The organism is Paenibacillus tepidiphilus (assembly GCF_008635795.1).
Lineage (GTDB): Bacteria > Bacillota > Bacilli > Paenibacillales > Paenibacillaceae > Paenibacillus_AQ > Paenibacillus_AQ tepidiphilus.
In genome coordinates this window covers 1-115,343 of record NZ_VWRQ01000013.1, presented here as the reverse complement: position 1 = coordinate 115,343, position 115,343 = coordinate 1, and the positions used below count along the sequence as shown (strand labels likewise).

95 protein-coding genes, 1 rRNA gene, 1 pseudogene and 4 riboswitches (1 of these 101 running past the window's edge) are annotated in these 115,343 nt (G+C 56.2%); of the genes and pseudogenes, 71 read left to right on the top strand and 26 right to left on the bottom strand.

Annotation, left to right across the window (positions count from 1 at the left end):
* The 4 genes from F1379_RS17420 to F1379_RS17405 all read left to right on the top strand — a co-directional run.
* Positions 1-851 carry the 3' portion of an ArsR/SmtB family transcription factor gene (locus F1379_RS17420; protein ID WP_150272101.1) on the top strand. It extends 82 nt beyond the left edge of the window, so 851 of the gene's 933 nt are visible here — the last part of the coding sequence; the start codon falls outside the window, past its left edge; it ends in the stop codon at positions 849-851.
* A gap of 179 nt (positions 852-1,030) precedes the next feature.
* Positions 1,031-2,794 (top strand): glycoside hydrolase family 2 protein, encoded by a 1,764-nt coding sequence (locus F1379_RS17415; RefSeq protein WP_150272263.1) that lies wholly within the window; start codon positions 1,031-1,033, stop codon positions 2,792-2,794.
* A gap of 209 nt (positions 2,795-3,003) precedes the next feature.
* Positions 3,004-3,222 carry a hypothetical protein gene (locus tag F1379_RS17410; protein WP_150272099.1) on the top strand — a complete coding sequence of 73 codons (219 nt, stop codon included), beginning with the start codon at positions 3,004-3,006 and terminating at the stop codon, positions 3,220-3,222.
* Between the two features lie 534 nt (positions 3,223-3,756).
* A riboswitch (cyclic di-AMP (ydaO/yuaA leader) is annotated at positions 3,757-3,950 on the top strand.
* Between the two features lie 109 nt (positions 3,951-4,059).
* On the top strand, positions 4,060-4,476 hold the full coding sequence (locus F1379_RS17405; RefSeq protein ID WP_150272096.1) for a response regulator: 417 nt from the start codon (positions 4,060-4,062) through the stop codon (positions 4,474-4,476).
* A gap of 120 nt (positions 4,477-4,596) precedes the next feature.
* Here the strand turns inward: F1379_RS17405 and F1379_RS17400 are convergent, their stop codons facing one another.
* Together F1379_RS17400 and ytxJ are read right to left on the bottom strand one after the other, a co-directional pair.
* Positions 4,597-4,842, bottom strand: coding sequence for a glutaredoxin family protein (locus F1379_RS17400; RefSeq protein WP_150272094.1), 246 nt, complete (start codon positions 4,840-4,842; stop codon positions 4,597-4,599).
* Complete coding sequence (gene ytxJ, locus F1379_RS17395) at positions 4,839-5,165, bottom strand: bacillithiol system redox-active protein YtxJ (RefSeq protein ID WP_150272092.1); 327 nt, start codon at positions 5,163-5,165, stop codon at positions 4,839-4,841. Before ytxJ ends, F1379_RS17400 begins: the two co-directional genes overlap by 4 nt.
* Positions 5,166-5,383: 218 nt before the next feature.
* Between ytxJ and F1379_RS17390 the strand changes: the two genes are divergently transcribed.
* From F1379_RS17390 to F1379_RS17365, 6 genes are all read left to right on the top strand, one after another.
* Positions 5,384-6,106 carry an SDR family NAD(P)-dependent oxidoreductase gene (locus tag F1379_RS17390; RefSeq protein ID WP_150272090.1) on the top strand — a complete coding sequence of 241 codons (723 nt, stop codon included), beginning with the start codon at positions 5,384-5,386 and terminating at the stop codon, positions 6,104-6,106.
* Between the two features lie 150 nt (positions 6,107-6,256).
* Positions 6,257-8,014 carry a spore germination protein gene (locus F1379_RS17385; RefSeq protein WP_150272088.1) on the top strand — a complete coding sequence of 586 codons (1,758 nt, stop codon included), beginning with the start codon at positions 6,257-6,259 and terminating at the stop codon, positions 8,012-8,014.
* A 56-nt stretch (positions 8,015-8,070) separates the two neighbouring features.
* Complete coding sequence (locus F1379_RS17380) at positions 8,071-9,162, top strand: GerAB/ArcD/ProY family transporter (protein WP_150272085.1); 1,092 nt, start codon at positions 8,071-8,073, stop codon at positions 9,160-9,162.
* Entirely contained in the window at positions 9,159-10,358 is a 1,200-nt protein-coding gene (locus tag F1379_RS17375; protein WP_150272083.1) for a Ger(x)C family spore germination protein, read from the top strand. The genes F1379_RS17380 and F1379_RS17375 overlap by 4 nt, the downstream gene beginning before the upstream one ends.
* A 113-nt stretch (positions 10,359-10,471) precedes the next feature.
* Complete coding sequence (locus F1379_RS17370) at positions 10,472-10,873, top strand: MerR family transcriptional regulator (protein WP_150272081.1); 402 nt, start codon at positions 10,472-10,474, stop codon at positions 10,871-10,873.
* A 121-nt stretch (positions 10,874-10,994) separates the two neighbouring features.
* Positions 10,995-11,318, top strand: a complete 324-nt coding sequence (locus F1379_RS17365; protein WP_150272261.1) for a thioredoxin family protein — start codon at positions 10,995-10,997, stop codon at positions 11,316-11,318.
* A 103-nt stretch (positions 11,319-11,421) separates the two neighbouring features.
* Here F1379_RS17365 and F1379_RS17360 read toward each other — a convergent pair whose 3' ends face one another.
* On the bottom strand, positions 11,422-12,333 hold the full coding sequence (locus F1379_RS17360; RefSeq protein WP_150272079.1) for a CHAD domain-containing protein: 912 nt from the start codon (positions 12,331-12,333) through the stop codon (positions 11,422-11,424).
* Positions 12,334-12,706: 373 nt separating this feature from the next.
* On the opposite strand from F1379_RS17360, the gene F1379_RS17355 reads away from it, so the two are divergent.
* Positions 12,707-13,804 (top strand): lipoate--protein ligase family protein, encoded by a 1,098-nt coding sequence (locus F1379_RS17355; RefSeq protein ID WP_162551197.1) that lies wholly within the window; start codon positions 12,707-12,709, stop codon positions 13,802-13,804.
* Positions 13,805-13,976: 172 nt separating this feature from the next.
* On the opposite strand, the gene F1379_RS17350 is transcribed toward F1379_RS17355, so the two are convergent.
* Entirely contained in the window at positions 13,977-14,756 is a 780-nt protein-coding gene (locus tag F1379_RS17350) for a carbon-nitrogen family hydrolase (protein WP_150272075.1), read from the bottom strand.
* A gap of 231 nt (positions 14,757-14,987) precedes the next feature.
* Here F1379_RS17350 and F1379_RS17345 point away from each other — a divergent pair, with 231 nt between their 5' ends.
* The 6 genes from F1379_RS17345 (at position 14,988) to F1379_RS17320 (ending at position 19,834) form a co-directional block, all read left to right on the top strand.
* Positions 14,988-15,623 carry a nitroreductase family protein gene (locus F1379_RS17345; protein ID WP_150272073.1) on the top strand — a complete coding sequence of 212 codons (636 nt, stop codon included), beginning with the start codon at positions 14,988-14,990 and terminating at the stop codon, positions 15,621-15,623.
* A gap of 63 nt (positions 15,624-15,686) precedes the next feature.
* On the top strand, positions 15,687-15,989 hold the full coding sequence (locus F1379_RS17340; protein WP_150272071.1) for a putative quinol monooxygenase: 303 nt from the start codon (positions 15,687-15,689) through the stop codon (positions 15,987-15,989).
* A 175-nt stretch (positions 15,990-16,164) separates the two neighbouring features.
* Complete coding sequence (locus tag F1379_RS17335; RefSeq protein ID WP_150272069.1) at positions 16,165-16,545, top strand: hypothetical protein; 381 nt, start codon at positions 16,165-16,167, stop codon at positions 16,543-16,545.
* Positions 16,546-16,659: 114 nt separating this feature from the next.
* Positions 16,660-16,986: an ArsR/SmtB family transcription factor gene (locus F1379_RS17330; RefSeq protein WP_150272067.1), complete on the top strand. Its 327-nt coding sequence runs from the start codon at positions 16,660-16,662 to the stop codon at positions 16,984-16,986.
* A 190-nt stretch (positions 16,987-17,176) separates the two neighbouring features.
* Positions 17,177-18,952 carry a SulP family inorganic anion transporter gene (locus F1379_RS17325; RefSeq protein ID WP_150272065.1) on the top strand — a complete coding sequence of 592 codons (1,776 nt, stop codon included), beginning with the start codon at positions 17,177-17,179 and terminating at the stop codon, positions 18,950-18,952.
* A 162-nt stretch (positions 18,953-19,114) separates the two neighbouring features.
* Positions 19,115-19,834: a DUF1361 domain-containing protein gene (locus tag F1379_RS17320; RefSeq protein WP_150272063.1), complete on the top strand. Its 720-nt coding sequence runs from the start codon at positions 19,115-19,117 to the stop codon at positions 19,832-19,834.
* Here the strand turns inward: F1379_RS17320 and F1379_RS17315 are convergent.
* A complete protein-coding gene (locus tag F1379_RS17315) occupies positions 19,792-20,127 on the bottom strand; it encodes an MGMT family protein (protein WP_150272061.1) in 336 nt (111 codons plus the stop codon). The genes F1379_RS17320 and F1379_RS17315 overlap by 43 nt on opposite strands.
* 264 nt (positions 20,128-20,391) lie before the next feature.
* On the opposite strand from F1379_RS17315, the gene F1379_RS17310 reads away from it, so the two are divergent.
* From F1379_RS17310 to F1379_RS17270, 9 genes are all read left to right on the top strand, one after another.
* Entirely contained in the window at positions 20,392-21,936 is a 1,545-nt protein-coding gene (locus F1379_RS17310; protein WP_203457123.1) for a spore germination protein, read from the top strand.
* Positions 21,933-23,090, top strand: coding sequence for a Ger(x)C family spore germination protein (locus F1379_RS17305; protein ID WP_162551196.1), 1,158 nt, complete (start codon positions 21,933-21,935; stop codon positions 23,088-23,090). Before F1379_RS17310 ends, F1379_RS17305 begins: the two co-directional genes overlap by 4 nt.
* Positions 23,091-23,092: 2 nt before the next feature.
* Positions 23,093-23,296, top strand: a complete 204-nt coding sequence (locus F1379_RS17300) for a hypothetical protein (RefSeq protein WP_150272057.1) — start codon at positions 23,093-23,095, stop codon at positions 23,294-23,296.
* 25 nt (positions 23,297-23,321) lie between these two features.
* A complete protein-coding gene (locus F1379_RS17295) occupies positions 23,322-24,425 on the top strand; it encodes a GerAB/ArcD/ProY family transporter (RefSeq protein WP_162551195.1) in 1,104 nt (367 codons plus the stop codon).
* A gap of 111 nt (positions 24,426-24,536) precedes the next feature.
* On the top strand, positions 24,537-25,187 hold the full coding sequence (locus F1379_RS17290) for a BTB/POZ domain-containing protein (RefSeq protein WP_150272053.1): 651 nt from the start codon (positions 24,537-24,539) through the stop codon (positions 25,185-25,187).
* Positions 25,187-25,483 carry an antibiotic biosynthesis monooxygenase family protein gene (locus F1379_RS17285; RefSeq protein WP_150272051.1) on the top strand — a complete coding sequence of 99 codons (297 nt, stop codon included), beginning with the start codon at positions 25,187-25,189 and terminating at the stop codon, positions 25,481-25,483. The genes F1379_RS17290 and F1379_RS17285 overlap by 1 nt, the downstream gene beginning before the upstream one ends.
* A 15-nt stretch (positions 25,484-25,498) precedes the next feature.
* Complete coding sequence (locus tag F1379_RS17280; protein WP_150272049.1) at positions 25,499-26,308, top strand: phosphotransferase family protein; 810 nt, start codon at positions 25,499-25,501, stop codon at positions 26,306-26,308.
* Between the two features lie 248 nt (positions 26,309-26,556).
* Complete coding sequence (locus F1379_RS17275; protein WP_420850511.1) at positions 26,557-28,656, top strand: glycosyltransferase family 39 protein; 2,100 nt, start codon at positions 26,557-26,559, stop codon at positions 28,654-28,656.
* A 72-nt stretch (positions 28,657-28,728) separates the two neighbouring features.
* Complete coding sequence (locus tag F1379_RS17270) at positions 28,729-29,796, top strand: glycosyltransferase family 2 protein (protein ID WP_239004714.1); 1,068 nt, start codon at positions 28,729-28,731, stop codon at positions 29,794-29,796.
* Between the two features lie 171 nt (positions 29,797-29,967).
* On the opposite strand, the gene F1379_RS17260 is transcribed toward F1379_RS17270, so the two are convergent.
* From F1379_RS17260 to F1379_RS17235, 6 genes are all read right to left on the bottom strand, one after another.
* Complete coding sequence (locus F1379_RS17260) at positions 29,968-31,209, bottom strand: glycosyltransferase family 8 protein (protein ID WP_162551194.1); 1,242 nt, start codon at positions 31,207-31,209, stop codon at positions 29,968-29,970.
* A gap of 96 nt (positions 31,210-31,305) precedes the next feature.
* Positions 31,306-32,376 (bottom strand): sugar phosphate nucleotidyltransferase, encoded by a 1,071-nt coding sequence (locus F1379_RS17255; protein WP_239004713.1) that lies wholly within the window; start codon positions 32,374-32,376, stop codon positions 31,306-31,308.
* 224 nt (positions 32,377-32,600) lie between these two features.
* Complete coding sequence (locus F1379_RS17250) at positions 32,601-33,404, bottom strand: hypothetical protein (protein WP_150272042.1); 804 nt, start codon at positions 33,402-33,404, stop codon at positions 32,601-32,603.
* 147 nt (positions 33,405-33,551) lie between these two features.
* Positions 33,552-34,115: an FAD-dependent oxidoreductase gene (locus F1379_RS17245; RefSeq protein WP_150272040.1), complete on the bottom strand. Its 564-nt coding sequence runs from the start codon at positions 34,113-34,115 to the stop codon at positions 33,552-33,554.
* An 847-nt stretch (positions 34,116-34,962) separates the two neighbouring features.
* Positions 34,963-36,663 (bottom strand): sensor histidine kinase, encoded by a 1,701-nt coding sequence (locus F1379_RS17240; RefSeq protein ID WP_239004712.1) that lies wholly within the window; start codon positions 36,661-36,663, stop codon positions 34,963-34,965.
* The gene (locus F1379_RS17235) at positions 36,660-37,346 is read right to left on the bottom strand and encodes a response regulator transcription factor (protein ID WP_150272253.1); all 687 of its coding nucleotides are present in this window, start codon (positions 37,344-37,346) and stop codon (positions 36,660-36,662) included. The genes F1379_RS17240 and F1379_RS17235 overlap by 4 nt, the downstream gene beginning before the upstream one ends.
* Positions 37,347-37,814: 468 nt before the next feature.
* Between F1379_RS17235 and F1379_RS17230 the strand changes: the two genes are divergently transcribed.
* The 3 genes from F1379_RS17230 to F1379_RS17220 all read left to right on the top strand — a co-directional run bounded on the left by F1379_RS17230 (position 37,815) and on the right by F1379_RS17220 (position 42,627).
* Positions 37,815-38,978 carry a glucose-1-phosphate adenylyltransferase gene (locus tag F1379_RS17230; protein ID WP_150272038.1) on the top strand — a complete coding sequence of 388 codons (1,164 nt, stop codon included), beginning with the start codon at positions 37,815-37,817 and terminating at the stop codon, positions 38,976-38,978.
* A 24-nt stretch (positions 38,979-39,002) separates the two neighbouring features.
* Positions 39,003-40,106, top strand: coding sequence for a glucose-1-phosphate adenylyltransferase subunit GlgD (gene glgD, locus F1379_RS17225; protein ID WP_150272036.1), 1,104 nt, complete (start codon positions 39,003-39,005; stop codon positions 40,104-40,106).
* Between the two features lie 88 nt (positions 40,107-40,194).
* Positions 40,195-42,627: a glycogen/starch/alpha-glucan phosphorylase gene (locus F1379_RS17220; RefSeq protein ID WP_150272034.1), complete on the top strand. Its 2,433-nt coding sequence runs from the start codon at positions 40,195-40,197 to the stop codon at positions 42,625-42,627.
* Positions 42,628-42,914: 287 nt separating this feature from the next.
* Here F1379_RS17220 and F1379_RS17215 read toward each other — a convergent pair whose 3' ends face one another.
* Positions 42,915-43,394 (bottom strand): GAF domain-containing protein, encoded by a 480-nt coding sequence (locus F1379_RS17215; protein ID WP_150272032.1) that lies wholly within the window; start codon positions 43,392-43,394, stop codon positions 42,915-42,917.
* Between the two features lie 208 nt (positions 43,395-43,602).
* Here F1379_RS17215 and F1379_RS17210 point away from each other — a divergent pair, with 208 nt between their 5' ends.
* The 3 genes from F1379_RS17210 (at position 43,603) to F1379_RS17200 (ending at position 46,288) form a co-directional block, all read left to right on the top strand.
* Positions 43,603-43,902 carry a winged-helix domain-containing protein gene (locus F1379_RS17210; protein ID WP_150272030.1) on the top strand — a complete coding sequence of 100 codons (300 nt, stop codon included), beginning with the start codon at positions 43,603-43,605 and terminating at the stop codon, positions 43,900-43,902.
* A 271-nt stretch (positions 43,903-44,173) separates the two neighbouring features.
* Entirely contained in the window at positions 44,174-44,725 is a 552-nt protein-coding gene (locus tag F1379_RS17205; protein ID WP_150272027.1) for a GNAT family N-acetyltransferase, read from the top strand.
* A gap of 60 nt (positions 44,726-44,785) precedes the next feature.
* Positions 44,786-46,288 (top strand): MDR family MFS transporter, encoded by a 1,503-nt coding sequence (locus F1379_RS17200; protein ID WP_150272025.1) that lies wholly within the window; start codon positions 44,786-44,788, stop codon positions 46,286-46,288.
* Between the two features lie 182 nt (positions 46,289-46,470).
* On the opposite strand, the gene F1379_RS17195 is transcribed toward F1379_RS17200, so the two are convergent.
* Complete coding sequence (locus tag F1379_RS17195) at positions 46,471-46,938, bottom strand: MarR family winged helix-turn-helix transcriptional regulator (protein ID WP_150272023.1); 468 nt, start codon at positions 46,936-46,938, stop codon at positions 46,471-46,473.
* 417 nt (positions 46,939-47,355) lie between these two features.
* Between F1379_RS17195 and F1379_RS17190 the strand changes: the two genes are divergently transcribed.
* Together F1379_RS17190 and F1379_RS17185 are read left to right on the top strand one after the other, a co-directional pair.
* Positions 47,356-48,045 (top strand): ABC transporter ATP-binding protein, encoded by a 690-nt coding sequence (locus F1379_RS17190; RefSeq protein ID WP_239004716.1) that lies wholly within the window; start codon positions 47,356-47,358, stop codon positions 48,043-48,045.
* Positions 48,024-49,337, top strand: a complete 1,314-nt coding sequence (locus F1379_RS17185; protein WP_150272019.1) for an ABC transporter permease — start codon at positions 48,024-48,026, stop codon at positions 49,335-49,337. The genes F1379_RS17190 and F1379_RS17185 overlap by 22 nt, the downstream gene beginning before the upstream one ends.
* A 68-nt stretch (positions 49,338-49,405) precedes the next feature.
* On the opposite strand, the gene F1379_RS17180 is transcribed toward F1379_RS17185, so the two are convergent.
* Positions 49,406-50,659, bottom strand: a complete 1,254-nt coding sequence (locus F1379_RS17180) for a BaiN/RdsA family NAD(P)/FAD-dependent oxidoreductase (protein ID WP_150272017.1) — start codon at positions 50,657-50,659, stop codon at positions 49,406-49,408.
* A gap of 178 nt (positions 50,660-50,837) precedes the next feature.
* On the opposite strand from F1379_RS17180, the gene F1379_RS17175 reads away from it, so the two are divergent.
* From F1379_RS17175 to nadE, 3 genes are all read left to right on the top strand, one after another.
* Complete coding sequence (locus F1379_RS17175) at positions 50,838-52,562, top strand: two-component system sensor histidine kinase NtrB (protein ID WP_150272015.1); 1,725 nt, start codon at positions 50,838-50,840, stop codon at positions 52,560-52,562.
* A gap of 213 nt (positions 52,563-52,775) precedes the next feature.
* Positions 52,776-53,210 carry a BrxA/BrxB family bacilliredoxin gene (locus F1379_RS17170; protein ID WP_150272013.1) on the top strand — a complete coding sequence of 145 codons (435 nt, stop codon included), beginning with the start codon at positions 52,776-52,778 and terminating at the stop codon, positions 53,208-53,210.
* 324 nt (positions 53,211-53,534) lie between these two features.
* Positions 53,535-54,344 carry an ammonia-dependent NAD(+) synthetase gene (gene nadE / locus F1379_RS17165; protein ID WP_150272011.1) on the top strand — a complete coding sequence of 270 codons (810 nt, stop codon included), beginning with the start codon at positions 53,535-53,537 and terminating at the stop codon, positions 54,342-54,344.
* A gap of 426 nt (positions 54,345-54,770) precedes the next feature.
* Here nadE and F1379_RS17160 read toward each other — a convergent pair whose 3' ends face one another.
* On the bottom strand, positions 54,771-55,589 hold the full coding sequence (locus tag F1379_RS17160) for an alpha/beta fold hydrolase (protein WP_150272009.1): 819 nt from the start codon (positions 55,587-55,589) through the stop codon (positions 54,771-54,773).
* Positions 55,590-55,844: 255 nt separating this feature from the next.
* On the opposite strand from F1379_RS17160, the gene acpS reads away from it, so the two are divergent.
* Positions 55,845-56,234 (top strand): holo-ACP synthase, encoded by a 390-nt coding sequence (gene acpS, locus F1379_RS17155; RefSeq protein ID WP_150272007.1) that lies wholly within the window; start codon positions 55,845-55,847, stop codon positions 56,232-56,234.
* A 1,170-nt stretch (positions 56,235-57,404) separates the two neighbouring features.
* Positions 57,405-58,655, top strand: coding sequence for an A/G-specific adenine glycosylase (gene mutY / locus F1379_RS17145; protein ID WP_150272249.1), 1,251 nt, complete (start codon positions 57,405-57,407; stop codon positions 58,653-58,655).
* A gap of 248 nt (positions 58,656-58,903) precedes the next feature.
* Here the strand turns inward: mutY and F1379_RS17140 are convergent, their stop codons facing one another.
* Positions 58,904-59,512 carry a superoxide dismutase gene (locus F1379_RS17140; RefSeq protein WP_150272005.1) on the bottom strand — a complete coding sequence of 203 codons (609 nt, stop codon included), beginning with the start codon at positions 59,510-59,512 and terminating at the stop codon, positions 58,904-58,906.
* 478 nt (positions 59,513-59,990) lie between these two features.
* Here F1379_RS17140 and F1379_RS17135 point away from each other — a divergent pair, with 478 nt between their 5' ends.
* The 5 genes and pseudogenes from F1379_RS17135 (at position 59,991) to folE (ending at position 64,057) form a co-directional block, all read left to right on the top strand.
* Entirely contained in the window at positions 59,991-60,410 is a 420-nt protein-coding gene (locus tag F1379_RS17135; protein ID WP_150272003.1) for a GNAT family N-acetyltransferase, read from the top strand.
* Positions 60,411-60,644: 234 nt separating this feature from the next.
* Positions 60,645-61,262: a signal peptidase I gene (gene lepB, locus F1379_RS17130; RefSeq protein ID WP_150272001.1), complete on the top strand. Its 618-nt coding sequence runs from the start codon at positions 60,645-60,647 to the stop codon at positions 61,260-61,262.
* A 39-nt stretch (positions 61,263-61,301) separates the two neighbouring features.
* Positions 61,302-63,055, top strand: a pseudogene (queG, locus tag F1379_RS17125) (tRNA epoxyqueuosine(34) reductase QueG).
* 106 nt (positions 63,056-63,161) lie between these two features.
* Positions 63,162-63,416, top strand: coding sequence for a YneF family protein (locus tag F1379_RS17115; protein WP_150271995.1), 255 nt, complete (start codon positions 63,162-63,164; stop codon positions 63,414-63,416).
* Positions 63,417-63,463: 47 nt separating this feature from the next.
* Positions 63,464-64,057, top strand: coding sequence for a GTP cyclohydrolase I FolE (gene folE, locus F1379_RS17110; RefSeq protein ID WP_150271993.1), 594 nt, complete (start codon positions 63,464-63,466; stop codon positions 64,055-64,057).
* A 927-nt stretch (positions 64,058-64,984) separates the two neighbouring features.
* On the opposite strand, the gene F1379_RS17105 is transcribed toward folE, so the two are convergent.
* Both F1379_RS17105 and F1379_RS17100 read right to left on the bottom strand, forming a co-directional pair.
* Positions 64,985-66,136 (bottom strand): Fe-Mn family superoxide dismutase, encoded by a 1,152-nt coding sequence (locus F1379_RS17105; protein WP_150271991.1) that lies wholly within the window; start codon positions 66,134-66,136, stop codon positions 64,985-64,987.
* Between the two features lie 185 nt (positions 66,137-66,321).
* On the bottom strand, positions 66,322-67,338 hold the full coding sequence (locus tag F1379_RS17100) for an alpha/beta hydrolase (RefSeq protein ID WP_150271988.1): 1,017 nt from the start codon (positions 67,336-67,338) through the stop codon (positions 66,322-66,324).
* 408 nt (positions 67,339-67,746) lie between these two features.
* On the opposite strand from F1379_RS17100, the gene F1379_RS17095 reads away from it, so the two are divergent.
* Both F1379_RS17095 and F1379_RS30540 read left to right on the top strand, forming a co-directional pair.
* Positions 67,747-68,490: an IclR family transcriptional regulator gene (locus tag F1379_RS17095; RefSeq protein WP_150271986.1), complete on the top strand. Its 744-nt coding sequence runs from the start codon at positions 67,747-67,749 to the stop codon at positions 68,488-68,490.
* 209 nt (positions 68,491-68,699) lie between these two features.
* Positions 68,700-70,445 (top strand): response regulator transcription factor, encoded by a 1,746-nt coding sequence (locus F1379_RS30540; protein ID WP_275262532.1) that lies wholly within the window; start codon positions 68,700-68,702, stop codon positions 70,443-70,445.
* A gap of 97 nt (positions 70,446-70,542) precedes the next feature.
* Here F1379_RS30540 and acnA read toward each other — a convergent pair whose 3' ends face one another.
* Positions 70,543-73,287, bottom strand: coding sequence for an aconitate hydratase AcnA (gene acnA, locus F1379_RS17085; protein ID WP_150271984.1), 2,745 nt, complete (start codon positions 73,285-73,287; stop codon positions 70,543-70,545).
* A gap of 244 nt (positions 73,288-73,531) precedes the next feature.
* Here acnA and F1379_RS17080 point away from each other — a divergent pair, with 244 nt between their 5' ends.
* From F1379_RS17080 to def, 8 genes are all read left to right on the top strand, one after another.
* Positions 73,532-74,563: an amidase domain-containing protein gene (locus F1379_RS17080; RefSeq protein ID WP_150271982.1), complete on the top strand. Its 1,032-nt coding sequence runs from the start codon at positions 73,532-73,534 to the stop codon at positions 74,561-74,563.
* A gap of 19 nt (positions 74,564-74,582) precedes the next feature.
* Positions 74,583-75,674 carry a D-alanine--D-alanine ligase gene (locus tag F1379_RS17075; protein ID WP_150271979.1) on the top strand — a complete coding sequence of 364 codons (1,092 nt, stop codon included), beginning with the start codon at positions 74,583-74,585 and terminating at the stop codon, positions 75,672-75,674.
* A 50-nt stretch (positions 75,675-75,724) separates the two neighbouring features.
* A complete protein-coding gene (locus F1379_RS17070; protein ID WP_150271977.1) occupies positions 75,725-76,042 on the top strand; it encodes a hypothetical protein in 318 nt (105 codons plus the stop codon).
* On the top strand, positions 76,039-77,046 hold the full coding sequence (gene uvsE, locus F1379_RS17065) for a UV DNA damage repair endonuclease UvsE (protein WP_150271975.1): 1,008 nt from the start codon (positions 76,039-76,041) through the stop codon (positions 77,044-77,046). Before F1379_RS17070 ends, uvsE begins: the two co-directional genes overlap by 4 nt.
* Positions 77,047-77,189: 143 nt before the next feature.
* The gene (locus F1379_RS17060) at positions 77,190-78,074 is read left to right on the top strand and encodes an inositol monophosphatase family protein (RefSeq protein WP_150271973.1); all 885 of its coding nucleotides are present in this window, start codon (positions 77,190-77,192) and stop codon (positions 78,072-78,074) included.
* A 15-nt stretch (positions 78,075-78,089) separates the two neighbouring features.
* Complete coding sequence (locus F1379_RS17055; RefSeq protein ID WP_150271971.1) at positions 78,090-78,350, top strand: hypothetical protein; 261 nt, start codon at positions 78,090-78,092, stop codon at positions 78,348-78,350.
* Positions 78,351-78,488: 138 nt separating this feature from the next.
* A complete protein-coding gene (locus F1379_RS17050) occupies positions 78,489-79,766 on the top strand; it encodes a stalk domain-containing protein (RefSeq protein ID WP_150271969.1) in 1,278 nt (425 codons plus the stop codon).
* A gap of 148 nt (positions 79,767-79,914) precedes the next feature.
* The gene (def, locus tag F1379_RS17045; protein ID WP_150272243.1) at positions 79,915-80,475 is read left to right on the top strand and encodes a peptide deformylase; all 561 of its coding nucleotides are present in this window, start codon (positions 79,915-79,917) and stop codon (positions 80,473-80,475) included.
* Between the two features lie 1,185 nt (positions 80,476-81,660).
* On the opposite strand, the gene F1379_RS17040 is transcribed toward def, so the two are convergent.
* The 3 genes from F1379_RS17040 to F1379_RS17030 form a co-directional block, all read right to left on the bottom strand.
* Complete coding sequence (locus tag F1379_RS17040; protein WP_150271967.1) at positions 81,661-82,269, bottom strand: hypothetical protein; 609 nt, start codon at positions 82,267-82,269, stop codon at positions 81,661-81,663.
* Between the two features lie 169 nt (positions 82,270-82,438).
* Positions 82,439-83,755: a glutamate-1-semialdehyde 2,1-aminomutase gene (locus tag F1379_RS17035; protein ID WP_150271965.1), complete on the bottom strand. Its 1,317-nt coding sequence runs from the start codon at positions 83,753-83,755 to the stop codon at positions 82,439-82,441.
* Between the two features lie 99 nt (positions 83,756-83,854).
* Positions 83,855-84,907: an LCP family protein gene (locus F1379_RS17030; protein WP_150271963.1), complete on the bottom strand. Its 1,053-nt coding sequence runs from the start codon at positions 84,905-84,907 to the stop codon at positions 83,855-83,857.
* A 129-nt stretch (positions 84,908-85,036) separates the two neighbouring features.
* Between F1379_RS17030 and bcp the strand changes: the two genes are divergently transcribed.
* Complete coding sequence (gene bcp, locus F1379_RS17025; RefSeq protein ID WP_150271961.1) at positions 85,037-85,501, top strand: thioredoxin-dependent thiol peroxidase; 465 nt, start codon at positions 85,037-85,039, stop codon at positions 85,499-85,501.
* Between the two features lie 124 nt (positions 85,502-85,625).
* Positions 85,626-89,909, top strand: a complete 4,284-nt coding sequence (locus F1379_RS17020; protein ID WP_239004715.1) for a 2-hydroxyacyl-CoA dehydratase — start codon at positions 85,626-85,628, stop codon at positions 89,907-89,909.
* A 79-nt stretch (positions 89,910-89,988) separates the two neighbouring features.
* Here the strand turns inward: F1379_RS17020 and F1379_RS17015 are convergent, their stop codons facing one another.
* Entirely contained in the window at positions 89,989-90,675 is a 687-nt protein-coding gene (locus F1379_RS17015; protein WP_150271957.1) for a DinB family protein, read from the bottom strand.
* A 137-nt stretch (positions 90,676-90,812) separates the two neighbouring features.
* Here F1379_RS17015 and F1379_RS17010 point away from each other — a divergent pair, with 137 nt between their 5' ends.
* Positions 90,813-91,265: a MarR family winged helix-turn-helix transcriptional regulator gene (locus F1379_RS17010; RefSeq protein ID WP_150271955.1), complete on the top strand. Its 453-nt coding sequence runs from the start codon at positions 90,813-90,815 to the stop codon at positions 91,263-91,265.
* Positions 91,262-92,791 (top strand): DHA2 family efflux MFS transporter permease subunit, encoded by a 1,530-nt coding sequence (locus F1379_RS17005; protein ID WP_150271953.1) that lies wholly within the window; start codon positions 91,262-91,264, stop codon positions 92,789-92,791. Before F1379_RS17010 ends, F1379_RS17005 begins: the two co-directional genes overlap by 4 nt.
* A 120-nt stretch (positions 92,792-92,911) precedes the next feature.
* Here F1379_RS17005 and F1379_RS17000 read toward each other — a convergent pair whose 3' ends face one another.
* Positions 92,912-93,208, bottom strand: a complete 297-nt coding sequence (locus F1379_RS17000; protein ID WP_150271951.1) for a zinc ribbon domain-containing protein — start codon at positions 93,206-93,208, stop codon at positions 92,912-92,914.
* Between the two features lie 143 nt (positions 93,209-93,351).
* Positions 93,352-94,284: a helix-turn-helix transcriptional regulator gene (locus tag F1379_RS16995; RefSeq protein ID WP_150271949.1), complete on the bottom strand. Its 933-nt coding sequence runs from the start codon at positions 94,282-94,284 to the stop codon at positions 93,352-93,354.
* A gap of 144 nt (positions 94,285-94,428) precedes the next feature.
* Between F1379_RS16995 and F1379_RS16990 the strand changes: the two genes are divergently transcribed.
* Positions 94,429-95,691, top strand: coding sequence for an MFS transporter (locus F1379_RS16990; RefSeq protein WP_150271947.1), 1,263 nt, complete (start codon positions 94,429-94,431; stop codon positions 95,689-95,691).
* A gap of 19 nt (positions 95,692-95,710) precedes the next feature.
* On the opposite strand, the gene F1379_RS16985 is transcribed toward F1379_RS16990, so the two are convergent.
* Complete coding sequence (locus tag F1379_RS16985) at positions 95,711-96,379, bottom strand: DedA family protein (protein ID WP_150271940.1); 669 nt, start codon at positions 96,377-96,379, stop codon at positions 95,711-95,713.
* A gap of 99 nt (positions 96,380-96,478) precedes the next feature.
* Here F1379_RS16985 and F1379_RS16980 point away from each other — a divergent pair, with 99 nt between their 5' ends.
* The 12 genes from F1379_RS16980 to F1379_RS16925 form a co-directional block, all read left to right on the top strand.
* Complete coding sequence (locus F1379_RS16980; RefSeq protein ID WP_239004710.1) at positions 96,479-97,930, top strand: polysaccharide deacetylase family protein; 1,452 nt, start codon at positions 96,479-96,481, stop codon at positions 97,928-97,930.
* Positions 97,931-98,133: 203 nt separating this feature from the next.
* The gene (locus F1379_RS16975; RefSeq protein WP_150271938.1) at positions 98,134-99,387 is read left to right on the top strand and encodes a DUF58 domain-containing protein; all 1,254 of its coding nucleotides are present in this window, start codon (positions 98,134-98,136) and stop codon (positions 99,385-99,387) included.
* Complete coding sequence (locus F1379_RS16970) at positions 99,362-101,689, top strand: DUF4129 domain-containing transglutaminase family protein (protein ID WP_162551193.1); 2,328 nt, start codon at positions 99,362-99,364, stop codon at positions 101,687-101,689. The genes F1379_RS16975 and F1379_RS16970 overlap by 26 nt, the downstream gene beginning before the upstream one ends.
* Before the next feature lie 84 nt (positions 101,690-101,773).
* Positions 101,774-103,312 (top strand): glutamine-hydrolyzing GMP synthase, encoded by a 1,539-nt coding sequence (guaA, locus tag F1379_RS16965; protein WP_150271933.1) that lies wholly within the window; start codon positions 101,774-101,776, stop codon positions 103,310-103,312.
* A 731-nt stretch (positions 103,313-104,043) separates the two neighbouring features.
* Positions 104,044-104,143: riboswitch (purine riboswitch) on the top strand.
* A gap of 121 nt (positions 104,144-104,264) precedes the next feature.
* Positions 104,265-105,665, top strand: a complete 1,401-nt coding sequence (locus tag F1379_RS16960) for an NCS2 family permease (protein ID WP_150271931.1) — start codon at positions 104,265-104,267, stop codon at positions 105,663-105,665.
* A gap of 221 nt (positions 105,666-105,886) precedes the next feature.
* On the top strand, positions 105,887-107,479 hold the full coding sequence (locus tag F1379_RS16955; protein ID WP_150271928.1) for an ArnT family glycosyltransferase: 1,593 nt from the start codon (positions 105,887-105,889) through the stop codon (positions 107,477-107,479).
* Positions 107,480-107,503: 24 nt separating this feature from the next.
* A complete protein-coding gene (locus tag F1379_RS16950; RefSeq protein WP_150271926.1) occupies positions 107,504-111,319 on the top strand; it encodes a glycosyltransferase family 39 protein in 3,816 nt (1,271 codons plus the stop codon).
* A gap of 29 nt (positions 111,320-111,348) precedes the next feature.
* A complete protein-coding gene (locus F1379_RS16945) occupies positions 111,349-112,332 on the top strand; it encodes a glycosyltransferase family 2 protein (protein ID WP_150271924.1) in 984 nt (327 codons plus the stop codon).
* Positions 112,322-112,732 carry a GtrA family protein gene (locus F1379_RS16940; protein ID WP_150271922.1) on the top strand — a complete coding sequence of 137 codons (411 nt, stop codon included), beginning with the start codon at positions 112,322-112,324 and terminating at the stop codon, positions 112,730-112,732. Before F1379_RS16945 ends, F1379_RS16940 begins: the two co-directional genes overlap by 11 nt.
* Before the next feature lie 45 nt (positions 112,733-112,777).
* Positions 112,778-113,443 (top strand): class D sortase, encoded by a 666-nt coding sequence (locus tag F1379_RS16935; protein WP_150271920.1) that lies wholly within the window; start codon positions 112,778-112,780, stop codon positions 113,441-113,443.
* Between the two features lie 129 nt (positions 113,444-113,572).
* A riboswitch (cyclic di-GMP riboswitch) is annotated at positions 113,573-113,654 on the top strand.
* 73 nt (positions 113,655-113,727) lie between these two features.
* A riboswitch (cyclic di-GMP riboswitch) is annotated at positions 113,728-113,809 on the top strand.
* Positions 113,810-113,822: 13 nt separating this feature from the next.
* Positions 113,823-114,626, top strand: coding sequence for a transglutaminase-like domain-containing protein (locus F1379_RS16930; RefSeq protein ID WP_150271918.1), 804 nt, complete (start codon positions 113,823-113,825; stop codon positions 114,624-114,626).
* A 344-nt stretch (positions 114,627-114,970) separates the two neighbouring features.
* Positions 114,971-115,343, top strand: a 16S ribosomal RNA gene (locus tag F1379_RS16925); the annotation flags it as partial.

Sequence of the window (115,343 nt, the reverse complement as noted above, 5' to 3'; positions counted from 1 at the left end):
TGCGTCTGCTTGCCGGGCAGAAGATGAATGTGGTGGAGATGGCCGAAGCGCTGCAGCTTCCGGTCTCCACCGTGGCCAACAATGTCAAGGTGCTGGAGGCGGCGGGGCTCATTCATACGGAGCTGGTTCCGGCAACACGCGGGGCGATGAAGGTGTGCAGCCGCAAGGCCGATGATATTCACATCGCTCTGGATATGGCGGGAAGCGTTCCGGTTCAGGGGCTGAAGCTCTATGAAATAGAAATGCCTGTAGGCCATTACAGCGATTGTGAGGTTCAGCCGACCTGCGGCATGGCAAGCGAGGATGGGATGATTATCCGGGAGGATGAACCGTCCAGCTTCTATCATCCGAAGCATATCGGAGCACAGATCATCTGGCTGCGCGAGGGATATCTCGAATATTTGCTGCCGCTGGAGGTGCCTGCGGGGGCAGCGATAGCTTCGCTGGAGCTGTCTATGGAGCTGTGCGCCGAAGCGCCGGGCTACAATAACAGCTGGCCGTCCGACATCACCCTCTGGGTGAACGGTGTGGAGGCCGGCACCTGGACCAGCCCCGGGGATTTCGGCGACCGGCGCGGCCGGCTGAACCCTCCCTGGTGGCCGGACGGGCTAACGCAATACGGGCAGCTGGTCACCTGGCGCATTGACCGGCACGGGACGGCGCTTGACCTGGAAAGGGTCTCCGGAGTGACCCTCGATCATCTGCAGCTCTCGCTGCGCCCCAGCATCCGGGTGCGGATCGGAGTGAAGCCGGATGCGGCGCATCAGGGCGGGATCAACCTGTTTGGCACCCGGTTTGGCGATTACAATCAGGATATTAAGGCCCGGATTTATTATTCGGAGCCAGAATAGAAGCAGGAAGAAGACCTTTAGTTACAATTTTATTGTAACTAAAGGTCTTTTTTAGAGCGATTAGGGAGATATCTCATGAAAACGTTGACAAAAAAGATTACCGGCACTAATATGAGGTTGTTATATACAATAAAACTGTATTAAAACAACAATAATAAGGAGAAGGCTGGGTGAGGTCCGTGAGTCTGGCAAGTTACCGGAAGGAGTACCCTAGACCGCAGTTCGTCCGTGAAGCTTGGCATAATTTAAACGGCGAATGGGATTTTCGCTTTGACGACAAGAATACAGGCGAATACGAGCAGTGGTACAGCAAACTGGAAGGGGCTCGGAAGATTCGGGTTCCGTTCGTATACGAGACTGCGGCGAGCGGCATCGGAGAGACCGGATTCCATTCGCATGTATGGTATCAGCGGATATTTACAGTTCCGGCGGAGCAGGCGGGCAAGCAGGTTATTCTGCATTTTCAGGCCGTTGATTATGTCGCCAAGGTGTGGGTCAACGGCCAGTTTGTCGGCTGCCACGAGGGAGGGTATACGGCTTTTTCTTTTGACATCACCCGTTATTTGACTGCTGGGGACGGTGCGGAGAACCGCCTCGTCGTTAAGGCGGAGGACAGCTTTGATTCTACGCAGCCAAGGGGCAAGCAGCGCTGGAAGGGCGAAAGCTTCGGCTGCTGGTATGTGCAGACCACAGGAATCTGGCAAAGTGTGTGGCTGGAGTTCGTTCATTCCCGGCATCTGGAGGCGGTCAAAATCACGCCCGATCTCGATACCCGCTCGGTGCGGTTCGACTATTGCGTCGGTGGGGACCTGGCCGGGCAGCAACTGTACCTGACAGCAAGTGTCACCTTGGATGGTGCATTGATCAAGGAATCCCGCATACTGGTGGACCGCTCCAGCCTGTCGGCCAGCGTCGATCTGCTCAGCGATACGCAGGAGTGGAAGGTGGCGTCCTGGAGTCCGGAGCATCCGAAGCTCTACGAGGTGGCTTTTACACTCGGGGACGGGGAAACGGTGCTGGATGAGGTGCAATCCTACTTTGGGCTCCGCAAGATTTCCATCCAGAAAGGCAAAGTGCTGCTGAACAATACTCCCATCTACCAGCGCCTCATCCTTGACCAAGGCTATTGGCCGGAGACTCATCTGACCCCGCCGTCCGAGGAGGCCATCCTGGCGGATATTGATTATATTCTGGCGATGGGCTATAACGGCGTACGCAAGCATCAGAAGATTGAAGATCCGCGCTTCCTGTACTGGTGCGACGTCAAAGGCGTGCTGGTGTGGTCGGAGATGGCGGCCACCTATGAATTCAATGACCTGGCGGTGGACCGCTTCACCCGGGAATGGCTGGATATCGTGCGGCAGCAGTATAATCATCCTTCCATCATTACCTGGGTTCCCTTTAATGAATCCTGGGGGATTCCGGCTGTATTCGTCGACCGCAGGCAGCAGCAGTTTACCGAAGCGATCTATCATTTGACCAAAGCAATCGATCCCTGCCGGCCGGTCATTGTGAATGACGGCTGGGAGCATACTGTGTCGGATATCATCACGCTGCATGATTATGAGGAGAGCGGTGCCGAATTTCTGAAACGGTATGCCGACAAGGATGCGATTACAGGCAATGAAATCTCCCATATGAACTGGAAGTACGCCATGGCGCAGGGCTATGCTTACCGGGGACAACCGGTAATGATCAGCGAGTTCGGCGGCATCGCCTTCAAGTCGGAGGAGGGCTGGGGGTACGGCGAGCAGGTAGGCTCGGAGGAAGCGTTCCTCACGCGGTTCCGGAGCATTACGGAGGCGATCAAAGCTACGCCCTATATTTGCGGGTACTGTTATACGCAGGTCAGCGATGTGCAGCAAGAAGTGAACGGACTGTTAACGGAGGACCGGCAGCCGAAGCTGCCGCTGGAACGGATTAAGGCGATTAACCTGGAATGAATATGGCGAGAAGGGCTGTCTGGAAGCAGGCAGTGCAGGAAGGCTTGTCCCGCAGGGGATGAGCCTTTTTAGTATGAGTGAGCGTATGATGGACTCCACGAAAAATCCGAATCACCGTCGGGCAAGTCTGCTACAGGAGGGCATTAGTGCGTCAAATTGGCGAAGACGGCGGGAATAGTGTACCTTATAGTAACTAAGGAGTGATGAAGTTGAAAGGCAATAAACCAACAACGCTATGGGCAAGAACACCTCTGCAGGTGCTCGGTTCCATTCTATTAATTATTCTCAGCAGTCTGATCCGGCCGGGAGGCTCTTCCATGCTGGGCGCGCTGCAGACCCTGCTCCTCGGCCTGGGGATCCTGGGCTGCTGCATGGCCGTCTGGCGGTTCGCCAAAGGTGGCGGCGGGAAACGCAAGGGCGATCAATAACTGCAGGGTCCGGGGAATCCAGAGCAGACCTGGAAATCCGCTTATTTCGCAAAATCAGCATAGCCCACGCGAGGCTTACATTTGAGTATGACGGTTTAGCGATCTATAGAGGGAAACCTTGTTCTTTATAAAGTCGGATTTTCCGAAGGTGATTAAATTTACCACTGTCCATGTGATGAGCAAGGGAAAGTAATAACCTACTTCATGGTTTTCAATGATGGGTTGATTATAATTCATAGCAGCACCTTCTTTTGGATAATTTAGTTAAATTATAGCAGAATGCAGTATTTAAAAACAGCTCCCCGGCACCGGGCCACCGAAAGCTCCTGGAGGGAACCACGCAGCGAATCAGGATAAGTGTGCCCCGCTATACAATAGTTACAAAATGCGAGATATAAAGCGGAAATCAATGATTGACGCCTAAGTAAGCGTTATCTAATGCTAATTTGCCGGACTTTGCCCGTAATACTGGCAGGATGCCGGTTTACAAGTTCAGCCGCCGAGAGTATGATACATCTGTTTATAAGTGAACCGAATAGATATCCGCTTAATTTCCGTTATGGAAAGCGGGGGAACCAACAATCGGCGGCCTGGTGAAGGCAGCAAGAAGCCGGTTATGGGGTGAATCCTGCTCCAGGTGTGAGAGAATCTCGCGCCGGAGGCAGGTAGGGCGACTCTCACCGCCCGAATCCGACAGCTAACCTCGTAAGCGTATGTAGAGAGGATGAGCGCAATGTGACCGCGTATTTGGAGCCACAGAGGGAATCCTTTGTGGCTTTTTGCTGTGCTTTTTAGAGCGGATATGGAGTATGGCAGGATACGGGAGGGGAAGCGGCAATGACGGATCAGAGAGAATATGTACTGGTATGTGCTCCGACCAAAGCGGGGGAGCAATTTATTAAGATATTAAAATTCAGAGGCTACAAAGTAGCCGGGCTGGCCAACTGCCGGACGCAGCTGGCGCGTCTCGAAGAACTGGGCGTGGAAGCGAGCCTGCTGATTGATACGCATCATGAGAAGTCCTGGTGCAGGCCGGAGTTTGCCATTAGCCGGGTGTACCTTTTCGAGAACAGCGTTGCATTGTGCAGCCGCTATGTGCGGATGTGCCGTTCCTGGACGGACCGGCCGATTGTCGTCATTACGACGTCGCCGCATCCGCGGCATGTCTATAAGGGTCTGGGAGCAGATCATGTGATCTATTCCTACAGCGGCAATGTCTCCTTCCTGGCGGACCGGACGGCATTGCAGGGCTAGAGGTATTCCCGCAGGGTCCCGCAAAAAAAACGGCGATATCGTCCTTGTCAGGACGGCATCGCCGTTGCTTCTTACACCAGCACAGAACGCTGGTAATTGATCCATAGTGATTGCCGCGGATTACTCTGCCGTTGTTGAAGCGAAGAGAGACTGGAGCCGGGGCAGATCGAACCCCTTTACGGCCTGCCCGCCGACGACGGTGACAGGGATGCCCATGAAGCCGAGCTTCTCCACTTCCTCCTGATAGGCCGCGCTCGCCATTACATCCCTGACTTCATAAGCGATTCCCTGTCCGGAGAGCCACTGCTTCACTTGATTGCAGTCAGCGCAGCCCGCCGTGGAGTAGACAATAACGTTCGGGCTCATTTGCTTACCGCTTCCTTGATAGCATCCCGGGTGATTTTCCAGTGGGAGGTATTCCAGCGGACTTCGCCGTCTTCCAGCAGGAAGATTTGCGGGGATTCATGCTTGATGCCGAAATCCTCGGCAATCCGGTTGGAAACCGGGCGGTCCTCAATGACGTGCACAATGGCTGCAGGCGTATCGGAGCTCTGGGCATAAGCCTGGAATTCCTCATGCGCCTTGGCGCTGATCGGGCAGGTGGTGCTGTGCTTGAACAGCAGCTTTTTGCCGGGTCCCTGTACATACTGCTGGAGTTCGTCGAGACTGTGGAGTTGTTGGATCGACATAGAAGATTCCCCTTCCTAAGTTAAGATGGCTTCGAACGAAGCTGTGCAAGTCTGATTGTAACATAGTTCAAAATTAAAACAAAAGCAGGCTCCGGGCGGCTTACCCGGAAAAATTACAGTCCTGTAAGGGACATTGTATTAAGCAGCTTCCCGTGCTAATGTGAGAAGGATTCAGCAAAATATGGCATTTGGACAGGGCCGAGGGGATGTGTCGAACTGTGAAAAGAGTGGCCTGTGTTACCGGCGCCGACCGCGGGCTCGGATTGAGCCTGACGGGCTGGCTGCTTGAGAACAGATATACGGTATTTGCCGGTCAGTATATGAAGGAAGAGGAATCGCTTCTTCGGCTGCAGGAGCAGTATCCGGACCGTCTGTATCTGATTCCGCTGGATATCGGCGACGGAACCAGTGTGAAGGAGGCTGCCCGAAGCATTGCCGGCCATACCGGTCATCTGGACCTCATTATCAACAATGCCGGAATTATTCACAATGCTGACGAAGCTACCATTCTGGTGGATATGGACGATGAGGCGATGCTGCAGCTGTACAACGTGAACGCGCTCGGCACGCTCAGGGTCAGCAATGCGCTGATGGGCCTGCTGCTGCAGGGCAAATCCAAGCTGGTCGTTAACATCTCCTCCGAAGCCGGCAGCATCGGGCGGAACAAACGGATCAATATGTATGGCTACTGTATGTCCAAGGCGGCGCTGAATATGCAGTCCTCGCTGCTGCATAACCACCTGAAGAAGCTGGGCGGCCAGGTGATGATCTTCCATCCCGGCTGGCTGCAATCCTATATGCACGGGGAAAAGAATATGCAGGCCACTGTTCCGCCAGAGGAATCGGCCCGCAAAATTATGGCCATCATCCAGGAGCACCGGCAGTACGCCGGTGATGAACCGGCGTATCTCGATCTGAATGGCAATGCCTGGCCCTGGTAGCACAATAAGAGGTCATTATAACTTATGAGGATAAATCCGACTGCGGTATTCGGCGCAGCCGGATTTTTTTGTGGGAAATTTGGCAGTAAATGCATGATTCACCCGGGCCCGGCCAAAATAAGGACACGGATAGGGAAAGGGGCGGGCCGGATGTGGAACAGCATTATTAAATGGTTACCCGGTTGGGGCGAGCTGCTGCAAAGCTTGATGATCCTCGCCATTCCGTTAGGATTGACGCGGATGATGCTATGGATAAGGGCGCAGGAGGGGAAGGCCAGCACCCGCGGCCAGCGGGCGGAAGGGAAGAAGGGCGGAGGCGTCCCCAGTTCAGAGGATACTGCAGAAGCTGCGCAGAGCAGCATTGCGGCGTCCGACAAGAAAAAGTCGGGAGCCGAGGCATCAGCCGGCGGGGAGGAGACGGGGCCGCCGCTGCGATACAGCGGATGTCTGGAGGAGGATGTCGCGAAGTTTAGGGCCGCCTGCGCCGATATGTCCGATGTCAATGTAAGGCGGCTGCAAATCGGCAGCCTGCGCATTCCGGCTGCATTGTTCTTTGTGGACGGGCTAACGGATAAAGAGGGGATGGATATCAATATTCTGAAGCCCCTGATGAATGCGGTACTGGCCTTTGAAGGTATATCTGCGCTCCCGCCGCCGGAAGAGCTGAAAGTCATTGTAACCCAGAGAATTCTCCAGGTGTCCGAAATCGAATATACCAATGAGGTTATGCAATCTCTTAAAAAGGTGTTGTTCGGCTCCGCGGTGCTGCTGGTGGAGGGGATGTCCGAGGTATTCGTGCTGGGAACATCCAAGGGTAACACCAGAGCGGTGGAGGAGCCGATCTCCGAGGCACTGCTCCGCGGCCCGCGCGTCGGGTTCAACGAGACGCTGAGCGACAACACGGCGCTCTTGCGCCGCCACGGCCAGCATACGGGGCTGGTCATGCGCTCCTTTACCGTCGGTGAACGCATCGAGAAAGAAATGATATTGACCTATATCAAGGGGATTGCCAATGAGGAGCTGATCGAGGAAATTGTCCGGAGAATTCATACAATCAATATTGATGACGTACAGGAATCAGGCTTCATTGAACAGCTGCTGGAGGATAACTATCTGAGTCCGTTTCAACAGATTCAAAGTACTGAGCGTCCGGACAGGGTGATGGCAGCGCTGCTGGAGGGGCGGGCGGCACTGCTGCTTGACGGTACTCCGTTCGCGCTGATTATGCCGGTTACCTTCGGGATGCTTCTGCAGTCACCGGAGGATTATTATGACCGCTGGTTCTCGGGGTCGCTGCTGCGCATACTCCGGTTTGGCGCGGCGACGATCTCGCTCTTCGCTCCGGCGCTGTACATTTCCTTTCTGTCGTTTCATCCCGGCCTGATCCCTACGAAGCTGGCAATTTCCATCATCAGCTCCCGCCAGGGCGTTCCTTTTCCGACGCTCGTCGAAGCGCTCATTATGGAGGTGGCGATTGAAATACTGCGCGAGGCCGGCCTGAGGCTGCCCAAGCCGATAGGACCGGCGATGGGGATCGTCGGAGGCCTGATTATCGGGCAAGCCGCGGTAGAGGCGGGGATTGTCAGTCCGATTCTGGTCATCGTAGTGGCGCTGACCGCCATATCCTCCTTCTCTGTGCCCATGTACAGCGCGGGAATCACGCTGCGGCTGCTGCGGTTTGTGGCTATGTTTTTTGCAGCCTTCTTCGGCCTCTACGGCATTGTGCTGTTCTTCCTGCTGCTCAGCAGCCATCTGATCAATCTGAAGAGCTTCGGAGTTCCCTATTTAAGCATGATTACACCTTACCGGATGAGCGATTTGCGTGACTTTGTAATCCGTATTCCGCTGCAATTAATGAAACGGCGGCCAACCATGCTGCAGCCTCAGGACAAAATCCGCAAGCGGTAGCCCTGAGAAGAGTGATAGGACAAGCGGTAACTTCAAATGACAGGGAGGGAAGAGACATGGCAAGTAAAACGCAGGACAGGATTACGACAAGCCAGGCGGTATTTATTCTGGTCAATTACGTTCTTGTCGCCAGCGTGTTCACCCTGCCGAGGGTGGCCGCCCAAAAGGCAGGTACGCCGGATATCTGGCTTTCTATCATCTGCGGGGGATTGCTCTTCACAATTCCGGCATTTCTGATCGCCTGCCTGTGCCGGAAATTTCCCGGCGAGACTTTTTTTCAGTTCGCGCCTAAAATCATGGGCAAGCCGCTGGCACTGGCTGCAGGCACGCTGGTGTGTCTCTACTTTGTCTGCTATGCGGCCTTTGAGCTGCGTTCGGTACAGGAGGTTACGGTATTCTTTCTGCTCGAAGGAACGCCCACTTGGGCGGTCGCGGCGCTGTTTCTGTGGGTTGCGCTGTATTTGTGCAGAGGGGGCATCAATGCCCTGTCGCGGATGTGCCGGCTGATTACTCCTCTTGCCTGGACAATCTTCTTCGGCGTATGTCTCCTGAGCCTGAAGGTATTTGATCTGGACAATCTCCGGCCCGTTCTTAGTGAGGGCATCGCACCGGTGCTCAGGGGGATCGGCGCGACACCGCTCAGCTTCACATCAGGAGAGGCGCTATTGTTCCTGGTCGCTTTTATGGATAAGCCGAAGCAGGCCGGGCGGGTGGCAGTGCTGGGAACAATTATTACCATTCCCTTCTATGTTACGTCAGCTGTTCTGACAATAGGCGCGTTTTCCGTGGAAGGGGTGGTGACGCGCACCTGGCCTTTTATTGATTTGATCCGCAGCTTTGAGGTAGCTTTTCTGTTCGAACGCTTCGAGTCGCTGCTTCTGGCAATCTGGACGATGCAGATTTTCTCTACCTTTTGCATCGCGCTGTACGGGGCGGCGCTGGGCTTCTCGCAAATGACCGGGCTGAAGCTGAACCACTGTCTGTTCGCTCTGCTGCCTCTCGTCTATCTGATTACGGAAGCCCCGCGAACTATCAATAATGTGTTTGCATTCGGGCATTTCATTGGGGATTGGGCCGTGCTCATGTTCGGCGGATTGTCGCTGCCGCTGCTGTTCCTGGCTGCCTTCAGAAGGAGGAAAAAGGCATGAAGGGGCGCTTCGTCCAGGCTGTCGCCGCCGTACTACTGACACTGCTCCTGGCCGGCTGCTGGAGCAGTGCGCCGATTGAGGATGTGAACATGGAGGTGGGGGTCGCGCTGGATGCGGCGGAGGAAACTCCGATCGAGGAGAAGTTTGCCGCGGGCGGCGGTGATTATACCAAACGCAGCAAGCTCTCCTGCACCTACCAGTTTATCGTGCCGCAAGGCTCGGTCGGCTCCAAGAAGGAGGGGGCTGCGTCGCGGAATTACTACAATATGACCGAATCCGGAGATTCCGTCTTCGAATCGGTACGTGAATTGGCCCTGCGTACCAACCGTCCGCCGATTGGCCACCATCTGAAGGTGATTATCATCGGCGAGAAGCTGGCACGCAGCGTCCAGCTGTCTGAGCTGATCGACTTCTTCAGCCGTGACAACGACATCCGTCCCAGCGTGCTGATTCTGGTCAGCAAAGGGGAGGCCAAGGATGTGCTGAACAATGCGCTGCCGGGTCAGACGCCTGCTTTCGTTATGGAAGGGCTGTTCGCCAACCGTAACCGGAATCTGCGGATCTGGGAGCCGCTGTCGATCGCCAAGGCAGTCGGGCCTCTCCATGGACGGACGAGCTTCCTGGTACAGAATGTGATCGCAGCGGAGAATGAAATGAAATTCGCCGGAGCCGGAGTCATCAAGGGAGAGACGGGAATGCTGGCCGGGTTCCTGGATGAAAGTGAATTGGAGGGGGTCATCTGGTTGACAGGCCAGGACCGGGGCGGCGTGCTCAAGACTTATGAAGCGGAGGGCGGCGGCAGGCTGATTACCTATGAGGTCAAATCGATCAACAGCGTCATTGAATCAAGGGTAGTGGGCGATGAGATTTCTTTCCATGTCCGCATTAAGAGTACCGGAAGATACGCGGAGACCTTCGATACGGACGGGGAACCGCTGAACAGCTCATTTATGAAGCAGGACGAGCAAAGTCTGCAGAAGCAGGTGGAGGCCAAGGTCAAGGCGGCGCTGGCGGCACTGCAGCAGAAGCTGCAGGCCGATGCCGCCGGCTTCGGCAAAAGCCTGCAGATCCAGCATCCGGAGGTATGGCGCAAGGTAAAGGATCATTGGGATGTGGTATTCAGCAGGGTGCCGGTCACTGTAGAGGTCACGCTGACTATTGAGGAGTACGGCGCTTCCGGTACAAGCAGCGAGTAACATGCCAATCTTGCTACGTTGCTACGGGCTGACAAAAGACTTGACCCTGACACTGGTGTCAGGGTTTATACTGGGTTCAGAGACCAATTCTCATGAACCCCGGGGAGATTGCCATGACAATAGGTGAGCTTGCAGCGAAGACCGGCGTCAGTGTCCGGTCGCTGCGTTATTACGAGCGTCAGGGTCTTATTGTGCCGCTCCGGCGCGCCAACGGCTACCGTGAATATTCGCCGCTGGCGGTCGAGACGGTGGAGACCATCAAGCTGTATTTGAATCTGGGCCTGACGACAGAGGAGATTGCCGGGTTCCTGCATTGCGTGCTCAAGAATAAGGAGGCCTTCTGTGCAGAGGTGATGCCGCTGTACAAAAGCAAGCTGGCGCAAATTGAGCGGCAGATTCAGGAGCTGAGCCAGCTGGGGGAGAACCTTCGGCAGCGGATGCAGGCCATCCAGCAGGAGCAGGGGGAGATCCCGCAGCAGCGGGAAGTACCGGAGCAACGGATTGAATCGGAGTAACGAGTAGAACGGAAGAACGGAAGAACGGAAGAACAATGACGAAGACTCCGGAAAGCCGAGAGATGTTACAAAAGGTTATTGCGGAAGTCATGATATGAAGGAGGAGAGGCATGTGGCTATTATGAATGCGGAGCAAGTGGACGCACTGCGGATACAGGTGCGCAACGGAGGGACGGTTCTGGTGGATTATGGCGCCCCGTGGTGCCCGCCCTGCCGGTCGCTGCTGCCCATCCTGGAAGAGCTGGGGGAAGAGTACGGCGACAATGTAACGATAATCAAAGTGAACTGTGACGAATGGCCGGAGCTGGCGGCCGAGGCCGGTGTCATGAGCATGCCGACAGTGATGATCTACAGCGGAGGACAGCCAGTGGAGAAGCTGGTGGGCCTGCGGCCGAAGTCGGCTTATCAGGGCGTACTGAACAAGTACACCGCTGCGGCCCGATAATATGAGAAACAGGCAGGGGTACGGGCTATCCCTGCCTGTCTGTTATTTATGATTGCATCTGTGAAGTTTCGGCCTGATTGACTGAATGGAGCGTATAGCCGGTTCAGGAACGGGCCACGATCTGTGTGCTGTCCGCTACAGGGACAACCTCGTTGTTGTGCAAGGCTTCCTGAACCTCCTGCCGCAGGCTTTCGGTGAAGGCATTCCATGTCTTCTTGCCGACATCCAGCTCCTCGCGGCCGATGGCCTGCAGGGTTTCCAGCCAGACCCGCTTATCGTTGATTTCGCCAAGCTGGTCCTGGATGTGCTTGTAGATGCTCTCATGGGCATGGAATTTCTGGTCAAGTGCAAAATCTGCGGCACTGGCCGTGTAGCGCAGCTCCTTGGCGGCGATCCGCAGCTCATGCAGTGCTTCAAAGGCTTCGGCCGGATCGGTCTGCGGGTTCTTGAACAATGCCTTACAGCGCTTCTTCTTCTGCTCGAAAGCGACCTCCAGCTCACGCATGATTACATTAGGGTCGCGCTGGGCCACAAGGGCTGGGAGCTGCCTCGTCATGAAGCTCCGCCACAATTTGTCCAGCCGCTCCCCGGTCAGCTCCGGAAGCTCGGCCGCGAGCCTGCTGCGGAATTTCTTCCGTCTTCCCTTTTGATGCCGGACCACGGCCTTCAGCAGCTGCGCGGTTTTGTCCGCGCCTTCGGCCTTGGCCTTTTTGCGTCTTTTACGGAATGAGCCGATAAGCACATCGGCATCCCGGACTTTGCCGAGCCGCTTTTGCGCGGTCTTGAAGCTTGCGTACAAGTCTCCGGCGGCGGTATGCCCCGGATCAAGAATGGACAACAGAGTCAGCAGCTTGCGGCTGTTGACTCTGGCCTGGTGGACGGCCTCATCGTCAAACTTCTGCAGCGACTCCTGGCTGTAGGTGCAGAAATCATCATAATGCTTGCTCAGCGCATCCTCCCATTGCCTGATGTGCTTGCCGGGCTGCCGGTCACGGGCCGGTGTCTGGACTGTCATGCATCTTCACTCCTCACAAGGCTGTTGTATACATGAACCTTTGCGCGCTACTTGGCGGCAATTTTGCAGCTTTCCTGCTTCAAGGATAACGGTATCCGGTTGCTAGTTCAAATGCTTCGTTTACAGACAAGGTTACATGGGAATGAGGGATAAGGTACAATAGTGCTGCATGGCGGTTCGGATGAGAAAATAGCGTTGCCCGAAGGTCCTCCCACACAGGTAGAGATATGGGCAACTATAACCTATGTACCCGGATTACGCATGAATGATTCCAGGTTAAAAGGGCGCTAACGCGATATGAGCGTTTTATAGAATACTAATCGATTACAGATGACAGAGAGGGCAGTCCTGCGGGACTGCAGGTGGATGGATGATGAGCGATGAGCTTTTCGGCGGCGGGGAGCAGACGCAAAGTGCGCTGCCTCCGGTAATGGGACTGTTTGAGCATCTTGTACATACCGGACGGGAGTTCGGGCAGGCGGCGGATGTGAAGGTCTCTGAGAATAGAGGAGAGGGAGCTTACGGCGAAGAAGCCGAGGCGGAGAGTGGTCATGCGGAGCCCGTGGGAGTTCCCGGAGAAAGGGAATTGAAATCCAGCGGTGAAGTGGCTGTGGAAAATGTGCAGGCGGGATTCCCGGGAGTTTCCGGAGAAGCGGAAGTGAAATCCTGCGGTGAGGATACGGCGGGTGACATGCTCCTGCCCTTTGCTTATGAGGAGACGTTATGCCGTGATGTCGGAAGCGGCCTGCTTCCGGCAGCGCTCCATCTGTGGAGCCATCCCGGCGGCGTAGCGCTGGGCCTGCGGGACAGCCGGCTGCCGGGCGCAGCGGCGGCTATGACGGACCTTGAGCGGCAGGGCATCCGCACGGCGGTCCGCCACTCCGGCGGCGCAGCGGTGCCGCTGGATGCCGGAATCGTCAATGTGTCACTGATTCTGCCGAAGCCTGCCGGCAAGCTGGACTTCCATGACGATTTCCGGCTGCTGGCCGTGCTGATCCGCGATGCCGTCGCAGTAAGCCATCCGCAGGCGGCTGCGCTAATCCGCGCAGGGGAAGTCGCCGGGTCCTACTGTCCCGGCGACTTCGATCTCGCTGTGGGCGGCCGCAAATTTTGCGGCATTGCCCAGCGGCGGCAGCAAGGCGCGTACTTCGTGCACGCGTTTGTGGTGGTCTCCGGCTCCGGCCGGGAACGCGGCGAACTCATCCGCGCGTTCTACGAGGCCGCCGCCGGAGGCGATGACGCGCTGGATTACCCGCGCGTCCGCCCGGACACGATCGCCGCGCTGGGCGAGCTCGGCGGCCCCGACTCGGCGGAGCTCTTCGCCGAGGGCATCCGTCAGGCCGCCGTGCGCCGCGGCGTCCGGCTGCTGCCCGCCGCGCAGCTGCGGCGGGAGCAGGGCTACGCGCTGCGCTACGGCGACGCGCGCGTGCTGGAGGCGGCGCGGGTGCTGCGCGAGCGCTACGCCCGTTGAGGGGCGCGGCGCCGTGCTGTGCCGTGCCAGAGGCTGGCCTGCCGGAACGAAAAATAGGCGCAGCGGAGTCCGTCAGCAGCAGAGGAAAATAAACCTCCAGCCCCCGTGCAGCAGCTAATTTTTACACTATAACGCCCGGAAGCTGGCTTGCCATGGAAGCGGAGTATACCGCCTAGCGGTACAGCTCCGGACGGCGGTCGGCGAATACAGGGATTTGCGAACGCACATTGCGGACCATCTGCAAATCGATGGTGCCGCTGAGCAGCTCCTCGGGCTCGCCTGCTTCGCAGACAATCTCACCCCAGGGGTCAATAATCATTGAGTGTCCGGCAAAACGGTTGGCCGGGTCCGACCCGGAGCGGTTGCAGGCTACTACATAACACTGGTTCTCGATGGCCCGGCTGATCAGCAGGGCGCGCCAGTGGGAGAGGCGCGGCAGCGGCCACTGTGCGCTGACGAAGAGCACCTCCGCGCCTTGTGCGGTATGCACACGGACCCATTCCGGGAAGCGGATGTCGTAACAGATCAGTCCGGCACAAGGAATGTTGTCCAAGGTGAAGAGCCCCTTGGATTCGCCGGGCTGCAGATACAGGTGCTCATTCATCAGCCGGAACAGGTGAAGCTTGCTGTATTCGCCCGCCGGCAAGCCGTGGCGGTTAAAGACATACATGCTGTTGGTGATTCCGGAAGCCCTTCGGCTGGCTACTGATCCGGCGACAATGTTGACGCCGTATTCCCGGGCAAGCGCGGCGATGAAGGCTTTGACACTCCGCCCCTCCGGATCGGCAATCTCCTCCAGATTCGTCAGGTCATAGCCCGTCGTCCACAGCTCGGGCAGAAGCAGGCAGTCCGGCTGTGCGGCGGCGGCCCGGCGGATGGCCCGTTCCGCCGCCGCATAATTCGCCATAGGATTGCCGAAAGCTATATCAAGCTGAAGCAGAGTGATTTTCATGGAGCAGCCTCCCTTAGCGTCAAATATGTTAGAGTTAAGATGGATTAAAATAATAGTTGACGGGTCAAGTATATCGGTGTAAAGTGGGTCTTGTCAAAAACATTTTACACAATTTAATTTATGATAACGAGTATGCTGCTGTTTTTCTTACTGCATCGCTAAGTTCAGATGAAACACCAGGGCAGCAGCTGTTCGGGTCACACTAATCTAACATAAAGGAGTTCATGAGTCATGACGAATCTTTCCAACAATGATTTCAGCGCCGTAATTTCCGGCCGCCGCTCCATCCGTAAATATGATGCGTCCGTCAAGATCAGCAAGGAAGAAATGACGCAGATTCTTACCGAGGCGACTCTTGCACCGTCCTCTGTCAATATGCAGCCTTGGCGGTTTCTGGTGATTGAGAGTCCGGAGGGCAAAGCCAAGCTGGCGCCGCTCGCCAAGTTCAATCAGACGCAAGTGGAAACCTCGGCCGCCGTCATCGCCGTATTCGGCGATCTGGACAGCTTCTCTTATGCGGAAACCATCTACGGTTTGGCTGTAGAAGCCGGTAAAATGCCGCAGGAAGTGAAGGAGGCACAGCTTGGCCGCCTTTCCGGCTACTATGCAAATCTGCCGGCAGACGTGAATAAGGACACCGTGCTGATTGATGCCGGTCTCGTCTCCATGCAGCTGATGCTGGCGGCCCGTGCGCACGGTTACGATACCAATCCGATCGGCGGCTACGAGAAGGACCGCATTGCCGAAGCATTCGGCATGGACAAGGACCGTTATCTGCCGGTAATGCTGATCTCAATCGGCAAAGCGGCGGAAGAAGGCTATGCTTCGGTCCGCCTGCCTATCGAAACGATCGCTGAGTGGAAGTAATCACCGCTGTCGCAGCTTATCAGACCATTACCTCAAATTAAACCCGTATAAGGAGGATTTACCATGTTTATTATTCATGCCGTTATGCACGTCAATCCAGACCGCGAGGAACAGTTCCTGGCTGAAGCCAACTCGCTGATCGCCGCCACCCATCAGGAGGAGGGCAACCTTTCCTATGAGCTGTACAAGCAGGCTTCGGGCGACGCCGGTACCGTGTACATCATGGTAGAAACCTGGCGCGACGCTGAAGCGATGGCCTTCCATAATGCCAGTCCGCATTTCACCGGCTTTGCCGGCAAGGCGTCTGAGTTCCTGACCGCACCGCTCGATGTTAAGGTATTCAGCGGTGAACCGGTACAGCAATAAGGGCAGGGCATACCGCGTTGATATATTTAATCGTAACAGTCCGGCCAAGGGATATTCGTTGGCCGGACTGTTTTTTTATTGGAGAAGAAGCGCACACTGTTTCTGTCAGGCCCCTTGTTGCCGAAACGCCCGGAAAAGATGATAATAAGGCAACAAGCGGAAATGGGGCGATGTAATGAATATTGAGGTGCTGGAGCGCGGCATGCGGCATAATGAAATTTACTTTCGTTCAGCACTCGGCGAGGGAAGAGGGATCTGGCACGGCGGTGCGGCCTGTGAACCGGGAGCCGTGCTGGAAGTGGAATTTGAGGTGCCGGGCCTGCTGATGCGCTGGATCGATATTGTGCCTGCGGGCCGCTCTGAACCTGCAATCGCTCTTGACGGCGGGAGCGTGATTCTGACGGGGGTGCTGGAGAGTATTGAGGAGGATGGAGCCGGGTATTTGCGGCTGGGTGACGGGCTGGTCATGTTCGAGTGTCTGGGCGAGCCGATGGCGCTTGGCGGCTATGTGGAGCTGCGGACGGGCGGGCTTCAGCTGTACCCTGTTCATCTGTAGGCGCCTGCTGAGCCGGGCTGCATGAAGAGTCCGGTCCCAAGGCGTGGCAAGCTGCGGCAAAATAAGCTAAGATTAAGAAAGATTGAAGTACAGCGGTAAGGAGCAGGAATCCGAATGAACAGCGATATTCAGCAATTTAAATCGGAGTTCTTCAAAGCGCTGGCTCATCCGATGCGGATCCGCATCCTGGAGCTGCTCAGCGAAGGCGAGAAGAACGTGAACGAGCTGCAGGCTATTCTGGGCTCGGAAGGCTCAGCGGTCTCCCAGCAGCTGGCCGTACTCCGGGCGAAAAATGTGGTGGCCAGTGTAAAGGAAGGGACGACAGTCATTTATTCACTGCGCGACCCGCTGATTAAGGATCTGCTGGCGGTGGCCAAGCAAATCTTCGATAATCACCTCGTGAACGCCATTTCACTCCTGGAAGGCATACGCAGCGAATAACTCCGGGCAACCGCCCGGGGCTTTTTTTTGCAGATGGCAATTATAAGTGTTTGAATCGTTCAGGAGGGAAGCCGGCGCGTTGCCTGGAGCGGAGTTTACGGGATTTGCCGTTGACATCTGCTGCCGGTTGCCCTAATATTGCTGTTATATTCAAATAATCAGATATTTAGAGAAAAGAAGGTTTGAGTGGATGAAGGGGCAGGGCCGTTTTGCAGGTTACAATTTGGCATCTCTGCGTAAGGATTTGCTTTCGGGTACGATTGTCGGTGTAGTCGCCATTCCATTGGGGATGGCTTTTGCCATTGCTTCAGGGGTGAAGCCGGAGTACGGTATTTATACGACCATTGTGGCGGGTATTCTGATTTCGCTGCTTGGGGGCTCGAAGTTTCAGATCGGGGGGCCGACGGGAGCCTTCATTCCGATCCTCTTTGCCATCGGCATGCAATATGGCCTGGAGAACCTGCTGATTGCCGGGATGATGGCCGGAGTGATCCTCGTGCTTATGGGGCTGCTCCGGCTGGGCGTGCTGATCCAGTTTATCCCGAAGCCGGTAACCATCGGCTTCACTTCTGGCATCGCCGTCATTATATTTACCGGACAGATCGGCAACTTTCTGGGTCTTGAAGGCATGGAGCGGCATGAATATTTTGTGGATAATATGAAGGAGATCGGAGCCCGCCTGTCTACGGTCAACCCATATGCGATCATCACGGCCGGGATCTGTCTGGCGGTTATTCTCCTGGGCAAGCGCTACGCCCCGAAGGTGCCCGGCTCGCTGGTCGGCCTGGTGCTGGCGAGCGTAATTGCGGCGCTGCTCTTCAAGGACGGGGTCACCACGATTGGCTCGGCATATGGAGATATTCCCAGCACGCTGCCGAGCTTCCGGATGCCCGGGATCACCTGGGAGAAGCTGGGGTCCCTGCTGCGTCCGGCGTTTGTGATCGCCATGCTGGGGGCGATTGAATCGCTGCTCTCGGCGGTGGTTGCCGACGGCATGGCAGGCACGCGCCATAACAGCAACCGCGAGCTGATCGGCCAGGGCATCGCGAACATTGCCGCGCCGCTCTTCGGCGGCATCCCGGCGACCGGGGCAATCGCCCGCACCGCCACCAATATCCGCAGCGGGGCTGCCTCCCCGATGTCAGGCATCATCCACGGCGTGGTGGTGCTGCTGATTCTGCTGCTGTGTGCCCCTTATGCCTCAAGCATTCCGCTCGCCGCCATGGCGCCGATTCTGATGGTCGTGGCCTGGAATATGAGCGAGCGCAAGGAGTTCCTCCATCTGCTCAAGCTGAAGACAGGCGATTCGCTGGTCCTGTTCATCACCTTTGTGCTGACCGTCTTTGCCGACTTGACCGTAGCGGTGGAAGCGGGCCTGATCCTGGCGGTAGTGCTCTTCATCAAGCGGATGGGCCAGAGCCATCTGGTGTCCAAGGTGCTGCCCGATCCGGCCTCTGTGAAGGTTCTGCCGCATATGGTCTCGGATAATCACGATTGCCCCCAGGTAGCCATCTACGATGTGGAGGGGCCGCTGTTCTTCGGCGCGGCTTACCGCTTCGCCGACACGATGCCTTCCTCCGGCCCGGATCAGGCCAAGACCGTTCTGCTCCGCATGGGCAAGGTTCCCCTGATCGACACGACAGGGGAAGCCAACCTGGCCGGACTGGTCAAAGGGCTGCAGGAGAACGGCGGCCGCTTGTTCATCTCGGGCCTTCAGCCGCAGCCGCTGGAGCTGCTGAAGCGCACCGGTCTCTACGACAGAATCGGTGCGGAGCAGTTCTTTGACCGGACGGGAGATGCGATTCAGGCGGCGCTCGGCAGCGTGAATGTCAGCCGTTGCCGCGGCTGCCGGCATGCGGCCTTCCGGGAGTGCGCGGCATTCTCCGCAAAGACCGAGCCGGCCGGCCGCGGTGCATTTGCGGGCAGAGCGTCCGCAGCGCCGCGCAAGCTGGGCGGCGAGGCTTGAAGCCTGCAGCGGTGAAGTGTTTCGCCGCAGGCAGCCGTCTTTAAGGATTATCAAACAGCCCGGGTGCATCCTGCAGCCCGGGCTGTTATAGTTATAGGGGGCCGTAAATCCATATTTTTACGGATGCGGCCAAGCGCTTATGAAGAGGAGAGACTTACGCCGATGAAAGAACTGAATTACGGCAGAGTATTTGTGCTGCTGGCCGGATTGTCCGTTGCCACATTTGCGGTATACCGGGTGGTGGCAGCAAGAACCGACAACTACTATGACTTCCTGCTCTGGAATCTCTTTCTGGCCTGGGTGCCGTTTCTGTTCTCCATGGCCGCCCATGAACTGGATAAACGCAAGGCACTGGGTCTGCTTGTGCTGCCGCTGGGAATCGGGTGGCTGCTGTTTTTTCCCAATGCGCCTTACCTGATGACCGATCTGCTGCACCTGACCATCCGCAAGAACATTTATATCGTTAACGGAGAAGTGCAAAGCCGCTTCTGGTACGATCTCATGGTGCTGCTGCTCTTCACGTGGAGCGGCTGGCTGACGGGCTTCTTCTCCCTGTATCAGTTCCAGAACGTAATCAGCCGCAAGCGGGGACTGCTGCTCTCCTGGATCTTCGTGCTGGCTGCCTGTGCGCTCGGCGGATATGGCGTCCTGCTCGGCCGGGTCTACCGTCTGAACAGCTGGGATGTGCTGACGAACCGCGAGCAGCTGATCAGATTGGTCGAAGAAAGCCTTAACAGGCAGTCCCTGTACTTCAGCCTGTTCATTGCCGTCGTGCTGCTGGTTATTTACGCCACCCTGTACTTCCTGATGAACGGCGCTTCAAGCGGCGGTTCACGGGCCTATTCCGGCGGCAGAGGTTCTTCCGGCCGCTCCGGGCGGTAAAGATACCGCTCCAGGTCAATAGCCCCCTGGCTGTCGAACTCCACACCTTCGCCTAGGAGATACAGCCTCTGCAGAGTGGCGGCTTCGTCCTCCGCAAGAGCAATCCGCCCCTGGGCGTTTACGACCCGGTGCCACGGCAGCCTGTGCTTGCGGCTCATCGCATGGAGCACGCGGACAACCTGCCGGGCTCCCCGCGGACTGCCGGCGGCGCGGGCGATGCTGCCGTAGGTCATCACTCTCCCTTCGGGGATGGAGCGGATGACGTCGATAACCTTCGCTGTGAATGGTGTCATAGTAACTCCTTCTACTCAGGAATAATTGCATTATATATAAGTTGGACAAAGAACAACACACAAAGTCCGAACTTTATCGAAGTCCATTTCAATTCTTATCTGACAAAAGCTTAAGAGTAACATTGCAGGCCGTCCGCGCAGGGCGGCTTGTTTGTATTGGCCTGTCCTGCAAAATATCTGAATCCGCATGGTGGAATTTGGCGAATAGGAGTGAGAGAGGCGGGGGATAATCAGAGCAAACGACTTGTAAGGGAGGTGAGTGCTGTGAAGAATCCGGATGCTGCGGATAGCCAATCAAAAACTGCCGACGAGACCTCTTCCCTGCCGCTCAGCGCCTCGCTGGAAGAGACGGCGGCCCGGTTTCGCAGGATCTTCAATAACGATGGTACCCTGCGGATACGGGTCATTGAGAATACCCTCGATTCCCGGATTCGCTGCGCGCTGATTTATGTGGACGGCATGACGGACCGTGAGCTGATTCAGAACGGGATTACGCAGCCGGTCATGCAGTTTGATTTCGCGTTGGAGGACAGCTTCGAGCCGGCGGAGCTGATGGAGCGGATCCGCAAGCAGGTGATCCATATCAGCGATATCACCGTTTCCGCGCAATTCGATGAGATGATCGACGCTGTGGTAGGCGGAATGACGGTATTTATTCTGGATGGCTATGCCGGTGCGCTGAGCATCAATGCCCAGGGCTGGGAGACGCGGAGCATAGAAGAGCCGGCTACCGAAAAAGCGGTCCGCGGCCCGCGCGAAGGCTTCAACGAGTCGCTGCTCACCAATCTCACCCTGATCCGCCGGCGGGTGCTGAATCCGGACCTGAAATTTGTCTTCAGCGTAATCGGCTCACGCAGCAGGACGCAGGTCTGTATTTGCTATATGGAAAGCCTGGCTTCTCCGGACATTCTCCGGGAACTCCAGGACCGTCTGGCCAAGGTGGAGATTGACCATGTACTGGATACCGGCTATCTCGCCGAGCTGATCCGGGATGAGCCGTACTCGCCTTTTGAGATGATCGGAAGCACGGAACGTCCCGACGCGCTGGTCTCCAAGCTGATGGAGGGACGGGTAGCTCTGTTGATTGAGGGAAGCCCGTTCGCCCTGACGGTGCCTTATGTGTTCGTGGAGAATTTTCAGGCGAGCGAGGACTATTATATCAACTACACGTTTGCTACGTTTAACCGTCTGCTGCGCGTTCTGGGAGCGTTTCTGTCCATCTCGATCCCCGCTGCCTATGTGGCGCTGGTGACCTACAGCCAGGAGATGGTGCCGACCCTGCTGCTGCTCAGCATCGCAAGCGCACGGCTGTCGGTGCCGTTCCCGACCGTCATCGAAGCGATTCTCATGCTGACGATCTTCGAAATTCTGCGCGAAGCCGGCGCACGGATTCCCAACTCCATCGGCCAGGCGGTCAGCATTGTCGGAGCGCTGGTGCTGGGGCAGGCAGCCGTGGATGCGCGCATCGTCAGTGCGCCGATGGTCATTGTCGTCGGACTGACCGGGATTACCACCCTGCTGAACCCGCGCCTTAGCGGACCGCTGATTGTGGTGAGGGCCGCGCTGCTGGTATGCGCCTTTTTTCTCGGCATCTACGGCTATTTCTTCGGCCTGCTCGGCCTGGTCATCCACCTGATGAGCCTGCGCTCCTTCGGCGTGTCCTATATGCTGGGTGTGGGCTCGATTCGCCCCCAGGATATCAAGGATACGGCCATTCGCGCTCCTTGGTGGGACATGTATCTGCGCCCCGCATTCATCGGGGCCCGCAATATGCGGCGCAAGCCGGCCGGGAAGCGGGGGAAACGGTGAGAGTAGCCGCCCGGAAATCGTTAGCTCTGTCCTTAGCCCTTATCCTGCTTCTGCTCCTGCCCGGCTGCTGGAATTATACCGAGGTGGATGACATGTCGATCGTCGCCGGCGTAGCACTCGATAAGGCCAAGGATGGAAAGCTGCAGCTTACTGCGGAGATGGTCGATATCCAGAACGGGCTTGAACAGCAGAGCCAGGCAGGGTTCAAGATGATCAGTCTCTCCGGGAACACCATCTTTGACATCGCGCGGAATATGATTTCAATGACCGGCAAAAAGCTGTTCTGGAGCCATGCCAAATCGATTATCTTCAGCGAAGAGCTGGCCCGTGAAGGCCTGATCCCGTATATCGACTGGTACAGCAGGGACACCGAGACCCGCTCCGACGTATTTATCTTCGTATCCGAGGAGAAGAACGCCCGTGATGTATTGAACCTGAACAGCACCACGGAGTCGGTTATGTCTTTTGAACTGGCTCAACTGATGCGCGATGAGAAGTTTGTGGCCGGCGCGCCGGTAGTGGAGATCTGGGACTTCATCGACAAGCTGGAAGTGTCGGGCCAAAGCGCGGTGGCGCCGCTGATCCATGTCCATGAGCTGAATGGGCACAAAAATGAGCGTGTTGAAGGAACCGCCGTTTTTGATAAAGACAAGATGGTCGGAAAGCTGGACGGCAAAGAAAGCAAGGCCATGCTGTTCGTCAAGAACAAAATCAGCGAAGGCGTGCTGGAAGTGGAGGACCGCACAGGCAAGCCGGCCTATTCGCTCGAAATTCTCTCCAGCCGTACCGAGGTCAGGCCAGTCCTCAGGGAAGGGGATATCACTATTCATCTCAGTACCGTTACAAAGACGGGACTCGATGAAGTGATGAATACGGGGGGGATGACGCAGCATGAAAGCCTGAAGGACATTGAGAAGCGGGCTGGCGAGAAGCTGCGGCAGGACATGCTGTCGGTCATTCATAAGGTGCAGCGTGAATATCATGCCGATATCTTCGGATTCGGTGCTGCGGTACACCGGAAGATGCCGAAGCAATGGAAGCAGATAAGAGAGCACTGGAGCGATATTTTTACGGATCTGGAGGTAACGGTGGATGCAAAGGTCATCATCGAAAGCACCGCCAAAACCTCACGGGCACTCAAGCTGGGGGATTAAGCATGGTTATCTACACTGTACTGCTGTATGCCGTCGTTGCGCTTCTGGACCCCTATGGACTGCTGAAACGCGGGAAAAAGCGGGATTTCTTCGTCTGCGCCGCGCTCTATCTGATTTCCTTTTCACTGGCATTTGCCCTGGCGATGCAATGGGATATTCCGAGCCCTTCACCGCCGATTGTTCATTTCGTTAAGCAATTGCTGTAGCACTCGCCGCAAAGGAGGAGACAGTTTGGGCAAGGAGGTGATTCCGGCGGGGCAGTCCGCCACTATAGCGATTCTCTTCATTATCGGGACGTCCCTGTTTATGGGAGTGGCGGGCCAGTCAGGCAACAGCAGCTGGATTTCGATTATTATTGCGGTTGTACTGGCGGTTCCGCTGATGCTTGTGTATGCGAGACTTCACACCCTTTTTCCGGGAAAAGGGCTTTACGATATGCTGCTCTCCATCTTTGGCGGCGTATTCGGCAGACTGGCCTGTTGTCTCTATATCTGGTATTCTCTTCATTTGGGCTGCATGGTGCTGCGGAATTTCGGAGAATTCAGCAAGACGGTTGCGCTGACCTCCACTCCGATGCTGGCCCCCATGCTGATTATCGGGCTGCTCTGTGTCTGGGTAGTGAATGCAGGCATTGAGGTGCTGGGCCGAAGCGCCAAATTTCTGCTGCTGTTCTGCATCGCGGTTACCTTTTTGGTACAGATCCTCTCGGTTCCCAAATACGACTATCACCACATGCTGCCGCTGCTGGAGAGAGGCTGGGGTGCAGTATGGACTGATGTGATCGGGACCTTCACTTTTCCGTTCGCCGAGATCGTCATTATGACAGGGGCCTTCGGCGCCTTTCCGAACAAAGGCTCCGCCAGACGCGTGCTGCTCAGCAGCCTGCTCATCGCCGGGGTAATCATCATTGCGGTGTCGCTGCGCAATCTGCTGGTGCTGGGGCCGGATATTGTATCCAGCCTCTATTTCCCCTCCTATGTGGCTGTAGGCCGGATTAACATCGGCGATTTTCTGACGCGGATTGAAGGCTCCTCGGCGATTGTATTTGTAACCGCGCTGTTCGTTAAAGTAAGCCTGTGCCTGTATGTGGCAAGCTGCGGTGTAGCGAAGGTGTTCAAGCTGGAGAGCTACCGTTCAGTGGTGCTGCAGCTTGGGCTCATTATGGTCTATATGGCGGAGTTCATCTACAGGGATATTACGGAGATGCAGTATTTCGGATATCATATCTATAAAATATACGCCCTTCCGTTCCAGGTCATCCTGCCGGCGGTGCTGTGGATCAGTGCGGAGATTGTGGCCGCCCGGAAGCGGAAGCGGACTGCCGCAGAGGGTTAATAGCGCTTGTGTGTATCTGCGGAGTTGTGACATTTCCATCTGAGAGGAAGGTTGACTATAATAAGTAGAAACGGCGGATAAGCAGGCCGGATGGAGAAGGAGGGTCCCCGGATGGCCGTAACCAATATTATTATGCCCTCTCACTGGGGCAGAGAGGTCAGACATAAATATAATGCGCAGGGCGGCAAGGCGCTGGCGGTAGTATTTCCGGGGCAGAATTATTCCGCCGACCGGCCGCTGCTGTATTATGCGGCCAAGGTGGCTGCAGAGTATGACTGCGACCTGCTGGTGCTGGAATACGGATACCAGAGCGCCAGAGCACCCTTCAAACGCGAGGAACTGGACATCCTCGCCGGGGAATGCAAGGCTGCGCTGGCAGCCGTGCCAGTCTATGAACGGCTGCTGTTCATCGGCAAGAGCATGGGAACGGTGCTGGCCGGAAGGCTGGGGGAGGAGCCGGAGTTCCGGGGAAAGGTCTCCCACCTCCATCTTACCCCGGTTGCTGAAGCCGTGCCGTCGATTCAGGCCAGCCGGGGGACGGTCATATACGGGGGCAGCGATCCTATGTTCACCGAGCAGCATGCAGCGGAGATCCGGGATCTGCCGGGTCTGCGAGTATACTGCATCGATGAGGCCAACCATTCGCTGGAGGTGGGCAGCACCGGAGAATCGCTGGCGGTGCTGCTTGTGCTCAACAACTTTTATCATGAATTTTTTGTGGATGCGCTGATTGCGGATGAGCGGGAAGGGGATAAGCACTAATGATTCTGGAAGCGGCCATGCTGCAAATTAAGCCGGGTCTCACGGCGGCGTTTGAAGAGAGCTTTAAAGCGGCATCCCCGCTGATAGCGTCTATTGAGGGTTACATAGGGCACCAGCTTCAGCACTGTATGGAGGATGACCATAAATATCTGCTGCTGGTGCAGTGGCGGAGTCTTGAGGATCACACGGTAGGGTTCAGGGAATCTCCGCAATATCAGGAATGGAAAGCGTTGCTCCATCACTATTACAGCCCGTTCCCGGTAGTTGAGCATTACACGAAGGTTAATCTCGGCTAACAGGAGGCTGCCGGTATGGATGGGAAGCGAATCGGCGTTGGACGGACTGCAGAAGTATTTGAACACGGGGACGGAACGATTTTGAAGCTGTACAGGGAAGAAATAGACAGCTATCAGGTGGAGCGGGAGTATCTGGTCAGCCGGTATGCGCATGAACAAGGCCTGCAGACGCCGCAGCCCCTGGAGCTTGTCGACAGGTCAGAGCGCAAAGGCATCGTATTTGAGCGGGTTGGAGGAGCTTCCTTGCTGAAGCTGATCGGCGACAAGCCGCTGCAATTAGGCGCATATGCTGCGCAATTGGCCGGGCTGCACTATAGTCTGCACCGGCTTCAGGGACCTGATCCGCTTGCACGGCAGAAGGAGCAGCTGGAGAAGAGCATTATCGCAGCGCCTATGCTGACGATGGAAGAGAAAAGCGCCGTGCTGGAGCAATTGGCGAGGCTTCCTGCGGGCGACCGTCTGTGCCACGGCGATTATCATCCGGACAATGTACTGATCAGCGGCAAGCCCTGGATCATCGACTGGATGACCGGCATTACGGGTGATCCGAACGCCGATGTGGCGCGGACCGTCCTGCTGCTGTCTATGGGGGCGATGCCTCCGGGAACGCCCTTTATCCGCAAAATTATTACGTCCTTCTTCAGGCAACGGCTGACGAAGCTCTACATTAAGGAGTACCTGAAGCTTTCGGGTCAGAGCTATGCGGCCGTCAACGCATGGATACTTCCGGTAGCCGCCGCGCGGCTGCTGGAAGGGGTTCCGCTCGGCGAGAAGGAGCAGCTCGCCCGGGAAATCCGCAGACGGCTGCGCGCGCGCCGCAAATGAACGGAAAGCCGGGCTGGTAAGGCTGTAATGGACCCGAAATGCCCCAGGTTTGTCTGACAGGAACAAGTTGAGCTCCGCCGGAAGGCGGGGCTTTTTGCTGTACAGACATCATTTTGCAGCTTTGATGTTTCAGCAAACATTCAGCGGACGTTCATTATGACTTAAGGTAGGACTGCAATAATACGGGTAAGGAACAGGTGCACCGGGGGGTGCGGAGCACTGCCTGAAAAGGATGGACTAAGGGAGTGATGCCCATGAAATGGCGGAAAAAGCCTGGATTCGATGCCGTATTGCTCGGCAGTATGCTGCTGGCGGCGTTTCTGTACGGCTATGGAATCTGGAATGATCAATATGTGAATTTGTATTACACCACGGCGGTGGGGAGTATGCTGGAGAACTTTCACAATTTCTTCTTTGCTTCCCTGGACTCCGCCGGGTCCGTAACGGTGGACAAACCGCCGGTGGCGTTCTGGATTCAGACGGCCAGCGCCTGGATCTTCGGGCTGCACGGCTGGAGTGTCATCCTGCCTCAGACGCTTGGCGGCGTCGGCTCGGTGCTGCTGGTGTACCTGCTGGTAAAGCCGGCCTTCGGCCGCACCGCCGCCCGGCTGGCCGCTCTGGCGATGGCGGTTACGCCGGTCGCTGCGGCTGTAAGCCGGACGAACAATATTGATGCCTTGCTGGTGTTCACACTGTTGCTGGCGGCATGGTTCCTGTTCCGCGGGACGAAGCGGAGCAAGCCCGCCAGTCTGCTGGCTGCCTTCGGGCTGCTCGGCGTAGCCTTCAACGAAAAAATGCTGCAGGCCTATATGGTCGTACCGGCATTCTATCTTTTTTATATCCTTGCAGGCAAGGTGAACTGGAAGAAGAAGACCGGCCTCCTGGCGGCTTGCACAGCTGTGCTGCTTACCATTTCGCTCTCCTGGGCGGTGATTGTCGATTCCATCCCGGCGGACAAACGCCCGTACATCGGCAGCAGCGGCACGAACTCCGTGCTGAACCTGGCTTTCGGCTATAACGGCGTCTCCCGCCTGACGGGCGACCGCAGCACAGGCAGCGGTGGCATGCAGGGAGGCGGCATGCAGGGAGGCGGCATGCAGGGAGGCGGCATGCAGGACGGAGGCATGCAGGACGGAGGCATGCCGGGTGCCGGCGGCGAAATGCCGGCCATGCCCGGCGGAGATGGCCGCGGAGACTCCAGCAGCGGCCGGCCGGACGGCGGCCAGGCCTTGCCGCCGGGGCAGGATGCCGGCGGGCGCGGGTTCGCAGGCGGTGGCGACCGCCAGGACGGCGGACGGCAATTCGGCGGCGGCATGGGTGCTCCCGGCGGCGGTGGCGGCGGGATGTTCAACACCGGCACGCCCGGTCCGCTGCGGCTGTTCCAGGCGGAGCTGTCGGGGCAGGCCAGCTGGCTGCTGCCGCTCGTATTCTTCGGCGTCATCGGCATCTTCGCCTCCTTGCGCCGGAAGAACTTCACGCAGCGGCATAAGGAGACGTTGTTCTGGCTGGCCTGGCTGGTCCCGGTGATGGGCTTCTTCAGCATCGCCGGATTCTTCCACCAGTACTACCTGATCATGATGGCCCCGCCGATAGCGGCGCTTGCCGGGGCAGGCTGGGGCCAACTGTGGCACTACTATAAGGAACATTCGTTGTGGCTGTCCTGGCTGCTCCCGGCGGCCGTGCTCGCTACAGCAGGGTTCGCATGGTATATTATCCATCCGTATGATGATAGGATCGGCCCGGGCTGGTCCATTGCCGTGCTCGCCTCGGGTGTGGCCATGACCCTGGTGCTCGTACTCATCCGGGTCCTTGGTGCGAAGGAAAAGCCTGCGGCGCATACGGCAGCAGTGCTTGGCATGCTGGTGCTGCTGATCGGGCCGCTATATTGGGCGCTGACGCCCATTACTTACGGCCAGAGCAGCCAGCTTCCTGCTGCTGGCCCGGACAGCGAGAACAGCGTCGGAGGCGGCAGGTCACAGGGCGGGGAGGTAAACCAGAACCTCATTGCTTATCTGGAGGAGCATAACACTGGCGAGAAGTATCTGTTTGCCGCATTAAATTACACGGCGGCAGGCCCTTATATCATCAACGAAGGAGCATCTGTGGTCATTCTTAACGGATATTCCGGCTCTGATCCGGTATATGACGCCGAGAGTCTGGAGGCTTTGGTCCGCAGCGGAGCCGTGAAGTATTTCTACGTTACCAGCGGCGGCGGCCGGGGTGGCGGTGGCAGCTCCGAGGTCACAAGCTGGATAACGGAGCACGGAACGGAAGTGCCATCCGAAGAGTGGCAGGGAACAGCAGGCGGCGCAAGCGGAGGCACCTTGTACGAGGTTACACTCAATTAGCAGACAGTCGGCATGGCATGAGGCGCGCAGCCTGCGCGCTTCATGATTACAATTACAAGGAGGAGCTGCCCTATGAGCATCAAAGTGCGCTATTCCATCATCATACCGATGTACAACGAAGAGGCGGTTATTCAGGAGACCTACCGGCGGATCAAAAAAGTAATGGGAACCACCGGCGAGCCGTATGAGCTGCTGTTCGTCAATGACGGCAGCACCGACAACTGCGCCCGGATGATCGAAGAATACAGCTATTGGGACGAAAGCGTGAAGCTGATAGATCTCAGCCGCAATTTCGGGCATCAGATCGCCATCACAGCCGGTATGGACTATGCCTTGGGCGATGCGGTGGTCATTATCGACGCCGATCTGCAGGACCCGCCTGAGCTGATTCTCGATATGATCACCGAATGGAAACAGGGCTATGAGGTCGTATACGCCAAACGCATCAAACGAAAGGGCGAATCCGTGTTCAAAAAGTGGACCGCCAGCGCGTTTTACCGCATTCTGCGTTATTGCACCGACATCTCCATCCCGGTCGATACCGGCGATTTTCGCCTGATTGACCGCAAGGTATGTGATGAGCTCAAGCGTCTGCCGGAGAAAAACCGCTTCGTGCGCGGACTCGTCAGCTGGGTGGGTTTCCGCCAGAAGGCGATTGAATACGAACGCGATGAACGGCTTGCGGGGGAGACGAAATATCCGCTGAAGCGGATGATCAAGCTGTCCCTCGACGGCATTACATCTTTTTCTTACAAGCCGCTGAAGCTTGCCGGGGTTCTGGGAACGCTGCTATCCGTATCCGGCTTCGTGTATCTGATGTATGTCGTATACCTGGCATTGTTCACCGACGAGGCGGTTAAGGGCTGGGCATCGATGATCGGCATTACGCTTACCTTTAACGGATTTGTGCTGATAATGCTGGGCATTCTGGGCGAATATGTCGGCCGGATCTATGACGAGACCAAGGGGCGTCCGCTGTATATTGTCCAGGAATTCTATGGCGGCAAGCGGCAGGCGGAGCCGGATTACCGGAATTCGCAGTGGAAGAGCCCGGAAGGAAAGGAGGCGTACGACAATGAGAATCCGCAAAGCCGTTATACCGGAGGCGGGTCTGGGCACCCGGTTTCTGCCCGCCACTAAAAGCCCAGCCGAAGGAAATACCTGCCCATGACCGACAAGCGGCAATTTCAGTACATCGTGGAAGGAGGCCGTACGAGGGATTGAAAGCATCAATAGTGTGCTAAAGACTTGTCCAACCTCCTAACACTAACGATCCACCCGGATCGCAGGGCGGATCGCTATCATAGCCCCTTAGGAGGTACGCTTTAAGGGGTATGTTCTTTTTTTCGGAGGTACCTTTTTTATCATATTTTTGCTCTTTCTTTTGACCAGCAGAAGTTTCTTTTTTCTCATCAGCAGTGCTTTTCTCTTCTTTACATGTAGACGCTTGATCAGCTTTAACCGCTTTTTAGAACGGTATTTGGCGCGGATGATTCTTTTCCTTCTCAGTCTCAGCTTCAGTCTCAATTTCAATCTCAATCTGCGTCTTATCCGTAAGCGTGACAATCTGCGGCGTTTCCGTCTGTGCCGCTTTACAGGAATGTTCTCCGGGGCCGGGGTTACCGCTTCAGGGGCTCGCGGGGCCTCTTCAAGAGCCGGGGCAGCGGCTTCAAGGACCGGATGTTCCGGAAGCTGTATGGCTGCAGGTTGAATTTCAGGAGCGGGCGGCTCGGGTGCGATGTTGACCTGCTCCGGCTCATAAACCGGCTCTGCTGCAGCTTCTCTGCCCCATGGGGTCATGGCAAGAAATTTAGCGTATAGCGGTGCTGCTGGTGAATCAATATCCCACCATTTGTTGTCTCCGGCGAAATGAACAATTTTGTTCTCTAGCTCAAGTTCAGCATGCGCGAACGTATTGAAGCGCTGATCCATTTGCAAATAGTTGGAGCTGTAAACAGAATTCAGCACATCCTGATCAGGCATGGTCATCGTCGGATAGCTGCGCAGGAAATGGAGTATTTCTTCATACCAGCCCTGTTTATTGCGGATATTGTCCAGATGAAACAGAATTACCCCTGAGTTAAAATACAGCTCTGCATTAAGGCCGAGTGAAGTGAAATACTCCAGCAAATTCTGGCCTTGATCCAGTACTGCGCCTAAATACCGATCCCCCAGGTCAATGCTCCACAATTCGTTAATATCCATATTGACCAGAATGTCGCAGTCCAAATAAATAACCCGGTCGCTCTGAATAAACAGCGGAAGCAACAAACGGTACATACTGGCTATTGTCCAATAGTCGATCTTGTGCACGCCGGCAGCAACCTCGTACAGATCCCCGGGAATTGTAACGTGATAAAAAAAGATGTTGTGATGAAACAGTTCCACTAACTGGCGGAGCTTTTGCTTGTTCTCTTCACTTAAGGAATCATCATGCACAATGTGTACATTAATCGTTTGCTGGGTGTTGGAAAAAATGGATGCCAGAACAACACCCGCATGCTCCGTGTAGCTCCCGTCTTTATCGTTGATCGTCAAAACCAACTCAATCATTTTCAACATCACCTACCCTTAAAGGTATTTTTGCATAGCTGCCTTATGCATTTGACTACTCTAAGAGTATGTGATTACCCCAGTGAATGGATTGGACTAATCCCCAGTACGGATCCGATTTAATTGTGAATCGTTTGGCAAGTCAGGCTGGATTCTTGTAACCGTTGCACGGTCCCCAAGGATATGACGGGCAGGCTGCTCCTGAATTTCCTGTTCAACCAGATGAACTTGTGATCCAAACACACTCCCCTCCGCATGAACCTGGGACAGCCTCACCTGATCCGTCAAAATGCTATTGCTTAGAATACAATGTTCGACGACGCTATTCGGACCAATATACACATGAGGTCCAATAATACTATTCATTACACGGGCGGTCGGATCGACCTTGATTGGCGGAATCCACTGAACCGAGGCATTATTGCAGGACGGCACCGCGACATTCTTTGGATCATGATCCATCTGGTACTGGTTGGCCTCAAGCCAGCGTTCATGGGTTCCGATATCAAAAAAAGGTGCGGTCGCTATGCTGTACGCCACATGCCCGCCTTCCGAGATTACCCCTTGAAGGGCATCGGTTAGTTCATATTCACCCCGGGTCGAAGGGGTAAGACTCTCAATGGCCGGCCAGATGGCTGACGTCAAAACATACACGCCGACAATAGCCAGATTCGATTTCGGGTCGAGGGGCTTCTCTTCCAAGTTGACGATTCTCCCCTCTTCAATTACGGCAATGCCGAATTGACGGGGCTCCTTGACCGGCTGAAGCAGTATCGAAGCTGCAGATTGGTCTGCATGCAGGGATTGGATCAATGGCTCCAGCTCACCTTCATACAAATTATCGCCAAGCATCAATAAAAAAGAGGAATCCCCCATAAAAGGCTGCGCACATTTGACCGCATCCGCCAATCCCAAAGCCTCTTTTTGCAGCAGAAAGGTTAAAGAGGCATTCAACTGCTCTCCATTCCCGATCGTTTCCCGGATTTCTGCCTGCGAAGGATTTACTACGATACCAATATCGGTAATTCCGGCCGCAACAAGTTTGTTGATGATGGAGACAAGAATAGACTCACCGTTAACAGGCAGCATGCACTTTGGTTTGGTATAAGTTGAAGGCTGCAGTCTCGTCCCCCGGCCGGCGCACAAGATTAGTCCTTTCATAAACATCCTCCTACCTGCTCATTAAATTTGCAAACTGCGGGAATTGTTGCAAATGAGCTTTTATATATTTTATGCACAAGCTATGAGAGAGCTTGGGTTTATATAAAGTAGGATTAAGCAATTAAACTATGATCCGGAAGCAAGGGTCTAGACTCAATCGTCCACTGTAAATCATTCGATTATCTTCTCCATTACAAATAAGGCTGACTGCCTGTTGGCAAAAAAACGGTTCATGAATCTATGGATGTGCTTTCCTGCTGACAGGTCCGGTCAGCCAACCGCCGGATCTCCGCGCTTAGCCGTGGATTGACCGGATACACTTCCTCCAGGAAATCGAGAATACGCAGGGCCGATTCGGGAACATGATCGTAGCCCTGCATCATTTGGCCGATGATTTCCGCAAACCTTGGGAATCTCTTCTCCAGCCGCCGCTCATTGCCGAACGGATCGGGATAGTATTCTACCTCCTGCTCCAGCAGATGGAGTACGGACAGAATGCTGTCTATCGCGTAACTCTGAATGAACCGTGCAGCAGACAGGCGTTCACCCCGTGCATACCGGCCGAGCCCGACGTACAGATTGGTTAAGGCTTCGTTCAAGGGATAGTCGAGGGAGCTCTTTTTAAGGACAGGAAGCCGGTTGGAAGATGAAATCAGGGGTTCTTTACCGGTATACGCAGGATCCTTCCATACGACCCGGCCGCCTGAATAGGAGGCATCCGCCAGCTCCGATTCTTCAAATACCGCATATTCTCCGTAAATTCCGTCCTCGAACAGGATTTTGTACCCGACATCCGAATTCTTGAAAGCATAGGCAAGCGGATGGACCTCTTCGAGCCAATCCAGACGATCAATATATCTGTCCTTCTGCCCCGGCTCCACAATAACAAAGAAATCCAGGTCCGAATAATCGTCGAGCCGTCCGGTCTCGGTGCCAACGGAACCAACGCCTAATAGCAGCAGCGCTCCCCCCTTGCGTTCAAGCGATCTGCCGATCTCATCCAGCCGCTGCAGCAGCCATTCTGTTCTGATCATATTCATCCTCCTTGGTTAGAACAATGCAAAAAGGGCCCAACCCACTTCTCAGCGAGGTTGAACCCAAAGGTTACATTGCCTTTAATATTCTATCGTAAAATTATCATCCCTGTTTGCTGCTGTCAATTGCTATAAATGCCGCAATATTTATTTCAGCAGATCATGGTCCACATACCGGGTGCCGTTCAGCTCGCTGATAATATTGATGGCGACCTTGGCGCCGTCGCCCGCGGTAATGATAGCGTGTACGCTGACACCGGCAACCGTTCCGGCAGCCCAGATGCCTTCCACATTCGTCTTGCCTTCCGGAGTGACCGCAACGACTGTTTTGATACGCGGTTCCGTGCCGTCTTTGGTCTCCACTCCGGCCGCTGCCGCCAGATCGGTAAGAACGCCTGTAGCGAGGATGACATGCTTCGCTTCATAGGAGTCACCGTTCTCAGTTTCGATCACGAAGCCCTCGGCTGCCTTGGCTAGGCTCACAGCCTGTCCTTCCACCAGCTTGGCGCCGAATTTGACCGCCTGCTTATGTCCGGTCTCAACGAGCTCGGGTCCGCCGATTTCGGCGATGCCGTAATAGTTCTCATACCAGCCTCTGCGGGTCATCCCCTTGTCGTTGTCGATCAGCAGCGTGGACTTGCCTGCCTTGGCGGCGAACAGCGCTGCGCTGGCACCGGCCGGGCCGGCGCCGATAACGGCGATTTCGTACATAGTGTAGCCTCCTCAAAGTTTTGTTTAGCTAAGCCTCCGTGAATCCGCTACGAACAAAACTCGCAACGGAAGCATAAGCCTAGTTTTGTGAGCTAAGCCTCCGTGAATCCGCTACGAACAAAACTCGCAACGGAAGCATGGGCCTAGTTTTGTGAGCTAAGCCTCCGTGAATCCGCTACGAACAAAACTCGCATCGGAAGCATGGGCCTAGTTTTGTGAGCTAAGCCTCCGTGAATCCGCTACGAACAAAACTCGCATCGGAAGCATGGGCCTAGTCCCTTGACCATTCCGAATCTGCCCATGCGTGAACATCCCCGGCCTCTCCGCTAGTCAGTCAGGGAAGAGCTACTCTGCCATTTCATGCACTCCAGACGTTAGTTGGAATTCCGCTACTTATTTTTCGCCTACAGCGCGATTTGCCGACTCTAGTTGGATTTCCGCCATCTATTTCGACTAAAATTCGCTCCAGTGGCCACTTTCACTATGATTAAGTGGCGATTATCGAACTAGACTGCAGCTAACCCGCATAAATGAGCAATTTAAGTGGCGAAAATCCAACTATATCTGTTGAACTTCTGCACTCCCATGTGATTTGGCAGGAACTGCGGGAAATACTTGGACTTCCTAACGCCGCTACGGCTCCTCCGGTTTCAGCACAGCTGCAGATTGGTGCGGTCAAGGTGCTGCCTTAAGTTTAGCCTAGCCTCAATGAATCCGACTACGGATAAGACTCGCAACGGAAGCAGGGGCCTAGTTTTGTTTAGCCAAGCCCCCTGATAGCGGAGGCATAGGCTTGGTTATATGAGCATAGCTTCTTACTATTATAGCGTTCATTACGCCATATTAGCTAATCCGGCAGGATCGGGAGAGCGACGATAAATGTGGCTCCCTGCCCCGGTCTGCTCTCCACCCGGATCTCTCCCTCATGCGCCTCCACAATCGACTTGGTTATCGACAGGCCCAGGCCGGAGCCGCCGTATTTGCGCGTCCGTGACGAATCGCTGCGGTAGAAGCGTTCGAACACATGGGGAAGATGGTTCTCCGTGATGCCGGAGCCGTTATCCCTCACGGACAGCTCCGCCCGCAGGCCCCTGGCGTGCAGGGCGATATGGATGCTGCCGCCTTCCGGATTCGTATGCTGCACTGCGTTTTGGAACAGATTCAGGATCACCTGCTTGATTTTGTCGGCATCAACCATGCCGCGGATACCGTAGGAGATGTCGAAGCTGACCCTGCGGCTTCCGGCAAGCATCCTCAGCTGGGGCTGCATCTCGTCGATGACCTCGCCCAGCAGCAGCTCCTTCTGCCGCAGCTGCTGCGCAGCGCCGTCGAGACGGGCGAGCAGCAGCAGGTCTTCGACCAGCTTGTTGATCCGCTTCGATTCGCCGTGCATGCTGTTCAGGGCGCCCAGCAGCTGCTCCCTGTTGTCAGCGGCGCCGCGCAGCAGCACCTCCAGAAAGCCGTGGATCGACGTCAGCGGCGTCCGCAGTTCATGCGAGGCATCGGCGACGAAGCGGCGCATCTGCTCCTTGGCCTCCAGCTCGTTCCGGAAGGAGATCTCCAGACGCTCCAGCATGCCGTTGAACGAGCGGGACAGCTGGTCGATCTCCGCCTGCCCCTGATCCACGGGGAAGCGGATATCGAGATTGCCGGCGTCGATGCTCTGCGCCGCCTCCCCCATATTCGAGAGCGGAACCAGCGTCTTGCGCAGCGCAGGCAGGTACAGGAACAGGCCGGTAAGCAGCGCCACCACTGCAAGACCCACGAAGATCAGCAGCTGCCGCATAATGACATCGGTCAGCGGGGCCGTATCGACGCTCATCTGGACCAGCATCCGCCCTTCCCCCGGACGGGACATGGCCATAAATACGGCGAGATGCTCGCTGCCGTCCGCAGCATGGATCAGCTCGTATTCGCCTGTCGCCTTGTCGCTGGGGTGCTTCAGCAGCGCTTCGTACTGCCCGTCCGGCAGCCGGGGCGCCGGCGAATCGGAGAGCGTATCTGCCTGCAGGTCCATAAAGGCTCCGTTTCTGTAGACGGCAATGGTCGTGTGGGCATCCAGCAGCAGCGGCCGACGGCCCTCCTGGGTACGCCAGTTGCCCGGCATCATTCCGCCCCCGCCGCTGTTATCTCCCCCGGGACTCCGGTTCTCCAGCCAGGGCATGCCGGAGGAGATCCCGGCTGCGATAGGGTCCGGGGTGCCGCTCAGTGCAGCAGCGGTCCCCGGAACTGCTTTGTCCGCCTCCGCGGCCGCCGATTCGCCTGCCCCCGTGCCGTTTGCAGCGGCGGCATTATTCGCCGCGCTGCTCCGCGAGAAGTTCACAAGATCATAATAGAAATCTCTGGGAATGGAGCGCAGCTGCGTCTCCATTGCCTCCGCGCGGTTGCTGAACAGAAAGTTGCGCATCAGCACCACCTGCAGCACCCCGATCAGCAGCAGCAGCACCGAGAGGATGATCAGCGAAATCGCCAGCAGCTGCTTGCTCAGAGAACGGGGGGCAGGAAGTCTGCGCAGCATCCGGGAGAAGCGGGCGGACATTCCGGTCATACCAGATCCACCCGGTAGCCGGCTCCGCGCAGCGTGCGGATAATCCGGTGCTCCTTGTCGCCGAGCTTCTCGCGGAGGGAGCGGATATAGACCTCGACGATATTTTCTTCGCCGCCGAAATCGTAGCCCCATACCTTATCGAGAATCATCGGCTTGCTCAGCACCAGGCCGTGGTTGATGACCAGATATTGCAGCAGCTCGTATTCGGTCGGCGACAGCTCCAGCACCTCATCCTTGAAGCGGATTTCCTTGCGTCTCCCGTCGATCCGGAAGGGGCCGCAGCGCACCTCGCCGAGAAGACCCGGAAACTGGTTGCGCAGTCTGGCCTGAATCCGCGCCAGCAATTCATCGAAGCTGAAGGGCTTGACCATATAATCGTCGGCCCCGATCGACAGCCCCTTGACCCGGTCATCGACCTCATCTCTGGCGGTGAGCATAATCACTGAGATTTCCGTTTCTTCCGAGCGCAGGTAGCGGACGACTTCGAAGCCGTCCATACCCGGCATCATCACATCCAGTATGGCTACATGTGGCTTGAACTCGGCGGCAACGGCGATGGCCTCCGTACCATCCCCGGCGGTGCGCACGTCGAAGCCTTCGTTGATCAATCCAAGCTCGAGAAATTGCAATATATGCGGTTCATCGTCCACCAGCAGCAATCGGACGCCTTGGGCGGCTTTCATCATAAATTACTCCTCCATGTTCAAGTAATGACTGGCTCCATTATGACATAACTGGCCTGAATATTTGCTGAAGATCACAAATTCGGATTTGCTCTTTCAGAAACAGGCAGAATGGGTAATTTAATGTTACGGAATATTAACGGAATTAATATGGAATATAGTTATAATTTAAAGATTTTCAGGAATGCGGTAAAGGGTTTTGACGGCGGGCCTAGAACAATTTAGAATAAGGATTACGAACCGGATCCTGCGGTGTTTTCTGCAGCTTCGGTCCCTATCCCGGACTTTTGCCCCCCGTCAAGTACCCTATTCTATCTTTCCTGTAAAGCACATTTCTTTTTACCTGACTTCATTGTTCCGAATTGATGACTTTCCGAATGTTCCAAGCACTGGGTTACACTGCACCATATGATCTTTTCAACCTATTGATTAGATGCTTTTCTACCCATATGTCGAGGAGGCTCTTCCATGAAGAAAAAAGAAATGGTAGCCATGCTTTTGGCGGGAGGCCAGGGAAAAAGGTTGAAAGGATTGACCAAATCGCTAGCCAAGCCCGCTGTGTATTTCGGAGGGACGTACCGGATTATCGACTTTCCGCTGAGCAACTGCTCCAATTCGGGGATCGATACCGTGGGCGTGCTGACACAATATGAACCGCTGGTGCTGCATTCCTACATCGGAGTCGGCGGCGACTGGGACCTCAACCGCAAGAACGGCGGGGTATTCGTCCTGCCGCCGCATGAACGGGAGAACGGCAGCAGCTGGTATCTCGGGACGGCCGACGCCATTTACCGCAATCTCAAATTTGTTGACCAGTTCGACCCCGAGCATGTGCTCATTCTGTCAGGTGACCATATTTACAAAATGGATTACAACGCCATGCTGCGTTACCACAAATCGCGTAATGCCGACTGCACCATCTCGGTCATCGATGTTCCGGTGGAAGAAGCCAGCCGCTTCGGCATCCTCAATACGGATGAAGATCTGAAAATCTACGAATTCGAGGAGAAGCCGGCCCGGCCGAAGAGCACGCTTGCTTCGATGGGTGTCTACATTTTCAAGTGGGAAGTACTGCGCAAGCATCTTCTGGCCGACGGCGAGAACGAGAGCTCCTCGCATGATTTCGGCAAAGACATTATTCCGCTGATGCTTGAGGACAACAACGCCCTGTACGCCTATCCGTTCAAGGGCTACTGGAGAGATGTCGGCACGGTGACCAGCCTGTGGGAAGCCAATATGGACCTCTTGAGCGATGAGCCGCCGCTGAATCTGAACGATCCGAACTGGCGCATTTTTACCCGTAATCCGAATGCACCGGCCCAGTATGTCGCCCCCGGGGCGAAGGTATCCAGCTGCATTATCAACGAGGGCTGCCTCGTATACGGTGAAGTAAAGCATTCTGTGCTGTTCTACGGGGTAGAGGTTGGCGAAGGCAGTGTTATCACCGACTCTGTCATTATGCCCAAAGTCAAGATCGGCAAGAATGTACGCATTCATAAAGCCATCATCAGTGAAAATACAGTTATTGAGGATTATATGGAAATCGGCGTGGAACGCGAGAACGAGGACGAAATCCTGCTGATCGACAACCGCAACAAAAAACGCAAATCAGCTGCAGCCAAATCTATATAAAGATCAAAGGACGGTGTTCTCGCGATGAAAGAGCTCATGGGAGTCATTAATCTGGACCACGAACTGGACAAATTAAACGAGCTGACCTATTTCCGCTGCGGCGCAGCCGTACCTTTCGCCAGCCGTTACCGGCTGATCGACTTTGTGCTCTCCAATATGATGCGTGCGGAGCTGGAGAGTGTGGGCCTGTTCGTCCGGCGCAAGTACCGCTCGCTGATGGACCATCTCGGCGACGGCAAGTCCTGGGATATGAACCGCAAGCACGGGGGACTGTTCATTCTGCCGCCGGACTGGAACGATCCGACCGATACTTCACTCGGGGATTTGCAGCATTTTCATAACAACCTCGATTTCTTCAAACGGGCCGCGGCCCCCTATATTGTGTTCTCCGGCAGCCAGCATATCAACAATGCCGATCTGCAGGACGTATTCCGTTATCATCTGGAGAAGGGCGCCGACGTGACGATGGTCTATAAGCGCGTGGAACAGCTGCAGCCGGAGCATGATCTGTGCCTGCGTGTGGAGATGGACGAAACGGGCACGGTGACGAACATGCATCATGAGAAGGATCACCCGAACGTGTACCTGGATATTTTTATTATGGAAAAAAAGCTGTTCCTGGAGCAGGTTGAATACTGCATCGCCCACGGGGAAAGCTTCTTCTTCCGCGATGCCATCCAGAAGCACCGGCATAAATTCAACATCGCCGCCTATGAATATACCGGCTATCATGCGGTAATCAATTCCCTGGAGAGCTATTACAAGAATAGCCTGGAGCTGCTGAAGCCGGAGAATTATTCCGGCCTGTTCCGGGAGAATCCGGTGCAGACCAAGATCAAATATGAAGCGCCGACCCGTTATCTCGACAGCGCGGAGGTCAGCAATTCGCTGGTGGCCAACGGCTGTATTATCGCGGGTACCGTGGAGAACAGCATTATTTTCCGGGGAGTACAGGTGCGTAAAGGCGCCAAGATTACGAATTCGGTCATTATGCAGAAATGCGTAATCGAAGAGAATGCTGTTATTGAGAATGTCATCATGGATAAAGACGTGCATCTGAGCAAGGAACGGATCCTCGTCGGCGACAGCAAGCGGCCGTTTGTCATCGCCAAGAGCAGCAAAATATAATGCTGGTCAGCAGGGCCCGGCGGCTTCGCTCGGGCTCTGCTGATTGTCCGTTCCGGGCCAAAAATACATTCATCAGGAGGACCTGCTGTTGTTCAACGATAAAGAAACCTTTAAGCAAGTATTCCGCGAGACGCTGATCGGTAAGCTGGGCAAGCCGCTGGAGGAAGCGGCCAATGCCGATGTATATAACATTCTCGGCCATATGATCCGCGAGAATGCAGGCCGAAGCTGGGCGGAGACGAACCGGAAGTACAAGTCGGGCCAGGAGAAGCAGGTCTATTATTTCTCGATGGAGTTTCTGATCGGCCGGCTGCTGGGCAACAACCTGCTGAATATGGGTGTGCTGGAGGTTGTGCGCGACGGTCTGGAAGAGCTGGGCTTCAGGCTCGAGGAGATCGAAGAGATGGAAGCCGATGCGGGCCTCGGCAACGGAGGCCTCGGCCGGCTCGCCGCCTGCTTCATGGATTCGCTGGCCTCACTGAAATATGCGGGCCATGGCACCGGCATCCGCTATAAATACGGATTGTTTGAACAGAAGATTGTAGACGGCTATCAGGTGGAGCTGCCCGATTATTGGCTGCAGAACGATAACGTCTGGGAAGTGCGCCGCGAAGACAAGCAGGTGGAGGTGCGGTTCTGGGGTCATGTGGAGACCCGGTTCGAGAACGGCGAGCTCGCCTTTGAGCACAAGGATTATGAGACGGTGCGCGCAGTGCCCTATGATATTCCGATCATCGGAGCCGACCGCAAGCATGTCAATACGCTGCGGAATTGGAGCGCCGAGTCGGTTACGCTGGCTTCGCGTATTTCCGGCTCCATGGCAGGAACCGATTACCACAAGTTTCTGGAATACAAGCGGTCGGTTGAATCCATCTCGGAGTTCCTGTATCCCGACGATTCGCAGTATGAAGGCAAGCTGCTGCGGCTGAAGCAGCAATATTTCCTCTGCAGCGCGGGCGTACAGAGTATTCTGCGTACCTTCGCCAAGACCGGCCTGCCGATTGAGACGCTTCCGGATAAGGTCGCGCTGCATATCAATGATACGCATCCGACGCTTGTGATTCCGGAGCTGATGCGCATTCTGCTGGATGTGTACGGACTCGGCTGGGAGAAGGCCTGGAATATGGCCACCCGGATGGTCTCCTACACGAACCATACCATACTCAGCGAAGCGCTGGAGAAATGGCCGATGGGCATGGTGAAGGAGCTGCTGCCGCGCATCTTCCTGATCATTGAGGAGATCAACGCCCGCTTCTGCGGCGAGCTGATGCACAAGTATCCCGGCGACCAGAACCGGATTAACCAGATGGCGGTCATTCACGACGATCAGGTGCGCATGGCCAATCTGGCCATTGTCGCCAGTCACAGCGTTAACGGCGTGGCGGCGCTCCATACGGACATTCTGCAGAAGCGTGAGATGCGCCTCTTCAATGAGATGTACCCGCACCGCTTCAACAACAAGACTAATGGCATCACCCACCGGCGCTGGCTGCAGCATGCCAACCCGGAGCTGGCCGGACTGATCAGCGAGTCGATCGGCACGCGCTGGATTCATCATCCCCAGGAGATGATCGGGCTGATCAAATACTGCGAGGATGCCTCCTTCCAGGAGCAGGTGGCTGCCATCAAACGCCGCAACAAGGAGCGCCTGGCGGCTTACATCACCTCCAGACACGGTGTACAGGTCGATCCGGATTCCATCTTCGACGTGCAGGTAAAGCGACTGCATGCCTATAAGCGGCAGCTGCTGAACATTCTGCATATTATGCATCTGTACAATCAGATCAAGGATAATCCGTCGATGGATATGGTGCCGCGCACCTTTATCTTCGGAGCGAAGGCTGCGCCGAGCTACCATCTTGCGAAGCGGATCATCAAGCTGATCAATACGGTCGCCGAGGTCGTCAACAAGGACCCGGATATCAAAGGGAAGATCCGCATCTTTTTTCTGGAGAACTATTCGGTATCGCTTGCCGAGAAGATCATTCCCGCTGCCGATGTCAGCGAGCAAATATCGACCGCCAGCAAGGAAGCGTCGGGAACCGGCAACATGAAATTTATGATGAACGGTGCGCTGACTATCGGTACGATGGACGGAGCCAACGTGGAAATGCACGAAATGGTGGGGGACAGCAATATGTTCCTGTTTGGTCTGCGGGCCGAGCAGGTCATGGATTACTACCAATACGGCGGCTATCATTCCCGCGATATCTACCAGGGAGACGGCCGGATCAAAGAAGTGCTTGATCAGCTGATCACCCCTGGCCCGATCTGCTGCAATGCCCAGGAGTTCGATACGATCTACCAGTCGCTGATCGACCACAACGACGAATTCTTCGTGCTGAAGGATTTCGCTTCTTATGTCGAGACGCATGTCAAGATCGACCTGGCCTACCGCAACCAGCGGGAATGGCAGAAGAAGTCGATTATCAACATCGGCCACTCCGGCAAGTTCTCCAGCGACAACACGATTGCCCGGTATGCTTCGGAGATCTGGAATATCCGGCCGGTGCAGCTGTAGAGAGTACAGTATGACCAGAATCAATAAACGGCCCTTGATCCGGCGTCTATGCCGGGCCAAGGGCCGTTTTGTAACGAAGATGAAAGTAATAATCCGGGGTCCCCGCAAAGTACTTGAATCCGCTCCATGGGTAAGCCCCACTTTGTGGGGTTATTTTCGGGGTCCCCGCAAAGTACTTGAATCCGCTCGATGGGCAAGCTGCACTTTGTGGGATTATTTACGGGGTCCCCGCAAAGTACTTGAATCCGCTCCATGGGTAAGCCCCACTTTGTGGGGTTAATTCTGTGCTATAGGACCTCCGACACCATGGCGGCGAAGCGTTCCAGAAAGCGACGCTCTTCATCGTCGAAGCGGTGCTTGAGCGGGCTGTCGATGTCGAGTACGCCCAGCAGGCGGTCGTCCTTGATCAGCGGAACAACGATCTCGCTGTTTGAGGCGGCGTCGCAGGCGATATGGCCGGGGAAGGCATGGACATCATCGACCACAAGCGTGCGGCGTTCGGCCGCCGCCGTTCCGCAGACACCGCGGCCCAGCGGAATCCGGATGCAGGCCGGCAGGCCCTGAAAGGGACCAAGCACAAGCTCCTTGCCGTCGAATAAATAGAAACCGGCCCAATTGGTGTCCGGCAGCGAGAATTTCAGCAAAGCCGATGCATTGGCCAGATTGGCAATAGCGTTCGTCTCTCCTTCCATTAAGGCTGCAAGCTGGGACAGCACCGCTTCAAAGCGCTCGCTGCGCGTTCCGTCATAGGGCATAGCCTGAAACATGGGTAATCACACCTTCCTGTAGCTTCAATCTTGGAATCTGTAACTTACACCATAGTACAGCCGCGGCTGAACGTCAAGACCATGGAACGACAGGGATTGGCTGGAATTCCCGCGCCGGGAGCGGGCTCCGGGTGTTTCCGCGTCTCCCGCTCCGGGTAATGCTTTATTAGCTTAATATAACCAAGGCTTATGCCGGAAGGAGTGGACTATGCGCGCGGATGTACAGAACTTGTTCATCGGAATTCATATGCTTTCCATTGCCCATGAGAAGGACCTGACTTTAACGGAGATTCAGCCTGAACTGGAGAAGCTTGGCTACCGGATCGCGGAACGCGAAGTAAAGCAGGAGCTGGAACGGTTGACCCAGGATAACTTTCTGACAGCCCACGGCGATGCATTCAGCATTACCGGAACGGGACTCGAAGAGTTCAAGCACATTGAGGAGAAGCTCCGGGTGCTGTGCACCGAGGTGCTGAAGCCGGCCGCGACGGCGGATTCGAAGAGATAACCGAAGTATGGTTTAGGCGGCTTATTCGTAGTCATGTATAATAGCAAAGCGTCTGCATTCGGGAGCTTAGAAGCCGAAAGTGCAGGCGCTTTTTGAATGTTGAATAGAAGGGGCGTTCATTCGGGCAGGCCGCTTGCTAATCCGGAGAACGGCGTCATAATAGGAAATGACCGCCATCAGTTATGTGTTTATATGACATAGAAATGTCAGGTCTTTCGGGTAGTCCTGCAGCAATTTACAGTATACTTAGAGAGTTGAGAGGGGACGAATTATGTACCGTTGTGGTGGAGTAATACCGCCGCTGCAAGGACTGCGGGTGAAGCTGCGGGAGCTTCTGCCGGAAGATGCGGAGGCATTGTACCGGATCTGGAGCGATCCGCAGGTGGCGAGCTGGCTGGAAGCTCCGCCGCTCACGTCGGCTGACGATGCGCTGCAGCTAATCGGCCAGTTGCAGTACATGTCGCAGGAGGAGGAGAGCCTGCGCTGGAGCATCCTTGATCCGCAGGGAGAGGTGCTTGGCAGCTGCGGCTATAACTACTGGCAGCTGCCGGGTGCCTACCGCGGGGAGATCGGCTGCGAATTGGCGCCGTCCCATTGGGGGCGGGGATATATGCGCGAAGCGCTGCAACTGGTGCTGGAGTTCGGGTTTGGTACGATGGGGCTGAACCGGATTGAAGCTTTATGCCATCCGGATAACCTCCGCGCGCAGCGGTTGTTCCACAGTCTCGGCTTCCGGCAGGAAGGAGTGCTCCGGCAGTACCGGCACACTCCCTCTGGCTTTCAGGATGCCGCTATCCATGCGCTTCTGCAAAGCCGGTACTGATCATATCCCCCAAATGCTTATATCAGAGAGGATCTGGATTCATTGAAGTCACCGGGTACTATGGAACGAAAGTTAATATTAACGGGAGTGCTGCTCGCCACCTTCCTGGCAGCGATTGAAGGAACCGTCACCGGACCCGCAGGACCGGCTATTGTCGGCGAGTTCCAGGGCATGCAGTGGCTAAGCTGGATCTTCACGGCATATCTGCTGGCCATGGCAGTCACCACGCCGATCTTCGGCAAGCTCAGCGACCTGATCGGCCGCAAGCCGGTCTTCATCGGCGGCACGCTGGTATTCCTGCTGGGTTCACTGCTCTGCGGACTATCGCAGAGTATGGAGCAGCTCATTGTATTTCGCGGCCTGCAAGGTCTGGGTGCAGGGGCGCTTATCCCGATGACCTTTACGATTATAGGCGATATCTACAGCATCGAAGAGCGGGCGAAGACGCAAGGACTGCTCAGCTCGGTATGGGGCATATCCTCCCTGGCCGGTCCGCTGCTGGGCGGTTATGTAGTGGATTATTTCAGCTGGCGCTGGGTATTTGTCTTCAACCTGCCCTTCGGCCTGCTGGCGCTCCTGTTCATCTTCCGCTATCTGAAGGAAGAGCGTGTGAAACGAAAGGCGCGGATGGACATCGCAGGTGTTCTGCTGTTCGCAGCGGGAATGGGAGGGCTGCTCTTCGGGCTCACGACCGGCGGCCAAAGCCTGGCCTGGTCCTCTCCGCTGCTGCTGTCCATCCTGGGGGCGGCAGCCGTGCTGCTGACCGTCTTTGTGCTCGTGGAGCGCCGGGTTCCCGAACCGATGCTGCCGCTGTCGCTGTTCTCTATCCGCAATATTTCCGTGTCCACTGCGGCTAATCTGCTGGTCAGCACCCTGATTATCGGCTTGTCCACATATATACCGCTATGGGTGCAGGGCGTATTCGGACAGAGCGCGGCCCGCTCGGGCCTGCTGCTGGCGCCGATGACGATCTCCTGGATGTTCGGCTCCATCTTCGGCGGCCGGATGATTCTGCGCGCCGGCACCCGCCGCACAGGTATGCTGGGGCTTGTGCTAATCGCCATCGGCGCTGTGGGGCTGATCTTTCTGAACGCCGGTTCATCCTCGCTGCAGCTGCTGGCTATGATGCCATTCTGCGGCTTCGGCTTCGGCTGCGCCTCCACGGTGTTCACCATCATCGCGCAGTCTTCCGTAGACTATGAGCAGCGCGGCGCCTCCACGGCGCTTAATACCTTTACGCGCTCCCTCGGCCAGACGGTCGGAATTGCTCTCTTTGGCTCCTGGCTGAATTTCTCCATTGACCGGCAGCTGGCAGGAGCGGCAGGCTCTTCGGTAACGAGCGAGGATATTAATACCCTGCTGAATCCGCACGGCGGCGCAGCCTTGTCCGGTGAAGCTTTAAGCAGCTTGAGCGGCGCGCTGGAGGGAGGCCTGCATTCGCTGTTTGTCATCATGGCGTTGTTCGCCGTCCTGTCCTTTATCCTATCGTCCGGCCTGCGCACATCGGTTCCATCGCTGGCCGACCGGAAAGCGGGCAAGCCGCAGAAGGCCAGACAGGCCTAGACAGCCGGTTCCCGGCTGCGGCCGGAAGATCCCGCGCACGCAGCCATGTAGGCCAGGCATCGGCCCGGCAGCAACCAGCAGAAACGGCCGAATCATCCCTGGAGGGACGGTTCGGCCGTTTCTGTGGCTTGAAAGTGAATCAATTCACAATCGAGGGGCTTCTTATAGCTGTAAATAATGTATTACTTGCGCGGGAGCGGAGAGAGCTTCTCGGCTTGCAGTCCCATCTTCTTCAGCAGCACAATCATTTGTTCCTTCTCGTCGTCGCTGAGGCCGCTGAAAGCCAGGTGCAGACGCTCTGAATATTTCGGGTACATCTCGTTCATCAGGCGTTCGCCTTCAGCTGTCAGCTCGGCAAAAATGACGCGCCGGTCGCTCGGACATGGCTTGCGCTGCAGATAGCCGCGCTCTTCGAGCTTGTCGATGACATAAGTAACGTTGCCGCTCTGCAGCAGCAGCTTGGCTCCAATCTGCTGGATGGGTTGCGGCCCTTTATAATAGAGGACCTCCATCACTGCAAACGCTGTCGGATTGAATCCTTCAATCTTGCTGCCGGTAACGGCATGCTCATTGATGCTCTTGAAAGACTTGGCAAACACTCTGTACAGATGGAGGGTCAGCTGAGTATCGCGTTCATAGGATTGAATCATATTCTTTCACCTCTATTATTTATCGTGTGAGTTTCCCCGCACGGTATGAAATCCGGCTGCAAAGTGCGGTGATCACCAGTGGAATGCTTTCTGTTATCCCTACAATACGGCATAACCCTGAGGTAAAAACATGTGATTTGTCACAATGAGCACACTTTTAATTATTAAAAATCAAACAATTTTTTAAAAAACTTAAAATTGTCACGATTATCAAGTACCTGCCTGCCTCGGACCCGGGGCGGAGCGGCATAAGGGAACAGCCATAATGTACTGCATATCCTTCAGAATATCCGTATAATGGATAGATCATGGAACCGATGTGGAGGGACAGCAGTGGACGAAACCAAGAGTACTCAGACAGAGAGCTCCGGCACATCCGGAGTAGAAGAGGCCAGGAAGGGGCCCGGGGGCGTTGTATTGGATGTGGACATCAGCGAAGCCGGTTACGAAGCCGGAGATAAGCGCATTTCCGGAATAGCCTTTGAGGTCCGGCAGGGTGAGCTGCTGGGGCTGATCGGGCCCAACGGCGCAGGCAAGAGCACCACGATCAAGGCTGTACTCGGACTGCTGAAGCATTCGAAGGCGAAGGTGAGTATCGGCGGCGAGAACAAATCCTATGCCTACGTTCCGGAGCAGCCGGTATTCTATGAGGATCTGACGCTGTGGGAGCATCTGGACCTGGCCGCAGCCGCCTACGGGCTGCCTTATGAATCCTTCGCCGACGCCGCGGAGAAGCTGCTGCAGCAGTTCGGCATGGACCATGTGCGGCATGATCTTCCGGCCGGGTTCTCCAAGGGCATGAAGCAGAAGATGATGCTGATGCTCGGGTTCCTGGTGAAGCCGGATATCTATATTGTGGACGAGCCTTTTATCGGGCTGGACCCGCGGGCGACCAAGGATTTCCTGAGGCTGCTGGAGGCTGAGCGCCAGCGCGGGGCAGGCGTACTGATGTCTACGCATGTGCTGGATACGGCAGAGAAGATTTGCGATAGCTTCGTCTTGATTTCGGGCGGCATCATGCAGGCCACCGGAACGCTGGAGGACATCCGCGCAGAGGCCGGGTTGCCGGAGGGGTCGTTGTTTGATTGCTTCGACCTGCTCGCATGAGCCGGCCTGAAGGGGCCTTGCGGCCGGATGCGGTAAGCGGTGCCGGCTATGCCCTGCCGGATGCAACGCGCCTGTTCCGCCAGCGGCTCTTCGCCCACTGGCGGGAGCAATACCGGATGATCCGCATGGTGGCTGACTGGATCGTACTGCTGTACATTATTGTTCCCGGATTGCTGCTCGGCGGCCGCTTCTATTACGGGTTCTGGAACGGCGATTCCATAGGCTGGACAGCGTATGTACCGTTCGCGCTGATTCCCGTGGTGCTTGCCGTGCTCCTCGCTACCGGGGGTCTGCTGCTGCTCATCCGCGAAGCAGATTCACTCTTCCTGCTGCAGCGGCGGCAGTGGATCAGCAGCATTATGCTGCGGAGCATTCTGTATAGTCTCGGGGTAACCGCAGTGAAGCTTGGTGCGGCCTTTGCGCTGCTGCTGCCTTTCATCGTAAAGGGCTACGGTGTAGCCCAGGCAGCGGTCTGGGCTCTGCTGGCCCTGACGGTAAGCTGCGGCTGGGCTACCAAGCTGCTGGTTCACCTGATCAGGGTGAGCCGGCAGGGGCTGGCCCGGCAGCTGCGGCTGATCCCGGCGCTGCTCCTCTCCTGCGGCAGCTATCTGTATGCAGCGATTGCCTGGGAGAACCGGCCCTGGCTGCTTGCAGCCGTGGCTCTGCTGTATGCAGCGGTCACCCTGTGGGCAATCCGGCACCGGCTGACGCTCCAGGGGACCTTCCTGCAGGATATACGCGAGAGCTTGAAGCAGCGGATGCGCATCGCCTCTCTTATGCTGGCCCAGGTAGTCGATAAACCGCGGCCCACGCGCCATAAGCCGTGGATCTTCCGCCGGTCGCAGCCGCTCTTGACCTCCCGGGAGGCGGAGGGCCGCTTCTCGGCGGCAGGCATCAAGGCGTTCATCCGCAATCCCGGCCATCTGAAGCTGTATCTGCAGTTTACCGGCGTCGCGCTTGCCGCCCTCCTGATTGTTCCAGCCTGGCTTTTCCTGCTGAAATGGCTGATCTTTCTGGTGCTGACTGCGCTGATGGCCTATTGGCTGTCCTCCTACTGGCTGGTCTTTGCGGGCGATGCCTACATCGGCATCCTGCCGTTTACCAAAGCACAGAAAGCCGAAGCCGGGACTAAGCTGCTGCAGCTGCTGATCCAGCCGTTTGCCGCACTCTGTGCTGCAGCGGTATGTATTCCGTTATACGGCTGGTGGGGGCTTCTGCTCTTCATTCCCGTCGGCATCGGCACCGGATACATGGCAGCCTCCATCTTCAGCACGTTCCGTTTTCAAAGATAAATCAAGACAGCCACGCTCCCTCTAAAGGGGCATGGCTGTCTTGATATTTTCAGCGGCATCCGGCACCGTCAGCCTTCTACAGCGCTCCTGCCTGCGGTATATCCCGTGGAGAAGGCGGCCGTAATGTTGTAGCCCCCGGTATAACCGTGTATGTCCAGTACTTCGCCGCAGAAGTACAGCCCCTGCATCAGCTTCGACTCCATCGTCTTGGGGTCAATCTCCTTCAGATTCACGCCTCCGCCCGTAACAAAAGCCTCTTCAATCGACAGCGTTCCGTAGACCCGGATCGGAAATCGCTTGATGACCTGGGCTAAATTCATCCATTCCTGCTTCGGAATATGATCGAAGGTCACGGCTTCGGCCACACCGGACTGTTGCAGAAGGTACGGAATCATTTTTTCCGGTAAATATCCCTTAAGCACATTCTTCACCGATTTCCTGGAGTCCGCTTCGGCCAGCCGCAGCGTCTCGCTGTAGATATCATCTTTGCTCTTGTCCGGCAGCAGGTCGATGGAGACCTCAATGTTTCCGGTGCCGAATTGCTTCAAGGCCTTAACTACAAACTGGCTGCACCGCAAAGCGATGGGCCCCGAGATGCCAAAATGCGTGAACAGCATGTCACCGCGGTGCTCGATCAGCTTCTTCCCCTTGGGATTCCATACAGCAAGTGCCACATCTCTCAGAGAGAGGCCCTGCAACTCCTTCGACTGGATAAACGGGTCGTTTGAGGTAAGCGGCACTTCCGTCGGAAAAAGCTCTGTAATCGTATGGCCGGCTTTCTGCGCCCAGGCATACCCATCCCCGGTGGAGCCGGTCTGCGGAACGGATCTTCCGCCGGAGGCGATGATGACACTGCGGCTCTTAAGCGCTTCGCCATTCTTGAGGAGAACGCCGCTCACCTTGCCATCCTTATACAGCACCTCCTCTACAGGTACGTTCAGCTTGATCTGAACGCCTTGCTTACGGACCTGATTCACCAGCGTATCGACAACCGTCTTGGCCTTGTCGCTGACGGGAAACATTCGCCCGTTATCCTCTTCCTTCAGCCGGATACCCAGGTTCTCAAAGAAGGCAATAATATCTTTATTATTGAAGTGGGAGAAGGCGCTGTACAGAAAACGTCCGTTCCCCGGAATATGTCTGATAAGCTCGTCAATCTCCTTGTTGTTGGTCACATTGCATCGGCCCCCGCCGGAGATGCCGAGCTTGCGCCCCAGCTTGTCGCCCTTCTCCAGCAGCAGAACCCGCTGTCCGCCGCTGCTCGCGGCTATGGCAGCCATCAATCCGGCAGAGCCGCCGCCAATAATAATCACATCGTACATGGTAATAATCCACCGTCCCTATCCGCTTGCGTTATGCTGACTTTTTTCGCTATTGGCATCATACCACTCAAGGCCGCACGCAGCCAAACAAGGGGGAACCGCCAGCGGAATTTCGTTGTCAGAAAAGACTGGCTATGCTTTAATTTAAAGACAAAGGATAATTTGTCCAACTCGGGGAGTGATTTCAATTAATGAGGCGGTAAAGGATATTTTATTGCAAATATCGGCTGCGAGCTCCTTTTTTCTGCTGTTTCAGTGGTGGTTGAACCAGGAATATATTACCCGCCGAAACCGCTGCTTTCCCGATGACCAATCCTTTCTGATTATATGCTGCGCCTTGGGCGTCACCTTCTGCATGCTTCTCTCCACGACGCTGTTCGGCGTAATTTATCTGAATTTGGCGATTCTGCCGGCTTGCATCGGGGTGCTTTACGGCCATCGGCGCTCCGGGCTGAGCCTGGCGGGCTTTTTTTTATTGTGCACCTTTATGTTCTCCCAGCCACCGGGAATCGGCAATTTCGTCATTAATTCGGGTCTTCTGGCATTCCCGCTACTATTTATTCTCGCCCCGTTCTTCAAGCGAAGCCCGCTTCCGCAGAAAATCGGGATTTTTCTGATCTCGCTGTTCCCCACTATCCTGGTTGCGGTGCTCAAACCAAAAATGTGGGACGGTACGACGATTTATGACACGACCCCGGATGAGCTGACGCTGATTGCGGTATATCTGCTGCTGTCCACTGTGCTGGGCGGGCTTTACATTTTTTTTATTGAAAATGCCTGGGGTAAATTTCAGAGCAAGGAACAGATGAAGGATATTTCGGAGCAGTTCCGCTGGGAATCGCATAAGCTGCGGCAAATCACCGATGCGGCCGGGCTGAATATTATGGCTCTGGACAATCGCGGACATGTGACTGAGCTGAATGAATTTATGCTGAATCTGATCCGGAGGCATAACCCCGACTTAACGCGCGAGATTATCCTGTCGCGGTCGGTATGCGAGATATTCGACAAATCCATCGACGATCAGACCTATGAGCACTTGAAGACAATCATCCGCAACAACCAGCGCTCCAATGCCAAAGTTCACTACGACTCCCGGACCTATCAGATATACACTGCGCCTCTGCGGCATAATTCGGGCGCTCTGGCCGGAAATGTACTGATCGTACAGGATCTGACGGAAGAAGAGAAAATGCGCACAGAGCTGGACAATGTGGAACGCCTGACCCTGGTCGGGCAGATGGCTGCCGGCATTACCCATGAAATCCGTAATCCGATGGCTGTTGTCCGCGGCTTCCTGCAGCTGATGCGTGAGAAGAGCCCCTCCGATCTGGATTCCTATTACCAGATTGTGATGGACGAGCTGGACCGGGCCAACGGCATTATCAATGACTTCCTGTCGCTGGCCCAGAGCCGGATATCCGACATGGAGACGGTGCAGCTGCACTTGATTATTGAGGAGCTGGCGCCGCTGCTGTGGGCGGATGCCAATTTGAGAGGGCAGACGGTGGAGCTGAAGCTGACCGGGGATCTGCCCCCGCTGCAATTGAACGTCAGGGAGATCAAGCAGCTGGTGCTGAATCTGGCCCGCAACGGGATGGAGGCGATGGGAGCCAAGGGGGTGCTGACGCTGGAAACGCAGCGTGCCGGGAATCACATCGAGCTGGTTATCCGCGATACGGGGAGCGGAATTCCGCAGAGTCAGCTGGAGCAGCTGTTTGTCCCCTTCTTCACCACAAAATCGCATGGAACCGGCCTGGGCTTATCGCTGTGCCTGAGCATAGTGGAACGCCATGGCGGCAAAATAGCAGTCGCCACCGAAGAGGGCACGGGTACATCCTTCATCGTAAGCTTCCCCTGTGAAGAGGCGGAGGCGGATATTCTTGTGCAGACCCATGGCTGATCTTCCATGAGCAACACCTCAGGCGGTATAACGGAATGAATGCAGGCCAACGCAGGCTAAGCAGGCTACGCAGGCTACGCAGGCTACGCAGGCTAAGCAAGCTAAGCAGGCTAAGCAGGCTCATACAGGCAGTATGCACCGGCCTTCTCCCTTGCTTTCGCAGAGTATGCATGTATAATAAAGTTAGTTAAAAGGCAAAGGAGAGTGCAGGAAATGTCCATGTCATTCCATCAATATATGAGAGATTCGATTCAGCCTATGCGCGATGATCTGACCGGTATCGGGTTCAAGGAGCTGCTTACACCGGAAGAGGTGGAAGCTGCGTTGCCTGCAGCCCAGGGGACCGCGCTGGTAGTCGTCAATTCCGTATGCGGCTGTGCAGCCGGTCAATGCCGTCCAGGCGTAGCCCAGGCCCTGCAGAATGAAGTTCTGCCCGATCATCTGTTCACCGTGTTTGCGGGACAGGAGAAGGAAGCTACGGCCAAGGCCCGTGAATATTTCGCGCCATACCCGCCGTCTTCGCCGTCGATTGCGCTGATGAAGGACGGGGAGCTGGTCCATTTTATTGAACGCTCCGGCGTGGAAGACCGTTCGGCCGCCGAAATCGCCGCTGAACTGAAGGATGTATTCAACCGCTACTGCCAATAATAGAACATCGGCAGTAGGCGCAGGAAGTGAAGAATCTCGCGGGGGCCGGGCTTTCCGGCTGCCTGCGGGATTTTTTTGATTAGAAAAGCGTATAAAGGTGTACAGGGTAATTAGCCGTATATTTCCGCAGAAACGGGCGCAGTCCTTGTCAGGGCGGAACAGCCGATTCTACTTGAAAAGATAAGTAAGTATATATTCCACACTATACTGTGTCCTTATCTTTCTCTATCTCACAGCTCGGTTACCGTCCTGTTCAGGACGGCGCAACCGGTTCTACTTGAGCGGAAAGCTATAAACTTTACGTTATGAACGGAGGGTGTCAAAGTGAGTATGCAGCAGGAAATTATTATTGCCCTGGGCGTCAAGCCTGAGATTGATCCAGAAGCCGAGGTGCGCAGACGTGTGGAGTTTCTGAAGGGGTATGTGCGGGCGGCGAATACACGCGGCCTCTTGATTGCCATCAGCGGCGGTGTGGACAGCGCAGTAGCCGCCGGACTCTGCAAGCTGGCGACCGATGAGCTGACAGCGGAGGAAGGCACGGAGTTTATAACGCTGGGAGTGTACCAGCCTTATGGGGTACAGGAGGATATCGCGCACAGCTATGCGGTCGCCGAAGCTTTCGGACTGACGCACACGGTGGAGACGAACATCGAGGAAGCCGTGAATGAGATTGCACTGGAAGTGGAGCATAGCCTCAAGGCGATTGGACAATCCCGTCACATCACCTACCAGGGCAAGGGGAACGTGAAGGCGAGAACCCGCATGGTCATGCAGTATGCGCTTGCCTTTGAGAACAACCTGCTTGTGGTCGGCACAGATCATGCTTCCGAAGCCATTGCCGGATTCTATACCAAGTGGGGCGATGGCGCCGTTGATATAACGCCGATGTCTACGCTTAATAAACGCCAGGTCCGCCAATTGGCGGCATACCTTGGTGTGCCTGCTGAGGTCATCGGCAAGGCGCCGACGGCAGGGTTATGGCCCGGCCAGACGGACGAAGCCGAGCTCGGCGTCACCTATGACGACAACAGCGATTATCTGGAAGGTAAGCCGATAGCGCCGGAGGCGGCAGCCAAGCTGGAAGCCCACTACCGCAGAACGGCGCATAAGCGGAATGTGATTCCCGGCATCTAGCGCTCAGGGGCAGGGACCTGAAAGCTGAGTGGGGCATAAGGCTAGACATATGCGGTTGGGATGGCACCGTGCAGGCTGTTCGCCTGCTTTTGGAGAGTTGGATTGTGGTTGCATTTTGTGCAATAGAATGGAGCTTTTTACGGGTGAAAATATCATCTATTGCATTTCATGCAAAAGATTGCGGAATAGCCGGGAAAAGAGCCTTAACCGCTGCATCCTGTTGTGCGATCTGCAATTGATCAGAATCTGGGCCGGGTCAATAGTTAATCTGCTGAAGAAAGTGCAGTAGATGGACTGCTGTCCCGCAGCTCAATAATTAAAAACCGAAGAACCGCCGGCTATGCCTGCTGCGAGCAGGCATAGCCGGCGGTTCCTTTATGTGCTGGAAGAAAATATTCGGGTGCGGAAGATGCCCGTATGATACAATCACTCGGCAAGGACTTGAGTGATAAACTCCTGTGTGGCAGCAATGGCCTGCTCCAGCTGCGGCGTCGTTCCGGCAAAAGGGTGCACAGTGCCGAAGGTATGATTGCCGCCGGGAATCTGCACCCAGGCGATGTCAGGGCGAAGTGCGGTCAGCTGCCGGGAGCCTTCCCGCAGATGCGCGCCGTCTTCGCTTCCCTGGATCAGCACGGCCGGAAAGGCAGCCTGCTCCATGCGCGAGGGCAAGTCATACCGCCGGGCATTGCGCTCCAGATCCTGCAGCAGCACGAGGTCCAGCGGCATTTGCTGGCCGGTCCGGCTGTTCAGCACATGGCTGCGCCCGGTGCCCCGGAGCTCGCGTTTCTGTTCTTCGCTGAGAAGATCCAGGCTGGTCACTCCGTTCCAGGAGATCACACCGGCAATCTCCTCCGGATGCTCCAAGGCGTACAGCAGGGAGAGTCCGCCGCCCAGGCTGTGGCCCAGCAGGAACACAGGCAATGCGCCGAATTTGGGGTGCTGGCTGAGATAGGAGAGCAGAATCTCCAGATCCTTCAGGGACCGGCTGGCGGTATTGCGGGCGAATTTATCGAGCTCGGTGAACTGCTCGGGATCTTCGCCGATTCCCCCGTGCGAGAAATTGAAGGTAATGACCTCATGCTCCCGGCTGAGTGCACCGGCGACATAAGGGAACATTCCCCAGTCTTTGAAGCCTTTGAAGCCATGGGCGATAACGATCAGGCTCTTGGCCGGGCTTGATGCGGGGAAATGTGAGCAGCGCAGTACGGCATCTTCTCCCGCAGGCAATTGAAAGTTTCGGTTCACAGGCGGTTCGCCTCTCTTTCCTGTTCGCAAATAATAGAATTTATCAGAGTATATAGCTGAATAATTAATGACGACTATAATGAGTAGTGACGACGGTAAGGATTAATAATGACAATAAAGAATAATGCTGACTATTAATATTCAAACCTTTAAATCTTGCCTGATATATGAAGATCATACCATTATTAAAGCGGTTAAGCATAGAGAACAGATTGGAATTGTTGCCAGATTGTTCGCCCGCGGGGAGGCCGGAAAATGATTTACGGAATTGGACATGATGTGCTCGAAATTGCGCGGATCAGCAGGCTGCTCGGCAGAGATACCGGAATGAAATTTCTTCACCGGATACTGACCGGGAACGAGTATAAGCTTGCCGGCGACAGAGGCGGGAACCTCGCGGAATATGCCGCCGGGCGCTTCGCGGCCAAAGAAGCCGTGGTCAAAGCCTTGGGCTGCGGAATCGGCCGGGAGGCAGGCTTTCAGGATATTGAGATTCTGCCGGATGCCAAGGGCAAGCCGGCGGTCCTTCTCTCGGAGGCGTCCTGGGACAGGATCGGCTTGGCCAGCAGCGAATACGTGATCCATGTGACGATAACACATACCCGCGAGCTGGCTTCGGCGTTTGCCGTGGTGGAGCGCAGGTGAGGATATCATAGATCGGGGAATGGCTCCCTTAACCCCTAATCATCATTCTTTTCCGGTTCCTATCAGATGCGGAGTGCCTGAACATTAGGGGATGGCGCTTTTGGCGGGTGAAAAAAAGCTTAGGAGCCGCCTATGTCCCTGCCCATTGCCGGGGAGTCCTGCGCCGGCGTTCACCGTCTGCACGACACCCGTTGAGATGGTGCTTAATTGCACTTTGTACAACTATATTGCTCCCAAAGGCGGGTTTAAGGGGAATAGCTGCATTTCGTACAACTAAAAACGGCAATTCCTGTTCGAAGAGCACTTTTCGCTGATTATAATTGCAGAAAATGCAGCTATTCGCTGCAACTGACTATTTTTGATAGAAATAATTGTATGGAATGCAGTTATTCTTATGAGAGTATGTTTGCGGTGATATAAAAGGTAGCTCCGGCATGATTATTACTGTCAGTGCTAAAGTGCAGGGGCATAGCAGTGACGATTAAGCAGAAATGTCAGAAGATTAGAGGGTAACTGACACTGTAAAGACTAATTAGTGCAGTTACTGCTCTCAGAATATATCGTTTCAGTCAGATGAGGCATCTTCTATTTAAGAGTGAAGCAGCAAGGAGGCTAAGTATGAGCAGGCAAAGACAGCAGGAGCAGGAGCAGGTACTGAGGGGACAAGCAGTAACAGAGAGAACCGCTGCTGATGCAGATGCCGGTACAGAGGCTAACGCACAAGCAGGTACAGTGGCCAAGGCAGGAGCGGGGACAGAGACTAACGCAGGAGCAGGTACAGAGGCTAAGGCAGAAGCGGGTACAGAGGCTAACGCAGGAGCAGGTACAGAGGCTAACGCACAAGCAGGTACAGTGGCCAAGGCAGGAGCGGGTACAGAGGGTAATGCAGGAGCAGGTACAGAGGCTAACGCAGGAGCGGGGACAGAGACTAACGCAGGAGCAGGTACAGAGGCTAAGGCAGAAGCGGGTACAGAGGCTAACGCAGGAGCAGGTACAGAGGCTAACGCACAAGCAGGTACAGTGGCCAAGGCAGGAGCGGGTACAGAGGGTAATGCAGGAGCAGGTACAGAGGCTAACGCAGGAGCAGGTACAGAGGCTAAGGCAGAAGCGGGGACAGAGGCTAACGCAGGAGCACGGACAGCGGCAAAAGCAAAGCAACAGATACAAGCACTGCCTGACCCGAAGGCGGAGCCGGAAACAGCGCAGAATCAGGAGGCCAAGTCGTTCTTCAGCCGTCATCTGCTGGAGTGGTACCATGGGCAAAAGCGCGATTTGCCCTGGCGGCGCCACCGCAATCCGTATTATATCTGGGTCTCGGAAATTATGCTCCAGCAGACGAGAGTGGATACGGTGATTCCTTATTTTGAACGGTTTATTACGCAGTTCCCTACCGTTGAGGCACTGGCCGACGCACCGGAGGAAGAGGTGCTGAAGTGCTGGGAGGGTCTCGGCTATTACTCGCGTGCGCGGAACCTTCAGCAGGCAGCGCGGCAGGTCAAAGAGGAATACGGCGGCCAAGTCCCGAATGACCGGGATGCCGTATTCGGGTTGAAGGGTGTCGGCCCGTACACAGCCGGGGCGATTCTTAGTATCGCCTTCAACCGCCCGGAGCCGGCGGTCGACGGCAATGTCATGCGGGTGCTGTCCCGTTACTTCCTGATTGAGGACGACATTGCCAAGGGACCCACCCGCGTCAAGATGGAGCGCCTGGCGGCGGAGCTGATCCCCGAAGGGGAGGCTTCGCACTTCAACCAGGCGCTGATGGAGCTGGGCGCGCTCATCTGCACGCCGAAATCACCGCGCTGCCTTATCTGCCCGGTGATGGAGCACTGCGAGGCGCGCCTGGCGGGCTGCGAGACTTCGCTGCCCGTCAAGACCAAGGCCAAGCCGCCGCGCCCGGAGGAGCGGCTGGCGGCCCTGATTGAAGGCCGCGGCGCACACGCGGGCCGGGTGCTCATCCGGCAGCGGCCGGCGAGCGGGCTGTTAGCCCGCATGTGGGAGCTGCCGCACTGGCCGGCGCCGCCTGCGGAGCGCGGCGCCCAGGAGGCGCTGCCGCAGGCGGCGGCAGCGCAGGACCGGCTGCGCCGGTCACTGCGGCAGGCCGGGATTCTCGCCCGGCCGGAAGCGCACTGGAAGGTGGCGGAGCACACCTTCAGCCACATCGTCTGGACCCTGCAGGTGTATCTCTGCAGGGAAGACGCACCGGCGCTGCCGCAGGCGGCCGAAGCGCCGGCAGCTTACGCGCCGGCGGTGCCTGCCGCCCAGCGCTTCGAGGATGGAGGCGCCGCGCCGGAGGATGGCGGTGCCGTGCGCTGGATTACCCGCCGCGAGATGGCGGATTATGCATTCCCCAATGTATTTCTCAAGCTGTTGAATCAATACTTTGATGAACTGGAAGCGCGGGAAGCGGGAGCCGAGTAAAGCCGGCCCGTGATGGAAGACCCTGGACGGCCCGGGTCCGGGCAGGCTGCTGAACAATGGACAACAGCAGCTTCACCTGGCCCGGATCGGAATAGGCTGGAGCCGCCGGTTATTTGAGCACAACCCGGCTGTTCGGGCATAATGGTGCTGAAATTCCCCGCAACAAAACGGCTGTGCCCTCCCTTACGGAGTGCACAGCCGTTTTTGCTTTACTATAACCGTTCGCGGCGTTAAAGCTGCTAACGGAATTATTTTGCGTTGTCGTAGCGTTTGCCGACTTCTTCCCAGTTCACAACGTTCCAGAAAGCTTCGATATAAGCTGGACGTTTGTTCTGGTAGTTCAAGTAGTAAGCATGCTCCCATACGTCCAGGCCGAGGAGCGGAGTTGCGCCTTCGCTGATCGGGCTGTCCTGGTTCGGAGTGCTGGTGATCGCGAGCTTGCCGTCTTTGATTACGAGCCAAGCCCAGCCGCTGCCGAAGCGGGTGGTTGCTGCAGCTGCGAAATCTGCTTTGAATTTATCAAAACCGCCCAGTTCGCTGTCGATGGCCGCTGCCAGTGCGCCTGTTGGTGCGCCGCCGCCGTTCGGTCCGATAACTTCCCAGAACAGCGTATGGTTCGCATGTCCGCCGCCATTGTTGCGTACTGCGGTACGGATGGCTTCCGGTACGGCATTCAGGTCGCTAAGGAGTTCTTCGATGCTCTTGTCCTGCAGCTCGGGTGCCTTTTCCAGTGCGGCGTTCAGGTTCGTCACATAAGTGTTGTGGTGTCTGTCATGGTGAATTTCCATCGTCAGTGCGTCGATGTGCGGTTCAAGTGCGTTGTTTGGATACGGAAGTGCCGGTAATTGAAATGCCATGGAAAAATCCCTCCTGAGTTTATTGGAATTTGTATAGATAAAGAATTTTGGCCGCAGGGGCATTCAAAATCCCTTATTGCCGAGATGGCCTACCTAAATATGTACCCGATAAGCTACTCTTATTAAACCGTATCTGGAACAATAATGCAACACTAAACAAACATAAGTGTTTGTAAAGTTACCATCCACTGAAGCTTACGGAGAGTGTTAAACCCGTGTAAAATTGTAATATGCCAAAAATACGGTTTGCCTATCCCTCTATTTTTTACTTAAACAAGAAATTCTGCAAACATATTCATTGAAAACGCTTCATATAAAGCGCTTTCTAAAGAAAAATGGTGATAACGCGAGAAAAGTGTGCTTTAATAGAGATAAAAGCGGGTATTCCTCGGTTTTTTATTCTTTTTTCCTCATTTAACTGTTACGGGAACTCCTTCTTTTTGTAAAATCCAAGCCATAGAAAAGGGAGATTTAAAGAATGCACGTTCGTTCCTTTCAATTAAGCGACGTTACTCCTGTAACTGAACTGCTGCAGACCGCCTTGTCCGAAGAATGTTTCGAGAGCACAATGGAGCCTTTCTCCCGGCAGCTGTCATGGGATTCCGATCTCATCGTGGTCGCTGAGGAAGATGAAGAGATTGTCGGAGCGCTGATTGGTACGATCGAGAAGAATCATGGCTGTTATTTCCGGATTGCCATCCATCCCGATTATCGCCGCAGAGGAATCGGCCGTAGTCTGGTAAGTGCGATGGAGAGCAGATTTCAGGCGCGCAAGGTCAGCGGTATTTATGTAGCGGTTGACGAGCATAATTCTTTCGCTTTGCCGCTGTACGAAGCTATGGGCTACGACGAGAACCATATTTTCAAATCGGTACGTAAGCTCAGCATCGTCGGTTAAACACAGCTTGATTCGTACTGACGAAAGCGGAAACATCTGCTAATCCGTACGCGGTGAATGCAGGGTGCTACGCACGTTTTGTTTTAATCCAGAATAGAGAACGATAGCGACCCCAAGGGTCAGATCCATTATACTAAGCATATCTCTCCGTTGTCCGTTGCAAATGGCCGGGAGATATGCTTTTCTATTGTTAGGACGATTATACAAGTCCAAGTGAAGCCGAGAAGGTGGCCTATGAACAGCGGGTATGAAGGAGATTTCATGCGCAGCCGCAAACAGCGATACCGCTCCCGCACGCACGGGGGCACCCGGAGGGGACGCAGAAGAAGCTGGCTTGTGGAACTGCGGGATTTCGGAATAACGGCTGTACTCGTATTTGCGCTGATGTCGCTGCTTAATATATATGTATTTAATATTTCCACCGTGGTGGGCCAGTCTATGCAGCCTACGCTGCTGGAGGGCGAGAAGCTGCTGATCAGCAAAATCTCCCTGCAATTCACCGGCCCCCACCGCGGCGATGTAGTCGTGCTGCATGATCCCAGTACCGGTCTAGACCGCAAGGAGTATCTCGTCAAGCGGGTGGTCGGTATACCCGGCGATATTGTGGCCGTTAAGGACCATAAGCTGTATGTTAACGGCACCCTGGTTCCGGAGCCCTACATTGATACGGAAATTGAAGATGCGGATTTCGCGGAAGTGACTGTGAGCGCAGGAGAATATTTTGTGATGGGCGATAACCGTCACGCCGGGGCCAGCAAGGACAGCCGGTATTTCGGTTCCGTCCCGAAGGTGAGCATTGTCGGCAAGGCGCTGTTCATCTGGTGGCCGTTCTCGAAGCTGCATGGGCTATAGGCGTCTGCAAGACAGTTTTAATAGCAAGGAGAGGCGGAAATGAACCTTACAACGCAGTCATTCTATGCTCCCCCGCCTTCCAAGTGGGATGGGCTGAAGGCTGAAATCAAGGCTGCCGCAGGCGAGCTCGGTATCGACGATATCGGGTTCGCCACTGCGGAGCCGTTTTTATATTTAAAAAGCTTGCTGCAGGATCACCGCGACAAAGGCTATGACTCCGGCTTTGAGGAGCCGGATTTGGACAAGCGGACGATTCCTGCGCTGCAAGGCGGTGAAGCGCGCTCGATTATTGCCGTCGCGGTAGCGTATCCCTCCAAGATGGAGGACCCGCCTAAGTCGGGGCCCGGGGAACGACGAGGCATTCTCGCCCGCGCCTCCTGGGGCCGGGATTATCATCAGGTGCTGCGGGAGGCGCTGGAGAAGCTGGAACGCTTCATCCGCGAGCGTGTGCCGGAGGCTATGCTGGAGAGCATGGTCGACACGGGCGTGCTGGTGGACCGGGCCGTTGCCGAACGGGCGGGCATCGGCTTCAGCGGCAAGAACTGCGCGATCATTTCGCCGGAGTGGGGCTCATGGATCTATCTGGGCGAGATGGTGACGAACATTCCCTTTTCGCCGGATCTTCCGGTTGAGGAGGGCTGCGGAGAATGCACCAAGTGCATCGACGCTTGTCCTACCGGAGCCCTGGTCGGCCCGGGCCAGCTTAATGCCCAGGCATGTATCTCTTATCTCACCCAGACCAAGGGCTTCCTGAGTGAGGAGTACATGACCAAGATCGGCAACCGGCTGTACGGCTGCGATACCTGCCAGATCGTCTGCCCGCATAACCGGGGCAAGAACTGGAATCACCGTCCGGAGCTGCTGCCCGATCCGGAGGTGGTCAAGCCGCTGCTTCTGCCGATTCTGGACCTCAGTAACCGTGAGTTCAAGGAGAAATTCGGCAACAGCTCGGCGGCCTGGCGCGGCAAAAAACCGATCCAGCGCAATGCCGTCATCGCGCTGGGTAACTTCCGCGATCCCGTCGCCGTACCGAAGCTGACGGAGATTCTGCTGCGCGATCCGCGGCCGGAGATGCGCGGCACCGCCGCCTGGGCGCTTGGCCGCATCGGCGGCAGCGAGGCGCTGGCGGCTCTGCGGCAGGCTGCGGAGCGGGAAGAGGACGGAGAGGCCCTCAAGCTGCTGCACAGTGCGCTGAAGAAGCTGGAGGGGCCGGAGCAGCCGGACGGGCGGGAGGAGAAGGTTCGGAAATGAACAATTCAGGCGTGCAAGAAATCTACTATAGTGAAATGAAGCATACTCCGATCGGCCCGCTGACGCTGTTCGCAACCGGGACGGGACTGTGCCAGGTCGAGTTCGGCGATGCGGCCACTAGCTGTAACAGGCTGGAAAGATGGTTCGCAGACCATTTCGGCGGCGCGGCGCTGCGGGAGAGCGAGCTTCAGCTGGATGAATTCCGGCGGCAGCTGGAGGCTTATTTTGCCGGCGAGCTGGTGGAGTTCAGCCTTCCGCTGGATATGCGCGGCACAGACTTTCAGCTGCGGGTATGGGAGGCGCTGCTGGATATTCCTTATGGAGACACGGTCTCCTATAAGGATATCGCTGTCCGGATCGGCAACCCCAAGGCAGTGCGCGCGGTAGGCGGTGCCAATAACCGCAATCCGGTACCGGTTATCGTTCCGTGCCACCGTGTGATCGGCGCCGGAGGCCAGATGGTCGGCTACGGCGGAGGGCTTGGTATCAAGGAGACTTTGCTGCAGCTGGAAGCGGTCCGGGGCGGCGCTCTGCTGTTCTGAAACGTACAGAATTGCCAATTGCTGTCCAGTTAATGAAATGCTATGATAGATTCGCGCGCCTGCTTGCGGAGCGCCGCATATAAACGAGCACAGAGGTGGATTACACATGGATATTGCATTGCCTATAATAACGCTTGTTGTAGGTCTGATCGGCGGATTTCTGATTGGGGTATGGTATCTGCGCAGACAAATGACATCGATGCAGAATGATCCGGAAATGCTTCAGAAGGTTGCTAAGCAGATGGGCTATAATCTGAACGGAAAGCAGATGCAGCGCGCCCAGCAGATGATGAAGAATGGCAATATGGGCGGCGGGCGTCCGCCTGCGGCCAAGGGCGGCAAACAACGCAAGACTAAATAGAGAGCCCGCTCCAGACAGAGCAGGAGGGCCCGCAAGGGGGAGGTTTCATGGGGGGCACTAAGGATTACAGGAACGGTAAGGTTGCGTCGAACCGTGAGCAGATTGAGTATCATGTTGAGAAGATACTGGCGTTAATCGGTGAGGATACCAGCCGCGAAGGATTACTGGAGACGCCGGCTCGGGTTACACGGATGTACGAAGAGATTTTTGGCGGTTACTCCATAGATCCCCGTGAGGCGCTCGGCGTTACCTTTGACGAGTCTCATGAAGAGCTGGTTATTGTAAAAGATATTGTTTATTACAGCCAATGCGAGCATCACATGGCGCCGTTCTTCGGCAAGGTGCACATCGGCTATGTGCCGAGCGGACGGATCGCCGGGCTGAGCAAGCTGGCGCGGCTCGTGGAAGCGGTCAGCCGGCGGCTGCAGGTGCAGGAGCGCATCACGGCGCAGATCGCGGACATTATGACCGAGGTGCTGAACCCGCACGGGGTCATGGTCGTTGTCGAAGGCGAGCATCTGTGCATGTGCGCGCGCGGGGTCAAGAAGCCCGGCAGCAAGACGGTTACTATGGCAGCCAGAGGCACCTTCCGCGAAGACGCTGCGGCGCGCGCGGAGTTTCTGGCTTTGATCAAGGAATAGGCGCCGCGGCGTACCCCGCCGCCAAGGCCGGCATTATAAGCAAGAGCCCTTCTTCACCAGTGATGAAGGGCTCTTTGCCTGTTTGCAGAGCGCGGCACATGCCGTGACGGGGGGCGCGCTGATTGCTTGCGGAGCGCGGTACATAGTGTGACGATGGGCGCGCTGATTGCTTGCAGAGTACGGTACATAGTGTGACGATGGGCTCTTTGTTTGCTTGCAGAGTACGGTACATAGTGTGACGGTGGTTTGGTTATAGCGCACGACATAGTTTTGCTTATCAATGCGCTTCACTCTAATTGGGGCAATCTGGCTTTGCCGGGCGTCATTCCTTCGCTGACAAGGGAGCTAGTTTGATTTCCGCCACTTAATTTAGCTGTTTTGTGCGTTTTTGGAGGTTTAGTTGGATATTCGCTACTTAATCCGAGCCTCTGGCTGCCTGTTGGGCGAAAACGGGTAAATTAGTTGGCTGATATCCACTTAGTTACTCTCATCAGGCAGTTTGCAGTGAAATTAGATGGCGAAAATCCAACTAGCGGCTCACATAAAGTACTTGAACTTGTACCTCAGCCGATCATCCCTTGTGGGGAGAGGGATGATCCAGCTCTCGAGCCCTCCCCCAAGAGCCAGACTCCGCCGCTTAGTGATCATCCCTTGTGAGGGGGGGATGATCCAGTTTCACGGCTCCCCGCCAAGAGCCAGGCTCCGCCGCTTAGTGATCATCCCCGTGAGGAGAGGGATGATCCAGCTTCACGGCTCCCCCAAGAGCCAGACTCCGCCGCTTAGCGATCATCCGCCCATCACCTGGCGTGGTGCGGCTGGTGATGGGGCATTGTCGCCCTTTGTTCTCATTCCCGCAAAGCAGCAGACTCTACCATCTAGCCGAGCATCATTTTACGGGGAGGGAATGAACCGGTTAGCGGCGATTCTTCAGTAGGGCTGCCAGACGAGCTTGCGCGCGGCAGCGTACCGCTCCGCAACATAAGGCCAGTTGACGACCTTCCACCAGTCCTTGATGTAGTCGGCCCGGTTGTTCTGATGCTTCAGATAGTAGGCATGCTCCCAGACATCGAGCGCCAGTAGCGGTACGACATCCCATTGCGACAGGTTCTGATGCTTCTCGGCGGTCAGTATTTCCAGCCGGCGGCTGCGCGGGCTCCAGACCAGGATGGCCCAGCCGCCGCCTTCGACCTTGTTCGCCGCTTCGCTGAACTGTGCCTTGAAGGCATCGTAGCTGCCGAAGCTGCGCTCTATGGCGTCCAGCAGCGCGCCGGTAGGCCGGCCTCCGCCCTGCGGCGACATTTCGTTCCAGAAGATGGTGTGCAGGTAATGGCCTGCTCCGTTAAACGCCAGCTCGCGCTCCCAGTGCTTCACCAGCTCAAAGTCGCCGCTCTTGCGCGCTTCGGCCAGCTTCACCTCGGCCTTGTTCAGTCCGTCTACATAGCTTTGATGATGCTTGTCGTGGTGAATGATCATGGTCTTCTCGTCAATGTACGGTTCGAGCGCATTGTAAGGATAAGGCAGCGGCGGCAGGGTATGCCCGCCTATGGGAACCACGCCTTGATCGCGGCCGTCGGAGAGAGGGGTTGCCGGAGGCGCATCCGCAAGGCCTTCAGCCGGAGGATGCAGCGCTCCAACGGCTTCTGTGGAACGGTTAACCCCTCCGGGGTCCAGAATCTTCAAATGCTCAATGTAATGCTCGGACTCGCGAATCATATGCAGCAGCAGAACGCCCGCCAGCGGGCTGGCGTTTACGGCGGCGCTGGCTTCTTTCAGCGCTGTCAGCTGCCGGATGAATTCCCGCGACTGGGCCTCTGCTGTCCGGAGGAGATGCTCCGCTCCTGACTGCAGCCCCGGATGTCCGGAGGTCTGCTGCGTCTGCGCCGCCCCGAGCAGCAGCCGGGCCGCCTGCTCGGTTGCGCCCAGCACGGCGGCCCATTCATCCAGCAATTTGACATAGGGAGCTTCAAGCTGCGGTACAACCGCCTTGATGACCTCTGTATGCTCTTTCTCCTGGTGCTTCCAGAATACCGTCTCTTCCAGCGCCCGCACCGGCAGTGCAGGACCGTTAACGTATGCCATTACATGCATAGCCTCCTGTCATAATCGCTTAATGGTTGATTATATGTGCACAAGAAGCGGCTTATGAAATGTAAGGGCCCACAGAAATTAGGCCTGACCAGGAAGGACATGGCAATAGCCCGGCGATTCCCCATTGGGGGTTCACCGGGCTATTGGGAGGGCGGAATTGTTGTGCCCCGGCAAGACTATTCGCTCTTTTGCTCCGCAGCCGCCTGCACATTACCGAGGAAGGCGGAGACACGCCGCAAATACTCGCGCGGATGCTCGCGGAAGATCAGCTCATGATGGCTGTCCTTCACAATCCAGGAATCAGAATACGGATTGCTCTGGTTTGCTGCCAGCTCCTCGGCAATCGGATAAGGGGCTTTGTCATCCTGCGTGCCGTGCATGAACAGGACCGGGAACGGATAGTCCATCGCTTTTACCTTGGCGTAAGGAATCTGATCCAGCCCGGTGCCGTTCAGCACCGGAAACAGAAGCTCCATAATCTCCAGGGAGGGATGACGGGGCAGGTTAATATTTTGCCGGATATTATGATACAGTGTGTCGGGCTCCAGCAGAAAGGTGCTGTCGAGAATCATGGCATCCACATCCTTGGTCACAAGACCGGCCTGAAGCGCGGTGCCTGCACCCATCGAGAAGCCCCAAACGACGATTTCCTTCGCTCCGCGTTCTTTGGCGAGCTTGATGGCGCCGAGAAGCTGCTGGGATTCTTTTTTGCCCCCGGTTGCTACATCTTTATTGGTCTGGGCCGCAAAGCTGTAGTCGAACATCACCACATTGTAATTGAGGGTATGCGCATAATGGGCGAGATCATACATCGGTACCCAGGTCTCTTCGCGGTTGGCGCCGTAGCCGTGGCTGAACACGATCGTTTTGCTTGAGCCTGCGGCGGGAATATACCAGCCCTGCATGGTACGGCTGCCATCCAGCGCCGGAAAGGCGACCTCCTCATATTCAAGGCCCTTGGCCAGATAGGGAGTGGAGTACAGCGGGGCCACTGTCGGATTGGACAGCACCCAGGCGATATAGGCATGCAGTGCGAGAAAGCAGAAGGCAAAAAAGAAAAAGACCGACAGCAGCAGGGATAGAGCGATATGTTTAAAGCGGATCATCCGCAGGGAGAGCAGCGGTGCGCCGGGACTTTGCTCCTCAGAGTTTGGTGAGACCGGCGCGCCGGTTCGGGTTGTAGCCAAATCCATAAGGTCCACTCCTCAAAGTTTTGTGAGCATCGGCGTCCTGGTTGACTTCGTACAAAACTTGCATCGGAAGCATAAGCTTAGTTTTGTGAGCATCGGCGTCCTGGTTGACATCGTACAAAACTTGCATCGGAAGCATAGGCTTGGTTTTGTGAGCATCGGCGTCCTGATTGACTTCGTACAAAACTCTGACATAAGCAAGTAAATAGTTTATATATTTAATCGTAGGGTGAGACCAAGGCAAAGTCAACGGATTCGCCGCTTTTGTAATCGAACTGTAAAATGCGTTCCAGCCATTTCCGTTTCCTTGAACAGACTGGACTTTTCTCGGAGTTTTGCTCTAAGATAGAGTTGTAAATATTGTAACCGAGTTTCATATAATGAAACAGGAAACGGTAAGGGGAGATAGCTATGGAAGACCGTAAACTGACTGTACGCGCCGTAGAGCGTGCGCTTGATATATTGCTCTGCTTCACACAGGCAAGCGATTTAAGCCTGACCGAGATTGCCGCCAGAATCAATTTACATAAAAGCACAGTGCACCGTTTGCTGACGACACTCGAGGAAAAAGGCTTTCTGCAGCGCAATGAGGCTACCGATAAATACCAGCTTGGGATCCGGATATGGGAACTGACGACCCATCTTCCGTCACTGGACGAACCGGCAGCCCTGCTGCTGCCGGCGATGGAACGGCTGCGCGACCGGCTGGGCGAGACGGTGAGCCTGTATCTGCGCGATGATCTGGAGCGTGTGCGCATCCAGGCGGTGCAGAGCCATCAGGCCATCCGCCGGGTGGCGCAGATCGGCGCCCGCCTGCCGCTGTCTGTAGGCGCGTCCAGCAAGGTGCTGGCCGCCTATGCACCGACGGATGTGCAGCTCCGCCTGCTGGCTGATCCGGAATGGCCGGAGGCGGTGGACCGCAGCTCCTATATGGAGCAGCTTAAGGAAATTACCCGGCGGGGTTATGCCACAAGCTTTGAGGAGCGGGAGCCGGGAGCGGCAGCGGTGGCGGTGCCGATCGTTGGCCGCAGCGGCAATGTGGTGGCGGCGCTTTCACTTTCGGGCCCCGTTAGCAGGCTGTCCCGCGAGACGCTGGAGGAGTACGCGCTTGTTTTGCAGGAAAATGCAGCAGAAATGGGATTAATGATGCGATGAATCCGGGACATTGCTGTTATTTTGTCGAAACAATGGGGTAATTATGGATAAAGATGGCACTATTATTCATAGGAAACCAGTTTTTCTGTCTATTTGAATCCACAGGGGAAATGCATTATTATTCAATTTATACTTTGGAATGATTTTCTACTGCCAGTCTTACCTATTAATAGAGATGAACAGCGGTTATTCCGGGCAGAGGTGATGTTATGAAAGCTGTGCTGCCAGATGCATTGAGGAGAGAAGTTGAGCAGCTTCAGGACGCATTCGGTGCTGTCATGGACCAGGCGATTATGCTCACAGATCAGGACGGGAACCGGATTACACAGCCAGCACTCCCCTCCAGACTGTATAAGATCATTATTGAAATGCACGGTATTGTCAGCCCATTCGATCCAGCGTTACTCCGGATGGGCTCCTTATCGTTCCAAACGGTCACCCGGGAATGGATTCCCGGCCTCAAGTACATGGTCACCGAGCTCTCGGCGGACGATGGACGGAGGTACCAGCTCTGGTGCGGTTTGTTTATGGAAGCGGGCGCCAGGCCACAGGCCCTTGAGGCTTTGGCGGACAAGTTCCGGAGTCATCCAGATTATGCCCTGATGAGCTCCGAGCTGGCAGGGATGAAGGAGCTTGAACCCAAGGATATGACGGAGCTGCGCGATAAAACAGCTGTGCTGGCAAGAATTATCGGCAGGCTGCTGCCCGGCAATCCGGCTACGGGCGAGGGGAGAATCCGCAGGGAGGAAGAGTGCAGACAGGGTCTGCGCGCGCTGGGGGAGGCGGCGAGGCTGCTTCCGCTGGCGTCGACGGCACAGCGTCTGGGCGGTCTGCTGCTGGACCTGGTCGTAGGGCTCCCATGCCGCGAGACTTCGGCTCTGGTCTATTTGGCCGGCCAACCGCCTGCGGACCGGTATTACTCCCGGGGGTGGGCCCCAGGCCTGCAGCAGCTGTACACCAGCGATCTCGAAGCACGCTATTCACCGGAGGCGTTTCTGTCCTCGGCGATTCTAAACAGGGCGTCGGGAAGCCTGCTGCTGGAATGCCCTCTGATTGCCGAAGGGGTATTTAAAGGCGTGCTGGTCGTTGGCTTCAGGCAGCCGGAGGAAGCGGAGGAATGGCGGACCTGTCTGGAGGCTCTTGCCGCAATGGCCGGCCCGGTATTGCTGCTCCTGGAGAAGAAGCAGGAATATAACCGGCAGTCGGCGGCGATTCTGACCGTGCTGCAGGAATGTCTGCGCAGCGTGAACGCCGAGCTGCAGCAGGTGGCACTGGATGCTTCCGGCCTGGCTTTTGATTTTGCGCGCTATCTGGGGTACTCGGGTGAGCAGGCGGGAATACTCAGACAGGCTGCTTTGCTGGCTCCTTACCGGACCAGCTATCTGGACACACTGGGATTCTATAAGGATGAGAGCGCATTGCTTAAGCAGATCGACCGTCTCTGCGCCAATGACGGGTCGGATGCCAAACCGGCTTTGTCACATCAGGCACAAGCGTTGGCGCTTGTACTGGCGCATATCGGAGGGAACGCGGATCAGGAGATATTTATTCGGGGATTACGGGGCTATCTGGTTGAGGTCTCCAGGTTCTGTCTGGATGCGGACGCCGTAGACGGGATCGGTGCGGAGCCGCGAGCGGCTTTCGGTGCATTGGTGCAGCAGAGGGCAGAGAGCCAGCCGGAACGCAGAGCGAACACCACGGCCGGGCTGATCGGCAGTGCTGCGCTGAAATCACCGAAGGAGGAATGGGGAATTTCTCCCCGTGAGGAAGAAGTGCTGGAGCTGATTGTTCAGGGCAAAACGAACAAAGAAATTGCCGGCGCCCTGTTCATCAGTGAGCACACGGTCAAGAATCATCTGAGCCGTATCTTTACCAAAATGAATGTGACGGACCGCTCCCAGATTATTGCCCTTGTCTATAAACGAATCCTGAATTCGGAGCGGATCAAAGTGTAATTCTACTCCTGCAGCTTTAGTAAAATACAACAGCCCCGGTCACCTCCTCCAGAGGAGTAACCGGGGCTGTTGTTGTCATAAGTTGATTACAGAAGCATTACTCGACCGGCAGGGCCGATTCTGCAGTTGAAGCGTCCGCCAGCATCTGGCGCAGCACGGTCTGCAGAATACCGCCGTTGCGGTAGTAATCGATATCCACGGTGCTGTCCAGACGGGCAATGACCGGGAATTCAAATTGGGTGCCGTCCTCACGGGTGGCGGTTACCGTCAGCTCCTGGCCGGGCAGCACTGCATTGTCCAGTCCAGTGATGTTGAAGGTCTCGCGGCCGTTCAGGCCCAAGCTGCTCCAGCCGTAGCCTTCCTGGAACTGCAGCGGCAGTACGCCCATGCCGACCAGGTTGCTGCGGTGAATCCGCTCGAAGCTCTCGGCGATGACCGCCTTGACGCCAAGCAGAAGTGTACCCTTGGCGGCCCAGTCGCGTGAGCTGCCGGTGCCGTATTCCTTGCCGGCGATCACGACCAGATTCTGACCGGCTTGCTGGTACAGCATCGAGGCATCGTAGATCGACATGACTTCATCGCTTGGCAGGAAGGTGGTAACCCCGCCTTCGGTGCCTGGAGCGACCGCGTTACGGATGCGGATGTTGGCGAAGGTGCCGCGCATCATCACTTCGTGGTTGCCGCGGCGCGAGCCGTAGGAATTGAAGTCGGCACGTTCCACGCCATGACTGCGCAGATATTCACCTGCAGGACCGGCGGTAGCAATATTGCCGGCCGGGGAGATATGGTCTGTTGTGACCGAATCACCGAGCAGTGCGAGCACGCGGGCATTGGCGATGTTCTGGATATCGCCTACGCCATCTCCCAGGTTCTCGAAGAACGGCGGGTTCTGGATGTAGGTCGAAGCCTCATCCCACTCATACAGCTCGCCTTCCGGCACCGGAATCGCGTTCCAGCGTTCGTTCGCCGTAAAGACATTTTCGTATTTGCGGCGGAACATATCCGGGCTCAGTGAGAGTCCGATGGCTTCGCGGATTTCCGCAGAGGTCGGCCAGATGTCTTTCAGGAAGACCGGCTCGCCTTGCGGATCGTATCCGAGCGGCTCGGTTTGCAGGTCGATATTCACTGTGCCGGCCAGAGCGTAGGCCACCACGAGCGGCGGCGAAGCCAGGTAGTTGGCTTTGACCTGGGCATGCACGCGGCCTTCAAAATTCCGGTTGCCGGAGATAACGGCAGCAACTGTCATGTCATTGTCCGCAATTGCCTGGCTGACTTCATCCGGCAGCGGGCCGGAGTTGCCGATACAGGTGGCGCAGCCGTAGCCTGCCAGATAGAAGCCGAGCTGTTCCAGCGGCTTCAGGAGGTCCGCCTTCTCCAAATATTCGGTAACCACCAGCGAGCCTGGTGTAAGACTGCTCTTGACATAACCCGGCTTCGTCAAGCCGCGTTCGACGGCTTTCTTGGCGAGCAGGCCGGCTCCCAGCATCACGCTTGGGTTGGAGGTGTTGGTACAGCTTGTAATGGCCGCTATGACGACGGCGCCGGTGCTGAGGGTGCTCTTGGTGCCATCCTTGTGGCTGACTTCGACCTTCTCCGCAATCTTCTCGTCGCTGAGGCCATAGCCGCCTTGGGCAACAGGTGTGCGGATAATGCCTGTGAAGTTCTCTTTCATTTGAGTCAGCTCGACACGGTCCTGCGGACGCTTCGGTCCGGCAAGGCTCGGTACGACCGAAGCCAGATCCAGCTCGATGGTATCGCTGAATACCGGATCAGGCGTGTCTGCGGTGCGGAACATTCCCTGAGCCTTATAGTAGTCGCCGACCAGCTGAACGAGCTCATCCGGACGGCCGGTACTGCGGAGGTAAGCCAGGGTCTCCTCATCTACCGGGAAGAAGCCGATGGTTGCGCCATACTCCGGCGCCATATTGGCGACTGTGGCGCGGTCCGCCAGGCTGATGTTGGCCAGTCCCGGGCCGTAGAATTCGACGAATTTGCCGACAACGCCCTTCTTGCGCAGCATCTGGGTAACGGTCAAGGCCAAATCGGTGGCTGTAGCGCCTTCGATCAGGCTGCCGGTGAGCTTGAAGCCGACCACATCCGGTGTTACAAAATAGAGCGGCTGTCCGAGCATGCCAGCCTCCGCTTCAATGCCGCCCACGCCCCAGCCTACTACGCCAAGGCCGTTGATCATCGTGGTGTGGGAATCGGTTCCGACGAGAGAATCCGGATAAACATAGGTCTCGCCGTCTGTAGTCTTGGTCGCTGCTACCGAAGCGAGGTATTCCAGGTTAACCTGGTGAACAATTCCGGTCGCCGGAGGTACGGCGCGGAAGTTGTTGAACGCGGTCTGCGCCCAGCGCAGGAAGCGGTAACGCTCTTCGTTCCGTTCAAATTCCACGTTCATATTATATTCAAGCGCCTCGGCTGTGCCGAAGGCATCAACCATGACGGAGTGGTCGATAACGAGGTCTACGGGAACCAGCGGGTTGATCTTCTTGGGATCGCCGCCGGCCTTCTTGACCGTATCGCGCATGGCGGCCAGATCGACAACCACGGGAACGCCGGTGAAATCCTGCAGGACAATCCGTGCAGGAATAAAAGGGATTTCCTTATTGCGGTCAATGCCGCCGGCCCAGCCGGCGATCTGCTTGATATGCTCTTCCGTAATCGCCCGGCCGTCGTATTGGCGGACCGCCGCCTCAAGCAGTACCTTAATTGAAAAAGGCAGAGAGGAGATCGTTCCAATTCCCTGCTCTTCCAAAGCATCGAGATGATAGTAGCGGTAAGTCTTGCCGCCGGACTCCAGACTGCGGGTCAGCGAATAAAGATCTTTGCTTGGCATATATGCGCCTCCTTGTTTCATCTGGTGAAACTTCATTTCAATATTTCGAATAATTTAAGTATAACGGTTACAAGAAGGGGAGTAAAGGTTTTTTTGCTGTCACTAGACCCATATTTACCTGACCGGCACCGCCGGTGAAAGCCTGCCGCCAGCCCTTGCGAATCGGGCGGATGCCGTATAGCTGCGGAATTTGCTTCATATACATAGGACAGCAGCCAAACAGGAAAGAAGGGCGGGAAATCAAGTGGAGCAGGAATGGAAGCAAAGTCTCTATGCGTATGTGGATCAGGTGAATAAAGGGCGGGTTGCCCCGGGTACGGAGCCGCGCCACTCTTCCGTTAAGGACCCCCGCTTCCTCGTGGCGCAGGGCGAACGTTCCCGCCGCTTGGCCGAATGGTACAGCCGGAGGGGAATAACGCCGCTGCGCGGGGAGACGGGAGTACGGACGGTACGGACGGTGCGGCAGAATCCTTACGAGGTCGTGGCCGATGTGGCGCTGCACAGCGCCTTGTATTATGAGAAAGGCGGAATCTCCCAGCGCGAGGATGTGATTGATTCGGAGCGGCTGACCTTCGTGCGCGGGCAAGCGGGCTGGGAGATCGCAACAGTGGAACGGAGCGTTCCTGAGCGCAATTCACTGCGCCGGCCCCTGCAGGCGGAGCCCGCGCTGCGCTTCTCCAAGTGGGGAGAGCCGCTGGCCGAGCCGCAGCCTTCGCAGCCGCTCCTGAACCGTAAGGTTCTGCGCGGGGGAAGCGCCGGAGCCAGAGAGGTACGCTACCGCCGGGAAGAGGCGGCAGCCTATGCCGACCGCTGGTGGAAGGACGGGAATCCGGAGTTTGAAATTTTCGAGGTGGACTGCACCAACTATGTCTCCCAATGCCTCTTTGCAGGGGGAGCGCCGATCCACTATACTGGTAAAAGAGAAACGGGCTGGTGGTACAAAGGTTATAACGGAGCCCAGGAATGGTGGAGCTACAGCTGGGCTGTCTCCGACAGCCTGCAGCGCTATTTGAGCGCGGTACGTCCAAGCGGGCTGCGTGCCGAAGCCGTGGATCGGCCGGAGCAATTAATGCTCGGTGATGTAATCCAGTACGATTGGGACGGCAACGGCCATTATCAGCATTCGACGATTGTGACCGCCTTCGATGCAGAGGGCTTGCCGCTGGTGAACGCCCGGACGGTCAGCAGCCGGCACCGCTTTTGGGATTACCGGGATTCCTATGCCTGGACCGACAAGACGGCCTACCGTTTTTTTCATATCAATGACTACTTATAATTCGGAAAGAGGTTAAGGCATGGGGAACGCAAAATGTACCGTGGGATTGGTATACGGCGGCAAATCGGGAGAGCATGAGATTTCGCTGCAGACCGCCTTTGCGGTGATGAATGCATTTGATTACACCAAATATGAGATTATTCCTTTTTATATATCCCGTGAGGGATTGTGGCAGACCGGCGCAGCGCTTCAGGCGCCCTACAGCAATATTGAACAGCTTAAGCTCTCTGGTGCCTCCGGCGATACGGGTGCGGCACTGAATGCGGTATTTGCCGGACTGTCCGGCGCGGACCGGAGCATTGACGTGATGTTTCCGCTGCTTCACGGCACCAACGGCGAGGATGGCACGATTCAGGGCTTGTTCGAGATGGCGAACATTCCTTACATCGGGGCCGGTGTGCTGGCTTCGGCAGCGGGTATGGATAAGGTTGTGATGAAGAAGCTGTTCGCCGAAGCCGGACTGGAGCAATGCGGCTACTGCTATTTCAGCGCCTCTGCCTGGAAGCGCAAGAGCCATGAGCTGATCTTTGGCATTGAGGATAAGCTGGGTTACCCTGTATTTGTGAAACCGGCCAATCTCGGCTCCAGTGTCGGCATTTCCAAGGCGAACGACAAGGAAAGCCTGATCAAGGCTGTAGAGTATGCTTTCCGCTACGACACCAAGGTCATTGTGGAAGAATTCGTCGATGCCCGCGAGGTTGAAGTGGCTGTTCTTGGCAATGAGGAACCGGAAGCCTCCGTTCCGGGTGAAATCGTCTCTTCCGGAGAATATTATGATTACGCAGCCAAATATATCGACGGCAAATCGCAGATGCTGATCCCGGCACCGGTCGATCCCGAGGTGGCAGACCGCCTGCGCGAGCTGGCCATTGCCGCCTTCCGGGCGATTGAGGGCAGCGGGATCACCCGCGCGGACTTCTTCCTGCGCAGATCCGACAACAAGATCCTGATCAATGAAGTGAACACGATGCCGGGCTTCACCCCTTACAGTATGTATCCGCTGCTGTGGCGGGAGACCGGTGTCTCCTATCAGGTACTGCTGGACCGGATGGTCGAGCTGGCGCTTGAGCGGTACCGGTTCAGACAGAGCCTTATTTTTGACAAAGAATAATATCTCATCATTGTGCGGCGGGGCTTCCGGCCGGAAAGGAGCAGGGAAACATGGGATTTCAAACGGAATTTAACTCGGTCTGCAAATTCAAGAATGAACAGGAATTGTACGAACTGCTGGAATACGGACGTACCAAGATGGTCAAACAGGGCTTCCGTGTATATCCTACCGGCCAGAAGGTCATTGCTTATACGCCACAGAATACTGCTGTGGCGATTGTCAAAATCTCCGCCTCCATCGCGGAAATCAATTTTCAGGGCGATGAGGTTACCGCGGTCGAGATGGAGCTGGTCCGCAAGCTGAATGAAGAAGAGTCCCGCGTACAGACGGCACTCGCCGAGGAAATGTTCTTCGGTGAACAGAAATGATCGTCCGCTTCGGCTATGTTGCGATGTCGACTGTCATCAAAGACTGCTCGCCGTCCAAGACGATGACGATGGCGAGCTTCAGCAAGCTGGACGACCGCGAAGCCGGAATACGTAAGCTGGAGAGCATTGCGAAGCAGAATCTGCACAATACACTGCGTCTGCTGCGGCATAATGCCGCTTCCGATATTAGGGTGTACCGCCTGACCTCCAAGCTGATTCCGCTGGCAACCCATCCGGACTTGGCGGACTGGAATCCGTTTGCGGCACTGGCGGCGGATTTTGCCGAGGTGGGCGGCTTCATACGAAAACATCGAATGCGGGTATCCTTCCATCCCGATCATTTCACGGTGCTCAGTACACCGCGGCCGGAGGTGCTGGCCAGCTCCGTACGCGACCTGCAGCATCATACGGACATGCTGGCAGCTTTGGGGCTCCCCGCAACCGCCAAGAACAACATTCATATTGGCGGAGCTTACGGGGACAAGCCTGCGGCGGCAGACAGGTTCCGGAAGCATTTTGCCGGGCTGCCGGCTTCATTGCAGGAACGCATGACGCTGGAGAACGACGATAAGACGTTCAACGCGGTGGAGACGCTGGCCGTATGCCGTGAACTGGGAGTGCCGATGGTGCTCGATATCCATCATCAATGGGTTAACAATGAAGGGGAGCTTCCCTGGGAGCTATGGCCGGACATTCTCCGGACCTGGGAGAGCAGCCTGGCGAGGGCGGATCTTGCACCCGGTGAGCAGCTGCCGCCGAAGATCCATGTGTCCAGTCCGCGCAGCCCCTCCGATCCGCGCAGCCATGCCGACGGCGTAGAGCCGGCGCCTCTGCTGGCTTTTCTAAGACGCATTGCGGCCGATACGCCGGCGGTGGATGTGATGATCGAGGCCAAGGCCAAGGATGGCGCCCTGTTTGAGCTGATGGAGGTTCTGAAAGAAACGGCGCAGAGCAGCAAGGGAATAACGGTGTTAGACGGGGCCAGCATCAATATTGAACCATAATCTGCGCGAAACGTGGAGATAGAGGCCGAATACGGGCCAAGTTCCGACTTGATAAGCGCTGCAAAATAAGGTACGTTGAATGAAACTTATGGCAGCAGTTGTTCAACAGAGGCATATATGCTTGAGGAAAGCGGAGTGAAGAGATGAATTCTGTAAATCCTGAGAACCGGAAGGAACGGGAGCCCTATGTGGTGACGAGCAAGGGCTACACCGCTGTGGCGATCAATGCGGCGGCCAAGGCGGGGGAATGGATCAAGAGCAGACAAGGCCAGGTGAAGGAGTTGGGCAGCAAGACGTCGGCCCAGGATCTGGTCACGGAAGTCGATAAAGGCGTGGAGCAGATGATCCGCCGGCTGATCCTGACCCATTATCCCGACCATGCTATCCTGGGGGAAGAGGGCGTCGAGCCGGGGGCAGACAATGTTGCTTTTGCCCTGGAAGAAGCCCGGAAGCATGACTATCTATGGATTGTCGATCCGATTGACGGCACGACCAATTTCGTGCACGGTTTTCCGTTCTATTGCGTATCCATTGCGCTGGTCGCGAGTGGAGAACTGACCGTCGGCGTGATCTATGATCCGATCCGCGATGAGATGTTCGTTGCGGAGAAGGGCAAAGGAGCCTATATGCACGGCATTCCCGCAGCCGTATCTGCGGAGCGGGAGCCGGGCAGCAGCCTGATCGCCATGGGCTTTCCGCCGGACCGCGTGTTCGCCCAGCCGGCGAACATGGCGGGTCTGCAGCAGATTCTCCCGCAGGTCCGCGGTATCCGTGCCGGCGGCTCTGCCGCCCTGCATCTGGCTTATGTAGCCATCGGCCGCGTTGACGGCTATTGGGAGGTCGGGCTCAGTCCATGGGACTGTGCAGCAGGTGTACTGCTCGTGCAGGAATCCGGTGGCCGGGTTACGGACACGCTGGGCAAGCCGTATGATATCGGCACCCGGCATGTAGTGGCGAGCAACGGCGGCATTCATGATTTTCTGGTGACTTCGCTTGGCGAAGCGAAGGGCACGGGATTTGAGTCTTAAGGAGGGCCATGGCCGATGAGTGAACGGGAGGATCTGGAGCGCAAGCTGAGCGAACTCCTGGAGGATGGAGCGATGGAGCAGGAGGACCGCAAGGCGAAGGAGCGCCGCCAGATGTCTGCGCCATACGAGATCCGGATTCAGACTACGCTTGACCCGATTGTGGAAGAGACACTGCGCTACCGCAAGATCGCGGCTGAACTCGATGACCGTTACGATAAATATCTGGAACGGGCCACCGGGAAAGGCAGCAAGGCGGAGCCGGAAGACAGGCAGTAACCGGAGAGCTTCTGTCCGGAAGGTCAGGCAGATATGCTGTAAGGCTGAAGGGCGGTTTCCCGCAGGGCGGGAAGCCGCTCTTTTGCGCGGGCCGGGCGGATGATAGAATGGAAGTATCACTTTTTTGGGAGGGGTACGATGCAGAGCGGTTGGAACAAAATGATCAAGGCCGGTGTCAGCAGCATGCTGCTGGCAGGATTATTGGCCGGAGCGGGAGGCGGTACTGCCGGAGCCGCTGCGGCGGCGGAGCAGGACGTCTTTCGCATCGTAGCGCTGGGAGATTCGATTACGGCCGGATATGAGCCGGGGATGACGGATGTGACTGTGAAGCCTTACGGGTATGCCGAGAGACTTCTGGAGCAAGGCTGGTATCATGGGAGAAGCGCAGTCAGCAATTATGGCATACTCGGTCTAACCTCGGAGGGCCTGCTTCATTACACCGGAGCGATTAAGGAAGGGGTTGCAGCGACGGCGGAGTCTATTCAGGCCGGCTTGCCCGATCCGCGCATCGCTGCGTTCGCAGCGGCGGTCCCGCAGGTGAAGACGGAGCTTGCGGAAGCCGATCTGATTACAATAACCATAGGCGGCAATGATGTGAGCAGTCTGTTCCTGCATGCCAGAGAACTGGCGGAGGCCGATTTCCAGGCGCAGCTGACGCAGCGTCTGGCGGATTATACCGTTAATGTGAAAGCGGCGCTGGATAATATCCGTGCTGTGAATCCGCAGGCCACCATTCTTCTCGCTGATCAGTATCAGCCGGCGCCGAAGATTGCAGCCAAAGAGGTTTATCCGAAGCTGATGGAGGCTGCCGCTGATTTTACCGAGGTTGCCGAAGATCTGGTGGCGGGAGTGAACCGGCCGGATGCTCCGGTAATGCTCGCTCCGGTGGCTGAGGCGTTTGCCGGCAACGAAATGTACCTGACTCATATCTTTACGGCGGGCACACCAGATTTCCACCCGACCCAGCAGGGGTATGAGATGATAGCCCGGGTATTCTCCGAAATGCTCTGGGGTGAATACAAGAAGCCTTCCGCAGCGGCACTCGCATCTGCCTCCGCGCCAATGTCGATTGTGGTGAAGGGCATAGAACTGAATACACCGAACAAGCCAATCCTCAGGAACGGCCAGAATTTCCTCGCCCTCCGGGATATTCTGAACGCCATGGGGGCTACCGGCAAATGGGACAATAGGACCGCCAGCGCCACCGTTGTATACGGAGGCCGGACCGTCGTTATTACTATCGGTGCCAAGACGATGAAGGTGAACGGTGCCGATGTGGCGCTCGATACGCCGGCTTTCCTGCAGAAGGTGGGCAAAGAGGATAAGACTTATCTGCCGCTGGCTGCCCTGGCAACCGGTCTCGGGTTCGACGTGAATTACAGCAGCAAGCTGCGGACGGCGTTCATCAATCCGTAAAGCTGCATAGAAATGAAGTAGTAGTGAACGATCTTGCCGGGCGGTTTGCGGACTAACCGTTCCAGGGCAAGTGAATACGCGCCTGTATGGCAAAGGTGGATGAAAGCAGTTGTCAGAAGCAAAGTATAAAGCAGGTTACATTATTACCATGGATGATATTTTACGGGAGGGCGATCCTGTGCTCCGCAGCGTGGCGGAGCCGGTTAAGCTGCCGCTCTCTTCGGAGGACCGTGAGACGCTGGAGTGCATGATGCAGTTCCTGAAGAACAGCCAGGACCCGGAGATGTCGGCCAAATACAAGCTGCGCTCCGGCGTCGGCCTGTCGGCGAACCAGATCGGGGTATTGAAGCGCATGTTCGTCATGTTCTCCAACGACGAGAAGGGGCGGATTGTGGAGCATGCCTGGGTCAATCCCAAGATCATCAGCCATTCGTTGTCGATGGTCTATTTGCCTGAGAGCGAAGGCTGCCTGTCCGTGGACCGGCCGGTGCAAGGCTTTGTGCCAAGGTACGAGTCGGTTAAGGTCAAAGGCTACAATCAGGACGGCAAAGAAGTGACGATGAAGTTCAAAGGCTATCAGGCAATCATTATCCAGCATGAAATGGATCATCTGGACGGCGTGATGTTCTACGACCGCATCAATGAGGAGAATCCGTTCAAGCTGCCGCAGGGCGTAGACATCCGCAGCCTGTACGACCAGAAGAAATAGGTTGCGTGCCGATAGTACAGTGCAGTTTAGGTTACGTGCCGATAGGACGGTGTAGTGTAGGATACGTGGCGATAGTACAGTGGATACGTGCAGATAGGATAGTGGATACGTGCCGATAGGACAGTGTAGAATACGTGCTGAAAGTACCGTGGATACGTGCAGATAGGACAGTGTATTTATTGGTCTTGCTGCCGGCTGCGTGGGGAAGGACGCAGGAATTACGCACAGGGACTAATGTGTGGGAGCTGCTATTGCAAAATGAAACTGAAACCGCCCTGGTCATAAATCGACCGGGGCGGTTGTTTGCGTTTGAAGTACTGCATGGGCGAACAGGGCAAATAGGGTAAACAGGGCAAGTACGGTGAATACGGTGATAAGGTAAATAGGACGAGCAGGGAGACGGGCGCAAAATTGAAATCGCGCTCAGAACTGGTAGTGAATTACGCACACTTTTCCGTGTGGGTCGTTGAAAGGTACGAGACGTACTTGAAATGGTTGGCCTGTAATGTTATCCGGTATCTCATCGTCACGTCAGTACCTGAATGCTGTAGATGTAACTTCGATTCGCAGAGGGAGCGCGGTTCGTACCCTGTATCGCGTATTTACGCGTGGCCGGGCGACAACAACACAGTACCGGCTGACAATCCTAAGTGTAGGCGAAAAACCGAACACAATGGGCTTCCGTGAAGGTAAACGAAGCAAATGTAGGCGAAAAACTGACCACAATGAGCTGCCGTAAAGGTATACGGACCCAATGTACTCGAAAAACCGACCACATTGGGCTTCTGTGAAAGTAAACAGACCAATTGTAGTCGAAAAACCGACCACAATGGGCTTCTGTGAAGGTAAACGAAGCAAATGTAGTCGAAAAACTGACCACAATGGGCTTCCGTGGAGGTAAACGAAGCAAATGTAGTCGAAAAACCGACCACAATGGGCTTCCGTGGAGGTAAACGGACCGATTGTAGTCGAAAAACCGACCACAACTCCGACTATAGTCTGCCCCGCGAGGGTATCCGCCATTGTATACAAATAATTCGAACAGGACCCCCAAGCCATGCCTTACCCGTGAGACGGGATGAACTTTAAAGTATACATAATATTTGCCCGAATGAGTTGGCGGAAATCCACTTCGGAAGCTGAACCAGCGAACCGGCCGAACTGACCGCCCGAGCTGACCGCTGCTTATTCGAAATCCACCTGTTGATTCAATTTAATCTCCGTGTAGCGCTGCATGAACGTCAGTCCGCCGGGAACCAGCGAGAAACAAATGTCCTGAAGATCGGATGGGAGCGGAGGCGATACCGCAAACTGCAGCTGAGCCTTGGGTCCGCCGCTGTGACCGCCATAATGCTGGACCTCATACCCGGTGCCTCCCTCTACGACCAGGCTCAGAGCGGGGCTTAGGCTCACCTCTTTCTCGCTCGCCTTTAGGTAAGTGAACTGCACCGACACAATACTGAATTCACTGTACTGCATCGCATGGGTAATGGCATACTCTACGTCGGACTCTACCGCAATCTTCATAATAGGCAGTACGCCCTGCAACGGACCGTTGTCCTCTCTGATCCGGATTCTGGGCAAAGCGGCGACAATTCCTCCGAAGCTATGCGTGATTTGCTCCGCATCCATTCCGTAATGCTCGGCCCACTCCTCGATGATCTCCTGCTTCGGAAAAAAATGCCGGCCGGCCGTAAGCTCTCTGCGCTGCATAATCAGCTGCAGGATTTGTTCATCCACCGCTTTGACCTCATCATTGTAGCCGCCGGATTCCCCTCTGACTGTTGTCCACATGTGAACATCCTCCTTCGCCTTGGCTTGTATCCTCTCTCCAGCATACCTGATTTGGAATATTATCTCAAAATATGCTCAGCAGACTGGGGGCAAGAAAGCGAAAGCTGCATCAGCCACAAAAAACAGCCCGCCGCAATCACTGCGGCGGGCCGGACTATTCAAGGAATATTTATCTCTCCGCGGCCATGGCGCGGAAGGAGGCTTCCGCCGCCTCCAGCGTGGCGTCGATGTCGGCATCGGTATGTGCCGTGGTCAGGAACCACGCCTCATATTTGGACGGGGCCAGATTGATGCCGCGGTCCAGCATGTGGCGGAAGAAGCTGGCGAACAGCTCGCCGTCCGTATCCTGCGCTTCATCATAGTTGGTCACCGGATGCTGGCAGAAGTGGGTCGAGAACGCGCCGCGGATGCGGTTGATCGTCAGCGGGATGCCATGGGCATCGGCTGCGGCCTGCAGCCCTTCCGTCAGCCGGATGGCGAGCCGCTCCATCTCTTCGTACACGCCTTCTCCGCGCAGCACCTCCAGGCAGGCGATGCCCGCCGAGATGGAGGCCGGATTGCCGGCCATGGTGCCCGCCTGATAAGCCGGGCCGAGCGGCGCTACCTTCTCCATGATCTCCTTGCGGCCGCCGTAGGCGCCGATGGGCAGGCCGCCGCCGATGATCTTGCCGAGGGCGGTCAAGTCGGGCACGATGGCCTCGTGATTGTCGAGCCCGGCATAGGTCTGCGTAGAGCCGTAGTGGAAGCGGAAAGCGGTGATCACCTCGTCATAGATGACGAGGGAGCCGTTGTCGTGCGTGAGCTGGCACAGGCCCTCCAGGAAGCCCGGCTGCGGCATCACCATGCCGAAGTTGCCGACAATTGGCTCAACCATGACGGCGGCGACATCTTCGCCCCAGGTTGCCAGTGCTTCGCGCAGCCCGTCCAGGTCATTGTACGGCACCGTAATGACTTCCTGGGCGATGCTGCCGGGAACGCCGGCGCTGTCGGGAATGCCCAGGGTGGACGGGCCGGAGCCGGCCGCTACGAGCACAAGGTCGGAGTGGCCGTGGTAGCAGCCGGCGAACTTGATGATCTTGCTGCGCCCGGTATACGCACGGGCGACGCGGATCGTGGTCATGACGGCTTCCGTGCCGGAGTTGACGAAGCGGACCTTGTCCATGGAGGGAATGGCTTCCTTCAGCAGCTTGGCCAGCTTGATCTCCAGCTGTGTCGGCGTGCCATACAACACGCCATTCCCGGCAGCCTCGGTAATTGCCGCCGTAATATGCGGATGGGCATGTCCGGTAATAATCGGCCCGTAGGCTGCGAGATAATCAATGTATTCATTGCCGTCCTCGTCCCAGAACCTCGCGCCGGCCGCACGTTTCATGAAGACAGGCGCTCCGCCGCCGACGGCCTTGAAGGAGCGGGAAGGACTGTTGACTCCGCCGACGATATGCTGAAGGGCCTCCTGGTATAACTGCTCAGATGTGCTGCGATTCATTATGTATCATCCTCTCTAAAGTAGCCGCGGCGCAAGGGAACGGGCGAACCGCGGTCCATCCCGCTGTTCGCCCGTCCATCATGCCCGGCTGAATATTATTTACTCGGTTCCTGCCGAGGCAGACGGACTGCTGCCCGGTGATGCTTCCGGAGAAGGCGTCGGCTCAGGCTCGGTCATCGTTTCTTGTACAAATTCCTGCAGCGCCTCTTCGCTCTTGAAGCCGATAACGGCGGAACCGCCGCGGGTCGTCTCTTCGGTCAGCAGGCTCATCGGCGGAATCTGCTCGCTGCCGCCCATCGAGCTGTCATAGCCGACGGAAGCAAGCTTGACCATATCATTAACCGACAGATTGGTGTCAACAAACGGCACTACCTGCGACAGGATATCCGGCAGCTTGAGCAGCGAGGTTGTGCTGATGACCTTGTCGGCAACGGCCTTCAGGAAGCCGCGCTGGCGTTCGGTACGGGTGAAGTCTGAAGTAGCATCATGGCGGAACCGCACGTATTGCAGCGCCTGGTTGCCGTCGAGATGCTGGAAGCCCTTCTTCAGATCAATATCATACTCGGGACCGTCGGCCTTGGTCTTGTAGACCATATCCTTTTCGACTTCATAATCGACACCGCCTACAGCATCCACAAGCTTGATGAAGCCCTGGAAATCCGTGTAGACATAATATTGAATCGGAATGCCGAGCAGGTCGCTGACCGTCTGCATCGCCGTATTCGGACCGTGCGTAATTGCCGTGTTAATCCGTTCCTTGCCGTACTCCGGGATATCCACATAAGTGTCGCGGAGAATGGAGAATACATAGAACTTCTTCTTCACGGGGTCAAGCGCGGCAACGAGCATCGTATCTGAGCGCGGCACTTCGCCTTCCTTCACGCCCCGGGCATCGACGCCCATCAGCAGGATGTTGACCGGTTCGGTGCCTTCCCATTTCGGGGGCTCGGAGGCGGGTACTGCAGCGCTTGGAATATTGGCAAAAGGTGAATCCTCGCCGCTCTTCTGCAAGTCGTCAAGCTGATTGTAAATTGCGGCAAAATAGTATGCCACCCCGCCGATAATCAGGAGGAGGATGATGGCCAAGGTCCAAAGCAGCGGCTTCTTCTTCGATTTGCCGGCTTTCGCGTGTCGTTTCTTTCTTGGTGGCATTTCGTTCGTCCTTTCGCTTTCACATTCTCTTCATTATAATTTCTTTTAGGAATACAAGCAATTTCGGAATATTTCGCCAAAAAATTTAGCTTGTTCCGCAAATCCACCTTTTATAGGAGAGAACTTACCATGAGCCAGATTCAGATCGGGCAGTCTGTACCTGATTTTACGCTGCGTGCCGCTGCAGGCGGAGAGATTACCCTGAGTGAATACCGCGGGCGTAAGGTGCTGCTCTATTTTTATCCGAAAAGCATGACCCCTGCCTGTACCCAGGAAGCCTGCGAATTCCGCGACGCCCATGATACGATTGCCGCCAAAGATGCGGTCGTCTTCGGCATTAGCCCCGACAGTCCGGAGCTGCAGGTTAAGTTTGCCGCCAAGCACAGTCTGCCCTTCCCGCTGCTGTCCGATGAGAATCATACCGTGAGCGAGCTGTTCGGCGTATGGCAGCTGAAGAAATTGTACGGCCGTGAATTCATGGGTATCGTCCGCTCCACTTTTCTGATTGACGAAGAGGGGAAGCTGGCCGCAGCATGGCGCAAAATCCGTGTTAAAGGCCATGTGGACGCTGTCTTGGGAGAAATCGTGAAATAGACAGTATGATGCGGAGCAAAAGCATCTGTCTGTTACATTTTTAACAGCCTCTATCCGGCGTCGTCATGATATAGTTGCCTCATATTACTTTAAATTTTGAGCAAGGCATGGTGATGGCATGACAATTCTGCGCATCGGACTCGACGTCGGATCAACTACAGCCAAACTAGTGGTTATGGAACAAGATGCTATTCTCTATCAGGACTATGTCAGACATTATAGCGATATAAAAAAAGCAGCCCTTTCCCTTCTGTCGGATGTGCGCGGCAGGTTCCGGGATCGGGAGGCAGCACTTACTGTAAGCGGTTCCTCCGGCTTGTCTCTGTCCAAGCTTGGAGGAGTTCCTTTTGTTCAGGAGGTAATTGCCTGTACCAAGGCGATCAGCGAGCTCATTCCGGGCTGCGATACGGCGATTGAGCTGGGCGGAGAGGACGCCAAAATCATCTACCTCAGCGGCGGCATCGAGCAGCGGATGAACACGGCCTGCGCGGGTGGCACGGGTGCGTTCATCGACCAGATGGCGGCGCTGCTCCAGACGGACCCGGGCGGGCTGAACACGCTGGCCGAGAAGCATGAGCGCATCTATCCCATTGCCTCGCGCTGCGGCGTATTCGCCAAGAGCGATGTACAGCCGCTGCTCAACGAGGGGGCGCGCCGCGAGGATGTCGCCGCCTCGATCTTCCAGAGCATCGTCAACCAGACGATCAGCGGTCTGGCCTGCGGCCGGCCGATCCGCGGCCGGGTCGCCTTTCTCGGCGGCCCGCTGACCTTTCTGCCTGCACTCCGGCAGCGGTTCGCAGAGACGCTGGGGCTGAAGGAAGAAGAGGTGCTGTTCCCGGACCGCTCGCAATATTTTGTGGCCATCGGCTCGGCACTGTCGCAGAAGGACCCGCTGGCGCTGCCGCTTGCGCTCTGGATCGACCGGCTGGCCGCCGTTGATTTCAGCGCCGACCGGGCCGAGGACGCCGAGCTGCCGCCGCTCTTTGCCGCGCCGGAGGACCTGGCGGCGTTCAGAGCGCGTCATGGCCAGGCTGCGGCTGCACGTGCTGAGCTGGCGGACTACCGGGGCCCGGTGTACCTTGGCATCGATGCCGGCTCGACGACCACGAAGCTGGTCGTCACCGGCAAGGACGATGAGATTCTCTACACCTTCTACGGCAGCAATAAAGGCAACCCGCTGCAATCCGTGACGGATGCGCTGAAAGAGATTTACCGCCTTCTGCCTGAAGGGTGCTACATAGCGGGGGCTTACGCGACCGGTTACGGCGAAGGCCTGGTCAAGGCGGGTCTGCGGACCGACGGCGGCGAGGTGGAGACGGTCGCCCACTACAAGGCGGCTTCCAAATTCATGCCGGAAGTCGATTTCATCCTTGATATCGGCGGCCAGGATATGAAATGCATCAAGATCCGCGGCGGGGCCATCGACAGCCTGATGCTGAATGAAGCCTGCTCGGCGGGCTGCGGGTCGTTCCTGGAGAGCTTCGCCTCTGCACTGGAGCTGCCTATCGCAGACTTTGCGAAGGAAGCGCTGGCATCGGCGAAGCCGGTGAACCTCGGCTCGCGCTGTACCGTATTTATGAATTCCAAGGTGAAGCAGGTGCAGAAGGAAGGGGCATCGCTGGCCGATCTCTCGGCCGGGCTGGCCTATTCTGTCATCAAGAATGCGCTGCAGAAGGTCATCAAGATCCGCAATCCCGAGGATCTGGGGCGAAATATTATTGTGCAGGGCGGAACCTTCTACAATGAAGCGGTACTGCGCGCCTTCGAGCTGCTGACCGGCAGAACGGTGGTGCGGCCGGATATCGCCGGTGTGATGGGTGCCTACGGCTGTGCGCTGATTGCCCGGGAGAATGCGGGTGAGCACGGCTTCAGCACGATCCTTGGTCCGGATGAGCTGGAGACCTTCCAGTATTCCGTATCCCCGGGACGCTGCAGCCTGTGCGCCAACAACTGTGCACTGACGATCAGCCGCTTCCCCGACAAGAGCTTCCACGTCACCGGGAACCGCTGTGAACGCGGCGCGGGCGGCAAGAAGCAGAAGAACAACCTGCCGAACCTGATGCAATACAAATATGAACGGTTCTTCGATTATGAAGGCTTGGCGCAGGAACAGGCGGTGCGGGGTACCGTCGGCATTCCGCGGACAATGAACATGTTCGAGAACTATCCGTTCTGGCATACCTTCTTCACCGCACTGGGCTACCGGACTGTCCTGTCGCCCAAATCCAGCAAGAAGCTGTTTGAGAGCGGCATGGACACCATTCCCTCGGAATCCATTTGCTATCCGGCGAAGATGGCCCATGGGCATGTGCAGAGCCTGATCGGCCAAGGGGTGGATTTCATTTTCTACCCGGCGATTGTCTATGAGAAGAAGGAGGACACTGCGGCGACGAACCATTTCAATTGCCCGGTGGTTGCCTCCTATCCCGAAGTCATCCGCAACAATATGGACGGCCTGAAGGAGAACGGGGTGCCGCTGGTCAGTCCGTTCCTGACCTTCGATGACATCGGCGCGCTGGTTAAGGGATTAAGCAGGAGCTTCACGGAAATTCCGCGCGAGGAGATTGCTGCAGCGGTGCAGGCAGGCCTTGCCGAAGCGGAGCAGGCGAAGAGGGATCTCCGCAACAAGGGCGAGGAAACGCTGGACTTCCTGACGGCTACCGGCACCAAGGGCATTCTGCTCTGCGGACATCCTTATCATGCCGATCCGGAGATCAACCACGGCATCGCCGACATGATCACCGGTATGGGCCTGGCGGTGCTGACCGAGGATGCGGTCTGCCATCTGGACCGCAGCGAAGGCGATACGTCGGTGGTGAACCAGTGGACCTACCATGCGCGGATGTACCGGGCGGCCCGCCTTGCCGCAGGCCGGAACGATCTGGAACTGGTGCAGCTTACCTCGTTCGGCTGCGGCATCGACGCCATTACCTGCGATGCGGTGCAGGAGATCATGGAGAGCCATAACAAGGTGTATACGCTGATCAAGATCGACGAGATCAGTAACCTGGGAGCGGCCCGTATCCGCCTGCGTTCCCTCCAGGCGGCCATGCGCGAACGCGAGAAGAGCGATGTGCAGCCGCAGCTGCTGTACAGGAATCAGCCGATTGTACCGTTTACCAAGGAGATGAAGGAGACTTACACGATACTGGCGCCGCAAATGTCGCCGGTGCATTTCGAGCTCTTCGAGCGGGTCTTCCGTGACGCCGGCTACCGGCTGAAGGTACTGGAAACGACCGGTCCGCAGGAGACCGAGGAAGGTTTGCGCTATGTCAACAACGATGCCTGTTATCCGGCGATTGTCACCATCGGGCAGATTCTGTCCGCGCTTAAGAACGGCGGCTATGATCCTGACCGTACAGCGGTGATCATGTCGCAGACAGGCGGCGGCTGCCGGGCAACCAACTACATCTCGCTACTGCGCAAGGCGCTGAAGGACTGCGGCCTCGGCCAGATCCCGGTCATCTCGCTGAACGTATCGGGGCTGGAGTCCCAGCCGGGCTTCAAGATCAATCTGAAGCTGGCCAACAGGCTCATTGCTGCCGCCTGCTACGGGGATCTGATGATGCGGCTGATCAATCACTTCCGGCCATACGAGGTGATTCCGGGCAGCGCAGAAGTGATCTACCGCCGGGGGATGGAGCGCTGCAAGGCCAGCCTGTCGACCTTCTCGTTCCGGGAATATAAACGCCTGATCCGGGAGATTGTCGCCGATTTCTGCCGTCTGCCGGTGACGACCGCCGAGAAGCCGCGCGTCGGCATCGTCGGCGAGATTCTGATCAAGTTCCATCCGGACGCCAACAACCGGATCATTGAGATGATCGAGGCGGAGGGCGGGGAAGCGGTGATGCCGGACTTCCTTGATTTTATCTTTTACTGCGTCTATAACCCGATTTACAAGGCGGAGCAATTCGGCAAGAGCAAAACGCTCGGGTACATTAATCCGATGCTGATTTCCTATCTGGAAATATACCGCAAGCCGGTGAAGGTGGCTCTGGAGAAGGCGGGCCTCGCCAAGGGGCGCGAGACGATTTACGGTCTGGCCGAGAAGGCGAGCCGGCTCGTGTCCGTAGGCAACCAGATGGGGGAGGGCTGGTTCCTGACAGCAGAAATGATGGATTTGCTGGATAATGAAGTGAATAACATCGTCTGCATCCAGCCGTTCGCCTGTCTGCCGAACCATATTACCGGCCGGGGAATGATTAAGGGGCTGAAGGAGCTGTACCCCGGCGCAAATATCGCGGCCATCGACTATGACGCCGGTGTCAGTGTCGTCAACCAGGCCAACCGGATCAAGCTGATGATGTCGATTGCCAGCGGAGCTGTCGGCGGCGGCAGCGAAACGTCCCTCAAGCCGGGGCTACCCATCAAACCGGCGGTGGCCGGTGTGCTGGGCAGCGGGATTTAAACAAAGACAAGAGCGGGTTACGGAGATGGCTCCGGCCCGCTCTTTTTTTGCCGCGATGAATGTGGTGCAGCAGCAGGACTTATTTCTGAACCTTCTGCTTGATGCGTCCTGCTTTGTTCAGATGCACCAGGTTATGGCGGGTAGCGGGCATCAGAATCAGACCGGCAATCGTCTTGCCTGCCCAATAGTCGAGCAGCCATTGCTCCGAGTCCTTGACGGCTCCTTCCTTGGCCACGCGGGCAATCCGTTCCGGCTCAACCTTGCTCTTGAACGCCTCCGGCGCCAAACCGCCGATAATCTCCCGGGTCCTCACCGCGACTGCCCTCCGGTAAGCCAGCAGAGCCGGAATATCCACCGCTTCACTGAAATCCGCGACCTCGGGCCCGGTCATTCCGTTTCCCGAATGGGTAAACTCTGTCCCCAGGCTTGCGGCAAAATGCTGGACAAGCAGCACCTGTCCGCTGTCTGCGGCCAGCATATTCATCGTTATATCTTCGACCCGGGCGCTGTGCCACAGATGCCAGACGACGGAATTGCTGCTGCCGGGTGTGCTTACAGGATAAAGCCGCATCGTGTCCTCGGAAATATTCTTGAGCAGTTCATCCTCGAAGTTCCACTCCTCTGCACCATCTTCGCCCGAGGCATACAAGGGGGCGTGCAGATCCAGAAACAGGTTCACAGCACCTGCATGAGCCGCAGGCTTGTTCAGCATAGCCGTCAAGGCTTTATGTCTGTCGTTCCAGTTCTTCTTTTGTTCAGGCTGCAATTCACAACACCACTTTCACGTAATTTCAGAAACTTTCAGCAACTGATTGACCATGAATTAAATAAATAGTAAAATAATTAAATAATAAAATAATTCGCATACGAAGTAATTTTTATTACAGCAGGCGAGGGTGAACGATGGAAGAGAAAGAGCGGCAAATTGATAAAGTGATGTCTTCGTTCCGCCGTGTAAATCATGTCTTTCAGCAGATGGTGCGGCAGGATGCCGAGCATTTGAGTGTAAGCTCCACACAGCTGATGGTGCTGCGCAAGCTTACGCTTTGCCCCGATATTGGTGTATCCGAGCTGGCTGAGCTGCTGCATTTGGGCAATAGTGCCGCCAGCGGCATCGTGGACAGGATGGTGAAGTCCGGCCTGATTACAAGGCAGCGCTCGGAGAGCGACAAGCGGAGCTGCAAGCTGGCGCTGACAGAGAAGGGGCTGGAAATCAGGGACCGCAGCCGGGAATCGGTCAGAAGACAGCTGCAGCCGCTGCAGCTGATGCCGGAGGACGAGGTTGCCGAGCTTTTACGGCTGCATGAAGCCGTGATTCAAATTTTGGAGCAAGGGAGAGAGCAACGAAAGCTATGAGTACAATATCTGCGAATACGGCTGCGGATAGCCGGACGATCCGCAAAGGGCCAATTATTGCTGCGCTGCTGATCGGTGCCTTTGTGGCACTGCTGAACCAGACGCTGATGAATGTAGCGCTGCCGAAAATGATGGAGGACCTGAATATTCTCGCCAATACGGCGCAGTGGCTGACCACCGGATTTATGCTGGTGAACGGTGTGCTGATTCCGGTCAGTGCCTTTCTGGTCGAGAAATTCACCACCCGGCAATTATTTACCACGGCCATGGTTCTGTTCTCAATCGGTACGCTGGTCTGCGGGATCGGGACCGGCTTCGAATTTATTATGGTCGGCCGGGTGATCCAGGCCGTTGGGGCGGGCATCCTCATGCCGCTGATGAACATTGTGTTCCTGCGCATCTTCCCGATTGAAGAGCGGGGCAAGGCCATGGGCCTGATGGCGGTGGCCATGGTCTTTGCACCGGCTGTAGGCCCGACTCTTTCGGGCTGGGTCGTGCAGAACTATTCCTGGCGTGTGCTGTTCTTTATCGTATTGCCGCTGGCGATTTTCTCCACGCTGCTGGGGATGAAGACGATGCAGAATGTCGGCACCGTATCTTCGCCGAAGCTGGATAAGACCGGAGTGATCTTCTCGACGCTGGGCTTTGGCGGATTGCTGTACGGCTTCAGCGATGCCGGTACGGACGGCTGGGGCAGCGCAACGGTCATTTCCTGCCTGGTTCTGGGCGCACTGGCTCTGGTGCTGTTCGTATGGCGGGAGCTTAAGGCGGAGAATCCGCTGCTGGAGTTCCGGATTTTCCGCTATAATATGTACACCCTTACGACAGTAATCAATATTGTAGTAACGATGGCCATGTACGCCGGTATGATTCTGCTGCCGCTGTATCTCCAGAACATCCGCGGCTTCACGCCGATGGAATCCGGGCTGATGCTGCTTCCGGGCGCGATTCTCATGGGGATTATGTCTCCGATTACCGGGATGATCTTTGACAAGGTCGGCGCCCGCTGGCTGGCGGTAATCGGCCTTGCGATCACAACCATTACGACATGGGAATTCAGCCAGATTACGGATTCAACGACGTATACTCATCTGATCCTGACGTACACGGCCCGGATGTTCGGAATGTCGATGCTGATGATGCCGATTATGACCGCCGGCCTGAATCAGCTGCCGCAGCGCCTTAACTCGCACGGTACGGCTATGGCCAACACACTGCGTACCGTTGCCGGTGCGCTGGGGATGGCCTTGTTCGTCAGCCTGATGACCAACAAGACCACCAGCGTAGTCACAGACGCCGTAATGAGCGGCGCGGTCTCGCAGACCGATCAGGCGGCGATGGGCACACTTAAGCAGGAGGCGATGATTACCGGCATTACCCATGCTTTTGATGTGGCGACCTGGGTAACCGTTGTTGCCTTCGTGCTGGCCTTCTTTATCAAGAAGACTTCGCCGCAGGCCGATTTCGCTGAACAGAAGGAAGAGACGGCGGCCCAGCCGCAGCCCGTTAAATCGCAGCGGGCCTAAGCAGGCCAGCTTAATCGAAGGGACTATGCGCTTCCCCGTACTATGGGGGCATAGTCCCTTTTGGCTTATGTGGAATGAACAGGTCTTCAGCGCTGCATGTTTTGCCTGCCAATAAACGGCTTATTCGGCGGTCTTCAGGGTACTCCAGCGCTTCAGATGGGGCAGGCTATCGGCGAGAATCCGGCGGGCGGCCGCCTCTTCCATGCCCTCATGAACCATAATCCGGGTACAATCCTCTGTCATCTCCTCAAGCGTAATCCCCGGCTGCTTGAACGCTCCGTTCTCATAGCAATACAGACAATAATCCGCATTCTTCGTACCGTCCTGTTCGCTTCCCAGCAGCTCGCTGCCTGTCATCGGCATCCCGCAGCTTTGGCAGAATACAGTTTTCTCCGCCTGTGTACCGGCTGTTTCCATAATGAACACTCTCCTTGGCTTCATGTGCAGGGCGCTTGGCCCTGCCTACAGAATCAAGTATAACCATGTTAACTTGACAGCCTTCGGTCAGGTTCAAGACAGCGCCGGCAGAAAAGTTCAGCCAATCCTCTGCTCTGCCGTTTCTACCGGTACTTCGCCGCAACACCGGCAGCCAGCTCCCCCAATCTGTGCCGGACATGCTCCGGTTCGAGCACTTCCATCAAGGTGCCGAAGCTCAGCAGGAATCCATACAGCCAGTTGTCCTCCGGATAGTGGACAGCTACGGTATATCCGCCGCGCTCGTCCTGCTGCAGCTCTGCAATATCGAAGTAATCCTCGGCGAGATGCCTGCCCGCAGGTAGGAACCGGAGGAGAATGCGAGTGGTATTGCGGATGTCCTTCCAGCCGTCGCCCCAGGGCAATTCATGCAGCGGAAGCTCCTGCCTCTCGAAGCTGTCCGAACCGGCGGCGAGTGATTTCATGCGGTGCAGCTTGAACATCCGGAAATCCCGGCGTCCGCGGCAGAAGCCGTACAGATACCAGGCCTGCCCCTTATGCACCAGCGTGTAAGGCTCCACCGTCCGCTGGCTGCTTGCACCCCCGGCGTTTACATATTCGAAGGTTACAAGGACATTCTCCTCCAGCGCTTTTTTGAGCAGCGTCAAGCGTTCTTCAATGATCCCCTGCAGACCCCATGGTGAAAAGTCGACAATCAGCTGGTTGGTTTTGTGCCGGAAGGCGGCGGTCTGCGACGGAGGAATGACGCTGCTGATCTTCTCCATGAGAAGGGTATGGGCGCCCCCGCCGTAAGAGGAGATGCTTTGCAGACCGGTAAAAATATCCGCCAGCTCCCGCTGGGTCAGCAGATTGCGGTCCAGGCGGTAGCCTTCCATGAGGCCGATGCCGCCGCCCGCCCCCTGATAGGTGACCACGGGAATGCCGGCTTCGTTGATGCTTTCAATATCGCGGTAGATGGTCCTCACGGATACCTCGAACATATCGGCCAGCTCCTTGGCCTGAATCAAAGGTCGGTTGATCAGCAGAATGACAATGGAGAGCAAACGGTCGATTTTCACGGACGGGCTCCTTCTTTCATGAATTATAGAATAGCCTTATCTGATCCCATCTTAGCAAATGGGCAGAAATAAAGCATTGCCTTTGTATATAAATTCGATTAATATCTAATTAGATATTTATAAAATAACCTTGGAGTGAGATTTATGCACGCAGTTCTGAACCCGGCTACACCTTCGCGGGGATACCCCCGTTTATTTCTGACCGGTCTGGTGAACGGTATCGGCGACCGCTTCAGCAGCGTCGCGCTGCTGGCGATGATTCTGCAGCTGACGGGCTCGGGAATGGCTGTGGGGATATCGCTTGGCCTGCGGGTGCTGCCCTATCTGTTTATGGCCCCGCTCGGCGGGCTGCTGGCCGGCAGGCTGCCGCGCAAACGGATTATGATCGCTCTGGATGTGCTGCGGGCTCCTGTGGCGCTGTCCCTGATCCTGGTGGATGGCACGGAGAGGTTATGGCTGGCCTATGTGGCCAGCTTCCTGCTGGCCGCCGGCGAAGCGGTATACAGTCCGGTGCGTAAATCATCCATACCGCTGTTTGCAGGACCGGACCGGCTGCTGCGGATCAACAGCCTGGAGCAGCTGATGAACGGCTGCATCCTGATTGTGGGCGCGTTTGCCGGCGGGGTGGTGTCCTACTGGTTCGGGCCGGAGACCGCTTTCGTGCTGAACGGCGTGTCGTTCCTGCTGGCGGCGCTGCTGCTGGGAGGCCTGCGGTTTCCGGATCATAAGGAGTCGCCTGAAGAGAAGCCGGAACCCCGGGAGAACATCTTAGAAGGGCAGGCGGGAAGAGGAGTGCCCGCCTGGAAACGAAGCCTGAGGTGGCTGGCCGGAGGCAGTCTGGTGCTGCAGGTTGTCATCGGCTATGAGCTGCTGGTCCCGCTGTTTAACGGCTGGGACAACGTGCTGATCAGTGTGTACGCGGTGGAGGTGTTTCAGGCGGGAGATGTTGGCGTCGGAGCCTTATATGCTGCGCTGGGCATCGGTCTCAGCCTTAGCGCGCTGGCCGAACGCCTGCTGCGGCGGAGGCTGCTCGCCGTGGCGCTTGCCGGACTATTGCTGGAGGGGGCGCTGCTGATGGGGATCAGCCTCAGCGGCAGCCTGTACTCCGCCTTTGGGCTGTACATTCTGCTGGCGCTGTGCGGCGGCATCGGCGGCGCCTGTCTGGATACGCTGATGATGCGGGAGACTCCGGCAGCGCTGCAGCCGATGCTGTTCGGGATGCTGGCGGCTGCAGGGAATACGCTGATGGGGCTGTCCATGCTGACGGCAGGCTGGCTGCTGGAATACCTTGAGCCGCGGAGTCTGGGTTTTGCCGGCGGCGCCTGCTTTGCCGGGATTGCGCTGCTGCTTGGCACGTACGCGCTGGTACACAGCAGACGGCGGCGCTCCGCCTTATCCAAGGCATAGGCGCAGCGGGGAGGAGCGCTTATCTTTCCTTCGGGGACCTGTTCGCTCCCGCCTTTGCTCTTGTAACGCCCCTGCGCCGCTGCAGCAGCAAGCCGAGCTTGCCACGGTAACGGTATATCACAAGCAGGGCGGCAAGCGCAGCGGCCGCCGAAATGATCCATAGGGCGTACAGCTCGAACAGATGGAAGATGCCGAGCCATTGCGGGCCGAACACCTTGCCGATTCCCAGGAACAGCAGCACCCACAGCAGCGCCCCGCCATAGGCATAGGCTGCGAATTTGCGGAAGGGAAGAGCGATAATGCCGGCGAAATAGCCGGTGAAATGCCGGACCCCGGGAATGAAATAACCGATGGAGATCAGGATGCTGCCGTACCGCTCGAACCAGCGTTGTGTCTTCTCAAGCTTAACGGGCGAGAAGAGAAACCATTTGCCGTAGCGCTGGATAAACGGCAGTCCCGCCTTGAGTCCGATCCAATAGGTGAGGGTCATTCCCGCAGTTGTGCCGGTAAAAGCAACTGCGGCCAGCGCCGCAAAGTCCAGTCTTCCGGTATAGGAGAGAAAGCCGGCGTACGCCATGGTCGTTTCTCCCGGAAAGGGCAGCGCCACGAACTCCAGCAGCAGTCCAACGAACAGCACGCTGTAGCCGTATGAGGCAAACAGCTCCTCGATCCATTTCAGTATTTCCATAACTATGGTTCAACCTCCAAAAGGCGCGCAGTCTGAAGTCTATAATCGGGCTTGTCTTCATACAATCTACCAAAAGCGCAGAAGCTGGAGGTATAAAAAATGAAGATTTGCGGTAACAAGCCCATCCGCCGGATAATGATCCGCGCACTGCTGATTATGGCATTATTGTGGGGAGCTGCTGGGCCCGGCTGGGGGACAGGCCCGCTTCCGGATGCCTCCGGGCAGCCATATTCCGCTCCGTACAGCACGTCCGCCGTATTCTCTAAGAATAATGCTCCGGCTGGCTTGAAGCAAGAAGATCGGACTGGCGCAGCGGCGGCGGCTCCGGCTCCGGCTGCCAAGCGGGCGGTCCTGGCGCAGCGGTCTGCTCCATCTCAGGCACCCGGCGTATCAGCCGTGCCGGAGGTTAAGAACACAGCCCTTAGTGCAACTGAATCGGGTAGTGCACCGGAACAGAAATCGCCGAAAATGGTGTATCTCACCTTCGACGACGGTCCGAGTGCAATCACGCCCAAGGTCCTGGATATTCTGCGGGAGCAGAAGATCAAAGCGACCTTCTTTGTGCTGGGGGAGCAGGCCAGGACCCGGCCTGAGCTGATCAATGCCCTCTGGGAGCAGGGCCATGCCATCGGCAATCATACATATAACCATAACTACAGCGATTTATATAGCGGCTTTACCCGTTTCTGGACCCAAATCAAGCAGACGGAGGAAGTGCTGCGGGAGATTACCGGCAGCCGTCCGCAGCTGGTGCGGGCTCCGGGGGGCACCTACGGCCATTTCGACGCCGCGTATTTCAGCCTGATGAAGCAAGCGGGATACACCGTGATGGACTGGACGGTGGACAGCGGCGATTCCCGGCGCAGAGGCGTTCCCGCCGCCGATATTGTACGGGATTCCCTGGAGGGTCTGGGCGACAGTGAGGTTATTCTGCTGCTGCATGACGGGGGAGGCCATGAGGAGAGCGTCAAGGCGCTTCCCGAAATCATCAGACGCTACAAGGCGGCAGGCTATTCCTTCGGCGTGTTGGACAACAGCGTGCGGCAGGTGGTGTTCCGGGTATCCTCCTCGGCGGAGAAGCTGCAGCGGGCGCAGCCGCCTGCTGCCTGGGTCGCCGCCAACATTGTTCCGAATGCCGCCCTCTTCGCTTCCGGCAAGCCGCTGGTGCTGGAGGTCGGGCTGCAGGAGGCCAGACTGGAAGCGGGAGAATATCTTGTGGAGCAAGGACGTTACCTCGTCCCGCTGCGTGCAGTGATCGAGCGGCTCGGAGGAGATGTGTCCTGGGACGCGGCCACACGCAGCGGCAGGGTGGTCTGGAATGGCCGGTCCCTCACGGCCGACGCGCAGAACCGGAGATTTACAGCTACATTGAAAGCGGGTACCGGAAAGGAAGGCTTCCGGAAGGAAGGCGCCGGTGAAGTGCGTGCAGCGGATATCCGGCTTATCGGCTCCACGCTGTGGGTACCGCTAAGGGAGCTGCTGGAGATGAGCGGGCATCCGCTCCGGCAGGCCGGTGTTACGGCGGAGGAACGGCGCGTCAAGGCGCTTTAGCCGGAATTAACTGGCTGCAGTTCAAGAGCAAGGCGGGTTTGGGCGCCCTTTTTCATGGGAAGAATAGACAGTATTAAGGCTCCGGCATTACGGCGTTAAGCTGCTGCGGAGCTAGTCTATGACCAAAGGAAGGATGCCTCTTGCCCTCTTCTTCTCTAACCAGCACTGAATATAGGCGCACTGCTGCCGGCCAGTGGCTGCGTATGGGAGCCGTAAGTGCCCTCTTCGGTTCTTTATACATGTGGCGCGGCGGAATGGCGCTGCTGTTTCTGCTGACCGCCAGCTGTATGCTGATGCTCGGCGGAGCCATGCTGCAGCTTCTCGGCCCGCGCAGGGTGAATATTACGCGCCGTATTTACCCTATCCATCCGGTTGCCGGAGATACGCTGACGATAGAGCTGCAGTTGGCTTTTACCTCGCGCATTCCGCTGCCCTGGATGCTGATTGCCGATAATTGGGATGGGGGCTGCCACCGGGAGCTGCTCTTTCCGGGGTTCCGCCGTTCGTTTACTTATTCATACACGCTGGAGGGAGTGCCGCGCGGTATCCACCGGCTGCAGAACTGCACAGTCACCTGGGGTGATCTCCCGGGACTGTTCACGGGCGAACTGCGGCCGGAGTCCCGGGAGGGCTTCAGGGTGCTGCCCCGGGCGTTGCCGGTTCATGGAACGCTGCCAGGCAGCGGGATGGCGGCGGGCGGCATCGCCGTGCTCCATCAGGGCAAGGCGCAGGGAAGTGAAGCGGCGGATATCCGCGACTATGCGCCCGGTGATCCGCTGAGCCGGATACACTGGAAGAACAGTGCCCGCAAGGGGACGCTGCAGAGCAGGGTACCCGAGCGGGAGCAGGGGCGGATGACCTGCATTGTACTGGCCAATGATCCCGCAAGCTATGCCATCCCCCACGCGCTGCTTCCGCCGCGTATCCGCAGAAACGCCTCTCCTCCGGCGTTCGAGCGCGCAGTGTCGGCGGCGATGGGCCTGCTGCTGGCTGCCGAACGCTCCGAAGCCTATGTACAGCTGTTCAGCGGCGGCTGGCCGGAAGGCATGGCACGCTACGAAGGTCTGGGCCGGATGCCCGCCCGGGTACGGGAGCTGCTGACGGAGATTGTGCCGGACGGCAACCGCAGCCTGGCCCGGCTGCTGGAGGACGCTTCGCGCCACTGGATTCCGGGGATGAAGGTAACAGTCATTACGGGACTTCTGGATACAGAATCGGCACGTGCGCTGGCCGGCTGCCTGACGCAGGGCATCCAGGTCGAGCTGTATTATATGTGGGACCGGCAAGCCGAGCCTGCCGGGCGTGCAGTGGCAACGGACGCCAAGCCGCGTCAAGCGGGAACGGTCACAGCAAGCCTGCAGCGGCTGGGAGCGCGGCTCTACTGCCTGGATGATTCGGGGCTTATGTCCGGACACGGGGAGGCGGCAATCCATGGGCATACTGGGCAAAAGATATAGCGTGATCCGGTTCGCCCCGGATGGGGGAAGCCCGGCGGCCGCCTCACGCCACCCGGGCGGCAGCTCTGCGCCCTCCGCTTGCGGAGTGGAGTACAGTCTGCCGGAGAACCCGGAATGGATGGAGAACAGCAAGGCCGATAATAGAGGGAATGCCCCCTTCTATTATCGTCTGCTGTTCTCTTTGACCATTGCGGGCGTTTTTATGGAATGGCTGCTGCCGCTCCACCGCCGGGCACAAGGCGGCCCGACGGCAGAGCTGCTGGAAATTCTGATGCTGGCCGCTGCGGCGCTTCTGTTCTGGGGAAGCTTCCGCTTGCCGGTGGCGGTGCAGGCGGGAGGACAGTTCGCCATCATGGCCCTTACCTGGTACTGCGCCGCAGCCGCCGGAGCCGGTCCGGGCTGGCTGGAAGGGTATGCCGCAGGGTTCAGAGAGGAAGCGGCGCTGCTCTTCAGCGGGAGGGTGGCCGAAATCAGCGAAGCCACCCGGCTGCTGATTCTTGCCGGGGGCTGGGGGCTGCTGGTCTGCTCCGTACAGCAGCTGGCCCTGCATCGGGGCAGTGCTGCGCTGTTCTATGCCGTAACGATTCTCTATTTGCTTGCGCTGAATCTCGTGTTCGGGCTGGAGACGGACCGTGATGTGCTGATTGCGGCCGGCCTGATCCTGTGGATGCTCAGCCTGGGCGCTTTGCTGCGTCTTGCGGAGGCGGCAGGGCGCCGCAGGCTTCCTTACATCCGCTGGGGCGGCTGCGCACTCGCCGCTGCGGTGCTGCTCGCTCTGGCGGCCTGGGCCGGGGGGCAGCTTTACGGTCCCCGGCCCGCGTCTCAACTGACGCTGCAGCAGGTGTACGCACAGCTGCAGGATTTCGCGGGCGGACAGCTCCGCCATCAGCCCGGCACGCGCCAAGCCAAAACGACCGGATACGGCCCGGGGGACCAGGAGCTGGGCGCTCCGTTAACGCCCTCCGCCGAGCCGGTCTTTACGGTATCCTCCGGCCGGCCGGTATATCTGAAGGGGGAGAGCCTTGCCGACTATGACGGACGCCGCTGGCTTAAGGACGGGGACCCGCTCTCCCGGCTCAGCCTGACTGCCTTGCCTGCCGGGGCGCTGCCGGAAGCCGGCGCCACGCTGGAGCAGCACATCAGGTTCGTGTCACCTTCGCCCGGAGGGGTGCCGCTCTTTCAGGCCGGAGCTGTGCTGGACGTCGGACAGATCGCGCTTACAGACGGGTCCCGGCTCGGCTTCGTGCTGAACGGCCGGGAGCACGGCGGCTTCTGGCTGCCGCTCGTCGGCCGGGCTGAAGGAATCCGGGAATATACGGTAACCTCCCGGCTGCCGGAGTCTGACCCGGAGGTGCTGCGCACGCTGCAGGGAGGCGATCCTTACGAGGTGGCCCGGGACTACCTTCAGCTTCCGGCATCCCTGCCTGCGCGGGTCGCGCAGCTGTCCGGAGAGCTGACGGCCGGGGCCGCGAGCCGTTATGATGCCGCCGCCGCCGTGCGGGATTATCTGCAGCAGAATTACATGTACACGCTGGATACGCGCATTCCGCCTGCCGGTGCCGATTTCGCCGATGATTTCCTGTTCGGCACCCGGCAGGGCTATTGCGTGCATTTCGCAACCGCGATGACGGTTCTGCTGCGCAGCAGCGGCATCCCGGCCCGCTACATCCAGGGCTACGGGCCGGGCACGCCGCTCGCAGGCGCAGCTGCCGGCAGCTACAGCATCACCGGGGCCGACGCCCACGCCTGGGTGGAGGTCTATTTCCCCGGCGCCGGCTGGGTTCCCTTCGACCCGACGCCCGGCTTCTCCGCCGCCGCTGCGCAGGCGGCGGACCCCGCGGCGGAGCACGCCGCCGCGCCGGAGCCGTCCGCGGCGCACCGCGCGGACGCTCTTCCGCCCGCCCTGCCGCCGGCGGGCGGACCGGGGGCGCCGCTTGCCGCTGCGGCGCTGCTGCTGGCGGCCGCCGCCTGGCGCTGGCGGCGCAGCCTGGCCCTGCTGCCGGCGCTGCTGCGCCCCGGCAGCGTGAGCCGCGAGCGGCAGCTGCGCGCCGCCGCGCTGGCCTGGCGCGGGCTGGCGGCGCGGTTCGGGCCGCCGCCGCCCGGCGTTACGGCGCGCGAGTACGCCGCCGCGCTGGCCGTGGACGACCCGCGGCTGCGCCGCGCGGCCGGGGAGTTTGTACGCCAGTGGGAGACACTGGCGTATGGTGCAGCCGGGCCGCCCTGCGGGTGCGGCCCCCCGGCCAGGGCAGACGGGGCCGCCTTTGTGGCCCGCTGCCTGGCGATCACATTCCGGCTGGGTTGACCATCCCAGCCGGACGCTCCGCTTCCCTTGACGCTGCGATTTATCCATGAGTATAATGAATCCAATAATCAAGGGAGGCACGTAATGAACAAGCCAAATGAAATTGTCGTCGTTCTCGATTTCGGGGGACAATATAACCAGCTGATTGCCCGCAGAATTCGCGATTTGGGTGTATACAGCGAGCTGCTGCCATATAACACGCCGGTGGAGAGAATCAAGGAGCTTCAGCCGAAGGGGATCGTATTCTCCGGAGGACCCAGCAGTGTGTACGCCGAGAATGCGCCGCATGTAGACCCGGCTATTTATGATCTGGGCCTGCCGATCTTCGGCATCTGCTACGGCATGCAGCTGATGGCCCATCAGCAGGGCGGTAAGGTAGAGCGTGCGGACAAGCGTGAGTACGGCAAGGCCAACGTCGATTTTCTGGAGCATGCTGCACTGGCCAAGGGCCTGGAGAGCGGTCAGACCGTCTGGATGAGCCACGGGGACCATGTGGTGGAGCTTCCGGCCGGATTTGTGCTGGATGCAGGCACGGAGAGTGCGCCGATTGCCGCGATGAGCCATGCGGAGCGGAAATTCTATGCCGTGCAGTTCCACCCGGAAGTGCGCCACTCCGTCAACGGGAACGACATGATTTCAAATTTCCTGTATGAAGTATGCGGCTGTGAAGGCAACTGGACCATGGAATCGTTCATCGAGGAGGCTGTGCGCGATATTCAGGAGAAGGTCGGGGACAAGAAGGTGCTGTGCGCGCTTAGCGGCGGTGTGGATTCTTCGGTGGTAGCGATGCTGATTCACCGGGCAATCGGCGACCAGCTGACCTGTATGTTCATCGACCACGGTCTGCTGCGCAAGGGCGAAGCCGAGAGCGTAATGGATACCTTTGTCGGCAAATTCGACATCCATGTTGTGAAGATCGATGCGCGTGACCGCTTCTTGGGCAAGCTGGCCGGGGTCTCCGATCCGGAACAGAAACGGAAGCTGATCGGCAACGAGTTTATTTATTGCTTCGATGAAGAATCGGCCAAGCTGGGCGATTTCGCATTCCTGGCGCAGGGCACGCTGTACACGGATATCGTGGAGAGCGGTACGGCGACCGCCCAGACGATCAAGTCGCATCACAATGTGGGCGGACTGCCGGAGGACATGAAATTCAGCCTGATCGAGCCGCTGAATACCCTGTTCAAGGATGAGGTCCGCAAGGTGGGCGAAGAGCTGGGACTGCCGAAGGAAATCGTCATGCGCCAGCCGTTCCCGGGTCCGGGGCTCGCGATCCGCGTGCTGGGCGAAGTGACAGAGGACAAGCTGCAGATCGTGCGCGATTCCGACTATATTCTGCGCGAGGAAATTGCCAAAGCCGGTCTCGATCAGGAGATCTGGCAGTACTTCACGGCCCTCCCGAACATGAAGAGCGTCGGCGTCATGGGCGACGAACGCACGTATTCCTACACCGTCGGCATCCGTGCCGTAACTTCCATCGACGGCATGACCGCCGACTGGGCGCGCATTCCTTGGGATGTGCTGGAGAAGATTTCAGTGCGCATCGTCAACGAAGTCGATAACGTCAACCGTATCGTCTACGACGTGACTTCCAAGCCGCCAGCGACTATCGAGTGGGAGTAGGCTTCACTGTTTAGGATTGCTGCCGTGCCCGCTGCAGGCGCTGCACAAGTATAGATGATCTGTATAACCACAAGAGCCTTCCAGGGCCGCGAGTGCTGCGGTCCCGGAAGGCTTTTATCTGTGCCTAACCATTAATTAAAGGAGGGTGAACCCGATATAGATCGGCACCGCCCTGTACTGGTTTGCGCATCGGCCGGTCATGATTCTTCCCGGACCGCCTTAATATTTCTTTTGCTCAGGAAATATGTACCTGCGCCAAAAGCGCCCCCCATTAGAATCCAAAGTACAACGGAGAATAAAGAAATATGTAATTTCTCACCTGTCAAAGCCGGAAACAGAAATTCCATCAGAATCAGCATAGTGAAGCCCCATTGGGCCCCCGCCCAAGCATATTTCTTTTTTAACCCTTGAAGGGCTGTCTTGTAATCAGCTTCGCTGTCATATTCGCTTTCGGCAACGCTTTCTGAAATCGGAGTGTCAATTATATATGACAACTAGCCGAAGAATATTTCTCCCCAAAAAGGGCATTTCTAGAGCATGCACACCAGCGGATGCTCAGATAAAGATCCACAAAGCCCCGGTATTTAGAATCGTAAGCCCTGTTTTCGTTTGCTGATTCCCAGATTCTATAATAAAAATGGACGATTTACGAACGTTATCGCAAACCTCACGCATAATGTTCGTATTTACCATTGACAAGTCATGTCAACTACACCTAAAATGAAAAAGCGTTCAAAGCAGCATATACATTTCGTATAATTCCGGGGATTGGCCTGGAAGTATCTACGAGGTCACCGTAATGGCCTGGCTACGATAAAGAAGTGCAACGTCTTGACTGAATCGGCGGATACCCGCGGAGGAGGAAGGGGACGGCGCTTTTTTCAGCCGGTGCCCTTGTGGATGCCGGCTTTTGCTTGCGTACAGATACCACACACCTTAGGGGGAGAATAATTTGAACCGCTTCTTCAAGCTCAAAGAAAACGGAACCACCGTCCGCACAGAAATTATGGCCGGTATCACTACTTTTATGGCCATGGCTTACATTCTGTCGGTCAATCCCAGCACGCTGACAGCCTTCGGCCGGATCGATATGGGCTGGTATTCCGTATTTCTGGCTACGGCGCTTGCCGCCGGTATTTTCACGATTGCCATGGGCGTATTCATTAATTTTCCGGTAGCTTTGGCACCGGGCATGGGTCTTAATGCATACTTTGCTTCCGTTATTCTGGCATCCGCTTCAACTGATCACAAATTCACCTGGCAGATGGGCCTGACAGCGGTCTTTATCTCCGGTTTAATCTTTATCCTGCTGACTGTCACTAAAGTACGGCAGATGCTGCTGGTCGCAATTCCGGACAGCCTGAAGCACGCTATCACCGTCGGCATCGGCCTCTTCATTACCATCGTTGGTCTGAAGAACAGCGGACTGATGACCATCGGCGTGGAAGCGGGCAAGGACATCCCGGCTAACACACTGACAGATGTGCTCTCCTTCGAGACGGTTATTCATATGGGCAGCATGGAGAACACGAACGTTCAACTCGTTCTTATCGGTCTGCTGCTGATTGCCATTCTGATGGTGCTGAAAGTACGCGGTGCTATCCTGTTTGGTATTCTGGGCACAACACTTGCTGCCATTCTGATGGGCGCTGTTGATTTCAGCTCTTTGAACAACCCGACGACGCCGTGGGTTCCTGATTTCACGCAGCTCAACTTCTGGGAATTTGACTGGGACGGCATTATGCATACCGGTATCGTCTCGGCCATTGCTACCTTTACTTTCGTAGAATTGTTTGATACCTTCGGCACCCTGGTGGGTACCGCAGAACGTGCTGGAATTATGAAGAACAAAGAAGAAGGCCAGAAGCGTGTCGGCAATGCGATGTTCGTTGATGCTGTAGCTGTTGCCGGAGGTGCGATGATGGGGACTTCGACCACTACTGCGTATGTAGAAAGTGCTGCCGGTGTCGCCGAAGGCGGACGTACCGGTCTGACAGCGGTAACGACAGGCATCTGCTTCTTGCTTTCGTTGTTCCTGGCTCCGGTTGTCGCCTTGATTCCGGGCTCGGCTACCGCTGCTGCATTGATTATTGTCGGTGTACTGATGGCCCAGTCGATCCGCGACATTGATTTTCAGGATATGGTCGTTGCGATTCCATCGTTCCTGACCTTCACGATCATGGCCTTCACTTACAATATCGCTAACGGTATTTCGTTCGGTATCGTGACTTACGTTATTCTCGCTTGTGTGGCCAACCTGGCCGGCAAGAAGAAATATGATATCCACTGGATGATGTGGGTACTGGCGGTGCTGATCGTTCTCCGCTATCTGCTGATCGGCAGCCAGGGTTAAGCGAATTTCATCCGGCTTATTACAAGACAAATGCCAAGCGGCTCCTTCAACAGAATGAAGGGGCCGCTTTTTTTGGTTGATTTGAAAAGTAAACCGGGTCCCGCAAAGCAGTTGAACCGGCTTCCAGACAGTTACAACATATTGTGGGGCTATCTACGGACAATCGCCGCTCTTTCCTTCACCCAGTATTTAGATTATATTGTTGGAAGAGGTGATCCGTATTGCCTGGCTATGTGAATAAAATGCTCGGTGCAATCAAGACCAACCCCTGGCCGCTACTGCTGTTTGCCCTGGGGGCGCTTGTACGGCTGCTGTACATCGGCTCCGTTCCCCCGGGACTCAATCAGGATGAGGCGTCGATTGGCTATGATGCCTATGCCATTCTGCATTACGGCATCGACCGCAACGGTATTCGTCTGCCGGTGCATCTGATTAGCTGGGGCAGCGGACAGAACGCTCTTTATGCGTATTTATCCATGCCGTTTATTCTGCTGTTCGGCCTGAACCCGCTGTCGGTGCGGGCTCTCAGTGTCCTGATGGGACTGCTCGGCATGCTTTTCTTCTATTTGATTATGCAGCGGCTTTATCCTTCCCGGGCAGCGGGTACCGCCGCGATGTTTATGATTTCCATTAATCCCTGGCATATTATGATGTCCCGCTGGGCACTGGAATCGAATCTGTTTCCGACAGTGGTGCTGATCGCCTTTTATTGTCTGCTGCGATCAGGCAAAGAACCGAAGTGGTCGCTTGGCTTTACCGTACTGCTAGCCCTTTCGCTTTATGCTTACGGTACCGCCTATTTTTTCGTGCCTGTCTTCGCTTTGTTTGCAGCCGCGCTGCTGCTGTACCGCCGCAGGCTGAAGCTGGGGCTGCTTCTGTGGAACGGCATATTATTTGTGCTGCTGGCCCTGCCCATATTATTATTTATAGTAATTAACCGATTCGGCTGGGCGGGAATAAGCACTCCGTTGCTGTCGGTCCCCAAGCTGACGATGCCGCGTGTGGAAGAGGTGTCCTCGGTCTTCAGCGGGGACTTGCTGCAGACGGCCCGGGCTAATATTCGTGTATTTGCGGAGATGATGTACACCGGCAGCGACGGTTTGCTCTGGAATACGCTTCCGGGCTTCGGCTACGCCTACCCGCTCGGTTTGCCCTTTGCGCTTATCGGCCTTGTTGTCATGCTTGCGGCTGCCCGGAAACGTGAAGGGGAGACATATGGACAGGCGCTGGTGCTGCTATGGCTGCTTGCGGCAGTGCTGATGGCTTTGATTACCCAGGTGAATATTAACCGCATGAATATTATTTTCTTCCCGCTGATCATGCTGATCACCGCCGGCTGCATTTGGGCCGGCCAGCGGCTGCGGCTCATCGGGGTCCTGTCTGCAGCGGCTTTTGCCGTTATGTTCGGCATGTTCGCAGGGGAGTATTTCCGTGAATTTCCGCAGCAGATTGGTGCGGCCTTCTATGAATCCGCCGGCGAAGCCATTTCCTATGCGACTGAGCATAGCAGTGGGGACATTTATGTTACCGATATGATCAATATGCCCTACATTTACGTCCTGTTCTATGAACAAATCAAGCCTGCCGACTTCCTGGAATCTGTGGTTTATGCCAATCCCGGGGAGGCTTTCCAGCGGGTGTCCTCCTTCGGGCGCTACCGCTTCGGCCGGCTGCTGAATGTCCCGGCAGGTACTGCCTATGTCTTTCACAATAACGACGTACTCCCTGCTGTACAAGGTGAATATTCGATTAAACAGTTCGCCCGCTACAGTGTGCTGCTGACCGGAGCGGACGTTCGGGAAAGAATGGATTAACATTGACGAGGTGAGGTTGGAACAATGATCAAAAGAACGCAAGGTTTGGCTGTCATCGCTATTATCCTGTTATTGTTCATGCTTCCTGCGGCGAACGTGTTTGCCGACGGCAATTTGCTGCAGAATCCCGGCTTTGAAGAAGGGGAGAGCGGCGCCCCTCTTGGCTGGACCAAGGATGAATGGATAGCCGGAGAGAATTCCGGCCTGTTATCCGTCCAGTCCGAGGAGGTGCACTCCGGAAGCAAAGCGGCAGTGATCGAGAACCTGGAGCCGAACCATTTGAAATGGGTCCAGACCGTAGCCGTGGACCCGGAAGCGTACTACAAAATTTCCGGGTACATTAAAGTTGCCAATACTGCAGGCTCAGGTCTTGGCGCGAACATCTTTCCGGTAGGCGTCGGGGGCGGATATCCCGCCGTGGCCGATACCGGCGGCGATTGGCAGTACGTAGAGTACTACGGCCAAGCCGGCAAGGAGCAGAAGGAAGCCGGCATCGGAGTGGCGCTTGGCGGCTACTCCAATCTGATTCAAGGCAAAGCTTATTTCGACGATTTATCCGTTGAGCGGGTAGAGGCGCTTCCGGACGGGGTGAACGCTATATCGCTGGATGCTGCAGCTGCGGCGGGCGGTGGCAGTGAGCCAACCGAAGTTCCGCACAAGGTCTCTCCGGCCAAGCTGCTGCTCTTCTCGGCGCTGTTTAGTGCGTTCTTTGCCTGGATGCTTACCCGGGCATTCCGCAGCGACCGGCTGCTGAAGCAAGAGGAAGTCATCTACACAAGATGGTTATATGTCATCTTTGGAGCCGCTTTGATTGTCCGTATCTGGATCGGGCTGACTGCACAGGGCTACCAGAATGATATGAATACCTTCATTTCCTGGGGACAGCGTCTGGTCGATCTGGGTCCGGGCAAGTTCTATGAGGAAGGCTATTTCGCCGATTACCCGCCGGGGTACCTGTACATACTGTATTTGCTTACCCTGATCAAGAATCTGTTCGGCTTTGCCCACGGCTCCGGCGGGGAGACGCTGGTCTTCAAGCTGCCGGCCATTCTCTCTGATCTGGTATTGGGAGCACTTATCTACCGCTTCGGCCGTAAAAAGCTTGGCTCCGGCATGGCCGTCGGACTTACGCTGCTCTTCCTGTTCAATCCGGCGGTGCTGATGGATTCGGCGGCCTGGGGACAGGCGGATTCCTTCTTTGTTGTGTTCCTGCTGCTGAGCATTGCGGGTGCTGCTGACAAAGCTTTTGTCCGGGCCGCGATATTCTTCGCGCTGGCTGCTTTGATCAAACCGCAGGCATTTATCTTTACACCGGTGCTGCTGTTTGCCTTCTATCACGCGCGGGCCTGGAAGCAGCTTGCCGTTGGCGCGTTGTACGGGCTTGGAATCTTTATCGTGCTGGCCACGCCATTCTTCTGGAACAACGGCGGGCTGGGCGGCTTAATTGATCTGTACCGCAACACGCTTTCCTCATATCCGTATTCTACCGTCAACGCTTTTAATCTGTACGCGCTGACCGATCCGATGTGGTCCTCGCTGGATCTGATGTTCCTGGGCATCCCGTACCGGACCTGGGGCTTTATCGCAATTCTGTTCGCCGTAGCGACAGCTGCGCATTTTTCGTTCAAGAAAGACAGCAAGGACCTGACGAAATCCTATTTCATCGGAATGCTCCTGATCGTAATCATGTTCGTGCTGGGCACCAAAATGCATGAACGTTACATCTATCCGGCGCTGATTCTCGCCTTATTCGCTTTTATAGAGAGCAAGGACCGGCGTTTCCTGACCTTGTTCCTTGGCTTCAGCATCACCCAGTATATCAATGTAGGCTACACCCTGGCGTACTTGAACACCGGCAGCAATCCGCCTTCCGACGGGATTGTGCTGGTCACCTCAATCGCCAATCTGGCGCTGCTTGCTTATATGCTGTACGTAGGTTTGGCTGTGTATATCCGGGGTGATGTGAAGCGGCTTCCGCTGCCCCAGACGGCGGCCGATAAATCCGCTGCTGATCTGCAGCTGGTTGAGGGGCTGCGCCCGCTGGCGGCAGCTGCGGGGAAATCGAAGAAACGCCTGCTTACCCGCAGGGACTGGATCATCATGCTGGCGATTACCGCCGTATATGCCGCGCTGGCCTTAACGAATCTGGGCTCCACCAAATCCCCGGAAACCATCTGGCGCCCTGCCGCCGCCGGCGACAGCTTTGTTGTGGATCTGGGACAGAGCAGGCAGCTGGAGCGGGTAAATATTTTTGGAGGCGTCGGGACCGGCAAATTCAAGCTGGAGTTCAGCCAGACACCGGATGCCTGGGGTAGTCCGCTCGATGTGAACGAAGAAGTCGGCAACGTGTTGATCTGGAAAAGCCAGCAGCTGAACGTACCGGCAAGATACGTCAAGCTGACGGTGGGAACGCCGGGCTTCATCCTGCATGAGATGGCGTTCTACGAGCAGGGCGGCGGACGGACGCCGCTGCCGGTAGCTGCCGTTACCCCGGAAACCGGGACGGCCCAGGAGGGCTCGCCTGCCAATCTGTTCGATGAACAGTCGATTATTCCGGAATATGCCGGGTTCATGAACAGTACTTATTTTGATGAGATTTATCACGCCCGGACCGCATATGAACATGCCCATGGTATCGTTGCCTACGAGAATACCCACCCGCCGCTCGGCAAGGTGCTGATCTCGGTCGGTATGGAGCTGTTCGGTGTCAATCCGTTCGGCTGGCGTATTATAGGCACGCTGTTTGGAGTCGCGATGCTGCCGCTGATTTATATGATGGGCAAGAGGCTCTTCCATAAGACGCTGTACGCCGCACTTGCGGCCGGACTGTTCGCGCTGGATTTCATGCATTTCACCCAGACGCGGATTGCTACCATCGACGTTTACGGCGTATTCTTCATTATGTTAATGTTCTATTTCATGCAGCGATATGTCACTATGAACTTCTACCGCGAGCCGCTGCGCAAGACCCTGCTGCCGCTCTTCTGGTCCGGCCTGTTCTTCGGCATCGGCGTCGCCTCCAAGTGGATTGTGCTGTACGGGGGCGCAGGACTTGCGATTATGCTGTTCCTGTCACTCTTCGAGCGCTACAGGGAGTACAAGGCGGCGGGGCGGGTACTGGCCGAAGGCAACGGGGACGCCGACCTCAAAGTTGGGTTACGCAAGGCAGACCGTTTCTGGAAGAATACCATCATTACCTTGGTGAGCTGTGTAGGCTTCTTTGTGGTTATTCCTGCGGTAGTCTATGCGTTGTCCTTTATCCCGGTGTTGTCGGTTACAGCCGAGGGCTACACCTTTAAAGGACTCATTGATGCCCAGAAGAATATGTACAACTACCACAGCCAGCTTGTGGCGACCCATCCGTTCGCTTCCTCCTGGTGGGAGTGGCCGTTTATGAAGCGTCCGGTCTGGTTCTACAGCGGCGGTGAAGGCCTGCCCGATGGGCGGGTCAGCAGTATCGTGACCATCGGCAATCCGCTGATCTGGTGGACAGGAATCTTTGCGATGCTGGCAGCGCTATGGCTTATTATTAAGCGCAGGGAGAAGAACCTGTATATGCTCTGGATCGGCTTCTTCTCACAGTATGTGCCGTGGATGCTGGTGCCGCGCGAAACGTTCCTTTACCATTATTTTGCCATGGTGCCGTTTATGATTCTTGCTATTGTATATATCATGAAGCTGCTGGAGGACAGATTCGCCGAGATGAAATATGTCCGCTATACCTACGTGGCTGTGGCTGCCGTTCTGTTCATTATGTTCTACCCTGTGCTTTCGGGCATGGAGGTTAACAGGGGCTATGTAACGGATATCTTACGCTGGTTCCCGTCCTGGGTATTCTAGGGGAGCCGCGGAATTAGGAGGAACCGAGGGTGAAAGCCAGATACAGTGTAGTGGTCCCCATGTTTAATGAGGAGGAAGTGATCCGGCATACGTATCAGCGGCTCCGGAGTGTGATGGACGGATGCGGCGATACGTATGAGCTGGTCTTTGTCAACGACGGCAGCCGGGACCGTACGGCTGAGATCATGCGGGAGATCTGCAGTGCCGACGAGCATGTCAAGCTGGTGGATTTCTCCCGCAATTTCGGGCATCAGGTGGCGATTACGGCCGGCATGGATTATGCCCAAGGGGACGCGGTTATTGTTATTGATGCCGACCTGCAGGACCCGCCCGAGGTTATCCTGCAGATGATCGACAAGTGGAAGCAGGGCTATGAGGTCGTCTACGCCAAGCGGTTAAAGCGGCACGGGGAAACGCTGTTTAAGAAAACAACCGCCAAACTCTTCTACCGCCTGCTCCGCAATATGACCAGTGTCGATATCCCGACCGATACCGGGGATTTCCGGCTGATCGACCGCAAAGTATGCGATGTGCTGCGCGGACTCAAAGAGAAGAACCGGTATGTGCGGGGCCTGGTGAGCTGGGTCGGGTTCCGGCAGACGAGCGTCGAATATGTGCGGGAGGAACGCTTTGCCGGTGAAACGAAATATCCGCTGAAGAAAATGATCCGGTTCGCCCTGGACGGCATCACCTCTTTTTCGCATAAACCGCTCAAGATTGCTTCATATGTCGGGTTCTTTCTGAGCTTCTTCAGCTTCCTGTACCTGTTCCTGATTATATTCCAGAAGTTCTTCACTTCCTGGAATGTTCCCGGCTGGACCTCCATCGTGGGCGTAAATCTCCTGTTCAACGGCATTACCCTGATGCTGCTCGGGGTCATCGGCGAATATATCGGACGGATCTACGATGAATCGAAGGACCGGCCGTTATATATTGTGCGTGAAGTGAAAGGTTACCCTGGAGAGTATACGGACCATAAGGGTGAACGAGAGGCGCAGGATAATGTCAGATAGCGGGAATGGACGGCGTGCCGGAATTGTACAGTTTCTAAAGTTTAATGCTGTGGGACTGCTCAATACGCTGATTGATTTTGCGGTGTTTACGCTGCTGCACACGCTGGGAATGATGAATACGCCGGCGCAGATTCTTTCGTACAGCGCCGGCACGGCCAACAGCTTTTTTTGGAACAAGAGGGTAACCTTTAAGGATCGGGGACGGGGCTCGAAGGATGGCTTTGACCGGATGCAGCTGCTTAAGTTTATTGTCCTCAATTTGATAGTGCTGGGTATTTCGGTGCTGCTGATAGATCTGTTCACCGGTGTGCTCGGGCTGCATGTGCTTGCGGCTAAAGTGCTGGTTACCGGCATTACTGTCGTCATTAATTTCTTTGGCAGCCGCAAATGGGTATTCTGAGCTTTAATTGCCGGCCTTTATTCTAACTGATGGGAGGCAGGAGCTATGCGCAAATTCGCTTATTTGATCATTCTGGCCGGAGTGCTGGTGATGCTGTACCCCAAGGCAAGCGAGTGGTACAACGACCGTCAGCAGGAGAAGCTGCTGCAGGAAGCCGAAGCGGCATACAGTTCCATGGCCCCTTCCTCTTCGTCTTCGCCTGAGCTGGCCAAGCCGTATGCGGAAGTAACGGAGCTGCTGGCCGAGGAGGCGGAGGAAGAGGAATCTGCTGTTCCGGCCGAAGGCGGGGACAAAAGCGAGGTCAAACTCGGGGGCAAGGTTATAGGAATTATATCTATTGAGAGCATTGATGTGAAGCTGCCGATTCTCGAAGGGGCCACCAAAGCCAATATGAAGCATGCGGCGGCCCATATGAAGGAGACTGCGCCACTGGGCGGGGTAGGTAATGCGGCCATAGCAGCGCACCGGTCGAGAACGGCGGGCCGGCTCTTTAACAGGCTGGGTGAGATGAAGATCGGAGACAAAGTCTCAGTAAAGACGGCGGAAACGCAATTTGACTACGAAGTATATGATATTTCCATTGTGGAGCCTACGGATGTGTCTGTGCTGAACGGCAATGGCGAGGACCGGATTCTGACGCTTATTACTTGTGATCCGCTCATCGATCCGACACATCGCCTGATTATTCACGCTAAATTATCCAATAAATAGAGGGAAACGACAAAAATCTGCGTATTTATTTAAAAATTTTAATAATTTACATGGAAATAGGCCTAAATCTTCGGATTTAGGCCTTGAATCTATGCCTATCTATGATACTATATAACTAGAAAAGCTAAACACGATAAACGGCAAACCTATCGAAAGGTAGGGACGCAAAGCTACAGGGCCTTCCCGTGATGGATGGCAGCCAGCTACCGAATGAAGAGGCTTTTTTTGTTTGTTCGTTTCTGTCGGAATTTCTATTAATCTATTAAGCAAGACCGATAAAGCTTGCACGATAACGGCAAACCTACCGAAAGGTAGGGACGCAAAGCTACAGGGCCTTCCCGTCACGGATGGCAGCCAGCTACCGAAAGGAGTTTTATCCATGAAAAAATTATATTTCATGTTGGCTACATTGTTCATTGTTGTTACTTCGTCCCTCCAGGCTGGAACAGCATATGCTGATACAGAATGGCTTAATACATCGAAACTGGACCAAGGTGTTGTCTCGGTTTCTTATGCAGTTCCGAAGGACAAGCGTATCAAAGTCATGATCACCAAGGGCAGCAGCAGCTATACTTACAATCTGTATGCGTCCAAGAAGACCGAGACGTTCCCGCTGCAACAAGGTAATGGTTCTTACAAGGTTTCCGTGCTGGAGAACACCACCGGCAACAAATACAAAGTGGTTACCTCCGAGACAATCGATCTTAGCCTGAGCAATACCAATGCCGTATACTTAAGCTCGGTTCAGAATGTAAGCTGGAACTCTTCCGATAAAGCTGTATTGAAAGCCGATCAGTTGACTACAGGCCTGACTACAGATGAAGCCAAAGTGAAAGCAATCTATAATTACATTGTTACCAACATTAAATACGATTACACATTGGCTGCTAATGTGGCCGGTGATTATATCCCTAACAACAACAGTACGCTCGCTACCAAGAAGGGGATCTGCTACGATTATGCTTCCCTGTTCGCAACGATGCTGCGCAGCGAAGGCATTCCAACCAAGCTTGTAATGGGGAATACCAGCTATGTTGATACGTATCATGCCTGGAATGAAGTTCTGCTGAACGGCAAGTGGGTAACGATTGATACTACCGTAGACGCAGGGCTGGGCAAGGGAGCCAAGACAACTGATATTGCAAAATCTTCAACTAAATATACAGCAGTCAAGTACTATTAATACGCAGTATGGATTCCGAGGTAACCCGCTTAATTATTAAGCGGGTTATTTTATTTATGAGAGGGGGTTGCTTTTTGAATAGGATCTGAGGTATTATAGGTAAGCGTTGTTGGAACGCGATGACAGCTGAATATGAAATGCCGAATATAACATTTCAAAAAAAGCTTGCATTAAGTTCTGTAACGTGGTATATTATAAAAGTTGCTGATGACGAGTTAATAACTGAAGCGACGGTTGATCTTTGAAAACTGAACAACGAGTGAGTATCGGAAATCACTTCGGTGATTCCAAATTGAGAATTTATTCTCGTCAGTTTCAAAATGAGCTATTGCTCTTTCAATACCTTATTGGAGAGTTTGATCCTGGCTCAGGACGAACGCTGGCGGCGTGCCTAATACATGCAAGTCGAGCGGAGTTATGAAGGAGCTTGCTCCTGATTAGCTTAGCGGCGGACGGGTGAGTAACACGTAGGCAACCTGCCCCTTGGACTGGGATAACTACCGGAAACGGTAGCTAATACCGGATAATTTCTTCTGCTGCATGGCGGGAGAATGAAAGGCGGATTAATCTGTCATCAAGGGATGGGCCTGCGGCGCATTAGCTAGTTGGTGGGGTAACGGCCCACCAAGGCGACGATGCGTAGCCGACCTGAGAGGGTGAACGGCCACACTGGGACTGAGACACGGCCCAGACTCCTACGGGAGGCAGCAGTAGGGA

Bases quoted from the DNA above. Each gene is read 5' to 3' on its own strand.
- F1379_RS17170 (WP_150272013.1), top strand. From the start codon at position 52,776: ATGTCCATGTCATTCCATCAATATATGAGAGATTCGATTCAGCCTATG.
- F1379_RS17070 (WP_150271977.1), top strand. From the start codon at position 75,725: ATGGGATTTCAAACGGAATTTAACTCGGTCTGCAAATTCAAGAATGAA.
- F1379_RS17140 (WP_150272005.1), bottom strand. From the start codon at position 59,512: ATGGCATTTCAATTACCGGCACTTCCGTATCCAAACAACGCACTTGAA.
- F1379_RS17180 (WP_150272017.1), bottom strand. From the start codon at position 50,659: ATGTACGATGTGATTATTATTGGCGGCGGCTCTGCCGGATTGATGGCT.
- F1379_RS16950 (WP_150271926.1), top strand. From the start codon at position 107,504: ATGATCAAAAGAACGCAAGGTTTGGCTGTCATCGCTATTATCCTGTTA.
- F1379_RS17245 (WP_150272040.1), bottom strand. From the start codon at position 34,115: ATGTACGAAATCGCCGTTATCGGCGCCGGCCCGGCCGGTGCCAGCGCA.
- F1379_RS17325 (WP_150272065.1), top strand. From the start codon at position 17,177: ATGAAGGGGCAGGGCCGTTTTGCAGGTTACAATTTGGCATCTCTGCGT.
- F1379_RS17195 (WP_150272023.1), bottom strand. From the start codon at position 46,938: ATGATTCAATCCTATGAACGCGATACTCAGCTGACCCTCCATCTGTAC.
- F1379_RS17095 (WP_150271986.1), top strand. From the start codon at position 67,747: ATGGAAGACCGTAAACTGACTGTACGCGCCGTAGAGCGTGCGCTTGAT.
- F1379_RS17350 (WP_150272075.1), bottom strand. From the start codon at position 14,756: ATGAAAATCACTCTGCTTCAGCTTGATATAGCTTTCGGCAATCCTATG.
- F1379_RS16980 (WP_239004710.1), top strand. From the start codon at position 96,479: ATGAAGATTTGCGGTAACAAGCCCATCCGCCGGATAATGATCCGCGCA.
- F1379_RS17320 (WP_150272063.1), top strand. From the start codon at position 19,115: ATGAAAGAACTGAATTACGGCAGAGTATTTGTGCTGCTGGCCGGATTG.
- acpS (WP_150272007.1), top strand. From the start codon at position 55,845: ATGATTTACGGAATTGGACATGATGTGCTCGAAATTGCGCGGATCAGC.
- F1379_RS17365 (WP_150272261.1), top strand. From the start codon at position 10,995: ATGAATGCGGAGCAAGTGGACGCACTGCGGATACAGGTGCGCAACGGA.
- F1379_RS17000 (WP_150271951.1), bottom strand. From the start codon at position 93,208: ATGGAAACAGCCGGTACACAGGCGGAGAAAACTGTATTCTGCCAAAGC.
- F1379_RS17340 (WP_150272071.1), top strand. From the start codon at position 15,687: ATGTTTATTATTCATGCCGTTATGCACGTCAATCCAGACCGCGAGGAA.
- F1379_RS17205 (WP_150272027.1), top strand. From the start codon at position 44,174: ATGTACCGTTGTGGTGGAGTAATACCGCCGCTGCAAGGACTGCGGGTG.
- ytxJ (WP_150272092.1), bottom strand. From the start codon at position 5,165: ATGTCGATCCAACAACTCCACAGTCTCGACGAACTCCAGCAGTATGTA.
- F1379_RS16970 (WP_162551193.1), top strand. From the start codon at position 99,362: ATGGGCATACTGGGCAAAAGATATAGCGTGATCCGGTTCGCCCCGGAT.
- F1379_RS16935 (WP_150271920.1), top strand. From the start codon at position 112,778: ATGCGCAAATTCGCTTATTTGATCATTCTGGCCGGAGTGCTGGTGATG.
- guaA (WP_150271933.1), top strand. From the start codon at position 101,774: ATGAACAAGCCAAATGAAATTGTCGTCGTTCTCGATTTCGGGGGACAA.
- F1379_RS17270 (WP_239004714.1), top strand. From the start codon at position 28,729: ATGAGCATCAAAGTGCGCTATTCCATCATCATACCGATGTACAACGAA.
- F1379_RS17405 (WP_150272096.1), top strand. From the start codon at position 4,060: ATGACGGATCAGAGAGAATATGTACTGGTATGTGCTCCGACCAAAGCG.
- F1379_RS17380 (WP_150272085.1), top strand. From the start codon at position 8,071: ATGGCAAGTAAAACGCAGGACAGGATTACGACAAGCCAGGCGGTATTT.
- F1379_RS17200 (WP_150272025.1), top strand. From the start codon at position 44,786: ATGGAACGAAAGTTAATATTAACGGGAGTGCTGCTCGCCACCTTCCTG.
- F1379_RS17345 (WP_150272073.1), top strand. From the start codon at position 14,988: ATGACGAATCTTTCCAACAATGATTTCAGCGCCGTAATTTCCGGCCGC.
- F1379_RS17385 (WP_150272088.1), top strand. From the start codon at position 6,257: ATGTGGAACAGCATTATTAAATGGTTACCCGGTTGGGGCGAGCTGCTG.
- F1379_RS16990 (WP_150271947.1), top strand. From the start codon at position 94,429: ATGCACGCAGTTCTGAACCCGGCTACACCTTCGCGGGGATACCCCCGT.
- acnA (WP_150271984.1), bottom strand. From the start codon at position 73,287: ATGCCAAGCAAAGATCTTTATTCGCTGACCCGCAGTCTGGAGTCCGGC.
- F1379_RS16940 (WP_150271922.1), top strand. From the start codon at position 112,322: ATGTCAGATAGCGGGAATGGACGGCGTGCCGGAATTGTACAGTTTCTA.
- folE (WP_150271993.1), top strand. From the start codon at position 63,464: ATGGGGGGCACTAAGGATTACAGGAACGGTAAGGTTGCGTCGAACCGT.
- F1379_RS17240 (WP_239004712.1), bottom strand. From the start codon at position 36,663: ATGACCGGAATGTCCGCCCGCTTCTCCCGGATGCTGCGCAGACTTCCT.
- F1379_RS17040 (WP_150271967.1), bottom strand. From the start codon at position 82,269: ATGTGGACAACAGTCAGAGGGGAATCCGGCGGCTACAATGATGAGGTC.
- F1379_RS17315 (WP_150272061.1), bottom strand. From the start codon at position 20,127: ATGACACCATTCACAGCGAAGGTTATCGACGTCATCCGCTCCATCCCC.
- F1379_RS17115 (WP_150271995.1), top strand. From the start codon at position 63,162: ATGGATATTGCATTGCCTATAATAACGCTTGTTGTAGGTCTGATCGGC.
- F1379_RS16930 (WP_150271918.1), top strand. From the start codon at position 113,823: ATGAAAAAATTATATTTCATGTTGGCTACATTGTTCATTGTTGTTACT.
- F1379_RS17005 (WP_150271953.1), top strand. From the start codon at position 91,262: ATGAGTACAATATCTGCGAATACGGCTGCGGATAGCCGGACGATCCGC.
- F1379_RS16975 (WP_150271938.1), top strand. From the start codon at position 98,134: ATGGGAGCCGTAAGTGCCCTCTTCGGTTCTTTATACATGTGGCGCGGC.
- F1379_RS17075 (WP_150271979.1), top strand. From the start codon at position 74,583: ATGGGGAACGCAAAATGTACCGTGGGATTGGTATACGGCGGCAAATCG.
- F1379_RS17370 (WP_150272081.1), top strand. From the start codon at position 10,472: ATGACAATAGGTGAGCTTGCAGCGAAGACCGGCGTCAGTGTCCGGTCG.
- glgD (WP_150272036.1), top strand. From the start codon at position 39,003: ATGAAAGAGCTCATGGGAGTCATTAATCTGGACCACGAACTGGACAAA.
- F1379_RS17010 (WP_150271955.1), top strand. From the start codon at position 90,813: ATGGAAGAGAAAGAGCGGCAAATTGATAAAGTGATGTCTTCGTTCCGC.
- F1379_RS17360 (WP_150272079.1), bottom strand. From the start codon at position 12,333: ATGACAGTCCAGACACCGGCCCGTGACCGGCAGCCCGGCAAGCACATC.
- F1379_RS17300 (WP_150272057.1), top strand. From the start codon at position 23,093: ATGGTTATCTACACTGTACTGCTGTATGCCGTCGTTGCGCTTCTGGAC.
- F1379_RS17050 (WP_150271969.1), top strand. From the start codon at position 78,489: ATGCAGAGCGGTTGGAACAAAATGATCAAGGCCGGTGTCAGCAGCATG.
- F1379_RS17285 (WP_150272051.1), top strand. From the start codon at position 25,187: ATGATTCTGGAAGCGGCCATGCTGCAAATTAAGCCGGGTCTCACGGCG.
- F1379_RS17135 (WP_150272003.1), top strand. From the start codon at position 59,991: ATGCACGTTCGTTCCTTTCAATTAAGCGACGTTACTCCTGTAACTGAA.
- F1379_RS17330 (WP_150272067.1), top strand. From the start codon at position 16,660: ATGAACAGCGATATTCAGCAATTTAAATCGGAGTTCTTCAAAGCGCTG.
- F1379_RS17260 (WP_162551194.1), bottom strand. From the start codon at position 31,209: ATGATTGAGTTGGTTTTGACGATCAACGATAAAGACGGGAGCTACACG.
- F1379_RS17275 (WP_420850511.1), top strand. From the start codon at position 26,557: ATGCCCATGAAATGGCGGAAAAAGCCTGGATTCGATGCCGTATTGCTC.
- F1379_RS17100 (WP_150271988.1), bottom strand. From the start codon at position 67,338: ATGGATTTGGCTACAACCCGAACCGGCGCGCCGGTCTCACCAAACTCT.
- F1379_RS17250 (WP_150272042.1), bottom strand. From the start codon at position 33,404: ATGATCAGAACAGAATGGCTGCTGCAGCGGCTGGATGAGATCGGCAGA.
- F1379_RS17210 (WP_150272030.1), top strand. From the start codon at position 43,603: ATGCGCGCGGATGTACAGAACTTGTTCATCGGAATTCATATGCTTTCC.
- F1379_RS17215 (WP_150272032.1), bottom strand. From the start codon at position 43,394: ATGTTTCAGGCTATGCCCTATGACGGAACGCGCAGCGAGCGCTTTGAA.
- F1379_RS17280 (WP_150272049.1), top strand. From the start codon at position 25,499: ATGGATGGGAAGCGAATCGGCGTTGGACGGACTGCAGAAGTATTTGAA.
- F1379_RS17255 (WP_239004713.1), bottom strand. From the start codon at position 32,376: ATGTTTATGAAAGGACTAATCTTGTGCGCCGGCCGGGGGACGAGACTG.
- F1379_RS17035 (WP_150271965.1), bottom strand. From the start codon at position 83,755: ATGAATCGCAGCACATCTGAGCAGTTATACCAGGAGGCCCTTCAGCAT.
- F1379_RS17335 (WP_150272069.1), top strand. From the start codon at position 16,165: ATGAATATTGAGGTGCTGGAGCGCGGCATGCGGCATAATGAAATTTAC.
- F1379_RS17230 (WP_150272038.1), top strand. From the start codon at position 37,815: ATGAAGAAAAAAGAAATGGTAGCCATGCTTTTGGCGGGAGGCCAGGGA.
- F1379_RS17105 (WP_150271991.1), bottom strand. From the start codon at position 66,136: ATGGCATACGTTAACGGTCCTGCACTGCCGGTGCGGGCGCTGGAAGAG.
- F1379_RS17400 (WP_150272094.1), bottom strand. From the start codon at position 4,842: ATGAGCCCGAACGTTATTGTCTACTCCACGGCGGGCTGCGCTGACTGC.
- def (WP_150272243.1), top strand. From the start codon at position 79,915: ATGGATGATATTTTACGGGAGGGCGATCCTGTGCTCCGCAGCGTGGCG.
- lepB (WP_150272001.1), top strand. From the start codon at position 60,645: ATGAACAGCGGGTATGAAGGAGATTTCATGCGCAGCCGCAAACAGCGA.
- F1379_RS17290 (WP_150272053.1), top strand. From the start codon at position 24,537: ATGGCCGTAACCAATATTATTATGCCCTCTCACTGGGGCAGAGAGGTC.
- F1379_RS30540 (WP_275262532.1), top strand. From the start codon at position 68,700: ATGAAAGCTGTGCTGCCAGATGCATTGAGGAGAGAAGTTGAGCAGCTT.
- F1379_RS16985 (WP_150271940.1), bottom strand. From the start codon at position 96,379: ATGGAAATACTGAAATGGATCGAGGAGCTGTTTGCCTCATACGGCTAC.
- F1379_RS17355 (WP_162551197.1), top strand. From the start codon at position 12,707: ATGAGCGATGAGCTTTTCGGCGGCGGGGAGCAGACGCAAAGTGCGCTG.
- F1379_RS17030 (WP_150271963.1), bottom strand. From the start codon at position 84,907: ATGCCACCAAGAAAGAAACGACACGCGAAAGCCGGCAAATCGAAGAAG.
- uvsE (WP_150271975.1), top strand. From the start codon at position 76,039: ATGATCGTCCGCTTCGGCTATGTTGCGATGTCGACTGTCATCAAAGAC.
- F1379_RS17375 (WP_150272083.1), top strand. From the start codon at position 9,159: ATGAAGGGGCGCTTCGTCCAGGCTGTCGCCGCCGTACTACTGACACTG.
- F1379_RS17235 (WP_150272253.1), bottom strand. From the start codon at position 37,346: ATGAAAGCCGCCCAAGGCGTCCGATTGCTGCTGGTGGACGATGAACCG.
- F1379_RS17055 (WP_150271971.1), top strand. From the start codon at position 78,090: ATGAGTGAACGGGAGGATCTGGAGCGCAAGCTGAGCGAACTCCTGGAG.
- F1379_RS17060 (WP_150271973.1), top strand. From the start codon at position 77,190: ATGAATTCTGTAAATCCTGAGAACCGGAAGGAACGGGAGCCCTATGTG.
- bcp (WP_150271961.1), top strand. From the start codon at position 85,037: ATGAGCCAGATTCAGATCGGGCAGTCTGTACCTGATTTTACGCTGCGT.